104 protein-coding genes, 6 tRNA genes and 12 pseudogenes are annotated in these 114,935 nt (G+C 57.2%); 80 read left to right on the top strand and 42 right to left on the bottom strand.

The features are described from left to right. Positions 1-228 precede the first annotated feature (228 nt). The 13 genes from argC (at position 229) to GSD1FS_RS07680 (ending at position 14,967) form a co-directional block, all read left to right on the top strand. Positions 229-1,323 carry an N-acetyl-gamma-glutamyl-phosphate reductase gene (gene argC, locus GSD1FS_RS07740; protein WP_155589087.1) on the top strand — a complete coding sequence of 365 codons (1,095 nt, stop codon included), beginning with the start codon at positions 229-231 and terminating at the stop codon, positions 1,321-1,323. Then, a complete protein-coding gene (gene argJ / locus GSD1FS_RS07735) occupies positions 1,320-2,492 on the top strand; it encodes a bifunctional glutamate N-acetyltransferase/amino-acid acetyltransferase ArgJ (RefSeq protein WP_343030257.1) in 1,173 nt (390 codons plus the stop codon). The genes argC and argJ overlap by 4 nt, the downstream gene beginning before the upstream one ends. Positions 2,493-2,497: 5 nt before the next feature. Further along, the gene (argB, locus tag GSD1FS_RS07730; protein WP_155589086.1) at positions 2,498-3,460 is read left to right on the top strand and encodes an acetylglutamate kinase; all 963 of its coding nucleotides are present in this window, start codon (positions 2,498-2,500) and stop codon (positions 3,458-3,460) included. Then, positions 3,444-4,703 (top strand): acetylornithine transaminase, encoded by a 1,260-nt coding sequence (locus GSD1FS_RS07725; protein ID WP_155589085.1) that lies wholly within the window; start codon positions 3,444-3,446, stop codon positions 4,701-4,703. Before argB ends, GSD1FS_RS07725 begins: the two co-directional genes overlap by 17 nt. A 66-nt stretch (positions 4,704-4,769) precedes the next feature. Continuing rightward, on the top strand, positions 4,770-5,732 hold the full coding sequence (gene argF / locus GSD1FS_RS07720) for an ornithine carbamoyltransferase (protein ID WP_155589084.1): 963 nt from the start codon (positions 4,770-4,772) through the stop codon (positions 5,730-5,732). 8 nt (positions 5,733-5,740) lie between these two features. Then, complete coding sequence (gene argR / locus GSD1FS_RS07715; RefSeq protein ID WP_155589083.1) at positions 5,741-6,286, top strand: arginine repressor; 546 nt, start codon at positions 5,741-5,743, stop codon at positions 6,284-6,286. A 198-nt stretch (positions 6,287-6,484) separates the two neighbouring features. Continuing rightward, a complete protein-coding gene (locus tag GSD1FS_RS07710; protein ID WP_155589082.1) occupies positions 6,485-7,723 on the top strand; it encodes an argininosuccinate synthase in 1,239 nt (412 codons plus the stop codon). A gap of 127 nt (positions 7,724-7,850) precedes the next feature. Then, positions 7,851-9,347 carry an argininosuccinate lyase gene (argH, locus tag GSD1FS_RS07705; RefSeq protein ID WP_155589081.1) on the top strand — a complete coding sequence of 499 codons (1,497 nt, stop codon included), beginning with the start codon at positions 7,851-7,853 and terminating at the stop codon, positions 9,345-9,347. A gap of 14 nt (positions 9,348-9,361) precedes the next feature. Beyond that, a complete protein-coding gene (locus tag GSD1FS_RS07700) occupies positions 9,362-9,829 on the top strand; it encodes an HD domain-containing protein (protein WP_155589080.1) in 468 nt (155 codons plus the stop codon). Positions 9,830-9,916: 87 nt separating this feature from the next. Next, the gene (gene tyrS / locus GSD1FS_RS07695; protein WP_155589079.1) at positions 9,917-11,239 is read left to right on the top strand and encodes a tyrosine--tRNA ligase; all 1,323 of its coding nucleotides are present in this window, start codon (positions 9,917-9,919) and stop codon (positions 11,237-11,239) included. Between the two features lie 104 nt (positions 11,240-11,343). After that, complete coding sequence (locus GSD1FS_RS07690; RefSeq protein WP_155589078.1) at positions 11,344-13,098, top strand: helicase; 1,755 nt, start codon at positions 11,344-11,346, stop codon at positions 13,096-13,098. Between the two features lie 4 nt (positions 13,099-13,102). Next, positions 13,103-14,140: an HAD-IIA family hydrolase gene (locus tag GSD1FS_RS07685; protein WP_343030260.1), complete on the top strand. Its 1,038-nt coding sequence runs from the start codon at positions 13,103-13,105 to the stop codon at positions 14,138-14,140. Between the two features lie 35 nt (positions 14,141-14,175). Beyond that, positions 14,176-14,967: a TlyA family RNA methyltransferase gene (locus GSD1FS_RS07680; protein ID WP_155589102.1), complete on the top strand. Its 792-nt coding sequence runs from the start codon at positions 14,176-14,178 to the stop codon at positions 14,965-14,967. Between the two features lie 8 nt (positions 14,968-14,975). Here GSD1FS_RS07680 and GSD1FS_RS07675 read toward each other — a convergent pair whose 3' ends face one another. Then, positions 14,976-15,626, bottom strand: coding sequence for a potassium channel family protein (locus GSD1FS_RS07675; RefSeq protein ID WP_155589077.1), 651 nt, complete (start codon positions 15,624-15,626; stop codon positions 14,976-14,978). A gap of 107 nt (positions 15,627-15,733) precedes the next feature. Next, positions 15,734-17,196: pseudogene (locus tag GSD1FS_RS07670) on the bottom strand (TrkH family potassium uptake protein). Between the two features lie 214 nt (positions 17,197-17,410). On the opposite strand from GSD1FS_RS07670, the pseudogene GSD1FS_RS07665 reads away from it, so the two are divergent. The 3 genes and pseudogenes from GSD1FS_RS07665 to GSD1FS_RS07655 all read left to right on the top strand — a co-directional run bounded on the left by GSD1FS_RS07665 (position 17,411) and on the right by GSD1FS_RS07655 (position 20,876). Then, positions 17,411-18,381, top strand: a pseudogene (locus tag GSD1FS_RS07665) (NAD kinase). An 81-nt stretch (positions 18,382-18,462) separates the two neighbouring features. Next, on the top strand, positions 18,463-20,208 hold the full coding sequence (recN, locus tag GSD1FS_RS07660; protein ID WP_155589101.1) for a DNA repair protein RecN: 1,746 nt from the start codon (positions 18,463-18,465) through the stop codon (positions 20,206-20,208). A 5-nt stretch (positions 20,209-20,213) separates the two neighbouring features. Next, the gene (locus tag GSD1FS_RS07655; RefSeq protein WP_155589100.1) at positions 20,214-20,876 is read left to right on the top strand and encodes an HAD family hydrolase; all 663 of its coding nucleotides are present in this window, start codon (positions 20,214-20,216) and stop codon (positions 20,874-20,876) included. Between the two features lie 99 nt (positions 20,877-20,975). Here GSD1FS_RS07655 and thrC read toward each other — a convergent pair whose 3' ends face one another. After that, complete coding sequence (gene thrC, locus GSD1FS_RS07650; protein ID WP_155589076.1) at positions 20,976-22,460, bottom strand: threonine synthase; 1,485 nt, start codon at positions 22,458-22,460, stop codon at positions 20,976-20,978. 138 nt (positions 22,461-22,598) lie between these two features. Here thrC and GSD1FS_RS07645 point away from each other — a divergent pair, with 138 nt between their 5' ends. The 26 genes and pseudogenes from GSD1FS_RS07645 (at position 22,599) to GSD1FS_RS07520 (ending at position 45,614) form a co-directional block, all read left to right on the top strand. Then, on the top strand, positions 22,599-23,906 hold the full coding sequence (locus GSD1FS_RS07645; RefSeq protein WP_155589075.1) for a glutamate-5-semialdehyde dehydrogenase: 1,308 nt from the start codon (positions 22,599-22,601) through the stop codon (positions 23,904-23,906). After that, positions 23,903-24,538, top strand: a complete 636-nt coding sequence (locus GSD1FS_RS07640) for a phosphoribosylglycinamide synthetase (RefSeq protein WP_246166083.1) — start codon at positions 23,903-23,905, stop codon at positions 24,536-24,538. Before GSD1FS_RS07645 ends, GSD1FS_RS07640 begins: the two co-directional genes overlap by 4 nt. Continuing rightward, a complete protein-coding gene (gene nadD / locus GSD1FS_RS07635) occupies positions 24,535-25,230 on the top strand; it encodes a nicotinate-nucleotide adenylyltransferase (protein ID WP_155589074.1) in 696 nt (231 codons plus the stop codon). Before GSD1FS_RS07640 ends, nadD begins: the two co-directional genes overlap by 4 nt. A 118-nt stretch (positions 25,231-25,348) precedes the next feature. Beyond that, positions 25,349-26,368, top strand: a complete 1,020-nt coding sequence (locus tag GSD1FS_RS07630) for a ribose-phosphate diphosphokinase (protein ID WP_155589073.1) — start codon at positions 25,349-25,351, stop codon at positions 26,366-26,368. A 65-nt stretch (positions 26,369-26,433) separates the two neighbouring features. Next, positions 26,434-26,504: transfer RNA gene (locus GSD1FS_RS07625), tRNA-Gln, on the top strand. Positions 26,505-26,581: 77 nt separating this feature from the next. After that, positions 26,582-27,964, top strand: a complete 1,383-nt coding sequence (gene glmU, locus GSD1FS_RS07620; protein WP_155589072.1) for a bifunctional UDP-N-acetylglucosamine diphosphorylase/glucosamine-1-phosphate N-acetyltransferase GlmU — start codon at positions 26,582-26,584, stop codon at positions 27,962-27,964. A 2-nt stretch (positions 27,965-27,966) separates the two neighbouring features. After that, positions 27,967-28,371, top strand: coding sequence for a ribosome silencing factor (rsfS, locus tag GSD1FS_RS07615; RefSeq protein ID WP_155589071.1), 405 nt, complete (start codon positions 27,967-27,969; stop codon positions 28,369-28,371). Then, positions 28,372-29,085, top strand: coding sequence for a histidine phosphatase family protein (locus tag GSD1FS_RS07610; protein WP_155589070.1), 714 nt, complete (start codon positions 28,372-28,374; stop codon positions 29,083-29,085). An 83-nt stretch (positions 29,086-29,168) separates the two neighbouring features. After that, positions 29,169-30,149: a hypothetical protein gene (locus GSD1FS_RS07605; protein WP_155589069.1), complete on the top strand. Its 981-nt coding sequence runs from the start codon at positions 29,169-29,171 to the stop codon at positions 30,147-30,149. Between the two features lie 137 nt (positions 30,150-30,286). Continuing rightward, positions 30,287-30,359, top strand: a tRNA-Ala gene (locus GSD1FS_RS07600). Positions 30,360-30,517: 158 nt separating this feature from the next. Further along, positions 30,518-30,922 (top strand): pyridoxamine 5'-phosphate oxidase family protein, encoded by a 405-nt coding sequence (locus GSD1FS_RS07595; protein WP_155589068.1) that lies wholly within the window; start codon positions 30,518-30,520, stop codon positions 30,920-30,922. A 202-nt stretch (positions 30,923-31,124) separates the two neighbouring features. Next, positions 31,125-31,949 (top strand): histidine phosphatase family protein, encoded by an 825-nt coding sequence (locus GSD1FS_RS07590; protein ID WP_155589067.1) that lies wholly within the window; start codon positions 31,125-31,127, stop codon positions 31,947-31,949. Positions 31,950-32,104: 155 nt separating this feature from the next. Continuing rightward, positions 32,105-33,055: a magnesium transporter CorA family protein gene (locus GSD1FS_RS07585; RefSeq protein WP_155589066.1), complete on the top strand. Its 951-nt coding sequence runs from the start codon at positions 32,105-32,107 to the stop codon at positions 33,053-33,055. Positions 33,056-33,061: 6 nt separating this feature from the next. Then, a complete protein-coding gene (locus tag GSD1FS_RS07580) occupies positions 33,062-33,952 on the top strand; it encodes a transporter substrate-binding domain-containing protein (protein ID WP_246166081.1) in 891 nt (296 codons plus the stop codon). Between the two features lie 76 nt (positions 33,953-34,028). Next, positions 34,029-36,997 (top strand): annotated as a pseudogene (gene leuS, locus GSD1FS_RS07575) (leucine--tRNA ligase). Positions 36,998-37,130: 133 nt separating this feature from the next. Beyond that, positions 37,131-37,931: a ComEA family DNA-binding protein gene (locus GSD1FS_RS07570; RefSeq protein ID WP_196425066.1), complete on the top strand. Its 801-nt coding sequence runs from the start codon at positions 37,131-37,133 to the stop codon at positions 37,929-37,931. Next, the gene (locus tag GSD1FS_RS07565; protein ID WP_196425065.1) at positions 37,919-39,697 is read left to right on the top strand and encodes a ComEC/Rec2 family competence protein; all 1,779 of its coding nucleotides are present in this window, start codon (positions 37,919-37,921) and stop codon (positions 39,695-39,697) included. Before GSD1FS_RS07570 ends, GSD1FS_RS07565 begins: the two co-directional genes overlap by 13 nt. Then, positions 39,694-40,704 (top strand): DNA polymerase III subunit delta, encoded by a 1,011-nt coding sequence (gene holA, locus GSD1FS_RS07560; RefSeq protein WP_155589097.1) that lies wholly within the window; start codon positions 39,694-39,696, stop codon positions 40,702-40,704. Before GSD1FS_RS07565 ends, holA begins: the two co-directional genes overlap by 4 nt. Positions 40,705-40,740: 36 nt before the next feature. Beyond that, positions 40,741-41,307, top strand: coding sequence for a tRNA (adenosine(37)-N6)-threonylcarbamoyltransferase complex ATPase subunit type 1 TsaE (tsaE, locus tag GSD1FS_RS07555; RefSeq protein ID WP_155589063.1), 567 nt, complete (start codon positions 40,741-40,743; stop codon positions 41,305-41,307). Between the two features lie 86 nt (positions 41,308-41,393). Then, positions 41,394-42,236 (top strand): tRNA (adenosine(37)-N6)-threonylcarbamoyltransferase complex dimerization subunit type 1 TsaB, encoded by an 843-nt coding sequence (gene tsaB, locus GSD1FS_RS07550; protein ID WP_155589062.1) that lies wholly within the window; start codon positions 41,394-41,396, stop codon positions 42,234-42,236. Positions 42,237-42,318: 82 nt separating this feature from the next. After that, entirely contained in the window at positions 42,319-42,720 is a 402-nt protein-coding gene (gene rimI, locus GSD1FS_RS07545) for a ribosomal protein S18-alanine N-acetyltransferase (RefSeq protein ID WP_246166079.1), read from the top strand. Between the two features lie 84 nt (positions 42,721-42,804). After that, positions 42,805-43,848, top strand: coding sequence for a tRNA (adenosine(37)-N6)-threonylcarbamoyltransferase complex transferase subunit TsaD (gene tsaD / locus GSD1FS_RS07540; RefSeq protein WP_155589061.1), 1,044 nt, complete (start codon positions 42,805-42,807; stop codon positions 43,846-43,848). A gap of 111 nt (positions 43,849-43,959) precedes the next feature. Continuing rightward, positions 43,960-44,035: transfer RNA gene (locus GSD1FS_RS07535), tRNA-Asn, on the top strand. A 342-nt stretch (positions 44,036-44,377) separates the two neighbouring features. Beyond that, a tRNA-Asn gene (locus GSD1FS_RS07530) sits at positions 44,378-44,450 on the top strand. A 65-nt stretch (positions 44,451-44,515) separates the two neighbouring features. After that, positions 44,516-44,893 (top strand): transcriptional regulator, encoded by a 378-nt coding sequence (locus tag GSD1FS_RS07525; RefSeq protein ID WP_155589060.1) that lies wholly within the window; start codon positions 44,516-44,518, stop codon positions 44,891-44,893. 184 nt (positions 44,894-45,077) lie between these two features. After that, positions 45,078-45,614 carry a M23 family metallopeptidase gene (locus tag GSD1FS_RS07520; protein ID WP_246166076.1) on the top strand — a complete coding sequence of 179 codons (537 nt, stop codon included), beginning with the start codon at positions 45,078-45,080 and terminating at the stop codon, positions 45,612-45,614. A 26-nt stretch (positions 45,615-45,640) separates the two neighbouring features. Here the strand turns inward: GSD1FS_RS07520 and GSD1FS_RS09970 are convergent, their stop codons facing one another. The 5 genes from GSD1FS_RS09970 to GSD1FS_RS07510 all read right to left on the bottom strand — a co-directional run bounded on the left by GSD1FS_RS09970 (position 45,641) and on the right by GSD1FS_RS07510 (position 48,566). Then, complete coding sequence (locus GSD1FS_RS09970) at positions 45,641-46,189, bottom strand: substrate-binding domain-containing protein (protein ID WP_246166073.1); 549 nt, start codon at positions 46,187-46,189, stop codon at positions 45,641-45,643. Then, positions 46,162-46,587 (bottom strand): hypothetical protein, encoded by a 426-nt coding sequence (locus tag GSD1FS_RS09965; RefSeq protein WP_246166070.1) that lies wholly within the window; start codon positions 46,585-46,587, stop codon positions 46,162-46,164. The genes GSD1FS_RS09970 and GSD1FS_RS09965 overlap by 28 nt, the downstream gene beginning before the upstream one ends. Next, entirely contained in the window at positions 46,584-46,745 is a 162-nt protein-coding gene (locus tag GSD1FS_RS09960; protein ID WP_246166067.1) for a hypothetical protein, read from the bottom strand. Before GSD1FS_RS09960 ends, GSD1FS_RS09965 begins: the two co-directional genes overlap by 4 nt. A gap of 98 nt (positions 46,746-46,843) precedes the next feature. Further along, a complete protein-coding gene (locus tag GSD1FS_RS09955; protein ID WP_246166063.1) occupies positions 46,844-47,161 on the bottom strand; it encodes a hypothetical protein in 318 nt (105 codons plus the stop codon). Between the two features lie 178 nt (positions 47,162-47,339). Next, the gene (locus GSD1FS_RS07510; RefSeq protein ID WP_155589059.1) at positions 47,340-48,566 is read right to left on the bottom strand and encodes an NADP-dependent isocitrate dehydrogenase; all 1,227 of its coding nucleotides are present in this window, start codon (positions 48,564-48,566) and stop codon (positions 47,340-47,342) included. A gap of 141 nt (positions 48,567-48,707) precedes the next feature. Between GSD1FS_RS07510 and GSD1FS_RS07505 the strand changes: the two genes are divergently transcribed. From GSD1FS_RS07505 to trpE, 17 genes are all read left to right on the top strand, one after another. Next, entirely contained in the window at positions 48,708-49,820 is a 1,113-nt protein-coding gene (locus tag GSD1FS_RS07505; protein ID WP_155589058.1) for a GuaB3 family IMP dehydrogenase-related protein, read from the top strand. Positions 49,821-50,033: 213 nt separating this feature from the next. Then, a complete protein-coding gene (locus GSD1FS_RS07500) occupies positions 50,034-50,630 on the top strand; it encodes a hypothetical protein (protein ID WP_155589057.1) in 597 nt (198 codons plus the stop codon). 52 nt (positions 50,631-50,682) lie between these two features. After that, positions 50,683-52,737 carry an AMP-dependent synthetase/ligase gene (locus tag GSD1FS_RS07495; protein ID WP_155589056.1) on the top strand — a complete coding sequence of 685 codons (2,055 nt, stop codon included), beginning with the start codon at positions 50,683-50,685 and terminating at the stop codon, positions 52,735-52,737. Between the two features lie 6 nt (positions 52,738-52,743). After that, positions 52,744-53,226, top strand: a complete 483-nt coding sequence (gene def, locus GSD1FS_RS07490; protein WP_343030256.1) for a peptide deformylase — start codon at positions 52,744-52,746, stop codon at positions 53,224-53,226. Positions 53,227-53,483: 257 nt separating this feature from the next. Continuing rightward, entirely contained in the window at positions 53,484-54,398 is a 915-nt protein-coding gene (gene rpsB, locus GSD1FS_RS07485; protein WP_155589055.1) for a 30S ribosomal protein S2, read from the top strand. A 103-nt stretch (positions 54,399-54,501) separates the two neighbouring features. After that, a complete protein-coding gene (tsf, locus tag GSD1FS_RS07480) occupies positions 54,502-55,359 on the top strand; it encodes a translation elongation factor Ts (protein WP_155589054.1) in 858 nt (285 codons plus the stop codon). 245 nt (positions 55,360-55,604) lie between these two features. Then, a complete protein-coding gene (gene pyrH / locus GSD1FS_RS07475) occupies positions 55,605-56,351 on the top strand; it encodes a UMP kinase (protein WP_155589053.1) in 747 nt (248 codons plus the stop codon). A gap of 69 nt (positions 56,352-56,420) precedes the next feature. Beyond that, positions 56,421-56,975: a ribosome recycling factor gene (frr, locus tag GSD1FS_RS07470; RefSeq protein ID WP_155589052.1), complete on the top strand. Its 555-nt coding sequence runs from the start codon at positions 56,421-56,423 to the stop codon at positions 56,973-56,975. A gap of 106 nt (positions 56,976-57,081) precedes the next feature. Continuing rightward, positions 57,082-58,050, top strand: a complete 969-nt coding sequence (locus GSD1FS_RS07465) for a phosphatidate cytidylyltransferase (RefSeq protein ID WP_155589094.1) — start codon at positions 57,082-57,084, stop codon at positions 58,048-58,050. 37 nt (positions 58,051-58,087) lie between these two features. Beyond that, complete coding sequence (gene rlmN, locus GSD1FS_RS07460; RefSeq protein WP_155589051.1) at positions 58,088-59,266, top strand: dual-specificity RNA methyltransferase RlmN; 1,179 nt, start codon at positions 58,088-58,090, stop codon at positions 59,264-59,266. Positions 59,267-59,418: 152 nt separating this feature from the next. Beyond that, positions 59,419-59,991 carry a TetR/AcrR family transcriptional regulator gene (locus GSD1FS_RS07455; protein ID WP_155589050.1) on the top strand — a complete coding sequence of 191 codons (573 nt, stop codon included), beginning with the start codon at positions 59,419-59,421 and terminating at the stop codon, positions 59,989-59,991. Between the two features lie 54 nt (positions 59,992-60,045). After that, on the top strand, positions 60,046-60,717 hold the full coding sequence (locus tag GSD1FS_RS07450) for an ABC transporter ATP-binding protein (RefSeq protein WP_343030255.1): 672 nt from the start codon (positions 60,046-60,048) through the stop codon (positions 60,715-60,717). Next, entirely contained in the window at positions 60,714-61,466 is a 753-nt protein-coding gene (locus GSD1FS_RS07445) for an ABC transporter permease (protein WP_155589049.1), read from the top strand. The genes GSD1FS_RS07450 and GSD1FS_RS07445 overlap by 4 nt, the downstream gene beginning before the upstream one ends. A 102-nt stretch (positions 61,467-61,568) precedes the next feature. Continuing rightward, entirely contained in the window at positions 61,569-62,033 is a 465-nt protein-coding gene (locus GSD1FS_RS07440; RefSeq protein ID WP_155589093.1) for a GNAT family N-acetyltransferase, read from the top strand. Between the two features lie 185 nt (positions 62,034-62,218). Then, positions 62,219-62,989: an imidazole glycerol phosphate synthase subunit HisF gene (gene hisF, locus GSD1FS_RS07435; protein ID WP_155589048.1), complete on the top strand. Its 771-nt coding sequence runs from the start codon at positions 62,219-62,221 to the stop codon at positions 62,987-62,989. A 66-nt stretch (positions 62,990-63,055) separates the two neighbouring features. Continuing rightward, entirely contained in the window at positions 63,056-63,469 is a 414-nt protein-coding gene (hisI, locus tag GSD1FS_RS07430; RefSeq protein WP_155589047.1) for a phosphoribosyl-AMP cyclohydrolase, read from the top strand. Next, positions 63,466-65,019 (top strand): anthranilate synthase component I, encoded by a 1,554-nt coding sequence (gene trpE / locus GSD1FS_RS07425; RefSeq protein ID WP_155589046.1) that lies wholly within the window; start codon positions 63,466-63,468, stop codon positions 65,017-65,019. Before hisI ends, trpE begins: the two co-directional genes overlap by 4 nt. Positions 65,020-65,131: 112 nt before the next feature. Here trpE and GSD1FS_RS10180 read toward each other — a convergent pair whose 3' ends face one another. Then, complete coding sequence (locus tag GSD1FS_RS10180; protein ID WP_343030254.1) at positions 65,132-65,632, bottom strand: adenosine deaminase family protein; 501 nt, start codon at positions 65,630-65,632, stop codon at positions 65,132-65,134. Between the two features lie 107 nt (positions 65,633-65,739). Further along, positions 65,740-66,063: pseudogene (locus GSD1FS_RS10175) on the bottom strand (adenosine deaminase); the annotation flags it as partial. A 258-nt stretch (positions 66,064-66,321) separates the two neighbouring features. Here GSD1FS_RS10175 and GSD1FS_RS07415 point away from each other — a divergent pair. Both GSD1FS_RS07415 and GSD1FS_RS07410 read left to right on the top strand, forming a co-directional pair. Next, complete coding sequence (locus GSD1FS_RS07415; RefSeq protein WP_155589092.1) at positions 66,322-67,023, top strand: ThuA domain-containing protein; 702 nt, start codon at positions 66,322-66,324, stop codon at positions 67,021-67,023. After that, entirely contained in the window at positions 67,023-67,835 is an 813-nt protein-coding gene (locus GSD1FS_RS07410) for a sugar phosphate isomerase/epimerase family protein (protein WP_196425062.1), read from the top strand. The genes GSD1FS_RS07415 and GSD1FS_RS07410 overlap by 1 nt, the downstream gene beginning before the upstream one ends. A 118-nt stretch (positions 67,836-67,953) precedes the next feature. Here GSD1FS_RS07410 and GSD1FS_RS07405 read toward each other — a convergent pair whose 3' ends face one another. Beyond that, on the bottom strand, positions 67,954-68,238 hold the full coding sequence (locus GSD1FS_RS07405; RefSeq protein ID WP_155589044.1) for a hypothetical protein: 285 nt from the start codon (positions 68,236-68,238) through the stop codon (positions 67,954-67,956). 217 nt (positions 68,239-68,455) lie between these two features. Between GSD1FS_RS07405 and GSD1FS_RS07395 the strand changes: the two genes are divergently transcribed. From GSD1FS_RS07395 to GSD1FS_RS09945, 16 genes and pseudogenes are all read left to right on the top strand, one after another. After that, positions 68,456-70,540, top strand: coding sequence for a bifunctional indole-3-glycerol phosphate synthase/tryptophan synthase subunit beta (locus GSD1FS_RS07395; RefSeq protein WP_155589043.1), 2,085 nt, complete (start codon positions 68,456-68,458; stop codon positions 70,538-70,540). 23 nt (positions 70,541-70,563) lie between these two features. Further along, the gene (trpA, locus tag GSD1FS_RS07390) at positions 70,564-71,433 is read left to right on the top strand and encodes a tryptophan synthase subunit alpha (RefSeq protein ID WP_155589042.1); all 870 of its coding nucleotides are present in this window, start codon (positions 70,564-70,566) and stop codon (positions 71,431-71,433) included. Between the two features lie 137 nt (positions 71,434-71,570). Beyond that, a complete protein-coding gene (gene lgt / locus GSD1FS_RS07385; protein WP_196425068.1) occupies positions 71,571-72,476 on the top strand; it encodes a prolipoprotein diacylglyceryl transferase in 906 nt (301 codons plus the stop codon). Between the two features lie 87 nt (positions 72,477-72,563). Continuing rightward, positions 72,564-73,229: a ribulose-phosphate 3-epimerase gene (rpe, locus tag GSD1FS_RS07380; RefSeq protein ID WP_155589040.1), complete on the top strand. Its 666-nt coding sequence runs from the start codon at positions 72,564-72,566 to the stop codon at positions 73,227-73,229. A 79-nt stretch (positions 73,230-73,308) separates the two neighbouring features. Continuing rightward, positions 73,309-73,570 (top strand): annotated as a pseudogene (locus GSD1FS_RS07375) (phosphoribosyl-ATP diphosphatase). Positions 73,571-73,675: 105 nt separating this feature from the next. Next, positions 73,676-74,527, top strand: a complete 852-nt coding sequence (gene hisG / locus GSD1FS_RS07370) for an ATP phosphoribosyltransferase (RefSeq protein ID WP_155589039.1) — start codon at positions 73,676-73,678, stop codon at positions 74,525-74,527. 16 nt (positions 74,528-74,543) lie between these two features. After that, on the top strand, positions 74,544-75,167 hold the full coding sequence (locus tag GSD1FS_RS07365) for a CDP-alcohol phosphatidyltransferase family protein (RefSeq protein ID WP_155589038.1): 624 nt from the start codon (positions 74,544-74,546) through the stop codon (positions 75,165-75,167). 7 nt (positions 75,168-75,174) lie between these two features. Then, a pseudogene (locus GSD1FS_RS07360) lies at positions 75,175-76,148 on the top strand (DUF881 domain-containing protein). Between the two features lie 4 nt (positions 76,149-76,152). After that, positions 76,153-76,485 (top strand): small basic family protein, encoded by a 333-nt coding sequence (locus tag GSD1FS_RS07355; protein ID WP_155589037.1) that lies wholly within the window; start codon positions 76,153-76,155, stop codon positions 76,483-76,485. A 157-nt stretch (positions 76,486-76,642) separates the two neighbouring features. After that, complete coding sequence (locus GSD1FS_RS07350) at positions 76,643-77,374, top strand: DUF881 domain-containing protein (RefSeq protein ID WP_343030253.1); 732 nt, start codon at positions 76,643-76,645, stop codon at positions 77,372-77,374. Between the two features lie 5 nt (positions 77,375-77,379). Continuing rightward, the gene (locus tag GSD1FS_RS07345) at positions 77,380-77,820 is read left to right on the top strand and encodes an FHA domain-containing protein (protein ID WP_155589036.1); all 441 of its coding nucleotides are present in this window, start codon (positions 77,380-77,382) and stop codon (positions 77,818-77,820) included. A 145-nt stretch (positions 77,821-77,965) separates the two neighbouring features. Then, positions 77,966-78,595, top strand: coding sequence for a MerR family transcriptional regulator (locus tag GSD1FS_RS07340; RefSeq protein ID WP_196425067.1), 630 nt, complete (start codon positions 77,966-77,968; stop codon positions 78,593-78,595). 48 nt (positions 78,596-78,643) lie between these two features. Further along, positions 78,644-79,033 (top strand): C4-dicarboxylate ABC transporter, encoded by a 390-nt coding sequence (locus GSD1FS_RS07335; RefSeq protein WP_155589089.1) that lies wholly within the window; start codon positions 78,644-78,646, stop codon positions 79,031-79,033. After that, positions 79,030-79,407, top strand: coding sequence for a fluoride efflux transporter CrcB (crcB, locus tag GSD1FS_RS07330; protein ID WP_155589034.1), 378 nt, complete (start codon positions 79,030-79,032; stop codon positions 79,405-79,407). Before GSD1FS_RS07335 ends, crcB begins: the two co-directional genes overlap by 4 nt. A 13-nt stretch (positions 79,408-79,420) precedes the next feature. Then, on the top strand, positions 79,421-79,639 hold the full coding sequence (locus GSD1FS_RS09950) for a fluoride efflux transporter FluC (RefSeq protein WP_246166060.1): 219 nt from the start codon (positions 79,421-79,423) through the stop codon (positions 79,637-79,639). After that, the gene (locus GSD1FS_RS09945; RefSeq protein ID WP_343030258.1) at positions 79,534-79,794 is read left to right on the top strand and encodes a fluoride efflux transporter FluC; all 261 of its coding nucleotides are present in this window, start codon (positions 79,534-79,536) and stop codon (positions 79,792-79,794) included. The genes GSD1FS_RS09950 and GSD1FS_RS09945 overlap by 106 nt, the downstream gene beginning before the upstream one ends. Positions 79,795-80,000: 206 nt before the next feature. On the opposite strand, the gene GSD1FS_RS07320 is transcribed toward GSD1FS_RS09945, so the two are convergent. The 9 genes and pseudogenes from GSD1FS_RS07320 to GSD1FS_RS07280 all read right to left on the bottom strand — a co-directional run bounded on the left by GSD1FS_RS07320 (position 80,001) and on the right by GSD1FS_RS07280 (position 90,945). Next, positions 80,001-80,720, bottom strand: coding sequence for an HAD hydrolase-like protein (locus GSD1FS_RS07320; protein WP_155589033.1), 720 nt, complete (start codon positions 80,718-80,720; stop codon positions 80,001-80,003). Between the two features lie 76 nt (positions 80,721-80,796). Then, a complete protein-coding gene (locus tag GSD1FS_RS07315) occupies positions 80,797-81,144 on the bottom strand; it encodes an RNA polymerase-binding protein RbpA (protein WP_155589032.1) in 348 nt (115 codons plus the stop codon). A 95-nt stretch (positions 81,145-81,239) separates the two neighbouring features. Beyond that, a pseudogene (locus tag GSD1FS_RS07310) lies at positions 81,240-83,841 on the bottom strand (DEAD/DEAH box helicase). A gap of 21 nt (positions 83,842-83,862) precedes the next feature. Next, positions 83,863-84,180, bottom strand: a complete 318-nt coding sequence (locus tag GSD1FS_RS07305) for a hypothetical protein (RefSeq protein ID WP_155589031.1) — start codon at positions 84,178-84,180, stop codon at positions 83,863-83,865. 24 nt (positions 84,181-84,204) lie between these two features. Continuing rightward, entirely contained in the window at positions 84,205-86,142 is a 1,938-nt protein-coding gene (locus GSD1FS_RS07300) for a helix-turn-helix transcriptional regulator (RefSeq protein WP_155589030.1), read from the bottom strand. 133 nt (positions 86,143-86,275) lie between these two features. Further along, positions 86,276-87,702 (bottom strand): annotated as a pseudogene (locus GSD1FS_RS07295) (UTP--glucose-1-phosphate uridylyltransferase). A gap of 173 nt (positions 87,703-87,875) precedes the next feature. Further along, positions 87,876-87,949: transfer RNA gene (locus GSD1FS_RS07290), tRNA-Pro, on the bottom strand. A 93-nt stretch (positions 87,950-88,042) separates the two neighbouring features. After that, entirely contained in the window at positions 88,043-90,175 is a 2,133-nt protein-coding gene (der, locus tag GSD1FS_RS07285) for a bifunctional cytidylate kinase/GTPase Der (protein WP_343030252.1), read from the bottom strand. Beyond that, positions 90,172-90,945, bottom strand: coding sequence for a pseudouridine synthase (locus GSD1FS_RS07280; protein ID WP_155589029.1), 774 nt, complete (start codon positions 90,943-90,945; stop codon positions 90,172-90,174). Before GSD1FS_RS07280 ends, der begins: the two co-directional genes overlap by 4 nt. A 150-nt stretch (positions 90,946-91,095) precedes the next feature. On the opposite strand from GSD1FS_RS07280, the gene GSD1FS_RS07275 reads away from it, so the two are divergent. Beyond that, a complete protein-coding gene (locus GSD1FS_RS07275; protein ID WP_155589028.1) occupies positions 91,096-92,049 on the top strand; it encodes an MIP/aquaporin family protein in 954 nt (317 codons plus the stop codon). On the opposite strand, the gene GSD1FS_RS07270 is transcribed toward GSD1FS_RS07275, so the two are convergent. The 16 genes and pseudogenes from GSD1FS_RS07270 to GSD1FS_RS07195 form a co-directional block, all read right to left on the bottom strand. Continuing rightward, positions 92,008-92,298 (bottom strand): DUF3017 domain-containing protein, encoded by a 291-nt coding sequence (locus GSD1FS_RS07270; protein WP_155589027.1) that lies wholly within the window; start codon positions 92,296-92,298, stop codon positions 92,008-92,010. The genes GSD1FS_RS07275 and GSD1FS_RS07270 overlap by 42 nt on opposite strands. Positions 92,299-92,521: 223 nt before the next feature. After that, positions 92,522-94,158: pseudogene (gene purH, locus GSD1FS_RS07265) on the bottom strand (bifunctional phosphoribosylaminoimidazolecarboxamide formyltransferase/IMP cyclohydrolase). Continuing rightward, complete coding sequence (locus GSD1FS_RS07260) at positions 94,148-95,509, bottom strand: cell division protein PerM (protein ID WP_155589026.1); 1,362 nt, start codon at positions 95,507-95,509, stop codon at positions 94,148-94,150. Before GSD1FS_RS07260 ends, purH begins: the two are co-directional and overlap by 11 nt. Next, complete coding sequence (gene sucD / locus GSD1FS_RS07255; RefSeq protein ID WP_343030251.1) at positions 95,506-96,423, bottom strand: succinate--CoA ligase subunit alpha; 918 nt, start codon at positions 96,421-96,423, stop codon at positions 95,506-95,508. The genes GSD1FS_RS07260 and sucD overlap by 4 nt, the downstream gene beginning before the upstream one ends. Further along, positions 96,420-97,616, bottom strand: coding sequence for an ADP-forming succinate--CoA ligase subunit beta (gene sucC / locus GSD1FS_RS07250; protein ID WP_155589025.1), 1,197 nt, complete (start codon positions 97,614-97,616; stop codon positions 96,420-96,422). The genes sucD and sucC overlap by 4 nt, the downstream gene beginning before the upstream one ends. 35 nt (positions 97,617-97,651) lie before the next feature. Then, positions 97,652-98,232, bottom strand: a pseudogene (locus GSD1FS_RS07245) (adenine phosphoribosyltransferase). A gap of 47 nt (positions 98,233-98,279) precedes the next feature. Beyond that, positions 98,280-98,723, bottom strand: a complete 444-nt coding sequence (yajC, locus tag GSD1FS_RS07240; RefSeq protein WP_155589024.1) for a preprotein translocase subunit YajC — start codon at positions 98,721-98,723, stop codon at positions 98,280-98,282. Positions 98,724-98,780: 57 nt separating this feature from the next. Then, positions 98,781-99,848, bottom strand: coding sequence for a Holliday junction branch migration DNA helicase RuvB (gene ruvB, locus GSD1FS_RS07235; protein WP_155589088.1), 1,068 nt, complete (start codon positions 99,846-99,848; stop codon positions 98,781-98,783). Between the two features lie 27 nt (positions 99,849-99,875). Next, positions 99,876-100,498, bottom strand: a pseudogene (ruvA, locus tag GSD1FS_RS07230) (Holliday junction branch migration protein RuvA). 41 nt (positions 100,499-100,539) lie between these two features. Beyond that, a complete protein-coding gene (gene ruvC / locus GSD1FS_RS07225; RefSeq protein WP_155589023.1) occupies positions 100,540-101,121 on the bottom strand; it encodes a crossover junction endodeoxyribonuclease RuvC in 582 nt (193 codons plus the stop codon). A 6-nt stretch (positions 101,122-101,127) separates the two neighbouring features. Beyond that, complete coding sequence (locus tag GSD1FS_RS07220) at positions 101,128-101,883, bottom strand: YebC/PmpR family DNA-binding transcriptional regulator (RefSeq protein WP_155589022.1); 756 nt, start codon at positions 101,881-101,883, stop codon at positions 101,128-101,130. A 53-nt stretch (positions 101,884-101,936) separates the two neighbouring features. After that, positions 101,937-103,135, bottom strand: a pseudogene (locus GSD1FS_RS10170) (glycosyltransferase family 4 protein). A 57-nt stretch (positions 103,136-103,192) separates the two neighbouring features. Then, positions 103,193-104,212 (bottom strand): phosphatidylinositol mannoside acyltransferase, encoded by a 1,020-nt coding sequence (locus GSD1FS_RS07210; protein ID WP_155589021.1) that lies wholly within the window; start codon positions 104,210-104,212, stop codon positions 103,193-103,195. 50 nt (positions 104,213-104,262) lie between these two features. Then, positions 104,263-104,931: a phosphatidylinositol phosphate synthase gene (pgsA, locus tag GSD1FS_RS07205; RefSeq protein ID WP_155589020.1), complete on the bottom strand. Its 669-nt coding sequence runs from the start codon at positions 104,929-104,931 to the stop codon at positions 104,263-104,265. Between the two features lie 171 nt (positions 104,932-105,102). Next, the gene (gene thrS, locus GSD1FS_RS07200) at positions 105,103-107,181 is read right to left on the bottom strand and encodes a threonine--tRNA ligase (RefSeq protein WP_155589019.1); all 2,079 of its coding nucleotides are present in this window, start codon (positions 107,179-107,181) and stop codon (positions 105,103-105,105) included. Between the two features lie 215 nt (positions 107,182-107,396). Beyond that, a tRNA-Gly gene (locus tag GSD1FS_RS07195) sits at positions 107,397-107,469 on the bottom strand. A gap of 187 nt (positions 107,470-107,656) precedes the next feature. Here GSD1FS_RS07195 and GSD1FS_RS07190 point away from each other — a divergent pair. After that, complete coding sequence (locus tag GSD1FS_RS07190) at positions 107,657-108,280, top strand: GNAT family N-acetyltransferase (RefSeq protein WP_155589018.1); 624 nt, start codon at positions 107,657-107,659, stop codon at positions 108,278-108,280. Here GSD1FS_RS07190 and GSD1FS_RS07185 read toward each other — a convergent pair. The 5 genes from GSD1FS_RS07185 to GSD1FS_RS07165 form a co-directional block, all read right to left on the bottom strand. Further along, a complete protein-coding gene (locus GSD1FS_RS07185) occupies positions 108,220-108,852 on the bottom strand; it encodes a hypothetical protein (RefSeq protein ID WP_155589017.1) in 633 nt (210 codons plus the stop codon). The genes GSD1FS_RS07190 and GSD1FS_RS07185 overlap by 61 nt on opposite strands. 286 nt (positions 108,853-109,138) lie before the next feature. Continuing rightward, positions 109,139-110,137 carry a sensor histidine kinase gene (locus GSD1FS_RS07180; protein WP_155589016.1) on the bottom strand — a complete coding sequence of 333 codons (999 nt, stop codon included), beginning with the start codon at positions 110,135-110,137 and terminating at the stop codon, positions 109,139-109,141. Positions 110,138-110,615: 478 nt separating this feature from the next. Next, positions 110,616-111,287, bottom strand: a complete 672-nt coding sequence (locus GSD1FS_RS07175; RefSeq protein ID WP_196425061.1) for a response regulator transcription factor — start codon at positions 111,285-111,287, stop codon at positions 110,616-110,618. A gap of 410 nt (positions 111,288-111,697) precedes the next feature. Continuing rightward, positions 111,698-112,858 carry a sensor histidine kinase gene (locus tag GSD1FS_RS07170; protein WP_155589014.1) on the bottom strand — a complete coding sequence of 387 codons (1,161 nt, stop codon included), beginning with the start codon at positions 112,856-112,858 and terminating at the stop codon, positions 111,698-111,700. Positions 112,859-112,864: 6 nt separating this feature from the next. Then, positions 112,865-113,515: a response regulator gene (locus GSD1FS_RS07165; protein WP_196425060.1), complete on the bottom strand. Its 651-nt coding sequence runs from the start codon at positions 113,513-113,515 to the stop codon at positions 112,865-112,867. A gap of 523 nt (positions 113,516-114,038) precedes the next feature. Here GSD1FS_RS07165 and GSD1FS_RS10165 point away from each other — a divergent pair. Next, entirely contained in the window at positions 114,039-114,164 is a 126-nt protein-coding gene (locus GSD1FS_RS10165) for a hypothetical protein (RefSeq protein ID WP_281349846.1), read from the top strand. A 255-nt stretch (positions 114,165-114,419) separates the two neighbouring features. Here the strand turns inward: GSD1FS_RS10165 and GSD1FS_RS07160 are convergent, their stop codons facing one another. Continuing rightward, positions 114,420-114,791: a hypothetical protein gene (locus tag GSD1FS_RS07160; protein WP_155589012.1), complete on the bottom strand. Its 372-nt coding sequence runs from the start codon at positions 114,789-114,791 to the stop codon at positions 114,420-114,422. Positions 114,792-114,935: the final 144 nt, after the last annotated feature.

The following is a 114,935-nucleotide window of genomic DNA, read 5'->3' as shown; positions in this document are numbered from 1 at the left end:
TTGCTGATCTCAGGTGATGTCGCCTAATGAATATTGATCAAATCTGGACTCCATGAATCTAGGCAACAGTGGAGGAGATTCAGTCAGCGCCTGAAATCCCAGCGTATTGTAGCATGTGCCCATCACCGTATCGGTATATAGACATGCATGTTTATGCAATGTACTGTATATTTGGTACAGTGATGGGCACATGCATATGATGCATACCAATATGCGGTAGGAGATGACATGCCGAAATACTCTGTAGCCGTTGCAGGAGCGACGGGATATGCGGGCGGAGAGATGTTGAGAATACTCGCCACGCATCCGAATTTCGAAGTCACGACAGTGGCCGGGCATTCTTCCGTGGGGCATCGGCTCGGTGAATATCAGCCGCATATTCCACAGTTTGCCGACATGATTGTCGAAGATGCGACGCCAGACGTGCTCAACGGCCACGATGTGATCGTGCTCGCATTGCCGCATGGAGCCTCAGGCGCATTGGCGCAACAACTCGATGTAAACGCAACCGTGGTCGACCTTGGAGCCGACCACCGACTGGAAGACGCGAACGCTTGGAACGAGTATTACGGCGGAGACTTCTACGAGCACTGGACGTACGGCATGCCCGAATTGATTCGCGGAATCGACAGCGATAATCAATATGTGTGGCAACGTGCGGAACTCCCCGGTACGAAGCGCATTGCGGCACCGGGATGCAACGTGACGGCCACGACGCTGGCAATGCAGCCAGCCATCGCCCAGCAGCTCATCGACCCACGCACCATTGTGGCAGATCTCGCCGTCGGCTATTCCGGGGCGGGGAAAAGTCTCAAACGCATGAATCTGCTCGCATCAGAAGCGTTCGGATCGGCAACCCCATACTCGGTGGGTGGCACGCATCGTCATATTCCCGAGATTCTGCAGAACTTCGCACATGCGGCAGGATTGGACGTTTCGCAAACCTCCCGCTTCGCACTCGCCTTCACGCCGATTCTCGTGCCGATGGCACGCGGAATCCTCGCCAGTGTGAGCGCAAAACTCACACCGGCCGCACTCGAATTGAGTGACGAGCAGATTCACGACATCTGGGTCGAAGCCTATGCACAGCAGGAGTTCATCATGGTGCTGCCTGGCGGTGTCATGCCTGCGACGCAGAACGTGCTCGGCTCGAATGCGGCGCATGTGCAGGTGGCCGTCGACCGTCATTCCGGCACACTGCACGCGTTCGCGGCCATAGACAATCTCAACCGAGGAACGGCGGGGCAGGCGACGGAATCGTTGAACCTCGCGTTCGGATTGAATGACGCAACTGGATTGAGCAAGATTGGAGTGGCACCGTGAGTGTGACGTTCGCAAAAGGATTCGAAGCTGCCGGCGTTGCCGCCGGAATCTCCTCGGTGGAAGGCAAACAAGACGTCGCACTCGTCGTCAACAACGGTCCGCTGAATGCTGCGGCAGGCGTATTCACCATGAACCGTTTCTGCGCGGCACCGGTGCAATGGTCGCGTAAAGCGGTGGCGGATGGCGAGCTCAAAGCGGTTATTCTCAATTCAGGCGGCGCCAATGCCTGCACAGGGGATGCCGGCTACCAGCAAAGCGAGAAAACGGCACAAACCGTTGCATTCATGATGCATGTCGAACCGGAGGAAGTGGCCGTCTGCTCAACCGGCTTGATCGGTGAACTACTGCCGTTGAACAAAGTAGTCGAAGGTGCACAACGCGCATTCGACGCGTTGAACTCCAATGCACAGGCCGGAGACGACGCGGCACATGCGATCATGACCACCGACACGAAGCCGAAAATGGTGAGCCGTTTGGGATCCAATGGCTTCCGCATCGGCGGCATGGTCAAAGGTTCGGGCATGATCGCACCACAGCTCGCCACGATGCTGTGCGTGATCACCACCGACGCGGTGGTGAGCGCCGGGCAGCTTCAAGCCGCGCTGAATGCCGGAGTCGAGATGAGCTTCAACCGCATCGACGTCGATGGATGCATGTCGACCAACGACACCGTGTTGTTGCTGGCATCCGGTGCATCGGGCATCACACCGGATCCTGACGAATTCAACGGCTTGGTCGCCGATTGCTGCGCCAGCCTCGCAAGGCAGATCATCGGTGATGGCGAAGGCTCCAGCCACGATATTCGCATCACGGTCAGCGGCGCTACAAGCGAAGACGCGGCCTTGGCCTGCGCACGCGCGGTTGCTGCCTCGAACCTGCTTAAATGCGCCATCAGCGGCAACGACCCGAATTGGGGGCGTGTCGTCAGTTCACTGGGCACGGTTCCAGCCGATGTCGCTCCCTACGATCCCAATGACGTGTCGGTGACGATCAACGGCGTGTGCATCTGCAAGAACGGCGCTCCGGATCATGATCGCAGCGAGGTAGACATGACGTTGCGTGAAATCGACATCGACATCGATCTCGGCGCAGGAGCAAGTGAAGCCCGCGTATGGACCGACGATCTGACACATGAATACGTTCACATCAATGCTGACTATGAAAGCTGAGTGAAATGACAACTCCATTACGTGGCCCCGGATACCATTTCGATGTGCATACGGATCTGCGCCCCGACCAGAAGGCCGAAGTGCTGATCGAAGCACTCCCATGGTTGGAAGAGTTCTCGGGGAAGACCGTCGTCATCAAATACGGTGGCAATGCCATGGTCAACGACCACCTCAAGGAATGCTTCGCTGAAGACATGGTGTTCCTACGGCAGGTTGGCATTCATCCGGTCGTGGTGCATGGCGGAGGTCCTCAGATCTCGCAGATGCTCAAGGCTCTCGGCATTCACTCGGAGTTCAAGGGCGGTTTGCGTGTCACCACTCCTGAAGCCATGGATGTTGTGCGCATGGTGCTTACCGGCAAGGTCTCGCGTGAATTGGTCGGTCTCATCAATGCGTATGGCCCATTGGCCGTTGGCTTGTCGGGCGAGGATGCCGCGTTGTTCTCCGCAGCTCAGCGCAAACCGATTATCGACGGCAAACCGACCGACATCGGTCTGGTCGGTGACGTCGTTGGCGTCGACGCATCAGCCGTGGTCGACTTGATCAACGCAGGTCGCATTCCCGTCGTGTCATCCGTAGCACCTAACGAAGATGATGCCACGGAAGTGCTCAACGTGAATGCCGACTCCGCAGCCGCGGCGTTGGCGGCAGCCCTGAACGCGCACAAGCTTCTCATTCTCACGGATGTCGATGGCCTGTACGCTGATTGGCCTGATAAGGATTCATTGATCGGACGAATCGGCGTTGAAGATCTCCGGGATCTTCTTCCAGAACTCGAATCGGGTATGCGCCCGAAGATGGAGGCCTGCGTACGTGCGATCGACGGTGGCGTCAGGCAGGCGCACATCATTGACGGGCGCAAGCCACATTCCATTTTGAACGAGGTGTTCACCACGGCTGGCGTGGGAACGATGGTAATGCCGGGTGAAGGTATGGAACTAAGGAGCTCATATGACGGCAGAGACTGATAACGAACCATTGGAAGTCGACGACGAGTTGATCGACGAATATGAAGACGTGCACATGCACGTCTTCGGCACGCCGTTGCGTGTGCTCGACCACGGTCAGGGCACGCATGTGTGGGACGTCGACGGCAACGAATACCTCGATTTTCTCGCAGGCATCGCCGTCAATTCGATCGGCTACGCCCACCCGAAATGGGTTGAGGCCGTCGCTCGACAGGCAGGTCAGGCGGCCCATGTGAGCAACTACTTCGCCACACGCCCGCAGATCGAACTCGCCCGCAAACTCATCGAACTGGCCGGCGCCCCGGAAGGATCACACGTTTATTTCGGCAACTCCGGTGCCGAAGCCAATGAAGCGGCTCTGAAACTTGCGAAGCTGTATGGCAGGACGCTCAACTCGAGCAAACCGTACCGCATCATCGCATTGGAACACGGTTTCCATGGCCGCACAATGGGAGCGTTGTCGGCCACCTGGAAGCCGGTCATCCGTGAGCCGTTCGAACCATTGGTGCCGAATTTCGAATTCGTGCCGGCTAACAACATCGAGGCGATGCGCGCCACATTCGAAGATGAGGGCAAGGGTCCCGTGGCGGCGGTCATCATGGAACTCATCCAAGGCGAGGCCGGTGTGCTGCCATTGAACGTGGATTTCGTGCAAGGTGTGCGTGAGCTGTGCACCGAGCACCATGCCAAGCTCATCATCGACGAGGTCCAAACGGGCATCGGCCGCACCGGCACGTGGTTCGCGTTCCAGCGTGAGGATCTTGGTGGAGTCACCCCTGACATGGTGACCTTCGCCAAGGGCGTCGCCGGCGGTTTCCCGATGGGTGGCATGATCGCTTTCGGAGAAGAGCTTTCGGCGTTGTTCTCACCGGGAACACACGGATCGACATTCGCGGGCAACCCACTTGGTGCAGCCGCAGGACTTGCCACCATCGGCGTCATCGAAGATGAGGGACTGTTGAAGAACACCCAAGAAAGAGGCGAGCAGTTGCGCAACGGAATCCGAGAATGCGGCAACCCGCTGTTCGAGCAGGTTCGCGGTCGCGGACTCCTCAACGCCATCGTGCTTACGCATCCATGCGCACATGCGGCGATGGAATGGGCACTCGCCCACGGTCTCATCGTCAACGCAGTAGCCCCCAATGCACTGCGCCTGGCGCCACCGCTGGTCGTCACCGAGCAAGATATCGATCAGGCCGTGCGCATTCTCGCTCAGATTCCATCGAATCTGAGCGATGACTGAACAGTTCAAAACAGCAAACAGCACAATCTCAACGAGAGCATAACGACACAAGTAAGGAAGTGTGAAATGGGTGAGCTACGCCATATGCTGCGTGACGATGACGTCAATCACGAGGAGCAGAAGCAGATTCTCGAACTGGGCATGAAGTTCCGTGAAAACCGCTTCTACCACCAGCCATTCGCAGGACCGCAGGGCGTTGCGGTGATCTTCGACAAGCCAAGCACCCGCACACGCTCCAGCTTCTCCATCGGCGTTGCGGAGCTGGGCGGCTACCCACTTGTCATCGACAAGTCCGGCTCTCAACTCGGTCGCGGCGAACCGGTGAGCGACACCGCCGAAGTACTCACGCGCATGGCATATGCGATCGTGTGGCGCACATTCGAACAGGAAAGGGTCGAAGAAATGGCGCGAGTGGCCACCGTTCCGGTCGTCAACGCGTTGACCGACGAATTCCACCCATGCCAGGTACTCGCGGATTTCCTCACCCTCGCACAGTTCAAAGGCGGTGTCGATAATCTCGAGAACCTGAAAATCGCCTATGTAGGCGATGCTGCGAACAACATGTCGAATTCATATCTGCTCGCCGGCGCGGTCGCAGGCATGGATGTGCGTGTGGCTGGCCCCAACGGTTTCCTGCCCGATACCAACATCGTGGAAGATGCCGAAGCCGTTGCTGAGACGACCGGTGGAAAGATCACCGTCACCGTTGATCCGGAAGAAGCGGTCGATGGCGTGGACTGCATCTTCACCGACACCTGGGTGTCGATGGGTGAGGAAGCTGAATACGCGATCCGTTCCAAACCGTTCTGGCCATATCAGGTCAATGCGAATCTGATGGGATTGGCGAAGCCGGACGCGCTGTTCCAGCATTGCCTTCCTGCATACCGTGGCAAAGAGGTCACCGCCGACATCATCGACGGCCCGCAGTCCGTGGTTTGGGATGAGGCCGAGAACCGCCTGCATGCGCAGAAGGCGTTGCTCACCTGGCTCATCGGCCAGCAGCGTGGCGATGAAAGCCTGATGCACTGATGAGTGACATGAGCGAAGACCGTGTGACGCCATCCTCGCAGACATCCAGCGGTGTGGCGCGACCGAGTACACGTGCGGCACGATTGCAGATGGTGCGCCAACTGCTCGCCGAGAATGTGGTGACATCGCAGGCGCAGCTTTCCGAATTGCTCGCACGCGAGGGGTTCCCCGTGACGCAGGCGACGATGAGCCGCGATCTCGACGAGGTGAACGCCGCAAAGACGCGCATGCCAGACGGCACGATCGCCTACGCGGTCGCCGATCAGGTGCCGTTGTCGAACACCACCGATGGAGGTTCCGAAGCCAGGGGGGAGCAGCAGCTGTCGAAAGTGCTCACCGGACTGGTCGTATCTGTGGCGCACGCATCCAATTTCGTCGTGGTGCACACGCCATCCGGTGCCGCCCAATATGTTGCGAGTGTCATCGATACTCGGACCATAGACGGTGTGCTCGGCACGATCGCCGGCGACGATACGATTCTGATCATCTGCTCCGATGACGACACCGCGGTGTTCCGCTCGCAATGGTTGCTGAAGATCTCTTCGCGCGCCTGACTTTTTCGTTTGACCCTTATATACGGTGGCCGCAAAACGCAAACCTTGCGGCCACCGTATATATAGGGTCAATTGCATACGTGGCGGGATGAAACATCACGTGAAAGCTTCCCGCGTGTCGAAATGTGAATATATATACATACTTGTGTATATAGTGTGTATATTATAACTTGAACATACACGATTGAAAGGCTTGCGATGAGCGATAAGAACCGTATTGTGCTGGCATATTCCGGCGGCCTCGACACCTCTGTGGCCATTCCATACCTCAAAGATCGCACCGGCAAAGACGTGGTTGCTGTTTCGCTCGATGTCGGTCAGGGCGGCGAGAGTCTGGAGACGATCAAGGCACGTGCTCTGGCTTGCGGTGCGGTCGAAGCATACATCGTCGACGCGCGAGACGAATTCGCCAACGAATACTGCATGCAGGCACTCAAAGCCAATGCGATGTATGAGGGCGTCTACCCGCTGGTCTCCGCCATCTCACGTCCGCTGATCACGAAGCATCTCGTGCGTGCCGCCCACCAGTTCGGCGCCGACACGATCGCGCACGGTTGCACCGGCAAGGGCAACGATCAGGTTCGTTTCGAGGTTTCCATCCAGTCGATCGACCCGGAACTCAAGGCGATCAGCCCGATCCGCGACCTTTCGTTGACCCGCGACGTTGAAATCGCCTACGCGAACGAGCATGACCTGCCGATCGTGCAAACCGAGAAGAGCCCGTTCTCCATCGATCAGAACGTGTGGGGACGTGCCATCGAAACCGGCTTCCTCGAGGATCCGTGGAACGGCCCGACCAAGGATTGCTATTCGTACACCGACGATCCCGACTTCCCGCCCGTCGAAGATGAGGTCGTCATTGAATTCAAGCAGGGCGTACCCGTCAAGATCGACGGACGAGACGTCACGCCGCTGCAGGCCATCGAAGAGATGAACCGTCGTGCAGGCGCGCAGGGCATCGGCCGTGTCGACCTGATCGAAGATCGTCTCGTCGGCATCAAGTCTCGTGAACTCTACGAGGCGCCGGGCGCCATCGCACTGATCACCGCGCATCAGGAACTGGAGAACATGTGCCTGGAGCGTGAACAGCACCGCATCAAGCGCGACATCGACAAGCGTTGGGCCGAACTCGTCTACGATGCGCAATGGTTCTCCCCGGCGGTCAAGTCGCTCAACGCATTCATCAACGACACCCAGCAATACGTCTCCGGTGAGATTCGCATGATCATGCACGGCGGGCGTGCCGTCGTCGTCGGCCGTCGCTCCGACAGCTCGCTCTATGACTACAATCTGGCGACCTATGAATCGGGTGACTCGTTCGATCAGGGTGCATCCAACGGCTTCATCGAGATCTACGGCCTGCCCACCAAGGTCGCTGCTGCTCGCGACGTGAAGTTCGGCAACGGCATCGAAGTTCCGAACAACACCGTAGAATAGGCAGCAGATAGGAACAGATAGTCTGTGGCATGGAATGAAGGAGGCGTCAACACGCCTCCTTCATTCGCTTAACGGGGCCACACCTCAGCCGCGAACGCGAGCCGATGGCCGCGAAAGAGAGGACAGCATGACTGACGAACAGCAGCATCAAGGCGAAGAGCATCTGGCATTGTGGGGAGGTCGATTCTCATCCGGCCCATCGCCGGAACTCGCCCGACTCAGCAAATCGACGCAGTTCGATTGGCGACTTGCCGATGACGACATCGCAGGATCACGAGCCCATGCGCGTGCCCTTGGTCGAGCAGGGCTGCTGACCGCTGACGAACTGCAGCGCATGGAAGCTGCTCTCGACGAACTGCAGCGTCGCGTGGACTCCGGAGAGTTCACACCCATCGAAGACGATGAAGACGAAGCCACCGCATTGGAACGTGGCCTATTGGAGATCGCCGGCGACGAGCTGGGCGGTAAGCTGCGCGCAGGCCGTTCGCGCAACGACCAGATCGCCACGCTGATCCGCATGTGGATGCGCCGCCATGCACGCGTGGTGGCCAATCAGTTGCTGAACCTAGCCGACGCACTGCTCGTGCAGGCGAAGGAAGCCGGACACACCGTGATGCCCGGTCGCACGCATATGCAGCACGCCCAACCGGTGTTGCTCGCGCACCAGCTCATGGCTCACGTCTGGCCGCTGCTGCGCGATGTCGAACGATTGAGGGACTGGGACAAGCGCGTGGATGCCAGCCCATATGGCTCCGGTGCGCTTGCAGGCAATACACTTGGTCTGGAGCCGGTCGCCGTGGCACGCGAGCTCGGGTTCACGAACGTCACCGAGAATTCGATCGACGGCACAGCCAGTCGCGATCTCGTCGCTGAATTCTCGTTCATCATGGCCATGGCAGGAGTTGACATCTCCCGTCTTTCCGAAGAGATCATCATCTGGAACACGCAGGAATTCGGTTTCGTTCGCCTCGATGACGCATATTCGACCGGTTCCTCGATCATGCCGCAGAAGAAGAACCCCGACATCGCGGAGCTGGCTCGCGGTAAAGCAGGTCGTCTCATCGGCGATCTGACCGGACTGCTCGCCACGCTCAAAGGACTTCCGACGGCATATGCGCGTGACCTGCAAGAAGACAAGGAGGCGGTGTTCGACCAGGTTGACACGCTCGAGGTTCTTCTGCCCGCGTTCACCGGCATGATTCGCACGATGACGTTCAACACGGAGCGACTTGAACAGCAGGCTCCCACCGGTTTCGCCCTTGCCACCGACATCGCTGAATGGTTGGTGAAGAACGGCGTTCCATTCCGCCATGCACATGAACTCTCGGGAGCATGCGTGAAGGCTGCGGAAAGCCGTGGCGTTGAGCTCTGGGATCTGACCGACGACGATTTCATCGAGATTTTCCGTGGCTTCGTCGAACCGGATGTCGCCGTCAATGTGCGCGAAGTGCTATCGACTGAAGGTTCGGTCGCCGCACGCGCAGGCAAGGGAGGCACGGCGCCGAACCGCGTACGCGAACAGATCATGAGCGCGAAAACGCTGATCGAACAGTTGCGTTCCGTATTCCAGGCCAAGAGCGATGGCATCGCCTACAAAGCACCGGGTTCGCTCAGCAAGGACTGAGCAGGGGCTTTACGATGCTCAACGATGATCGGATCAGATCGATAGTCGAACATTTCGGCGCGGACATTCTCTCGCATGAACATATGCAGATAGAGAAACGCGCGTTGCAACACGGCAGTGTGACCACTTTCGAACACTCGGTTCTTGTGGCATGCATGAGTGTGCGCATCGCGGATCGCTTACGCCTATGGGAGCATGTGAATCTGCGCGCACTCGTGCGTGCCGCATTGCTGCATGATTATTTTCTGTATGACTGGCACGAATACGACGGTGGCACGCACCGACTGCATGGTTTCCGACATCCATACACGGCGGAGCGCAATGCGCGCGCCGACTTTGAGCTCGACGACATCGTTTCGAACAGCATTCGTACGCATATGTTCCCATTGACGCCTATTCCGCCGAAATATTTGGAAGGCGCCATAGTCAACATCGCCGATACTGTGTGCGCGATCAAAGAGACGCTCGGCTCGAGAAACTAGAAAAACGCGGTTTTGTGTCGCCAATGTATGACACACTGAGACTGCCGCCGCGGCGGGCATATTCGATACACACGAGGAGATATTGGCATGGCTCACGTCATCGATTTCAAGGACGCCGGATTCGATTCCGTGCTCGATGAACTGGAATGGCGCGGCTTGATCTCTCAGTCCACAGATAGGGATCGGCTCGCGCAGACTTTGAGCGGAGATCCGATCTATTATTACTGCGGATTCGACCCCACGGCCCCATCGCTGCACATCGGCAATCTGGTGCAGCTCATCATCATGCGACACCTTCAGGAGGCCGGTCACCATCCGATCGCACTGGTCGGCGGAGCCACCGGTCTGATCGGCGACCCGCGCCAATCCGGAGAACGCATCCTCAACCCCAAAGACGTGGTGGAACAGTGGTGCGAACGCCTGCGCATCCAAATCGGTGACATTCTCGTGCAAGAGGGCGAAAATCCGGTCACATTCGTTTCGAACTACGACTGGACCGCAACGATGAACGTACTCGACTTCCTGCGCGACGTCGGCAAGAATTTCCGAGTCGGTACGATGATCTCCAAAGACATCGTGGCTCGCCGCCTCAACTCCGAGGAAGGCATTTCGTTCACCGAATTCAGCTATCAGGTGCTGCAAGGCAACGACTACCTGCATCTGTATGACCACTTCAACTGCGTGCTCGAATTGGGTGGCTCGGATCAGTGGGGCAACCTGACTTCCGGACTCGACCTGATTCACAAGGTGCGCGGCGTCAACGTGAACGTGATGGCAAGCCCCATCATCACCGATGCCAATGGCAAGAAGTTCGGCAAATCCGAAGGCAACGCCGTGTGGCTCGACCCCAACATGCTGTCCGTCTACAAGTTCTACCAGTTCTGGCTCAATCGCCCTGATGTGGAGATGGCAAGCCTGCTCAAGGCGTTCACGTTCCTGCCGAAGGCCGAGATCGAACGACTGATCGATGCCACCGACACAAATCCAGGTGCTCGCGAGGCGCAGAGAGTGCTCGCATGGGAGGTCACGAGCCTCGTGCACGGTGACGACGCCACACGCAAGGCGATCGATGCCTCGGCATCGTTGTTCGGTCGTGGCGGCGAATTGGCTGATATCGACATCGATACGCTTGAAGCCGCTCTTGACGGGCTCAAAATAGAAGACGAGAACGGCAACAAGGTGTTCGCAGTCGCCGTTCCGGGCGACCGCATCAGCGAGGCGGGCGTTCGTGCGGGACTCTTCAAATCCATTTCCGAAGCTCGTAAGACCATCAAATCCGGTGGCGTGTATATCAACAACATCCGAGTTGAAGACGACGAACAGTTGTTGGCGGATCCGGACTTCCTCAAAGGGCGTTTCGTGGTGCTGCGCCGTGGCAAGAAGGCCCTTGGCGCTCTCGTTCGCGGCTGATTCAAGCAGTAGCGAAGCAACACCCTTGACGGGAACATATCCAGTAGACTAGAAACAGTACAGATAAGGCGGGCTTCGGCCCGCCTCTTAATTGCGAGGTTAACATGGCAGACGAACGGGCATCCCATCGTAACAATGGTTCATCACGTGGTCGCTCCTACGGTTCAAGCCGCGGCGGCAACGGTAACGGCAGAAACGGACGATCGGGTTCCGGATTCCGCGGACATGGCAACGGCGGCGGATTCCACCGTTCAGGCAACTCCTCCTCACGTCGCTACAATTCCCATAACCGCGATGATCGCGGATACCGTCATGAAGGCGATGGCGAGTATCGCAGGAGCGGTGACGGCGAACGTCGTTTCCGCGACAACGATCATCGCCGCGACTTCCACCGTGACAACGATCGTCGCGGTAACGGTGGCTTCCATCACAACGGCGATCGCCGTAACAACGGTGAGCGCCGTGGATTCCGCCACGATGACGATCGCCGTGACTACCGTCGCAGGGACGACCGTCAGGATCGCGGATATCGTCGTAACGATGATCGCCGAGACCGCGACTACCGCGATGACCGTCGCAACAATCGAGATGATCGTCGTGACTTCAATCGCGGCAACCATCGTGACGATGATCGTCGTGATTTCAAGCGTGATAACAGGCGTAATGATGATCGCCGTGATTTCAAGCGCAATGATCGCCACGGCAATGGAGGCAATCCCAGGTATCGCCGTGATGACCGTAATGACGATCGTCGCGATTTCAACCGTGAGGAGCGTCAGGCATACCGTGATCGCAAGCGCGACGAATACATGTCGAAGTCTCGCAAGAACTCCGATGGCACGGTCAGCTTCCCCTCGCAGAACCCGTATGAGCGTTTGCGCCCCGGCGAGCCGAAGCTGCCGAAGGGCCTCGAATGGAGCATGCTGAGCAAAGACGAGCGTGAACGTCTGCGTGGCCTGTCGAAGGAGCATGCCGAGAACATCGGCCTGCATATTCTGGCCGCCTACACTTTGGAGGCCAATGATCCGCAGGCGGCGCTGGCTCACGCGCAATGGGCCGCGAAGCAGGCATCCCGCGTCGATATCGCTCGCGAAACACTGGCTATGGTCGCGTATCGTCAAGGCGACTACAAGCTTGCTCTGCGCGAATTCCAGACCGCATTCCGTATGAACGGGTATCTGGACTATCTGCCGTTCATGGCGGATTGCGAACGTGGCCTCGGCAAGCCGAAGAAAGCCATTGAATTGTGCTTGTCTGACAACGCCAAGCAGCTGACCGGTGAAGCGAAGGCGGAGATGTTCCTCGTCTATGCCGGCGCATTGGCCGACCTTAAACTGTGGGATCAGGCCATCGAGGTCGTGTCGAAACTCGTGCATGCCAAAGGATTGGCCGGCGAATATCGTATGCGTGCGGCCCAAGCGGAGCAATACTTCCTTGAGGAGGCCGGACGCAGCGATGACGCAGTCGCCATGGATGAGCTCATCGACGATCTGGAAGACAGGTATGCGGATGCCGACGAAGACGAGACGAGCGACGATTTCGTCGTCGACTACGACGTCGAAGATCTTCCGGAAGACCTGCAGGCCAAACTCGGTGTGACGCCCGATGACGCCCAGTATGCGCCGTTTGACGGCGAAGATGGCGTCAACATGGACGACGAGACGCGCATTCCAGAGGAAGAGCAGCGTTCCGGTGCCGAGATGGATATCGAGCCAGCGCAGATGGAGGAACGCAACACCCGTCGTGATGAAGAAGGCGAGATGGGTGATCCCGATCTGACCGATGCAGCGAATGACGTCGACGAAGAAGATGCGCAGATCGGAGACAGCGAAGAGGAAATCGAAGACGAAACGGAGTGACCAAGTGACGTTGCGCAAAGCCGCCGAACAAACTTTGAGCGAGCAATACGCTCTGGCTCTTCTCGACCTCGATGGCGTCGTCTATCGAGGCAAGGATCCGGTGGCTTTCGCCTCTTCAAGCATCATGCAGGCGCAACGGCTCGGCATGACGATCGAATACACCACGAACAATTCATCTCGCATGCAGAGCGTAGTCGCCGACCAGCTGCGTGGTTTTGGCCTTGACGTGGAACCATGGCAGATCATCACCTCGTCCGTAGTGGCGGCACGCATGGTGGCACGCCATGTGCCTGAAGGCGCTGCGGTACTCGTCGTGGGTGCCGAGCATCTGCGTGACGAGGTGTCGAAGCAATCCTTGGTGCCGGTCGACTATGCGAGCGATCATCCGGTTGCCGTCATCCAAGGATGGTTCCCGCAAATGACGTGGGAGCAAATGGCACAGGCTGCCTATGCCGTGGAAGACGGCGCACAGTATTTCGTGACGAACAGGGATCTGACCATTCCACGTGAGGCCGGCATCGCTCCCGGATGCGGTTCGATGATCCAGGCGGTCATCAATGCGACTGGCGTGCAGCCAATCGCTTCTGCTGGCAAACCCGAATCGGCGATGTATGACGAAGCCAGACTGCTGGCCGCGCATGGTGAACGCGAACCCATTGCCAAAGAGCAATGCCTGGCGATCGGCGACCGTCTCGACACCGACATCGAGGCGGGCAACCGTGGCGGCTATGACTCCTTGGCCGTTCTCACCGGCGTGACCAATCCGACCGAGCTCATGTGTGCGCCGGCGCATCTGCGTCCGACTTACATCACGCCGGATCTGCGCGGATTGAACGAACCATATCCGCAGGTTCTCGTCACCGGCGAGTCTGCAACATGTGGTGATGCTTGGGCTCGTTTCAACGAATCCGCGGTCATCGTCAACGATTCCACCGACATCAACGCATTGCGCGCGGCCTGCGCATTGTGCTGGCATCTGATCGACGCCGGCACCGATATCGGCTCCATTGGCCTGCCGGACTTCACCATCACCAGCAGATAAAAGATCGCTTGCATATGGCTGACACAACTCTTGCGATGAATGACCGCGATGATGCCCAGCCGTTCGGCACATACGTCTATAAGGATGCGCGTGCCGAACGGCTCGACGTTGTAGTCGGAACGTTGGCGGAGATGACACGTTCCAAAGCGCAACGGCTCATTCGGGAAGGCAACGTGCAGGTCAACGGCACGCCAGCGACGAAACCATCCATGAAAGTGGTGCCCGGTTCACGAATCCAAGTGCTGCACTTAGGCGACGAATATGTGTCACGAGGCGCATACAAGCTCATCGGCGCATTCGATGCGTTCGCAGATCACGGTCTTGGGGAACCACATGGATTGGACTGCCTTGATATAGGGGCTTCGACCGGAGGCTTCTGCGAAGTGCTGCTGCGCAGGGGAGCGGCACATGTGATCGCTCTCGACGTTGGGCACGGCCAATTGGATCCGCGGATCGCGCAAGATCCTCGCATCATCGAAATGAGCGGCGTCAATATTCGCGACGTACATTCCGAAGATCTGCCATACGCACCCCAGATGATCGTCTCGGATGTCTCATTCATCTCGCTGACCTATGTGCTGCCGGTTATCGCACGCATCGCAGCGCACGACGCGCAGATAGTGCTATTGGTCAAACCACAGTTCGAAGTGGGGCGCACCAATCTGGGTAAGCATGGCATCGTCACAGACCCACAATTGAGGGAACAGGCGTTGCGCACGGTCATCGATTCCGCTACGGAACAGGGATTGCACGTTGTCGCACATGCGCCTTCACCGATCGAAGGCATGCACGGCAACCACGAGTATCTGCTCTATTTGCGTAGCTGAACCATACGTCAGCCGCGAATGAAGTGGTCTATCTGATCCTGCTTGCCCAGAATAATAAATTCATCGTTGCGACGAAGAGGAAGATCGTTCGACGCGTATTGGAATTCATGACCGGGAGATTTGACGCCGACGATGGTCACGCCATAACGGTCGTGGATTTTGGCTTCGCCGATCGTATAGCCGACGAATTGCGGGGGAGTGTGGATCTTGACGACGCTGTATGCGCCTTCCAGTTCGATGTAGTCCAGGTAGTTGCCCGACACAAGATGCCCGACGCGTTTACCTGCGTCGGTTTCCGCGTTGATGATGTGTCGTGCGCCGATGCGCTGAAGAATGCGGGCATGCTCCTTCGACACCGATTTCGCCCAGATGTCGGAGATGCCGGCATCCAATAGGTTGCCGGCGGTGATGACGGACGCTTCGACGCTGTCGCCGATCGCCACGACCGCGATATCGAAGTCGGAGGCGTTCAACTGTTCGATCGCGAGCACATCGGTCATGTCGGCCTGCACGGTGGGGATCTGGGACGACCAGCGGTTCACCAGTTCGGGATCCTTGTCGACGGCGAGCACATCCTGCCCCAATGCATCCAATGTGGTGGCGACGGCGCTACCGAATCGTCCCAGACCGACGACCAGCACGCTACGACTCTCAGGCATGACGTTTCCTTTCTTCCAACCATTCACTATAGCTGGGCATACGAAGATATTCCTCTTGTGAGGGGCAATGCATGGCACTTATCGTGCGTGACGGGAATGCGGTGACACTAGCCGACGACGATCTGGCCTTCCGGATAGCGAACGACCTCCACCTCCTTCGGACGGCTGACCGCATACGCCAACGTCATCGGGCCGAGCCTGCCGACCACCATCGCGGCGGCGAGAATATACAGTGACGCGGGATTGTCGGCATTGGCCACGCCCACCGTGTAGCCGCCCAAGCCGAATGCCGAGCATGTGTCGAACATCGCATGGCTGAATGACGAGTCGGTGACGAGCATCAATGCGATCGATGCTCCGAACACCAAGGCGATGCAGGAGGTGGTGATGCTGATGGCCGTCATGATCGCATGCGACGGGATGCGCTTGTGGAATGCGTTCACATCGGTGTGGCCGGTGAACGCCGCCTTGCACACCAGCAGGATGACCGCCAACGTGGTGACTCGGATGCCGCCGGCCGTTGAGGTGGAACCACCGCCGATGAACATGACGATGCTCATGAACACCTTGGTGCATTCCTTGACGTCAGGCACCCAGGAGAGATCGAAGCCGCTGCTTCGCGGCATGACCGCGGCGACCATGGCACGACGCATGCGCGTGTCGATGTCGCCGTCTTTGAACAGTCGGGGATTGTCCCACTCCACCGCCAGGAACCAGATCAGTGAGATGAGCACGATCGTGAACGTCATGATCAACGTGATCTTCGTATGCAACGACCAGTGTTTCGGGGACTTGTGGGCACGTGCCGTGCGGAAGATGTTGAGAATGACGGGAAAGCCGAGCGTGCCGCAGAACGCGCTGACCAGAATAGGCATTCCAACGGCCCAATTGTTCACATACAATCCGGCGCCGTCAGGCGTGAACCCGCAGTTGTTGTATGACATGACGGCGAAGAACAGCGATTCCCACAGCGTTTTGCCGATATTGCCCTTGTTCACCGACCACAATCCGGGGAACAGCGAGATGAGCGTGATCGTCTCGATCGTGAACGTCGTCATCAACACCACATGCAGAACGCCGCGAATCTCACTGAGCTTATTGGTGCCCAATTCGCTTGCGGCAAGCAGTCGTTGCATGGCTTTGAGATGGTGATTGACTGCCAACGCGATCAACGACGCGCAAGTCATGACGCCCAAGCCGCCGAGCTGCACGCAGAAGATGAGCACCACCTGCCCGAACATCGTCCAATGCTCGGTGGTGTTGACCACTGATATGCCGCAGGTAGACAATGCTGAGACCGCCGTGAAGAATGCCGTGGAAAACGATGACTTCTGGCCCTGTTGCGTGGAGATCGGCAAGCTCAGCAGCGTCGTCGATATCGTGATCAACGCCAGAAAATAGATGATTGTGAGTCGACCCGGATGCGAATTGAGACGATAGGTCAATGATCGACGTTGCGGAGTGCGTTCCTCGAAAGCGCTTTTTCGAACGTGTCTCCGGAAAACCACCAACCGTATCCGCGCGAAGACTCCGCGTTGGAAGTCGATTCGTCGAAGAGGAGATTGGCCATGCGTCCTCCTGCCCGAATAGATCTCCCTGCACTTCGCACAGCCATGCGAAGCATTGCACTATGCCATTGTAGAAATAAGACCGACTTTTAGCCAGATACTGCGGCATACCGCATCGTAGTGTGGGACGGCGTTGCCCACGGCGTGTGGTCTCGGGGAGCGTCGAGGCTTGTGCATCGGCTAAGATGGAGCCGAAAACCTACGGAAGAGGTGATGATGGCCAAATCCCGGCATGTTGTGGTGGTCACCCATAAGAGACTGCGAGAAAGCGGCAACATCGTGCAGAACACGTTGCTGCAGTTGGAGCGAGCCGGCTTCGACGTGACCCTGATCGACACGAACAACATTCCGGATTTCGGCACACTGCCGCCAAGCGTCGACGAGAACACCGAAATAGTGGTTGTGCTCGGAGGCGATGGCACCATTTTGCGCGCCGCGGAACTCGTGCACTGCACCGACGTGCCGATCATCGGCATCAATATGGGGCATGTGGGTTTTCTGGCGGAGTTCGAAAGCTTCCAACTCGAAGAGGCCATCAGAAGAATCTGTGAACGCGACTACCTGATCGATGAGCGCATGGTGGCGCATGTAGACGTATGGCTGCCGGGGCAGGAGGAACCTCTGCGCGATTGGGCGCTGAACGACATCACGATCGAACGTGCCGACCGTGGAAAATGGTCGAATTGAGCATCGGTGTCGACGGGGCCGCAATGAGTTCATTCGGCTGTGATGGCGTGATCGTTTCGACGCCCACAGGCTCCACCGCATACGCATTCTCGGCGGGCGGCCCGATCGTCTGGCCGAATGTGCAGGCGCTGCTCATGGTGCCGTTGGCTGCACACGCGTTGTTCGCCAGGCCGATCGTCATCGGGTCGACGTCAACATTGCAATTCACGATCCATGAGGACTCCACGTCAGGTGGCTGGATCTGCTGCGACGGCCGACGCCAGCGCGGGCTGCCGAAGGGAACCCGCGTCGAAATCCGCCAATCCGCCAGCAGCCTCAAACTGGCACGCCTCTCCGACGTACCGTTTACGAACCGCCTGGTGACGAAATTCAACCTCCCGGTGGAAGGATGGCGTGACCATTCGGCGAATGCGTCGGGCATTCGCGAACCTCGATGGGACGCGGATCCGAGAGGGACTTCGCTGAAAGGTCAAGGCGACGAAGAAGACGACGACCAGTAGTCGAACAAATGTTCTACTGGGTGGTATGATGGTGCCTTGGCAGCGGCCATAAGTCCGACCACGTCGTAATGGATGGTGAACATGCTTGAAGAGCTCGAACTGCGAGATCTGGGTCCCATTGAAACCGCGACCATCGATCCAGCGCCGTCGATGACCGCCATAACGGGTGAGACAGGTGCGGGCAAGTCGATGCTGCTCAATGCACTCCGTATGATCTCCGGTGCGCCCGCCGATACGCGCCGTGTCGCCCCGGGGGCCAGTCAAGCATGGGCGCAAGGCATTTTTCTGATCGACGCGCAAGGCACATTGAAAACCATGCTCGACGATGCGGGGATTGACGTCGACGACGACGAATTGTTCCTGTCTCGCACGATTCCAGCGCGTGGACGCTCCCGCGCCGTGCTGAGCGGGAAGACGGTGCCTCGCGCCGTGCAAGCAGATATCGCCGCACAGCTGGTGACCATTCACGGGCAGGCGGACCAGTTGCGTCTCGCCTCGACAGCCCGTCAGCGCGCGTTCCTCGACAGGTATGCGCGTAACGGCGACCTACGAGCAACATTCGCGAAAGCATACAACGAATACGAAAACGTCTGCGAGCGGCTGCACAAGCTCAATTCGCAGGAAGCCTCGATGAGGCAGCAAGCCGACTACCTGAAAGACTCGATCGAACGCATCAATCGCGTCAACCCGAAAGAGGGGGAGCTGGATGAGCTTCTGGAACGTCGCGATCGCATCGAACACGCCACGCAGATCGCGTCCGGCGTGGAACGCGCGCTCGCCGATCTGGATCCTTCTCAATTCGAGGAGGCATCGGAAAGCGTGGGTGTGACGCAGCTCATCGCCAATGCGGCGCAGGCCTTGCGCTCGATTCAGACGTCCGGCACCTTCGCACAGTTGGCCGATCGTCTGGATGCCGCCAGCGCAGACATCGACGACATCGTGTTCTCATTGTCTCGCCAACTGGACGAAGACGTGCAGTCAGGCGACCTCGATGTGATCAATGAGCGCATCCATGAGCTCAACGAGTTGACGGGGCGCTGGGGGCCAAAGCTGTCGGATGTGATCGCCTGGCGGGATCAGGCGATGATTGACGTCGAAGATCTCGACGCGTCACCGGAACAGGTGCGCAAACTCGAAGAGGAACGCGATGCGCGTCATCGTGAGACGTTGACCGCCGCACGAGACCTGTCGAAAAGCCGTGCACGTGCGGCGAGATCCCTGTGCAAGCGTGTGAAAAGCGAGCTTGCGCAATTGGCGATGGCCGGCGCGCAGCTTGACATCGTGGTGAACGAACGTCAGGGTGATGACGCGTTGGACTCCACCGGAGTGGATACCATTGAATTCCTGTTCACACCGTTCCCCGGCTCGCAGCCGTTGCCGATGGGCACGAGCGCATCCGGTGGCGAATTGAGTCGTTTGATGCTCGCATTGGAATTGTGTGCTTCAGACGTGCCGGTGCAATCTGCTGCGTCCGATCACGGCCAGTCAGATGAACGACGTCAGAGGATGACGTTCATCTTCGATGAGGTGGATGCCGGTGTGGGAGGCAAAGCGGCAGTGGAGCTTGGTCGCCGTCTTGCGCAGCTTGCGCAGCATGAGCAGGTCATCGTCGTCACACATCTGCCGCAAGTCGCGTCTTGGGCATCCCGACAGTACGTGGTTGGCAAGGAGACGCAGGGGAATTCCACGCACACCAGTGTGCATGAGGTCAGTGGTGACGATCGCGTGCGTGAGATAGCGCGCATGCTCGCAGGCAGCGAATCCGAAACCTCCCTCGACCATGCGCGGGAGCTCCTTGAACAATCAGTGCTAGAACAGGAGCCATGAGCACTATGGGCATCAACAGCGGTAAAGCGGCGATCTTCGACCTTGACGGTACGCTACTGGACTCCATGGGCGTATGGGATCAAGTCGATCTCGAGTTTCTGGGCAGACGTGGATTCGACGTGCCGGACGACTACATGCAGAAGGTGTCTGCCATGCAGTTCCGTGACATCGCGCGCTACACGATTCGCCGATTCGACCTTGATGAAAGCGTGGACGATCTTCTGCGCGAGTGGAATGATCTCGCATTCGAAGCATACATCACGACGGTGGAGGCCAAGCCCGGTGCGAAGCAATATCTGCGTGAACTGCGCGACAGCGGCGCGAAGCTGGCAGTGGTGACCTCGATGCTGCCGACACTCAGAGAGCCGGCGTTACGGCACGTGGGCATGTTCGATGACTTCGATCTCATCATCGGCACCGGCGAGCATGGGCAGGGAGGCAAAGACACTCCGGGCATCTTCCTGTATGCGGCGAACAAGCTCGGCGTGGAACCGAAGCATTGCACGGTGTTCGAAGACCTGCTTGTCGCCATACGCTCAGCGAAACAGGCGGGAATGCAGGCGTGGGGAGTGCAAGACGACTCTTCGGCCATGCAATGGGAGCAGATTTGCGAAACCGCCGATGGAGTGCTGCTTGACTTCGCGCAGGCTCCGCGCGAACTCGCATAATGCATTGTTCTCATCGGCGCCAAGAAACGTGTTTTCGAAATAAAAGTGGCGGGGTGATCTCAATATTGAGATCACCCCGCCACTTTGCATATATGCAACTCAGAGTTTGTCTGCGCACTCCTCGACATACTGATTCATGCCGGGCACCTCCACGCAGTCACGGAAACGCACTTCGGCGTTCTCCAGATCGCGCAGCATCGGAGGAATCGGCGTGCCGCTCTTACGAGACAGCTCATCCATGCATTCGAAATCAGTGCCATCGGAGTCGAGCCCCAACGCCTCATTGACCACGCGCGGGAACTTGTATGGGCTGGCGGTAGACAGCAGCACGCGAGGAACCTGCGGGTCGGCGGGCATCTGCTGCATCACGAAGTAACCGCACGCGGTGTGCGGATCAATCACATAGTGATTGTTGTTCCAGCAGTCGGCGATCATCTCGCGCACCTGATCCTCGTCGGCCCAGCCGGTGGCGAATACCTTGCGAATCTCACGCAGCAGTTCCGGCGGCACCTCGTACGCGCCCCACTCATTGAGATCGTTCATCAAATACGTGATCATGCGAGGATCACGCTCGCTCATGTAATACAGCATGCGTTCCAAATTCGACGAGATGAGAATATCCATCGACGGGGAGATCGTCTCATAGAACGGGCGCTGACGGTTGTATGTGCCGGTGGTGAGGAAGTCGAACAGCACGTTGTTCTTATCGGAGGCGACGACCAGCTGGCGAACCGGCAGACCGAGCATCTTCGCATAATATCCGGCGAGCACGTCGCCGAAATTACCGGTGGGCACCACGAAATCAACAGGATCACCGACGTTGATGACCTGCTGCTCGAGCAGCTGCGCGTATGCGGAGAAATAATAGACGACCTGCGGAACCAAGCGCCCCACGTTGATCGAGTTCGCGGAAGACAGGCGAACCTTATGCTCGCGTTGCAGACGTTCGGCGAGATCCTTATCGGCGAAGATCTCCTTGACCGCGGACTGCGCATCGTCGAAATTGCCCTCCACCGCGCACACGTGCACGTTGGAACCCTTCTGCGTGGTCATCTGCAGCTCCTGCACGCGGGAGACACGACCCTGCGGGTAGAACACGGTGATGCCGGTGCCGGGAGCGTCGGCGAATCCGGCGAGCGCGGCCTTGCCGGTGTCTCCGGACGTGGCGGTCACGATCATGATCTTCTCGCCGTCGCCGTCCTCCTCGTTCGTCCGTGCCATCAGGCGGGGCAGGATCTGCAACGCCACGTCTTTGAACGCGCACGTCGGACCGTTGAACAATTCCATGACGAAATCGCTGCCCAGCGGCTTGACCGGGGTGATGCGCTCGTCGCTCCACTGCGAGCCGTACGCTTCATCGATGCACTGCTTGAGCTCTTCCTCGGAATAATCGTCGAGCAGAACGGAGAGCACACGAAGCGCGATCTGCTGGTAGGTCTTGCCCGCAAGGTCGGCGATATCTATTTTCGTCTCACCGAGCGAATCGGTGACGAACAGGCCGCCGTCGTCGGCGATGCCCTTGCGGATTGCCTGCTTCGAGGTCAACTCCTCATTGCTGCTGCGTGTGCTATGGAAAGTGCTCATGGCGATTTTGCGTCCCTTCGACCGATAGACGAGATACAACGGCCAGTATAGAAGTACGTGTGGGCGCGGTGCCCGGTGATGTCCGCTCAATGGGATATCGGCATGCGCGCTGTATAGAACATCAATTATTCTGCAAGTATGACGAATTCAGATCTGCAGCAGAGCGATATCGACGTTCGCGAACAAGTCAACGAGCTGGCGGACGCCGCGTCACGCGCGCAACGAGATTTGGCGCACGCGACCACCGATGTGAAGAACAGCCTGTTGGTGGCGATCGCCGACGCATTGGACACCCGTGCCGACGAAATAGCAGGAGCGAACGCGCTCGACATGGAGCAGGCGTTCGACGAGGGGCTGTCGGAGGGCAAACTCGATCGTTTGAAATTCGATGTGCCGCGCATCGCAGCCTCCGCGCAAGACATGCGCAAGGTCGCTTCGTTGCCGGATCCGGTCGGACAGGTGGTTCGTGGATTCGAAACCACGAACGGGTTGCGCATCCAGCAGGTTCGCGTGCCGATGGGAGTGATCGGCATGATCTACGAGGCGAGGCCGAACGTCACCGTCGACGTGATCTCGTTGTGCATCAAATCCGGCAATGCGGCGATTCTGCGAGGAGGCCATGAGGCTGCGCGCACCAATGCCGCCACTCTCGCCATCGTCAAAGACACATTGAAGGAACTTGGATTCGACGGCGCGCTGATCGGTTCGGTGGATCAGTTCGGGCGTGCCGGAGCCACCGCCATGATGGAGGCTCGTGGCCACATCGATCTGCTGGTGCCGCGTGGCAGCGCCCGACTCATCAAATCGGTCGTCGAGAACTCCAAGGTGCCGGTCATCGAAACCGGTGCGGGCAACGTGCACATCTACGTCGATGAGAGTGCCGACCTCGACAAGGCGATCCCGATCATCATCAATTCGAAGACGCAACGCGTCGGCACATGCAATTCTGCTGAGAAGCTGATCGTGCATCGTTCCATCGCGGAACAGTTCCTGCCGAAGGTCGCTCAGGCTCTCGCACAGGCGCAGGTCGTGCTGCATGCCGACGAGATCTCCTACCGCATCATCAAAGACGCCGACATCGAAGACATCCAGCTGCTGCAGGCGGATGACGCCGATTGGGGAATCGAATACCTGGCGCTCGAAATGGGCGTGCTCGTCGTCGATTCCGTCGATGAGGCGATCGAACACATCAACGAGTATTCGACCCACCACACCGAATCGATTCTTTCGCAGGACTATTCGAACATCGAATGGTTCACGCAGGGCATCGACTCCGCGGTCGTCATGGTCAACGCCTCCACACGCTTCACCGACGGCGGTGTGTTCGGTTTCGGTGCTGAGCTGGGCATTTCGACCCAGAAGCTGCATGCAAGGGGGCCGATGGGACTCATTGAAATGACGACCACGAAGTGGGTGGCCTACGGCAACGGGCAGGTGAGGGCATGAGCGACGAAATGAAAGCCGGCGACGCCGCCGAACAGCAGGCGCACACGCATGTCGTCGACGAGACTCGCAACCTCAACCCATGGGGACTGAATCTCGATGATCCGTTTCTGGCGCTGAAAGTGACCGCCGAACGGCTGAGTCTTGTCCGTTACGTGTTCGTCGTGCAGATCGAAGATGGCATAGCCACCGCCGAGCAACGAGCATCGTTGGAATACGCGGATGCTGTGCTGATCGGATGGCCTGACGAGCACGCCAAGGAATTGGTCACGCCCACGAAGGAAGAGCTTGAAACTATCGACGCGCAGATCAGACTCATGGAAGACTACATCGGCAAATTCCGCGTGATGGAGCAGGACGGCGACATCGATGCGATGACCGACACACTGATTCGCATCACCGAACGCGTCGCCCACGTGCGTAGCATCTACCAGCCGCAGTTCCTGCTGCCGACCTTCGCGGAGATCCGCAGGGTCGTTCAAGACGAATGGGACGAAGACATGGGCAAGATCGACTCCGACACCGTGATGAACGATGACGGTGAGAGCGGCTTGGCCAAAGACGTTCAGCAGGCCGCGAAAGCAGCCGATGAAGCGGAACGCAGCGAGGAAAAACGCAGCGAGGAACATCAATGAGTCAAGCGACTCCAGACCGCCGCATGGCGGAACTGTCGGCATACAGGGAGCGACAGGTGGAACTCGTGTCGCAGCATGGAAGAAGGTCCGCGAGGGGCAACTGGCATGCCCATGCGCGCATCGGCATCATGGGCGGCACGTTCGACCCGATCCACAACGGGCATCTCGTCGCGGCGTCGGAAGTCGCCTGGGTGTATGACCTCGACGAGGTCATCTTCGTACCCACCGGACGACCGGTGTTCAAACTCGACAAGCGCGTGACCAATGAGGAAGACCGGTATCTGATGACGGTCATCGCCACGGCGTCGAATCCGAAGTTCACCGTGTCGCGAGTCGACATCGACAGGCCCGGAGTCACCTACACCATCGACACACTGAGGGACATCCGCGCGCAATACCCGGAGGCGGAGCTGTTCTTCATCACCGGCGCCGACGCCGTGGCGGAGATCATGAAATGGAAGGACGCGAACAGCATGTTCGACATCGCCCATTTCGTGGCCGTCACCCGCCCTGGCTACTCGTCGAAAGTGCCGTTGCCGGAAGGAAAGGTCGACATGCTCGAGATTCCCGCATTGGCCATCTCGTCGACCGACGTGCGTGAACGCGCGCGCAACGGCGAGCCGGTATGGTACTTGGTGCCCGACGGCGTCGTGCAATATATCGGCAAACACGGCATCTACGACGAACAGTGAATGAGGGCGATTTCCCTCGTCTGGATCCCCACCGAATCGGGTTCGGGCACACGGCACGCACAGTCGAAACACAGACATATGATGGTCGCGTAACCGACGAACGACGTTTGGAGATACGTTGAGTGCAATCCTCGAGGGAAAACCCGATAAGAACCTCATTCTCGTCACAGGAAGAGCACATCCGAAGCTGGCCAGCGACGTTGCTGATCAACTCGGCATTGATGTTCTCGAAACCACGGCATACGATTTCGCCAACGGCGAGATGTATGTGCGCTACACCGAATCCGTTCGCGGCGCCGACGTATTCGTGCTGCAAAGCCACTGCAATCCGGTGAACAAATCGATCATGGAACAGCTCATCATGATCGACGCGTTGAAGCGCGCATCGGCGCGTTCCATCACCGCCGTCTGCCCATTGTTGGGCTATTCGCGCCAAGACAAGAAGCATCGCGGCCGCGAACCCATCTCCTGCCGCCTGGTGTTCGACCTGCTCAAAACAGCCGGTGCGGACCGCGTGATGAGCGTCGACCTGCATGCGGCACAATCACAAGGCTTCTTCGACGGGCCGGTCGATCATCTGATCGCCATGCCGGTGCTCGTTGACTATATTCGTGACCGTTTCCAAGGCCATCTCGACAACGTGACCGTGGTCTCGCCGGATGCGGGACGCATCCGCGTGGCCGAACAGTGGGCGCAACGACTGGGAGGCGGCCCACTGGCATTCGTGCACAAGACCCGCGACATCACACGGCCGAATCAGGCGAAGGCGAACCGCGTGGTCGGCGACGTCAACGGCAAGGATTGCGTGCTCGTAGACGATCTGATCGACACCGCCGGCACGATCGCCGGTGCGTGCCAGGTGCTGCGCGAAGCGGGAGCGAACTCGGTGACCGTCGTAGCCACGCACGGTGTGCTTTCCGGCCCGGCCATCGATCGCCTCAAGTCGTGCGGCGCCCGCGAAGTGGTGCTCACCGACACCGTGCCGATTCCCGAAGAAAAGCGTTGGGACGGGTTGACCGTGCTGTCGATCGCCCCATTGCTGGCATCCGCGATGAAAGCCGTGTTCGAAGACGGTTCGGTGGCGGAATTGTTCGACACATACCCCGAGCACCACGGTCAGGGCTTCCTGTTCGCGTGACACACCGAGCACGGAAAGTCCGGCCATATGGCATAATGAACACTTGGCGGATTCAGTTCCGCCGTTCCCCCATGGTGTAATGGCAGCACACGGGTCTTTGGAACCCTTTGTCTTGGTTCGAGTCCAGGTGGGGGAGCAATTGGACGCCTGATCCGTTTTCCGAACGGATTAGGCGTTTGTCATTTAACAGGCACTATCAGGTTGGAGGCAGCCATGGCGTTGAACGCGGCGATTGTTCTGGCAGCAGGTGAGGGGACGCGCATGCGTTCCACCAAACCCAAGGTGCTGCACGAGTTTGCAGGCAAAACATTCCTGAACAGGGTCATGGACTCCGTAGGCGCACTGCAGCCGAACACGCTGGCCGTCGTCGTGCACTACCAAGCCGAACGCGTCGCCCAGGCGGCGTTGTCGTATGACGGCCATGCGTTGATCGTGCATCAGGACGACATCCCGGGCACGGGGCGCGCCGTTCAATGCGCGATGAAGGAACTCGAAGAACACGGCGAACGTGACGGCGATGTGCTGATCGTCGCATCCGATATGCCATTGCTCGACGCCGAGACGCTCAACGCGCTGCTCGACTACCATCATCGCAGCGAAGACGGGGTGACCGTACTGACCACGATCCTGGACGACCCGACCGGCTATGGCCGCATCATCAGGGACGCCGACGGCAACGTGCTCAAAATCGTCGAGCAGAAAGACGGCAACCGCAGCGAACTCGACGTGCACGAGGTGAACACATCGGTGTATGTGTTCGACGCATCCGTGCTGGCGCAAGCCATCGCCAACCTCGACGCGAACAACGCGCAAGGCGAGTTCTACCTGACCGACGCGTTGACCGCGGCCCGTGCAATGACGAAGGTCGGAGCTTTCGCCGCGCCGGATCCGCTGAGCGTCGAAGGCGTGAACGACCGCGTGCAGCTCGCGCAACTCTCCAAAGCGCACAACGAACGCGTATGCCGCCAATGGATGCTGGACGGCGTCACCATTCTCGACCCCGAAACCACGTGGATCGAAGACGACGTGCGCATCGGCAAAGACGCGCTCATCCTCCCCGGCAGCTTCCTGCAAGGCAAAACGGTAGTGGAACACGATGCGGTCATCGGGCCATACACGACGTTGATCGACGCGCAGATCGACGCGGGTGCCCATGTGGAACGTTCCCGCGTCCAGGAATCCCACATTCACGAGGACGCCAACATCGGCCCGTGGACGTATCTGCGCCCGGGCAACGAGATCGGAGAAGGATCGAAGGCCGGCGCGTTCGTCGAAATGAAGAAAGCGCATATCGGCAACGGCACGAAGGTGCCGCACCTGAGCTACGTCGGTGACGCCGATCTGGGGGAGAACACGAACGTCGGCGGCGGCACGATCACGGCGAACTACGACGGCGTGCATAAGAACCACACGTCGATCGGCTCGGACGTGCACATCGGAGCCGGCAATCTTCTCGTCGCACCCGTCGAAGTGGGCGACGGCGTCACCAGCGGCGCCGGATCCGTCATCCGTCATGACGTCCCCGATGACTCCATGGTCTATTCGGAGAACACGCAACACGTAGTCGAACATTGGAAACCAGCTTGGGAGCGCTGAACATGAACACTTTCGAACAATCCGTCAACGCAGTCCGCATCGCGGCGCAGGCCGCCGACCGCATGAAAGGCGAGAACATCATCGCCTACAACGTCGGCGACAAGCTCGGCATCTGCGACATCATGATGATCGTCTCCGCTTCGAACGAACGTCAGGTGCTCGCCATCGCCGAAGAGATCGAAAAAGATCTGCACGTCAAAGACCACGGTCTCAAACCACGTTCCCGCGAGGGTGTCGAGGAGGCCCAGTGGATTCTGCTCGACTACGGCGACTTCATCGTGCACATCATGCATGATGAAGCGCGCGACTTCTACAATCTGGAACGCCTGTGGCGCGACTGCGACCAGATCGACCTGCAGCTCGATCAAGCGCCGCATGCCGATGACGAGCAGGACGGCGCGGAATAAATGCCCGTTGAAGCTGACGTCCGCGCACGCACGGTCACGCTGGTGAGGCACGGCCGCACATCCTACAACCGTCTGGGAATGGTGCAAGGCTCCATCGACATCCCCCTCGACGAAGTGGGACTCTGGCAGGTGAAGCAGAGCGCCAAGGCGTTGATAGACCTGTATGTGCGCAGGCAGCCCGAACGACGCCAACTTGTGGTCTCCTCGGATCTGGAGAGGGCCATGCAGACCGCGCACGCGTTCGCCGACGGGATCGGCGTTCCCGTGCATGCCGACCCGCGACTGCGTGAACGTGACTTCGGCGAGTTCGAAGGCAAGACCGCCGAATACTTGGCGCGGAACTACCCTGAGGATTTCGAATCCTGGTGCGCCGGACTGGGCGGAGAACTCAATCATGGAGCGGAATCCCACGAGCACACGGGAACCCGTGGCATGAATGCGGTGAACGATTGGGCCCATGAATGCGATGAGAACACGGACCTGTTCGTGTTCTCCCACGGAGCGCTGATCGAGAACACGTTGCAGGTGATGTTCGGCATCGGCGAACACTTCCCGGATTTCATATCGGTCACCACAATGCGCAACGCGCATTGGGCGCGGCTGTACAATGCGGGCATACACGTCGACAACCGTTGGATCCTCTCGGACTACAACCATGGTCCGGCATTGGCGGATACCGAATATTGGGAAAATCCTAGCCAACCGTTGGAATAATCCAAGCCACAGCGTGTATGGTGTACTAACGGAATCTGAATTCGACGCGGGTCGAATCCGACAGGGTATGGGTAACACGTAAATTGAAGAACTTTTTCAAAGGACTCTCGTTCTCACAGCTATTGGCAGGTGCGCTGGCCGCGGTGACATCGTTCCTGCTATCGGCGAAAATCGGTATCGCAGGCTCCGTGATCGGCGTGGCGGTGGCATCCATCGTCTCCACGGCCGCATCACAGATCTACAAGAACGTGCTTGACGAATCAGGCAAACGCCTGCAAGACGCCGCACAGCAAAACGGCGTGGGGCCAGCAGACGCCGATTCCTCCGACTCCACCGATGCGGAAACCCAATCTCATGCCGAAGGACCGAACGAATCCGCGGAAACGGTTGACGGCACGCGGGTGATGCCATCCGTGGACGTAGGGGCGGAAAGCACGGAAGAGACGCGCGCGCCACGCACCGTCGTTTCCGGTTCGGGCGGCGCGTCAAGCGCTGAACGGCATACCATCGCCAACCATCCGTCAAACGGGAAAGCCAAGAGACCGGCCAGTAAACACGACAAGCGTGTGGCGATCATCGTCGCCCTGGTCTCCGGCCTGGTCGCAGTGCTCATCACCGCTGGCGTCATTCTGGCGCTTACAGGCGGCAAGGGCACGGATTCGGTGGTTCGAGACGTGGTGAGCCCCACCTCCACGTCGTCGCAAACGCCAGATGTGAGCAGTACGCAGCAGTCGACGCCAACCGACGGCAGCACAAGCGAGCAGGAGAACCAATCGACTGGCAACAGCGATACCTCGACCACGAACTCGGGTAACGAATCCGACAAATCATCCAATACGAGTACCGACAATTCGGGAACCGGCTCCGATTTGACGAATTCAAACAGCGGATCCAACACCGATAGCGGTACTTCGAGCAGTTCGAATTCGGATTCGAGCTCACAGCAGAATTCGACGCAGGATTCGCAGAACAGCGGTTCGAATAATTCGAACTCGCAGAACACGGATTCGACCACGAACCAGAAGAACACGGATTCCTCCGGAACCAGCCAGCAGAGTCAATGACAGACGTTGACGCCGCATAGGGCACCGAAACCCCTATGCGGCGGTGGCACAGCTGGCAGGAATCATAAAATCGACACGCCGAGTTGAATATCAGACGGCAATGTTGTAACCTATCTCAGGTTCGTCAAGTTGAACACGGGGCTATGGCGCAGCTGGTAGCGCATCTCCATGGCATGGAGAGGGTCAGGAGTTCGAATCTCCTTAGCTCCACGTTCAACACCCAGCAAATATGCTGGGTGTTTTTCTTTTTCCGTCGCCCTTTCCAAGGTGAGTTTTCTCACATCTTTCCACAGCGCAATACCACCCGCCATGCGGTCAAGCGGCGTAGTCTTGGTAATCAAGAACAGTAGCAACGAAAGGAATTCGAAATGGCACAGCTCACCGAAGACATGAAGGAATTCATCAACAACAATCTGGCATGGGTCGCCACCGTCAATCAGGACGGCGTTCCGGACCTCGGCCCGAAGATGTCGATGTTCGTGCTCGACGACAACCATCTGGCCTACCATGAGCGCACCGCGGGTCAAACCTACCGCAATCTCGAGAACGGCAGCCCACTCGTAGTCGCATTCGTCAACTTCGAGCAGAAGAAGGGCTATCGTTTCCGCGGCGAAGTCGTGTTGCACACCGACGACGCCATCTACGACGAGCAGGTCAAGCTCGCCAACGAGCGCGGCACCAAGGTGCCGGCATGCGTGCCGGTTCTGCAGATCACGCAGATCGAAGACCTGTCGGCCGGAGCCAAGGCCGGCACCACCATTTCACGTGACTGAACGCGGTGAATGCGTCCACGTGACGGTTTGGTGAAACAATCGCCTTCCCGAATATCGAAGTGGCCGGAACCGTAAGGCGAACATCCTTGCGGTTCCGGCTTTTCCATGCCCGCGGCATGCGCGCCGATCGACATGCCTGCGTCTACGATGTCAATGAAACACGCCATACCGGCTGCGCAACGCAAATCCATGAGGAGTGAAAATGATCGATGAAGTAATGTTCATGCGTCACGGGCGCACGTCCTTCAACCTCGAACGTCGCCTGCAAGGGCAGATCGACATTCCGCTCGACATCGTTGGCCAATGGCAGGTCGATATGAGCGGCTACACGCTCGCCCAACGCTTCTACTGGGCGAAGGCGTCGAATATCGCCCGTCACCCCGACCGCCTGCCGCAGCCGACTGACCCTGATGTGCGTCGCAGCGACATCGAGGAATACCGCAAGTCCCCGGCGGCGCGCCGACGCATCGTCGTCGTCAGCTCCGACCTGTTCCGTGCCCAACAGACGGCGCACGCGTTCGCGGATCCGCTGGGCTTGGACGTCACGCTCGACGAACGCCTGCGTGAACGTGATTTCGGCAAATGGGAGGGAATGACCCGCGAGGAGATCCAAAGCAAATACCCCGAGGGCTACCGTTCATGGAAGGCGCATGATGGCGGCGAACGCGAATACGGTGTGGAGACCAGGTCGGATCTTGGCGCGCGCGGCGCGCAGACCATCCTCTCGTATTGCAACGACCCGCAATACATGGACGAGCCCACAACACTGTTCGTGGTCTCCCATGGCTCGTGGATCGCGGCGACGATCGGCAATCTGATGGGCCTGCCCGACAACAAGCTCGACAATCTCACCGGTATGCGCAACGCATTCTGGTCAAGGCTCGAACCACGCTACAACGCGAACGGCACCCAATTCACGTTGACCGAATACGACAAGGGGCCGGACATCGCCGACACGGTCGACTGGGAGAACGGGCCGGACTATCTGCGCAACCCCGACATGCCGATGTGGAAGCCGCTGAACTGACCTCCAGTCTGCGAGGAATCCTCGCGAACGGTGTCGAAACCCTGAGACTATGCTTGTCTCTGGCTTGGAAAGCGGTGAGTCCCGACCTGCATGGCAGGGGCTCACCGCGAGCCTGTCGAAACTGCCGGATCCAACAATAAGGCGGGTGATAACCCATGTTGCGCATGTTCAGCACTGTAGAAGGTCAAGTCCAACAGATCTCCAAACCGGAAAACGGTTCATGGCTCGCACTGGCGGATCCCACCGACGTGGAACTGGCCACCGTCTCGCAGGAAACGGGGATCGATCTCGCCGACCTGCGCGCGCCATTGGATGACGAGGAACGCTCCCGCGTCGATGTGGAAGACGACTACACGATGATCATCGTCGACATCCCGACCGTCGAGGAACGCAGCGGCCGTGACTGGTATGAGACGATCCCGTTGTCGATCATCGTCACCAAGACGATGATCATCACCGTATGCATGCAAGACACGCCGGTGCTTCACCCGTTCATGGAGGGCACGATACGCGGGTTCAACACGTTCATGCGATCCCGTTTCATCCTGCAGATCCTGTACCGCAACGCCACGATGTACCTGCGCTACCTGCGCATCATCGACCGCGAAACCGACAAGCTCGAACTGCGTCTGCGCCATTCGATGCAGAACAAAGAGATCCTGATGCTCCTCGAACTGAGCAAAACATTGGTCTACTTCAACACGTCGCTCAAATCGAATGAAATCGTCATGGAGAAACTGATGACGCTCACGCGCATCAAGCAATACCCGGAAGACGAGGACCTGCTCGAAGACGTCATCACCGAGAACAAGCAGGCAATCGAGATGGCGAACATCTACAGCGGCGTTCTTGCGAACATGACCGACGCGTTCGCCTCGATCGTGTCGAACAACCTGAACAACGTGATGCGCATCTTCACGATCATCTCGATCACATTGTCGATCCCCACGCTCATCTTCTCCATGTATGGCATGAACTTCCAGCAGGGCATGCTCGGCATGCCGTTGAGCAATTCGAAGTGGGGATTCCTCATCATCGTGCTGATCGCCTGCGTGCTCGCCGGCGCAGTGGTATGGTTCCTGACCCGTTCGCGACTGTTCAAATGAGGTAGCATGCGCCGTCACACAACAACCCTACTGGCATCATTCTGCGCGGTGGCGCTCTCATGCTCGCTCGCAGGCTGCGGCACCTCCGTCAACGTAAGCGCACCGGGGCAGGCGGAGGGACCGATCATGTCGATCGGAGTGCCGATCGACGAGCCGGGCATCGCGTGGTATCACGACGGGGAATACAGCGGATTGGCCGTGGACGTGGCCACGTACGTGGCGAAAGTGCTCGGATATGGCAGCAAACAGCTGTATTTCCACGCCCAAACCGCCGACACACGTGTTCAGCAAGTGGAGCAGGGAACCGTCGATTTCACGATGATCAACTACTCCTACGATGGTGGAAAAGACGCCACGGCAATGAAACACACCCGTTCGGTGGATGGCACGACATTGGAAGTGTCGGGGCCATACCTGGTAGCACGCAACCAGCTGCTCGTACGAGCCGATGACGCAGGAAAGCTCACCGACCTGAATGATCTGGACGGGAAAACCGTGTGCACGGTGCAAGGAGACTATGCCGGCGAACAGTTGCATGCCGACCATCCGAACATCGCGATGGAGCGGCGCGCCGATTTTGGGCAATGCACGTCGTCGCTGATGGTGGGGCAGTCGGATGCGATCGCGGCATCACGCCCGGTGCTCGCGGGGCTGCGCAAAACGGGCGGCGAACAATACCTGCATCTGCAGGGCAAGACCTATGGTATCCAAGCGTTTGGCATAGCAGTCAAAGCCGGTCAGAGCGAACTCGTCAACCTCATCGACACCGCATTGCAGCAGATGGTCGACGATGGAAGCTGGGACAAGATGGTGGACGACATGGAGCGGGACCTAGGCGTCGATGTGAGCCTGCAACTGAATCCGGTGAGGGTCGCCAAGTCGCATGACGTGGCGTAAGGCCGCGGAAAACCCACGGTTCGCCTGATGGACATATTCGCGCCAGTGTCCAGTTACGCCACGATAATCGTTGCCTATGAGTGAGAACGACACGAACACGCAAGCGCAATCGAATTGGCAGGGTACGCCGCAATTCCGATACACCACGGAAATGGCGCAACGAATCGAAGAGAAATGGCAGGATGCCTGGGAGGAGAACGGCACCTTCTGGGCTGCGAACGTCAACGGCGAACTGACCGACGGCAAAGGACGCCATGCGGATGGGCGCCCATCGTTCTTCGCGATGGACATGTTCCCATACCCCTCCGGCAAAGGCCTGCACGTCGGCACCCGCTTGGCTACATCGCCACCGATGTGGTGAGCCGCTATCACCGCATGAAAGGCGAGAACGTGCTGCATGCCCTGGGCTACGACGCCTTCGGCCTGCCTGCGGAGCAGTATGCCGTGCAAACCGGCCAGCATCCGCGTGTCACCACCGAGCAGAACATCGCCAACATGCGCCGTCAGCTGCGTCGCATGGGTCTTAGCTTCGACGATCGCCGCTCATTTGCCACGATCGACCCGGAATACGTGCGTTGGACGCAATGGATCTTCTCACGCATCTTCGACGCATGGTATGACCCGGACACCCGGAATCCAAGCGGTTCGATGGGTTGCGCCCGACCGATCAGCACGCTGATCGACCAGTTCCGTTCCGGCTCCCGTCCGATCGACGGCCACGAGGGGGCATCCTGGGATTCGTTGAGCGAGGCGGAGCAATCCGAGGTGCTCAACAACTACCGTCTCGCCTACATCTCGAAGTCCCCGGTCAATTGGTGCCCGGGACTGGGTACGGTGCTCGCCAATGAGGAGGTGACCGCGGAAGGCCGCTCCGAACGCGGCAACTTCCCGGTGTTCCAACGCGAGCTGCGCCAATGGTCGATGCGCATCACCGCATACGGTGACCGTCTCATCAAGGATCTCGACACGATCGACTGGCCTGAAAAGGTCAAGCTGATGCAACGCAATTGGATCGGCGAATCACATGGCGCGTCCGTGCACTTCAAAGTGGAGACCGGCACTGGCATCGAAGACATGGAGATCTACACGACCCGACCCGACACGTTGTTCGGCGCAACGTTCACCGTGGTCTCGCCGGAGCATCCACTGCTCGAACATGTGCCGGACGAGTGGCCGGATGGCATAAGCGACCAGTGGAAGGGCGGCTACGCTTCGCCGCGTGAGGCGGTCGACGCCTACCGCAAGATCGCCGAATCCAAGACCGCGGCGGACCGCGTCAACGACAACGGTGAGAAAACCGGCCTGTTCACCGGCATGTATGCGTACAATCCGATCACCGGTGCGAAACTGCCGGTGTTCACCGCAGATTACGTGCTGATGGACTATGGCACGGGTGCGATCATGGCAGTGCCGGGCGGAGACCAGCGTGACTATGATTTCGCCGTCAAATACGGTCTTCCGGTGATCTACACCGTCGCGCCGCTTCCCGATTCCGGTGACGACCTCGCCAACTATGAGGGCAAGGCGCCGTTCGTCTCGCATGACGGCATCGTCATCAACTCCTCCGTCGACGCGACATGGGCTCGCGGCGACGCGTTGTCGCTGGACGGCTTGCGCGTCGATGATGCGATCAAGGCCGCGTGCGCATGGCTTGAAGAGGCACAGGTGGGCAAGGGGACGGTCAGCTACCGTCTGCGCGACTGGCTGTTCAGCCGTCAACGCTATTGGGGTGAGCCATTCCCGATCGTCTACGACGAGCAGGACGTGCCGCATCTGGTCCCCGACAGCATGCTGCCGATCAACCTGCCCGACGTTCCGGACTATTCGCCGAAGACCTTCGACCCGAATGATTCGCAATCCGAACCCGAGGCTCCGTTGAGCCGCAACGAGGAGTGGGTGAACGTGACGCTCGACCTGGGCGACGGTCCGAAGACCTATCGTCATGACACGAACACGATGCCGAACTGGGCGGGATCCTGCTGGTACTACATGCGTTACCTCGACCCGCACGACAGCGAGCACATGGTCGAATCCGACGAATACGACTATTGGATGGGCCCCGACCATTCGCCGGTCGCAGGAAAAGCCGGTGGCGTGGACCTGTATGTGGGCGGTGTCGAGCACGCGGTGCTTCACCTGCTGTATTCACGCTTCTGGCACAAGATCCTGTTCGATCTGGGGTACGTGGACTCGTTCGAACCGTTCCACAAGCTGTTCAATCAGGGCATGATCCAGGCGTACGCCTACACCGATGAACGCGGCCAGTACGTGCCCGCGGAAGATGTGGTGGAAGGCCCCTCCGAAGGCGGCGAACCGACGTTCACCTATCAGGGCGAACCCGTCAACCGCGAATTCGGCAAGATGGGCAAGAGCCTCAAGAACATCATCACGCCGGACTACATGTACGACAACTATGGTGCGGACACGTTCCGCCTGTACGAGATGAGCATGGGGCCGCTCGACGAGTCCAGGCCATGGAACACGCGCAACGTGGTCGGCGGCCTGCGCTTCCTGCAGCGCCTGTGGCGCAACGTCATCGACGAGAACACCGGTGAAGTCACCGTGACCGACGCGCCGATGGACGCCAAGACGGTCAAGCTGCTCAACAACACGATCGCCGAAGTGACCACGGAGATGGAGAACATGCGCCCCAACACGGCGATCGCGAAGCTGATCGTGCTCAACAACCATCTCACCGGTTTGAAGCAGGTTCCGCGCGAGGCAGTCGAACCGCTCGTGCTGATGACCTCGCCGATCGCCCCGCATATCTGCGAGGAATTGTGGAACCGTCTGGGCCACGACGAATCCTTGGCCCACTACCCATGGCCGGTGGCCGACGAACGCTACGTGGGCCAGGACACGGTGACCGCGGTCGTGCAGATCAAAGGTAAGGTGCGCGCCAAGCTCGAAGTGAGCCCCGACATCGATCCGAAGGAACTGGAATCGATGGCGTTGGAGGCCGTCGCCGACCGTCTTGGCGGTAAGGAGCCGCGTAAGGTGATCGTCAAGGCCCCGAAGATCGTGTCGATCGTGCCAGCGGAATAACAAGCACTAGAAAAGCACAAGAACACAATAGCCAAACCGAGTAGCAGCAGTCGAGACGCCTGTCAACAATGCGCGGGCAATGTGGATGTGATGCGTCCTCCGACCACATGTGCTCCCCGGGATTGTGATGCCCATGACGTCATGGTTACCTGACGTCATGGGCATCACACTATTTCACGGCTCGACTCCAGACGCCGACCTCATGCAACAGCGCACCGACGAACGGTTGCGCCGCATCGACATGCCACAGATACCACAGATACATGGTGTCGGGCAGTCACGGCAAGAGCAATACCCGCCGTCCATCCATGTTGACCTGCCTCCCGAGCCTGCGGCACAAGGCACGATGGGTGCAGAATCTGACGGGACAACCGAGGTCGAAAACCGTGAACGTCGCAACGACACCACAAGTGTGCTGACCGCATTGCGCAGCATCGACCCCGGCAGCATCGAACCATGCGCTGCCGAACGGCAATCACAGACGCCACGCATAGCATTCGAACCCAAACACGCGCTGCTGTGCATCACGATCCTCGTATGCGCGTTGGCGGCAAGCCTCACCCTGCTCATCCAGCAGGCGTCGAACCATGCCAGTCTGACCACAGCAAGCACAACCATCACACCAACGACCACCGCAAACCAGTCAACGACCACACCCAGCGCCGAACCATCCGCAGCGCCAACCGTCGGGGAATCTTCATCAACTGCCACCACGCAACCGGATGAGGCGGAGCAGGCGAGTTGCATCAACATCAACACGGCGGGATCCGAGGAACTCCAACAGATCAAAGGGATCGGCCCGGCCACGGCCGAGAAGATAATCGACCATCGCACACACAACGGCGCCTTCCACAACGTCGATGATCTCGTCAACGTGTCGGGAATCGGCATCAAAACGGTAGAGAAGATACGACCATGGGTATGCGCGCCATAGCAACGAACACGCCCGGTGCCACGCATGCCGACAACCAGCGAACGAAGCGCCGGAACGGTAACAACGACCTGAGGCTTCTGCCGGTCGCCATAACGATATGGGCAGCCACGCTGGCAACACAACTGGCTGGCGCACAGTCTTCAGCCAACGGCAGCAACACACACAGCAACATGCTTCTTGCCTGCTGCGGCGGTTGCACGGTCATGGCACTGCTCGCCATCATGTATCTCACACACGCCCACCCGCATCCACAAGGCGCGGCAATGCGCATGCCGGCGATCGCATGCACGCTGACGGTCATCTGCTTCGCGGCGCTCGCCGGAACATTCACCACACTCGCCTGGCAATACCGCACCGCATCCGACATCGCCAGCCGGCTGACGGCCAACGCATCCTCCACACAGTCGCACGTCAACTTCCAAGCACGATCCATGCCAGTCGCCTCCACAACACGCGAATACGATTGCCAGGTCGACGCGCTCACCATAAGCGTCGAATCCTCCGGCCTTCTCGAACCATCACACATCGGCATGCGAGTCTTCATGCGCAACGAAGCATGTTCGACGATCATGCAAAACGGAACCTACCGGGCACAGGGGAGGATCCGCACGGCACGCTACGGCCGAGAACCGGTCTGGCTGGAAACAAGCATGGCCGTGGAAACGGTATCGGAGCCGTCAATGTTCTGGCGGGCACTCCATTCGATGCGCACGGCATTCTTCACACAGACCTCACGTCTCGACGATCAAGGCAGCATACTGGTTCCAGGCGTCACATTGGGAGTGCTCGGTCAGAACATCGTCACGCCAGCAGGGCAAACGCAGGTGGAGGAGCAGTACGCGCAACAACTTCAGGATCGTTGCAAACGTGCCGGAATCATGCACCTCATGGCGGTCTCAGGCGGCCACTACACGCTGGTGCACAAACTGGTCATGCTGCTGTGCGCCGCACTGGGATGTTCACGACCTGTGAAAACCGTGGCGCTCGCCGGCGCCTACCTGTGCTTGACCGCGATGCTGCCACCGAACGAATCGGTGACACGCGCCAACCTCATGGCGATGATCGCATTGGGATACCTCATGTTGGGGCGGCGACGGCAGAGCATACACCTGTTGAGTCTGACGGCGATCGTCGCACTGTTGTTCGACCCGAGTCTGGCAGCAAGCATCGGCTTCGCGCTCTCATGCTCCGCCGTGCTGGGATTGTCGCTCATGTGCCGGCCGTTGAGCCAGCGACTGGAACAGCATCTGCCCGCAACGCTGGCACGCGCGATAAGCGCTTCGATATGCGCACAAGCATTCGCCATGCCCATCCAACTACTGATGAGCAACGAAATCCCCATATACAGTCTTCCCGCAAACCTGCTCGTCGCCCCGTTCGTCGACATCGCAACGATGCTCGGACTTGGCGCCCTCCTCCTCGCATGGTGCGCGCCCAGCATCGCATACGCGCTCGCATGGGCGTCATCGGCATGCACGCGCGCCATCGCCGTTGCCGCGGACACGTTCGGAGCCGGTGACTCATCAACGCTGCCCTGGATGGAAGGGGCCACCGGGATCATCATGCTCGTGATAGCCCAACTCACGTTCTACGCCATCTGCATGGGAATCCGAGCATGGGTGAACGCCTATGACGCATGGAGAACAGGCGCCGACGGCAAACAGATACGTGCCAGCATCACCCAGCGCGTCATCGGATGGTTCTCGCAAACCCTCGCAATGATAGGAGACATAACATGGGCTTCACAGCATCGCTCGAAACGATGAACACGACACTTGTCCAAACATGCGCCGACATTGAACATATGACAGCAGCCGCCACACCATGCCTCCTGATCTACGGGGGAGACGAATACCTCAACGACCAGATCACCCGCGACACCGTGTACGAACAATTAGCGGGATACCCCGAACGCGAACTCGTGCGCCTCGACGCGCAGACCACAGACCAATACGCGTTCGAAGAGGCGGTCAGCCCATCACTGCTGTCAACAACATCCGTGGTGTGGATCAGCCACATGGAACACGCCGACACCAAACTACTCGACGCCATCGTCGCCTATGCAGACGGCATGAACCACGACCCACAGGCTTCCCCGGTCATCATGAACTGCGCAGGCAACCCCAAAGGGCACAGCGTGGAAACCCTCATGCGCAGGCACAACATACCCGTCAACACGGTCCCCAAACTCGACAAAGCCAAAGACAAACTCAACTACGTGTACGGCGAATTCGACAAACGCCATCGCCGCATCGAACCACAGGCCGCACAGCAACTCGTCTCCGTTCTAGGCGACAGCGTCGGAGAACTCACCGGCATGATCAAGCAGCTCTGCTTCGACTTCGACGACGATCCACTCACCATCAACCGCGTCAACCAATATCTGATCGGCAACCCCAAAGTCAGCGGCTTCAACGTGGCGGACCTCGCCATGAGCGGCAAAACCGCGCAAGCCGTCATCGCACTACGGTCAGCCGTCGAACAAGGAGTCGAACCGATCGCCATGATCGGCGCGCTCGCACTCCAATTGCGCAACCTCGCAAAAGCCGCGGCCATACGCCAAGGCGACATCAGCAAACACGATGCCAACATCAACGAATGGGCATTACGCACCGCCAACAACAGGCTCGCCGGCTGGACGTCACAAGGCATCAGCAACTGCATCCAACGCCTCGCCTGGGCGGACGAGCAAAGCAAAACAAGCGGGAGCGACCCGCTCTTCGCACTCGAAGACGCCATCGAACTCATCAGCATCAAAGGCATCACACAATAAGCACAACAGCACACCAACGTGCACCTAAGGAAACCCATGAGCATAACAATCCAAGTACCCACCAGCGACGCCATGCACGCCCTCGGCAGGAAAGTCGCCGCAACAATGCGTGGCGGCGAAGTCATACTCCTCTCAGGGCCGCTAGGGGCCGGGAAAACCACCTTCGCACAAGGCTTCGGCCAAGGACTCAACATCCACGAACCCATCGTCTCACCAACATTCACCATCGCCCGCGAACTCAACGGACAATTCGCCGACGGCACCCCAGCGCATCTCATCCACGTCGACGCATACCGTCTCGGCTCCAACAACTACGCGCCTGGGCAAGCAAGCATCGACAGACTCCTCGACGAACTCGAATCCATCGGACTCGACGAAGAACTCGAAGACCCCGACCAGCACACCATCATCCTCATGGAATGGGGCGAACAAATGGCGGCGGCACTCGCCGACGAACGTCTGGAAATCCACATCGACCGACCAAACAACACCAGCACCACCGACAGCGACGAACCCAGCGCAGACGGGGAACGCATCGTCACCATCACACCAGTCGGCGCACGATATGAACACTACAATCTCAACGAACCACACAACGCATAGCCAACAGCAAATCTAAAGGCAAGGGCAAGCGTATATATGAATACGGCAACACACGAACCACACGTCACCAACCACAACGAGGCACCATGCGCACGCTAGTCATCGACACATCATACGGATCCACGGTAGGCATCACCGGGTACCAACCCATAACCGAGCAAGATTCACGCACCCACGTCGAAAAACTACAAAACGACATCGCACAAGCATGCGCCGAAGCAAACATGCGCCCGCACGACATCGAACGAATCATCGTCGGCATCGGACCCGCACCATTCACCGGACTGCGCGCAGGAATCGTCGCGGCAAAAGCCATCGCATACGCCACCGGAGCACAACTACTCGGCCAAGACTCACTCACCGGCCAAGCAGCCATGATGCAAGCCATACACCAACGCAACCCGCAAGCACTCCAAACACCGGCGCTGCGCAACATCACCGTGCCGCAAGAACCAGCCGACACCATCCACATCACCCTCAGCGTCAACGACGCCAGACGCAAACAGCTCTACTACATGCTCCTCACCGACCACAACACGGGCAGCCAACAGTTCCGCACACTCATCGACATGGACATCGACACCCCAGCGAACATCGTGCTCTCCGTCACCGCAGCAGTCGAAACACTGCAACACGACAACCCCAACACACCCATCACAGTCGATATAGCAGGCCACGGCGCAGCCAAATACCAAGAAACCTGGCAACAACTACCCAACACCGGCATCATCACCGACCACTCACTCCTCGACCTCGACACATGGGGACTCAACACCTTCGCCGAGCTCGCAGCCCACCACGCCGACATCGCCAGCGCCCCACAGCCAGTAGAACCCCTCTACCTACGCCGACCAGACGTCAGCATCCCCAACCCACTCAAACACGTCCTCAACCACGGCACAGCCGAACGCAAAGACACACTCCAATGATCACCAACACCAGCGCACTCGACCATGCGCGCGTAGTCACCAGCATCGCCACCCTCGAGCACAGTCTCTTCGGAGCCGGAGCATGGAGCCAGAAACTCATCGAAGACGAACTCGGCGCTCGCGGGCGCAGCTACTATGTGAATGTAGAAATGATGGCGAGATCAACGCCTACGCGGGAATCTGGTTCGACGGTTACGACGCGCAGATCATGACGATTGGCGTCGCGGAGCACGCGCAGCGCAGAGGAATCGCCACGCAACTACTCAACCAGCTCATTGCGCGGGCCAACGAACTGCGCGCCGAACGCATGCTGCTTGAAGTGCGCGTAGACAACGAACCAGCATTGGCGTTGTACAAACACTTCGGATTCACTATCATGGGCGTGCGTAAACGCTATTACCAGCCGGAGAACAAAGACGCGTACACAATGAGTCTCGCACTGCGCGAACATACACTAGCGGGATTTGCTATGCACAAGAGCTGACACGCGGAGCACGCGCCTGACAATGCTTCAGCACAATCAACATACTTCGAACGAAACCATCTCGAACACAGATAGGTGAACAACATGAATGCACCGATCATTCTCGGTATCGAATCCACATGTGACGAAACCGCGGCGGCGGTCGTGGAAGGCAAGGAGCTACGCTCCAACGTCGTCGCCTCATCGATGGAGGAACACGCACGCTATGGGGGCGTGATCCCGGAAATCGCTTCCCGAGCGCACGCTCAGGCTTTCGTCCCCGTAGTGTCAAAGGCACTAGCGGATGCAAATATGACGATCGACGATGTGGACGCCATCGCGGTTTCCGCTGGGCCGGGGCTCGCCGGTTGCCTGGCTGTGGGTGTTTCCGGCGCAAAAGCATTGGCATGGTCCGCAAACAAACCGATCTACGGCATCAACCACGTCATCGGCCACGTGGCTGTCACCCAATTGCAGTTCGGTGATCTTCCGGCGAACACAATGGCACTGATCGTGTCAGGAGGGCATACGTCGCTGCTGCACGTCAACGACATCGCGCGCGATGTGCAGGTCGTCGGCACGACGTTGGATGACGCCGCCGGTGAGTGCTTCGACAAAGTGGCGCGTTTGCTCGGCTTCCCATACCCAGGTGGACCGCACATCGACCGCCATGCTCAGCTTGGCGACCCGCATGCGCTCAAAGTGCCGCAGGGACTCACGCAAGGTAAAGCCGGTAAAGCGCATCCATATGATTTCAGCTTCTCCGGCGTGAAAACCGCCATCGCGCGCTGGGTGGAGAATCGTCAGGCTCAAGGACTGGACGTGCCTGTCGACGATGTTTGCGCTTCGCTCGCTGATTCCGTGGCACAAGTGCTCGCCAAGAAAAGCATGATGGGCTGCCATGAATACGATTCAACGACGATGATCGTCGGCGGCGGATTCTCCGCGAACTCCCAGCTACGCGCTGCATTGCGCGAAGCGGGGGAGAAGCACGGCGTTGACGTGCGGATTCCAGACATCAAACTATGCACCGACAACGGTGCGATGGTGGCCATGCTCGGATCGAACCTAGTGGAAGCTGGGGTGCAGCCGTCAGCCATGGATTTCCCGATCGATTCTGCGATGCCGTTGACGAAGATCAGTTGCTGATGGAGTTGCCAACATCGAAACGACACGCAGAAAAGAACGCCGATTTGCTTTTCTGCGATGTTTCGCTAAACTAAACATCTGTTGCTTGCAAGTGTTTGCAACACAGCGCATTCCTGCGTAGCTCAGTTGGCAGAGCATCCGACTGTTAATCGGACGGTCACTGGTTCAAGCCCAGTCGCAGGAGCCACTTGAATCCTCTCGATACATCGAGAGGATTTTCTTTTTCCGCCAAGGCGCGCGTCGCCGCTGGATTCAGGTCGTTGCCACTCTCACAACACTGCCTATTTGCTGGCGGGGATATGAAACTCATGTATCGAGAAGTATACGGATTGTGTTTTCGTTGGAAAATAGCCGTTCTTGAGTTTTGTGCACCTACGTATTTCCGACTTTCATATCCCCGCCAGCAAATTGAGTGAGATGAGAGCGGAGATTCGGTGTGACGAGCGCTGCGACACGCCGAATTTGGCAAAGCGCAATGACGCGTGTATATTTTCTTCTGTTGCTTGCAAGTGTTTGCAACACAGCGCATTCCTGCGTAGCTCAGTTGGCAGAGCATCCGACTGTTAATCGGACGGTCACTGGTTCAAGCCCAGTCGCAGGAGCTTCTTAGCCACCTACGGGTGGCTTTTATTGTATATACATATGCCCCTCGAAAAGTTGACGTTGCATGAGCAGAAACACGGAAGACCGCAAAGCGCTGGATCAGCTCGACGCAGAGCCTGCCGAAGATCAAATCGCATACTTCCAAAAACCGTTCATGGTGCTCTGGGCGGCCGTACAGGAAGCTTCAGCTGAACTGGAGGAGGATTACGGCATGTCTTCCGACGTCGCACAGATCTGGGTCGCGGAACGCCTGCGTCAAGTTTCCGATTCCCTCGTCGACAGGCTCGCTGAGAAAGCCGTTTCCCACGGCGTAAGCAAATCCAATGTGGCACGTGCCGCACAAGCAAGCCCGGCGAATGCGTTGCGACGCTTCCCACGATTGAGGAACGGTGAGAATCGGGGGAGACTGCTGATAGATGACGTGCTCGATTCCCTCGACTAGAACATGTGGATTATTGCATCCTCCGACCACATAAGCTCGTCATGCTGGACTCAAATGCCGCGTTGACTCATAGTGATGCTTGGAAGGAGTTCTCATGCATCACTACAGCGACGAGCGGAAAAGACGCATACGGCGGCTTGTGCAACAACGTAGAAAGCAGGTTCGGCTACGGCAACGTTGTCTTATGCTGTTGAGCGGCCTCATACTCGCATCATTGACGTGCGTGGTGCCCGCATGCGGAGATCTTCCAGCCACGATGCTGCCAGCGGCATCGTGGCAATGCTCTGCCGAGGCCAGCGAACATTGCGCGCAATGGATGATCCTGCCAATAGAATCAGGGTCCATTATTCGTGAGTTCGACGGGCCCGCACAACCATGGATGGCGGGGCATCGGGGAATAGACATCTCGGTGAGCAAGTCACACGAGATTATCGCTCCGACAGACGCGGTGATCAGTTTCAGCGGGTTGGTCGGCGGCAAATCGGTGGTGAGCTTGGAAGTTGACGGATACACGTTGACATTCGAACCAGCACGCACACAGTTGCAAGTCGGGGCGCAAGTGCAACGCCGGCAGAAATTTGCCGTCGTGTCAGGTGATAGCGACCATTGCGCCGACACATGCGTGCATTGGGGTGTGAAAAGAACATCGACGCGCGATTATGTTGATCCGCAGCGTTTTCTCACACCGCAGCATATTCGTCTGGTCCCGAATGATGCGTGAATATGAACTCAGTTTCAGCTCAAGACTCACATATTGGCGTCGGCCAGCGAAATATAGCCCGGGTCGATGAGCGCGGCCTTGAGATTCGCGGCACTGACGGCAAGAAGAGTCAAATGCAATGTTGGCACTTTAGAACCGTATTCCTCAGTTGTTTTGACTTCTTTGACCGAGCTCAGCTTGCCTTTATTGTTGAGCACCTGGCACAACTGCGCTATGGATTGCGCGTTAGTGCGAATGTCTACAAGACCGGTCATCCATTGCAGGCCATCGACAATATTCGGCACGTCGGTCACATAGGCTCCGAAACCTGTGATGATCGGCCATTGCGTTGATTTCGCTTGCGTCTCCTGAGACTCACCCTGCTCGTCGGCGTCATCGGAATCACTCGTTTTCGCCGGATCGGGCACGCGTTGCTTTGTCAAGGCTTTTCTTCCGGCGATGTTGCCAACGACGTCGAAAATGGTGATGGATGGGTTGACGTCCATTGAAGATCCGGTATATCCCATGGATTTCAGCGCCTTGATCGCGCCGGAGGCGACGAAATCATTCATCGAGATGATGCCATCGATGCGCACGGCGGAAGAGCTGTCCTCGGTTTTTTGAGACGATTTTTCACCTCGGTCTCCGCCTGTGATTCCTTGGTGGCTTCGAAAGTCACAGCCGCATAATCGGCGTCGGTAGTGAAAGACGACAGCTTTTGTGAGGGACTATAGGCTTTGCGCTGGCGGAAATATGGGCCGAGAACGTCCCATATGCCTTTGAATGCTTCCTCTTGGAAAGTAGTGTCGTCGCTTTTCGAGTCGGCTACGGGCATCAACACTTCAATGGCTTTGGGATTCGTCGAAGTCGCTGAATCGAGATCGAGCTTGGATGCCACCTGCTGGGCTTGCATGCGACCAATGTCTTCCGCGGTGACCAGCGGTACGAACACATCGGGAACGAATCCATCGATCGGGTTGGCGATGATGATCACGTGGATGCCGGCTTTTTGGCGTCATTCAACGCCGAGGCGATGGTCTGTATCGCGGTCGACTCAACGTCCTTTGTGCTCGAAGAATCCTGCTTGCTGGATTCTTGCGATGAGACGGTGATGAAGTGGCTGTATTCACCGTAGGTTTTGTCAAGAGACACGGCTGGCGCGACTATCAATGTCGTTGCGCTGTTTTCGGCTTTCTGAGTGGCGCTCAGCTCAGCGCTTGTATCGGCGGTTCGCTTACTGACGTAACTGCTTATCGCATCACTTTGCTTGTCGAGATCGCTGCTGGTTGTACGTTGAATGTCATCGTCGTCGATTCCATTGTTTTCAAGGAGTCAGTCAACGCGTCCGAGAGATCGTCCCACGTGTTCAGCGGAACGTTTGATGAGAGGTTGACGCTGTTGGAGGGAAGGAACATCGCGACCTTGCCGTTGGTCGTAGCCGTGGCTGATGCTGATGCCGACGGCTCCGATGAGCTCTTTGATGTGCATGCGGCGGCGAAGCACAGTAGCGACACCGCTGTCACTACTGTGATGAATGCGCGAACAATGCGTGTGACGCCCTGTGACATGTGTACCTTATTCCGTGATGTGCTGGTGTGTAAGGATCCGCTTCCTGATTGTACTCGAACGTCTGCGCGTTGCCGTTGCCCTGCAACGCTGCATGAATGACTGCATATGTTTTGCGGGTGACCGCGTTCATTCGGTCACCCGCAAAACAGTTCAATCAGTTCTTATCGGCGATTCAATCTAGTCGTTCTGTGCCGCAAGGTTTCGGCGCAGATTCTCATCGAGCGCGTTCATGAACTGCTCGGTGTCGAGCCATTCATGGCTGGGGTCGATGAGCATGGCGAGATCCTTGGTCATCTGGCCGCCCTCCACGGTAGAGATGATCGTCTGTTCCAAAGTCTCGGCAAACGCGGCGACCTCTGGCGTTCCGTCCAGTTTGGCACGATGCTTGAGTCCGCCGGTCCACGCATAGATGGAAGCGATCGGGTTGGTGGAGGTCTTCTCGCCCTTGAGCCAACGGCGATAGTGGCGGGTGACGGTGCCGTGTGCGGCTTCCGCTTCGACGGTCTGACCATCAGGCGTCATCAGCACGGAAGTCATGAGCCCAAGGGAACCGAAGCCTTGCGCCACGGTGTCGGACTGCACGTCGCCATCGTAGTTCTTGCAGGCCCACACGTAGCCGCCATGCCACTTCAATGAGCTTGCCACCATATCGTCGATCAGGCGATGCTCGTAGGTGAGACCCTCCTGTTCGAAGCGCTGCTTGTATTCGGTTTCGAACACTTCGGCGAAAATGTCTTTGAACTCGCCGTCGTATGCCTTGAGAATCGTGTTCTTCGTCGAAAGATACACGGGGTAGTGGCGCATCAGACCGTAGTTGAAGCAGGCGCGGGCGAAACCGCGGATCGACTCGTCCAGATTGTATTGCACCTGTGCCACACCGCTACCGGGATAGTTGAACACAACATGCTCGATCGGTTCGGATCCATCTTCAGGCGTGAACGTAACGGTGAGCTTGCCGGCACCGGGGACTTTGAAATCCGTGGCCTTGTATTGGTCTCCAAACGCATGACGGGCGACGACGATCGGCTGGGTCCATCTGGGAACAAGGCGCGGGATGTTGTCGATGACGATCGGCTCGCGGAAGATCGTACCACCGAGAATGTTGCGAATCGTGCCATTGGGGGACTTCCACATCTTCTTGAGCCCGAACTCCTCGACGCGTGCTTCGTCAGGCGTGATCGTCGCGCATTTGACGCCGACATGTTCGCGTTTGATGGCTTCAGCGGCGTCGATGGTCACCTGATCATCAGTGGCGTCACGGTTTTCAATGCCCAGATCGTAGTAGTCGAGATCGATGTCGAGGTACGGCAGAATGAGGCGATCCTTGATGTCTTTCCAGATGACGCGGGTCATCTCGTCTCCGTCAAGCTCCACCACTTTGCCTTCGACCTTGATTTTGGCCATAAGAGTCCTCCAGTCATTACGGTGTTCAATTCATGTGTAGTGCATAAGTGTTTCGAAGAAGAGCAGATGTCCATTTTCCGTGGTCGGCACATCGCGAACATGCATGATGCTGTGTCATTGCAACGCATTAGCCTTGAAACCATGGCTCAGGAAACAGAAATCGGCCTCGGTAAAAAAGGCCGCATCGCATACGGTTTGGATGACATTTCGATCGTCCCCTCTCGACGTACACGTGACCCGCAAGACGTTTCAACCTCATGGCAGGTGGATGCCTATGAGTTCGACATCCCGGTGATCGGAGCGCCTATGGATTCGGTGACGAGTCCTCAGACGGCGATCGCCATGGGCAAGCTCGGCACCCTCGGTGTGCTCGATCTTGAAGGTCTGTGGACGCGTTATGACGATCCGGAACCGATTCTCACAAAGATCTCGCAACTCGATCAAAGTGAAGTCACCGCCTACCTGCAGGAGGCGTATGCCGAACCGATCAAGCCGGAGCTCATCGTGCAGAGGCTGCATGAAATACGCGACGCAGGTGTGACCGTCGCCGGCGCATTGTCTCCGCAACGCACCCAGCAATATTATTCGACGGTGCTCAACGCAGGTGTCGACCTGTTCGTGATTCGAGGCACATCCGTTTCCGCCGAGCATGTGTCGGAAGATCATGAGCCGTTGAACCTCAAGCAATTCATCTATGATCTGGATGTTCCGGTCATCGTCGGCGGAGCCGCGAACTATCGTGCGGCACTGCACCTGATGCGCGCCGGAGCCGCTGGCGTGCTCGTTGGCTTCGGCGGCGTCGCCACATCTGCCAACCGCAGGACGATCGGTGTTTCGATCCCGATGGCCACCGCGATCTCCGATGTGGCCGAGGCCCGTCGCGACTACATGGACGAATCTGGTGGACGCTACGTGCAGGTGATCGCAGACGGCAGCATGGGAAGCTCCGGCAGTTTCGTCACAGCATTGGCAATGGGAGCTGATGCCGCCATGCTTGGCGCGCCGCTTGCTCGCGCCGTCGAAGCACCAGGACACGGAACCCATTGGGGTTCGGAGGCGCGGCATGCGACGCTGCCACGAGGCTTCCGCACAACGGTTGGCACGGTTGGCACCCTTGAAGAGATTCTGTATGGGCCGAGCCACAACGCTGACGGCACGACGAACTTTACCGGTGCGTTGCGCAGGGCGATGGCATCCTGCGGTTACGTGGATATCAAGAGTTTCCAGCGTTGCCCGGTTGTCGTGAATCGATGATTTGAAGCTACGATGAAAAGACCCCGGCATTGACCGGGGTCTTTTCATTAAGGAAACACATATTCGAAGACGGGTGCATCGAACGTCGGCTTATGCGAAAACAATGCGGGTTTGTGATGAAAATGCGCATATTCTTCGCAAGCTATGGTAAAAACCGCTTTTGCGAGCAACACTATGTGATCAAGCATTCCGATTAGGGGAGGGATCTTGCGCATGAGTGATATGCATCAGGGGACGCAAATCAACGAAGCAAACAACGGTGGCATCACCAAAACGCGGGAAGAGGTCGCATCTATTCCACCGCTGGAAGATGAAGATGATGCGTGGACGCAGACCATGCCTGCGCCGAAAGGACCTCGTGCCGTCCGCAAATACAACGGCAAGATTCCCATCGGTAAATCCGGCATGAGCATTCCGTATCAGGTACGAAGCTGCATCAGTGAAAGCGTATTGCCCAAAACGGCGTTTGATCTCAGTGTAAAGGCATGCAAAGTGAGCTGCCTGTGTGTGGAGGTGGTTCGTGGACGACTGCCGATGCGCCTGTTGCACGGTCTGGTTACAACAAGCTGCTGTGAGCGGCTGGAATTCATGATCGAGCTGATGCAAGGCGCGACCGCTGAATGCGTTGACCTGCATCGCAAACGTTTTTACGCGCAGCCGGTTCCAACACTTGTGGATGGTATGGTGGTGGCTCCCACCAAATTCGAATTCACGCTCAAATTGGTTATAGGACCCGTGACATATTGGGTCAATTTGATTTTCGAGTTGCAGGGAAGCGCTTGGCGCTGCACGTATCTCGATTTGGGGTGATGGCGTGAAGAACCCTATTCAAATGGCATAGCTGACGGCTATAGTAAGAACCATGCTCAGGGAATATGGACTTGACAACAAATACGTAACCACGGAAAAAGACACCGTCTACGCATTGCTTTCCGACCGTGCGCTCGACAAGCCGGAAGATCTGATCGCCCAGTTTAAAGACCCCGATACAAACCAGTGGGTCGACGTCATGGCAGGTGAAATGCTCGCGCAGGTGCGCAGTGTGGCCAAAGGGCTGATGGCACTCGGCGTGCGTCAGGGTGCGATGGTGGCAATCTATTCGGCGACCTGCTATGAGTGGGGCGTCATGGATTTCGCATGCGCTGCCATCGGCGCAGTGAGCGTGCCGATCTACGAAACGGATTCGCGGAAGCAGGCTGCATCCATCATCGACGAAGTGCAGCCGATGATCGCATTCGGCGGTGATGAAGACCACGCGCACACGCTCGAACGTATTTCCGAAACCGTGCCAAGTCTGCGTCATGTGTTCAACTTCCAGAACGGTGCGCTTGACGCATTGATCAACTATGGGGAATCGGTGAGTGACGATGAGCTCGACGAGGCGATCGGTCGCGTGCGCGCGGATGATCTGCTGACCATCGTGTTCACATCAGGATCCACCGGCAAGCCGAAGGGAGCGATGCTCTCGCACCGCAATTTCACGCATATCGTGAAGAACGGTTACGAGATCCTGCCCGAGATGCTATTCGATCCGCCGAACCGCTTGCTGCTGTTCCTGCCGTTGGCGCACTGCTTCGCACGTTACATTCAGTATGTGGCGGTCGGAGGCCATGGTGTGGTGGGCTACGTGCCAAGCGCCAAGCATCTGCTCGTGGATCTGCGCAGCTTCAAACCGACGTATTTGCTCGGTGTGCCACGCGTGTTCGAGAAGGTGTATAACGCGGCCTCGCAGAAAGCCGGCGCCGGCATTCGCGGGCATATCTTTGCCAATGCAGTAACCCATTTCATCGAATGGTCGAAGATGCAGACCGATCATCGTAAGCCCGGCCCGTGGATGAGACTGAAGCACTCGTTCTACATGAGTTCCGTAGCATCCTCGTTCCGTTCCGCACTCGGTCCGAACCTGCGCTATCTCGCCTGCGGCGGCGCGCCGATCAACCCCGATCTGGTGCACTTCTTCAACGGCATCGACGACATCACGTTCATCCAGGGCTACGGCATGACCGAAACCGCTGCCCCCATGATCGTCAACTGGCAGAAGGCGAATCGTGCCGGTTCAGTAGGACGCCCAGGACCGGGAATGGCCGTTCGAACCGCCGAAGACGGCGAAATCGAGGTCAAGGGTCCGAACGTGTTCCTCGGCTACTACAAGAACCAAGAGATGACTGATGAAGTGCTGGAGCCGAGTGGCTGGCTGCACACGGGTGACCTTGGCTACATCGACGATGACGGCTTCCTCTACATCACCGGACGCAAGAAGGATCTGATCATCACTGCAGGTGGCAAGAACGTCAGTCCTGCTCCGTTGGAAAGCGCCATCAGCGAGTGCCCGATCGTTTCTCACGTCGTTGTGGTCGGCGACAACAAGCCGTTCATCGGCGCGTTGGTCACGTTGGATGAGGAAATGGTGCATAGCTGGCTTGACAACCAAGGCATGCCATCGAATGTGTCGATGGATGATCTGGCTCACAGCGACGGCGTCCATGCCTTCATCCAGCAATATGTAGACAAAGCAAACGCGAACGTCTCACGTGCCGAATCCGTTCGTAAGTTCATCGTTCTGCCGGAAGACTTCTCCGTTGAAGACCGCACGATGACCCCAAGCCAGAAAGTGGTTCGTCCGAAGGTTCTGGAACGCTATGCGGACATCATCGAAGGTGAACTCTACGCACCGAAATCGGTGACGCGCTCGGTGCCGGTGAGCATGCAGATCCTCGAAAGCACTTCGGAGACGGTGAAGAAGGCTTCACAGGCCGTTCAGCACACCGCTGAGAACGTCACGCCACGTGTGCGTCAGGCTCTTGACAGCATGCAGCACAGTGGACGAGCCGAAAATCTGGAAGATCAGGGCTCCGACGATCAAACACCTGCCGAGAACATTCAGCAGGAGCCAACGGATCAGACTGAGAAGGAGTGACACATCGTGGCTATTCGCGAAATTCGAGTGGTGCCGGATCCGGTGCTGCGCACCCCCTGCGAGCCGATCACCAAGATCACGCCAGCCGTGCGTAACCTGGTGCAGGATCTCATCGATACCGTTGACGATCCCGGTCGTGCGGGGCTTTCCGCCAACCAGATCGGAGTAAGCCTGCGAGCATTCTCCTATAACATCGACGGGAAAGTGGGCTACGTGCTCAACCCCGTGCTTGAAGAGACCCGCGGTGAACAGTATGGCGACGAAGGTTGCCTGAGTCTGCCGAACCTGTGGTACAAGACCAAGCGAGCGGATTACGCGCGCGTCCGCGGCATCGATCTAGACGGAAACGAGGTCGTGCTCGAAGGGGATGGCATCATGGGACGCATGCTTCAGCATGAAACCGACCATCTTGATGGACATCTCTACATCGACCGACTGGAGAAAGACGAGCGACGTGCGGCGATGCGCCGTATGCGCAGTCTCGAGTAATCAATAGTTGTTTCTAACCAGCATGAGGGGTTGCTTTGCATTGTGCAAAAGCAACCCTCATGCTATCATTAAATTTTGTGTGCCAACCGGTAAGAAAGGCAGTCGCAGTCTTTCAAACCACCCAATATTGTCAACCGGCACGCAACGAATTCGCGTCATGTTCGCGACGACCTGTGTCGGTCGGCTGTTTTCCAAGAAAACGGCTGCACGCAGGATCGCATGGCCAGGCAATAACCGACTAGGAAGGTAGTAATACCATGGCTCAGATCACTATGAGCGAAATGCTGAAGGCTGGTCTTCAGTTCGGTCACCAGACCCGCCGTTGGAACCCGAAGATGAAGCAGTACATCCTTACCGAGCGTAACGGAATCTACATCATCAACCTGTTCAAGACGCTCGATCTCATCGACGTCGCATACGACTTCATCAAGACCACTGTCGCCCACAACGGCACCGTGCTGTTCGTCGGCACGAAGAAGCAGGCTCAGGAAGCGATCAAGAACGCAGCCACCCGCGTGAACATGCCATACGTCTCCGAACGCTGGCTCGGCGGCATGCTCACCAACTTCCAGACCGTTTCCAAGCGCGTCACCCGTCTCAAGGAACTTGAGACGATGGACTTCAACGATGTGCACGGTTCCGGCCTGACCAAGAAGGAACTGCTTCTGCTCAAGCGCGAGAAAGACAAGCTCGAGCGTCAGCTCGGCGGTATCCGCAACATGAACCGCACCCCTTCCGCCATGTTCGTCGTGGACATCAACAAGGAGGCGCTGGCCGTTGAGGAAGCCCACAAGCTCGGTATTCCGGTCGTCGCCATCGTCGACACCAACACCGATCCTGAAGCAGTCGAATACCCGATCCCGGCCAACGACGACGCCATCCGTGGCATCGAACTGCTGACGAACCTGTTCGCCGACGCCGTGGCAGAGGGTCTTCTGGAGCGTTCCGGCAACGCCGCCAAGGCAGAGGGCAACGACTCCGAGCAGCCTATGGCAGCTTGGGAGAAGGAGCTGCTCGCGAAGGATGAGAAGAACACCCTTCGCGAGAACGCCGTTGTCACCGAAAACGCGGTGAAGAAGGCCGACGAAGAAGCAGGCGCTTCCTCCGAAGCAGCCCGCGCCGACGCCCAGAACCAGGAATCCGTCGCAAAGGCAGAAGAAGAGGCCAAGTGAGCCCTTCGGAGCCCACAGGTTCCATGAACGTGCGTGGAGTCGAACGCCCAAAGCATCGGCTCCACGCCACGCATACTTTTCAAAAACAACAAGGAGAACATCAATGGCAGCAATCACTGCAGCTTTGATCAAGCAGGTCCGTGAAGAGACCGGCGCCGGCATGATGGACGTCAAGAAGGCGCTCACCGAGGCCGACGGCGACGTCGCACGTGCCAAGGAAATCATTCGCACCAAGGGCATCGCGGCCGCTGGCAAGCGTGAAGGCCGTAAGGCTCAGGAAGGCACCATCGCCTCCACCGTCATCGATTCCGCCAACGGTCAGACCGGTTACGCGATCGAGCTCAATTCCGAAACCGACTTCGTGGCGAAGACCCCGAAGTTCGTCGACTTCGCAGACACCGTGCTCGCCAATGCGGTCAAGGCGAATGCCGATGACATCGACAGCGTTCTCGCAGCACCGTCCGCTGAAGGCACTGTGAAGGAAGACGTTGAAGAAGCCGCCGCACTGTTCGGCGAGCACGTCAAGGTCGGTCAGTTCGCCAAGATCGAAGGCCCGAAGGTCGAGATCTACGCGCACAAGAAGTCCGCAGAACTTCCTCCGAGCATCGTCGCCATGATCGCGACCGATGAAGCAGGCTCCCAGGTCGCTCACGAAGCCGCCCTGCAGATCTCCGCAATGGATCCGAAGTGGCTCACCCGCGATGACGTTCCAGCAGACATCGTCGAAACCGAACGTCGCGTTGCCACCGAGAAGTCCCTGGCTGAAGGCAAGCCGGAGAAGATCGTTCCTAAGATCGTCGAAGGCCGTCTGAACGCCTTCTTCAAGGAGAACGTGCTGCTCGAGCAGGCCTACGTCAAGGATCCGTCGAAGACGATCGGCGACCTGTTCAAGGAAGTCGGCGGCCAGGCTCTGGCCTTCGCCCGCCTCGAGGTCGGCAAGGCTCCTGAAGCGGACGCCTGATTCTCACACATCGCATATTCACGTAGTCGCATAGCTTGATTGCGAGCTGACTGGTGAACACTGACGCGTGAATCGCAACCGAACATTCGGTTTGTGATTCACGCGTTTTCGTTATTGTGGAGTGACACAAGATGCATCGCCGGAAATTCGAAGAATACGAACACATGCGTCGGTTCGTGTCGTTGTGCACAGATAACCTATACACGGTGGAACTGCAAGCATTGATGAACAATGGAAAGGCAGATATGGCACTTGAAGAGAACGCGGCGCAACCGCGCAGAGTACTGCTGAAACTCTCCGGAGAGGCGTTCGGCAACGGCAAGGTCGGCGTAGATACGGCGACGATCCGTCGCATTGCAGGCGAAATCGTTCCAGCTGTTCAACAGGGTGTGCAGGTTGCCATCGTGACGGGTGGCGGCAATTTCTTCCGTGGAGCTGAATTGCAGGAAGCCGGCATCGACCGTTCCCGCGGCGACTACATGGGTATGCTCGGCACAGTGATGAACTGCCTCGCATTGCAGGACTTCTTGGAACAGGCCGGTCAGGCGACGCGCGTACAGACCGCCATCACTATGGGTCAGGTCGCTGAACCATACATTCCACTGAAAGCAATCCGTCATCTTGAAAAAGGGCGTGTCGTCATCTTCGGCGCAGGCGCGGGCATGCCATACTTCTCGACGGATACGGTTTCCATTCAACGCTCACTGGAGATCCATTGCGACGAAGTGTTGATGGGCAAGAACGGCGTTGACGGCGTATACACCGCTGATCCACGTAAAGATCCGACCGCCGAACGTTTCGAAACTCTGAGCTACAAGCGTGCTCTCATCGACAACCTCGCAGTCATGGACGCCTCCGCGATGGCGATGGCCCGTGACAACAACCAGACCATTCGTGTGTTCGGTTTGGAAGGTGAAGGCAATGTGACCAAAGCATTGTTGGGCGATTCCATCGGTACACTGGTATCCAACGGTGATTCGACGCTCGCGTAGACGCCTGCCCTCGAATCCGATTCATACACAAGTAGGTATTCCAAGGTGAATATCTGAGGAGAAAACAATATGGCCAATCTTGTAGAACAGTCCAAAGCACAGATGCTCAAGTCCGTCGAATCGACGAAGGAGAACTTCGCAGGCATTCGCACTGGTCGTGCGAATCCAGCACTGCTCAATGGCATCGTCGTCGAATACTACGGCGCACCAACGCCGCTCAAGCATGTCGCCACCATCGGCGTTCCTGAGCCACGTACACTCTCCGTGTCTCCGTTCGACCCATCGCAGGCCAACGCCGTTGAAAAGGCGCTGCGCGATTCCGATCTGGGAGCCAGCCCACGCCGCAATGGTTCCACCATTTTGCTGACCATGCCGGAACTGACCGAAGACCGTCGTAAGGAATACGTCAAGCTGGCCAAAGCCAAGGCCGAAGACGGCAAGGTCGCAGTGCGCAACATTCGTCGTAAGACGAAGGAAACCATCGACAAGGCCATCAAAGATGGCGAAATGGGTGAAGACGAAGGCGATCGTCTGCTCAAGGAACTCGACAAGGTGACCAAGAACGTCACCGATGAACTGGATTCGTTGCTTGAAACCAAGCAGAAGGAGATCATGGAGGTCTGACGCCTCGCATGATCAATTGGGCAATGGCAAACGCATCTGCACGCATGCCATTGCCCATTCATTTTGCAATACGACGCGCATTGTCACACACGATGTAAGGACCATGATGAATTCACAATCGCAGCACGACATGGAAGTCAAGGCCGACGAAGCGATCGATGCTATCAACAAGAAAGCCGGACGCAACATGCCGCAGGCGGTCGGAACCGCCGTTGCTTTGATCGCCGTCATACTGCTGTGCCTATGGATCAGCCCTGTGCTGTTTGTAGCCCTCGTTGTCGTATTCATGATTCTCGCACTCTGGGAACTGCGCGTTGATCTGGCCGTTATCAACCTGCATATTCCACTGGTGACGCTCTGGATCTGTTCGACGATCACATTATGCGCCGTATATTTCTTCCCACGGCATGTTGTCGCTATGGCCGTTTGCATCTGCTTTTCGCTTGTAGCCGTTGCCATCAGCGCGACACTGCAACTCTGGCATGGCAAACGAATCGAAAAGCAGCTCGATAGGAAAATGCAGACCGCACCGGGAACAGTCGATAGACGAGGGGAGAGCCACAGTCGCCTGACACAAGTGGCTGTCGCCATGTTCACCGTACTGTATATTCCACTGCTGGCGTCGTGCATCATCATGCCGCTCACATTCAATGACCATTATTTCGCTCACGCCATTCTCGTCGTGTTCATGCCGGCACTGAGCGACACAGGCGGCTTGTTCGCAGGCATGATGTTCGGCAAACACAAGCTGAGCCCGAGAATCTCTCCGAAAAAGTCCGTGGAGGGATTACTTGGCTCCATTCTGTTTGCTGTCGCAGGCGCATATGTGGTGTTCGCTTGCACGTATGACGCCGCTTTGTGGGCAACTCGGTGGTGGGTGCCACTCCTGCTCGGCATTATCATCGGTATCGTCGGCACATATGGTGACCTGTGCGCGTCGATGCTGAAGCGAGACATGGGCATCAAAGACATGGGCCATCTGCTCAAAGGCCATGGTGGTATTCTCGATCGAGTCGACTCGATTCTGATGTGTGCCCCGTTCGTGTGCGTGCTACTGTGGGCGACCGGCTTGTAAAATCTGAGTATTTGTAAACACGTATCCCATCACAACAATGACAGATAAGAATATTTCCACGCAAGAATCCGTTGAATCAGGCATCACCGAAGGTGGGCGTACCGGAGCATTCCGCGATGTGCTTGCCAAGGATCATGCGCGCCGCGGCAAACCGCCAATCCATTTCACCGACATGAGCGTAGATGAACGCATCGCAAAGGCACAGGAACTTGGACTGCCGAAGTTCCGCGTCAAGCAGCTCGCCAACCATTACTACGGCCACTTCGATGTGAACGCGAACGATTTCACCGATTTCCCTGCATCTGCACGTCAGCAGGTGGCTGAGGAATTCTTCCCGACGCTGATCACCGAGGTGACGCATCAGGTCGCCGACGACGGCATGACCATCAAAACGCTGTGGAACCTGTTCGACAACGCGAAGATCGAATCGGTGCTGATGCGCTACCCGAACCGCGCCACCCTGTGCATCTCCAGTCAGGTGGGCTGCGGCATGGGCTGCCCGTTCTGTGCGACGGGCAAACTTGGTTTGACTCGCAACATGTCTACCGGCGAGATTCTCGAACAGGTGCGCGTGGCTGCGAAGATGATGCAGGACGGCAAAGTAGCCGGTGGGCCGGGACGCTTGAGTAACGTCGTGTTCATGGGCATGGGGGAGCCGATGGGCAACTATCGTGCGCTCATCAGCGCCGTCAAACAGATCAGCGCAATGCCTCCCGAGGGGTTCGGCATCTCCGCGCGCAACATCACCGTTTCCACCGTCGGTGTTGTGCCAGGCATCCGCAAGCTCACGCAAGAGGGCATTCCGGTGCGCTTGGCGGTGTCGCTGCACGCGCCGAACAATGAGCTGCGCGACGAACTCGTTCCCATGAACAAGCGGTTCAACGTCGACGAGGTGCTCGACGCCGCGCATGACTACTACTTGGCTTCCAAACGCCGCGTGAGCATCGAATATGCGTTGATGCGCGGCATCAACGATCAGGAGATCCACGCCCGCCAGCTGGCCAACAAGCTCAACCATTACGGAGACAATTGGGCGCACGTCAACCCCATTCCACTCAACCCGATCGAGGGCTCGAAATGGACGGCGTCAAAACCTGAAGATGAGGAGCGTTTCCTCGACATCCTCCACGAGGCTGGCATAACCGCCACGTTGCGTGACACGCGAGGCCAAGACATCGACGGTGCCTGCGGGCAGCTCGCGGCAAAGAACGTCTGATTAATTTCAATATCAACTGTGTATGGGACGTCAACTGGTTGACGTCCCATTTTGATTAGTTATTTGACTTTCATTGACAGTAGTTATATGGTAACAAGTGTTGCGCAACATATGTTATTTTATACTATGGTGTTGCATTATTGGAGGTGACTATGCCCAGAACACCCCGATTTACTCGAGAGCAAGTCATTAACGCTGCAATGGGGATTGTACGCAAGCATGGTATGGATGCCCTTACTGCCCGTTCTCTTGCATCGGCGTTGAACTCCTCGGTCAAACCGATCTTTGGCTTATTTACAAATATGGAGGATGTGCAACAGTCTGTGTGGGAAGCTGCGGCTGCTGAATATACGGAGCGCATCAGACGTGCCATGACGTCATCAGAGTATCCGCCGTACATGGCTAGTGGAATGGCGTACATTTACTTTGCCAAAGATGAGCCTGAGCTATTCAAAATGTTATTCATGCATGATCAAAGCGATGAGCAGAGAGCGCATATGAGCGATCAAGTGCAGCCAATCATCAAGATGATCGCGGCGCAACTCGGATTGGATCTTGAATCTGCCACTCGTTTCCACTTGCAGATGTGGGTATATGTGCATGGTATCGCGTCCATGATCGCCACCAAATACATCGAATGGGATCAACGGTTCATTGAAGAATCCGTGTCGTCGATGTTCCTTGCGTTGAAGGACCGTGCAACAGAAAAATCAAAGGGAGAATGAGATGAAAGCAATACGGGCAACGGGGCTCACCAAAAATATGGGTCAATAACTGCTGTGGATCATATCGATTTCGATGTTGATCAAGGGGAGATCTTCGCTCTTCTCGGAGTCAACGGAGCAGGTAAAACCACTACGATTTCCATGCTCACGGGTCTTGAACGACCAAGTTCCGGAGATGCGTATCTGCTTGGCAGATCGGTCAGCGCCGACATGCAGCATATCAAACCGCGCATCAATCTGTCGCCACAGGAAACAGCGGTGGCAGCAAACCTGACCGTGCGCGAGAACCTCGAATTCATTGCAAGCATATACGGGCAATCGAATAACGAAGCGAAATCGAACGCAAAACACATGATGCAGGAGTTCGAGCTGCAACAAGTTGCCAGCCAGCGAGCGCAAACCCTGTCGGGAGGAATGCAACGGCGGTTGAGCATTGCAATGGGTCTTATCACAAATCCACAAATCTTGTTCCTCGATGAGCCGACTGTTGGACTGGATGTATTCGCACGTTGTGACCTTTGGAAAGTGATCGAAGGGCTCAAAGGCAAGGTGACCATGTTGCTCACCACACATTACCTTGAGGAGGTAGAAACATTGGCCGATAGGATCGCCATCATGGTGTCTGGGCATATCGTTGCTTCGGGCACTCTTGACGAATTGAAGAAGAAAAGTGGCAAAAACACGCTCGAAGACGCGTTCATCACATTGACGGAAGGAACACGATGAGTCTGCGCAGAATCAACATTTTCTCCGTACGCACCATGAAAGAGGTATTGCGTGACCCTGTGAACCTGTTCTTCGGATTCATATTCCCGGTGATGATGCTTTGGGTGTTATCTCTCATCTACAAGCAGGTAGGGAAGATCCCCGGTGCCACGCAAATTGATATGACTCAGATGGCAGCGGCCATCGCTTCCTATGCGCCTGTGTTTCTTTCTCTGTTCGCGGGCATGCTGATAGCTAAAGACCGTACATCCACATTCTTGAATCGATTGTTCGCTTCTCCGATGACTGCCGTTGACTTCATCATGGGTTACACGCTGCCCATGCTCGTCGTTTCGGTAATTCAATCGGCTGCTACATACCTATGTGCGGGCTTCTTCGGATTCCGCATCACTATACGTGTACTGCTCGCTGTGGTCATTGTTCTGCTGACTGCTTTGATGTACATAGGCGTCGGACTACTGTGCGGTACAGTGATGAGCGACAAATCCGTCGGCGGCGTCTGCGGTGCCATGCTCACCACAGTCTCGTTCATTCTATCTGGACTCACCATTCCGCTTGAGATCATGGGATCCGTGTTTCAGACGGTTGCCAAAGCATTGCCGTTCTACAATGCCGCCCAAGCCACGGAGATGGCCATCTCCGGCAACTTCGCGAATATCTGGCCATATTTGTCGATTGTGCTTATATACATGGTTGCATGTCTTGTCGCCGCAATCGTCGTCTTCGCGGTGCGTAAGAAGAGGTGCTGACTAGTTCGCATCAAACATTATTGAAAAGATTGTGCGGCAATTATCGGCAACCGACAGTTATTCTGGATACAGACGAACAAGGAGGCTGTAACCGTGCAGATCATGCCGTATCAGGAGCAATACAAGCAGCAGATAATCGATTTGATTCTGCATATTCAGAATGATGAGGCGAAGATCGATCTGTCTCTTGCCGAACAACCGGATTTGCTGGATATACCGAAGTACTATGAGCGCAACGGCGGTGAATTCCTGATCGCCGTCGACAACGGCGACGTGGTGGGGAGGCTGGCGTTCATGAATTACGGAAACGGCAACGCCGTGCTCAAAAAGTTCTTCGTGCGTTCCGACTGGCGCAGTAAAAAACTAGGGCTCGCACTATATGAGCAGATATTGCAAACTCTGCAGAACGGCGGATTCACGACCGTGCTGCTTGACACGCCGACGGTTGCCACCGCCTCGCATAGATTCTATGAACGCGCCGGTTTCGTCCGCATCGGCAAAGACGAACTCCCGTTCCACTACGAGTTCCCGCACGAGGATTCTTACATATATCTGCTACGCCTGTAGGTGATTGATAATAGATATGGGCGCATTGATGCGTGTCCACCGAGCCTGCATATTTGTGGCGATCATGCGTATTCGGCATATCACGATGCGAACGGTTGGGGCGATGTGAGGCGCGTTGTAACAGGGAATCGGTACGCTGGAAACCATCCGTAGAACCATGTGTGTGCAATCGAATGGAGATGTCAATGTCATTGGCGGTGCGTGTTATTCCTTGCCTGGATGTCGATGCGGGGCGTGTGGTCAAAGGCGTCCATTTCGAGAACCTCAAGGATGCCGGCGATCCCGTGGAATTGGCCGCCGAATACTATCGCCAAGGCGCCGATGAGCTCACCTTCCTCGACGTCACAGCATCCAGCTCACATCGTGGGACGATGATCGACGTCGTGAATCGCACTGCGGAACAGGTGTTCATTCCGCTCACCGTCGGAGGGGGAGTGCGCACGCCAGATGACGTGGATTCGTTGCTGCGTTGCGGCGCCGACAAGGTGAGCGTGAATACAGCGGCCATCAATGATCCGACATTGATCAGTCGCGTTTCCGAGCGATTCGGCAATCAAGTGCTCGTGCTGAGCGTGGATGCACGACGTGAGCAGGGGGAGCATCACACACAATCCGGCTTCGAAGTGACCACGATGGGTGGCCGCAAGTCCACAGGCATCGACGCATTGTGGTGGGCGAAACGAGCCGAGGAATTAGGCGCAGGCGAGATCCTACTCAATTCCATGGATGCCGATGGCACCCAGCAGGGCTTCGATCTGGAGATGATCAGCGCGATGCGCCGAGAAGTCTCCATTCCGATCATCGCCTCCGGTGGAGCCGGCAAAGCCGAGGACTTCCCGCCAGCCGTCGCCGCCGGCGCCGATGCAGTGCTCGCCGCATCGATTTTCCATTTCGGCAAGGTTTCGATCGCCGAAGTCAAGAACGCATTGCGTCAGGCGGGATATACGGTTCGCTGAAGCGAATCGGTCATAAGAGAGCGTTTGCTAACCTATGTGAGGAACAGCAACAGTTTTGGAGCATCAATGAGCAACGAAGCAGTGGAATACGATAATTCGACGACGTTGGACCCGCGCATCAAAGCGCGACTCAAATACGACGACAAGGGTTTGGTGGCCGCCGTCATCCAGCAGTTCGACACGAAGGAAGTGCTGATGGTCGGCTACATGAACGATGAGGCGTTGCGACGCACGCTGACCGAGGGGCGAGTCACTTTCTGGTCACGATCCCGTCAGGAATATTGGCGCAAAGGCGACACGTCCGGCCATGTGCAATATGTCAAGGCTCTGAATCTCGATTGCGACGGTGATGCTATTCTCGTGGAAGTCGACCAAGTGGGAGCCGCCTGCCACACCGGCAAGAGATCATGCTTCGATGAAGGTGGTTCGTTGCCTGTGACCGTTGGATACCGAGAGAAGAATGTGGAGGAGCAGCAATGAGCGCGAACGTCACGAAACTTTCTTGGGGTCAGACCTGGCCGAGTCGTGAGGAATTCCATGAGCTCGCCGCGCAAGGCTACCGCATCGTGCCGATCGTGCGCCGCATCCTCGCAGATTCGCTGACACCGGTCGGCCTGTATGAACGCCTTGCGGGTCACCGCTCGGGAACATTCATTCTTGAATCCGCAGAGACGAACGGCACATGGAGCCGATACAGCTTCATCGGCGTCAACTCGATGGCCCAGCTCCGCTCGAACAATGGGCAAGCTGATTGGCTTGGCCGCGTCCCTGCCGGAGTGCCGGAGCACGGTGACGTCATGGATGTCGCGCGTGCGACGCTTGACCTGCTCAAATCTCCGAAAGTGGATGGGTTGCCGAATCTGACCAGTGGTCTCGTCGGCACCGTCGGCTGGGATGCCATTCGCCATTGGGAGCCGAAACTCCCAGCTAATGCCCCAGATGAAACGGGTCAGCCGGAACTGGTGCTCGCTTTGGCCACTGACATTGCCGTTGTCGATCATGCTTCCGGCTCCGTATGGCTGATCGCGAATGCTGTGAATGTCGACGACAAGCCGACTCGTGCCGATGAGGCCTACAACGAAGCGGTGGCCCGCGTAAACGAGATGGAGCGCAAGTCGGCGACGCCTACGGCTGGGGAGTTCCGCGTCAACGTGCTCGACCCGTCGGTCAGCCAGCCGGAACTGCGTTTCCGCACGTCAAAGGAAGTGTTCGAGCAATCGGTGGAGCGTTCTCGCCAGCATGTCATCGACGGTGACGTGTTCCAAGTGGTCATTTCGCAACGCCTCGACATCGATTCGCCTGCGGATCCGTTCGATGTGTACCGTGTGCTGCGCACGCTTAACCCGAGCCCATACATGTATTTCATGACGCTCACCGATGCGCAGGGCCGTGATTTCAATGTGATCGGTTCAAGCCCGGAAACACTCATCAAAGTGGACGATGGCCATGCAATGAGCTTCCCGATCGCCGGATCTCGGCCACGCGGGGCAACGCCCGAGGAAGACGAGAAACTGTGTCGTGAACTGCTTGCAGACCCGAAGGAACGCAGCGAGCACATTATGCTCGTCGACTTGGCGCGCAACGATCTGAGCCGCGTGTGCCGACCGGAGACGGTGGAAGTGGTGTCGCTCATGGATGTGCTGCGCTATAGCCACATCATGCACCTGTGCTCGACGGTCACCGGCGAAGTCAATCCAGGGTTGTCGGTCATGGACGTGTTCACGTCGGCGTTCCCGGCGGGCACGCTGTCGGGTGCGCCGAAACCGAAGGCGATCGAGATCATCGACCAACTCGAGCCTGCCGACCGCGGCATCTACGGTGGCACCGTCGGTTACTTCGATTTCTCAGGCAACATGGATATGGCCATAGCCATCCGCACCGCATTCATCCGCGACCATGAAGCCAGCGTCCAAGCCGGTGCCGGTTTGGTACTCGATTCGATTCCGGAGAACGAGTATCAGGAGAGCCGTAACAAAGCACGTGCCAGCGTGGAAGCGATCAAGATAGCCGCGCAGCTCAAGCGTATTTAACGCTGCGGCAGAAGTAGAACATACGCATAATCGGGCGGGTCGTTCACAGTTACGCATCGTGCACGTGAGCGACCCACCCGATCAATATTGAATGCAGTACCTCTAGAAATCTCTAGAAGCCATGCGCGGTACGCCAGGAGTCAAGCTGCGCGCGCATCGTAGTTTTTCGCGCGTCATCGGCGAACGAAGCATCGATGGAATTGCCTGCGAGCGCGACCAGCTGCTCCATCGACAGGCGAGTCTCGGCGAGCGCCTCGTAGTTCGCGGCCACATATCCGCCGAAATAAGCGGGATCGTCTGAATTGACGGTGCAGGTCACGCCCTCCCGCATGAATCGGGCGATTGGGTGCTCATTCATCGAGTTGATCACCTGAAGTCTCAAGTTAGACAGCGGGCAGCAGGTGAGTGCGATGCCGTCACGTGCCACGCGCTCCATCAACTCGGTGTCGTCGAGCAGATGCGTGCCGTGATCGATGCGTTCGGCGCGCAGAAGATCGAGCGCTTGGCGAATATAGTCCGCCGGCCCCTCTTCGCCGGCATGTGCGACCGCATGCCAGCCGAACGAACGTGCACGTTCGAACTGGTCGGCAAATAGTTCGGGAGGGTAGCCCACTTCCGCGGAATCCAAGCCGATGCCGAGAATCTCATTTTACGCGGTTCGGCCATGTCGAGAATCGCGTTCGCCGACTCAAGGCTCATGTCTCGGACAATGCTCAGAATGAGACCTCCGCTGATGCCATAGCGTTCCCGCCCGATGCGCATCCCCTCACGCAAGCCGTCGAGCACGGTGTTGTAGTCGAGGTGGTTGGTGAACACGTGCACTTGGGGGTCGAAGAAGATCTCCGCGTGCATGACGCCGTTGTTATGCGCGCGTTCGAGATACGCAAGCATGAGATCGCGAAAATCATCTGCTGTTCGCAACGTTTGCATCAGCTGATAGTAGAGGTCGAGGAATGATTGCAGGTTCTCGAACTGGTATTCGCGTTCGAGCTCTTCCACCGTGTGCCATGGCAGGTCAATGTTGTTGCGCTGCGCCAGTTTCATGGCCAGTTCAGGTTCCAGCGTCCCCTCGATATGCAGGTGCAACTCCGCTTTCGGCAGAGTTCGCAGAGCCTGCCGCTGTGCCGTTCCGACCATATTTCGCTCCATTCCACGAGTGCTAACCGCAACTAACTAGTATGTGTCATTGTATACCGGCGCGTTTCTTCGTCGATCCGCATACTGCGTGCCGCTACAATATTGACCGATGAATATGCCGACAGGTGGTCGAACATGCAACGTCGCGTGAACGGAGGAACGCCGATGATACGAGTGACCGTGTGGAATGAGTTCAAACATGAACGTGAATACGAGGGCATACGGGCGATCTACCCGGACGGTATTCACATGTGCATCGCCAAGTTCCTTGGCACGCAACCGGATCTTGAGATTCGCACCGCCACATTCGACGAACCCGAGCATGGTTTGACGCAGACGGTGCTCGACAACACCGACGTGCTCGTGTTCTGGAGCCATGCGTTGCAAGACGAGTTCTCAGACGAGGTTGCCGAACGCGTGCAGCAGGCGGTGCTCTCCGGCATGGGGCTCGTCGCGCTGCACTCCGCACATTTCTCGAAGATCATGAAACGACTGATGGGCACGTCGATGACGTTGAAATGGAAGCATTCACAGACGGAGAAACTGTGGTGCATAGGCCCGACGCATCCGATCGCGCAAGGCGTTCCGAGCATGATTGAACTGCCGGAAGAAGAGATGTACGGTGAATATTTTGACATTCCCAAGCCGGATGACGTGGTGTTCGCCGGTTGGTTCTCCGGCGGCCAGGTGTTCAGAAGCGGCTGCACGTTCACACGCGGGTTGGGCAAGATCTTCTATTTCCAGCCCGGGCACGAGGAATACCCGATCTACCACAACCCTGATATTCAGCGCATCATTACCAATGCTGTGCGGTTCTGCGCGCCCGCGGTCAGTGCTCGCCAAACATTGGAATGCGAGGCGTTGTGATGAGAATCTCCGTGTTCTATGATCATATTCGCCAAGCGCACGAGCAGACGGGCATAGCAGTCGAACAATTGCTTGACGAGGTGAAGCAGACTGGAATCGACTGTGTGGAACTCAACTACACGCTGGCCGCCGAAAGCAACGTATTGGAAATGCTGCATAACGCTGGACTTGCGGTGAGCTGCCTGTACGAGTTCTATGACCTGCCGAACGCCGACGAACGCGCACATCTTGACGCACATATCGCACTCGCTCAAACTCTCGGCGCGAAAACCCTGGTCGTTCCCGGTTTTCTCGACGATACAGATGCCGCGACTATGGCGCCGCTCGTTCACGATCGCACGGCATTGAACGATTTTCTTGATTCGAATGCCGCCGCGCAACGCATGTGCGAAGGATTGCGTTACGCTGTGCAGCGCGGCAAAGAACACGGCGTATGCGTGACGATCGAAGATTTCGACGATAAGAAGTCAACGATCTCCAACATCAACGGGTTGCTCTGGCATTTCGATCGGATTCCCGGACTTCGCATGTGCTTCGACATGGGCAATTTCATCACATTCGATGAAGATGACTTGAATGCATACCGTTCCCTGAGTGCATACGTGTCGCATGTACACTGCAAAGATCGCAATGCGCACGGCGATAGCGTCGCCGCAGGCACTGGCGTTATGCCGGAGACTGCAATACTGAGACAACTGAAAACCAGTGGATACGATGACGTTCTGGCGATCGAACACTTCGACGTGCCCGATCAACGAGACGATATGATGCGTTCGGCGCGTTTCCTGCGCGATACATGGCGCAGCGTGTGATGCACAACCTGTGCTGTGCATCGCGAATCTGCGGTGAGGCATAGGAGAGACCGGTATAAAAAACGGGGTGCGATTTCGCACCCCGTCACTGGGAATCGAATATTCGTTTCAGAACATCTCAGCCGAGCTGACGACCGAACTTCTCGTTGAGCTCCACCTGATCTTCGGTGGCCTTGTCTTCGAGACGCTCCGCCTTGCCCTCAGCCTTATCCATCTTGTCGTCGGCCTCTTGCTCGACCTTGAACAGCTTGTCGGCTGAATCTCCGGCAGCCTTGGCGACCTTGGCCTCTTCTTCCGAAATGACCTTAGCGGCATGCTCTTCGGCGCGCTCGGCGCGCTTCTCGTCACGCTCTGCTTCGTGAACTTCGTGCTTTTCTTCTTCGTGCTTAATGAACTCTGCCATAACAGCTTCCTTTCTCAACGTTTTTCATTACGTTTCCATTAGACCACCGTTGCTCAAACGGCAATGAGTTTTTCCACGTAGGGGATAATTAACGGTTCTTCGTCGCGTCGGCAAATAGACAGTGGTATGTAGACATGCTCACAATAAGGACGTTGCGCCAGTTACTTCCGGCGTCTCACTTACAGTGTTTGTGAAGCCATCGTCACAAAGGAGGACCATGTCGGTTTTAGACGAACTGGTAGCGGGCGCGATGGAAGATCAACAGACCCGCGAACGCGAAGTGCCATTGGATGAGCTCAAAGCGATGGCCGCTGCGGCTCCCGCCCCGATTGACGCAAAACGATGGTTTCGTTCAACCAGTGCGGTTCCGGTGATCGCCGAAATCAAGCGCGCATCGCCGTCAAAAGGGCATTTGATCGACATTGATGATCCAGCAGCCCTTGCACGCGAATACGAGCGCGGAGGCGCCAGTGCGATTTCGGTGCTGACCGAAGGTCGCAGGTTCCTGGGATCGCTCGCAGATCTCGACGCCGTGCGTACCGCAGTGAGTATTCCGGTGCTGCGCAAGGATTTCATCACCAACGACTATCAGATCTGGGAGGCTCGCGCCCACGGCGCAGACATCATTCTGCTCATCGTGGCCGCTTTGGGAGATGAACAATTGGAACATCTGCTCTCATTGACACACGAGCTCGGCATGACCGCATTGGTGGAAACCCACACGCGTGAGGAAATCAACCGGGCAATAGCCGCCGGTGCGCGAGTGATCGGCATCAACGCGCGCAATCTGAAGAATCTGCGGGTAGACGTGAACAAATACAGCGAACTCGCAGACGATCTTCCCGAAGATGTGATCAAAGTCGCCGAATCCGGAGTATTCGGCGCCGTGGAAGTGGAGGACTATGCCCGAGCAGGAGCCGACGCGGTTCTGGTAGGCGAAGGCGTGGCCACAGCTTCCGACCCGCAATTGGCAGTAGAACGTTTGGTAAAGGCAGGTAAACGAGTGAAAGCGTCAGAAGAAACGCCACTGAGTGAACATCACGGCCCATACTACGGGCAGTTCGGCGGTCGCTACGTGCCGGAGGCACTCATCAGCGCGCTCGATGAATTGGAACGCGTCTACGATGATGCGAAGAAGGACCCACAGTTCCATAAGGAGCTTGCACGACTCAACAAGCAATATGTCGGACGCCCATCGCCGTTGACACAAGCCCCGCGATTCGCGCAGCGTCTCAAGGAACGCACCGGCGTGGACGCCCGCGTGTTCCTGAAGCGTGAGGATCTCAACCACACCGGTGCGCATAAGATCAACAATGCGATCGGTCAGGCGCTGCTCGTCAAGCGCATGGGCAAAACCCGCGTGATCGCGGAAACCGGTGCCGGGCAGCATGGCGTGGCCACCGCCACGGTCTGCGCGATGATGGGTCTGAAATGCCGCATCTACATGGGGCAGATCGACGCGCGTCGTCAGGCGTTGAACGTGGCGCGTATGCGCATGCTGGGTGCCGAGGTCGTTGAGGTCACACTCGGCGACCGCATTCTCAAAGACGCCATCAACGAGGCACTGCGCGATTGGGTCACCAACGTGGAGACCACGCACTATTTGCTTGGCACAGTGGCGGGCCCGCACCCGTTCCCTGAAATGGTGCGTGACTTCCAGAAAGTGATCGGCGAAGAAGCCAAGGAGCAGTTGCAGGATTGGTATGGCATCGACCATCCTGATGCGATCTGCGCATGCGTGGGTGGCGGTTCCAACGCCATCGGCATCATGAATGCGTTCCTCGACGATCCACGAGTGAACCTGTATGGCTACGAAGCCGGCGGCCACGGGCCACAATCCGGCGAACACGCCATTCGCTTCGCGCCGGGAACCGGCCAGCTGGGCATGTTCCAAGGAACCAAGAGCTACCTGTTGGAAAACGCCGAAGGCCAGACTCTCGACACCTATTCGATTTCCGCTGGTCTTGACTACGCGTCCGTCGGGCCGGAGCATGCATGGCTCAAAGACATCGGTCGTGTGAACTACTCGTGGGCCACCGATGACGAGGCGATGAGCGCATTCAAAGACATGTGCGAAACCGAAGGCATCATTCCGGCCATCGAGAGCTCTCACGCCATCGCCGGCGCATATAAAGCCGCGCTTGATCTCAAGGACAAGGGCTATGAGCATCCGGTCATGATCATCAACATCTCCGGTCGTGGAGACAAAGACATGAACACCGCTGGCAAATGGTTCGGATACCTGACCGACGAGCAGGCTGCGGCGTTGGAAGCCAACGGCGCCCAGGGAAACAATGCGTGAGAAGACTGAGGAGACAAGTTTCAATGAGTGAGAACACCACCACGCCAAGCGGACAGCCGCTCGGCATCAGCCACCGTCCAAGCCCGTGCGAGGAACTGTTCACACGGTTCAAGGCCGCGAACAAGCCGGCTTTCATCGGCTATCTGCCCTATGGATTCCCCACCCCGCAACTCTCCCTTGACGCATTCCGCACACTGGTCGAAAACGGTGCCGACATCGTCGAGATCGGCTTGCCGTATTCCGACCCGGTGATGGACGGTCCTGTGATCCAGGCGGCGAGCCAGATCGCCTTGAATGCCGGCGAAAGCATCTCGAACGTGTTCAAGGCCGTGGAAACGGTGGCCAACGCCGGGGGAGTGCCGCTCATCATGAGCTACTGGAACCTCATCTACCATTACGGCGTCGAACGTTTCGCCACGGACTTCGCGAACGCCGGTGGCGCCGGACTCATCACACCAGACCTGATCCCCGACGAAGCCGGCGAATGGATAGAAGCATCCGACCGGCACGGATTGGATCGCATCTTCTTGGTCTCTCCTGATTCAACCGATGAACGCCTGCGCGTCGTGGCGCAGAACGCCCGCGGGTTCGTGTATGCGGCTGCACGCATGGGCGTGACCGGCGAACGAGCCACCCTCAATGCATCACCGGAAAAGCTCGTGGCACGCACCCGTGCGGCTGGCGCCGAAAACGTGTGCGTCGGCATCGGCGTGTCAACCGCCGAGCAGGGTCACACCGTAGGCCAATACGCCGATGGCGTGATCGTCGGCTCCGCTTTGGTACACACATTGCTCGACGACAGCGGGCAGGCCAAGAATGCCGATGAAGGTCTGAAGGCTCTAGCGGCAAAGGCTGCGGAGCTCGCCGAAGGCATTCACAACGCTCGGCAATAACGGCTGTACAAGTATAGACAACACATGACGTCTGGGCGGCATAAGGATCCTTATGCCGCCCCAGACGTCATGTTCGAACGCCTATGTCAGCATGAATGCGCTCGTTATCGCTTGAGCACAGTACCATTCGACGTATGATGACACTCGCATACATTCCGTCTCCGACCATCTCGCAATTCCACATCGGATCACTGACTATTCACATCTACGCACTGACGATGCTGCTGGGCATCATCGTCGCGGTATGGATCACCAGCGAACGATGGAAGAAACTCGGTGGCACGTTCGACCAGATTCTCGACACGGCCATCGTCGCCGTGCCATGCGGCATCATCGGAGCACGCCTCTACCATGTCATCACCACGCCGGAGCGATTCTTCGGCCCGAACGGCGACTGGGTTGAGATCTTCCGCATCTGGAACGGCGGGCTCGGCATATGGGGCGCCATCTTCCTCGGCGCGTTGGGAGCATGGGCCTGGTGCCGCCACAAGCACTACCCGATGGCATTGCTCGCCGACTCGATCGCTCCGGCTCTGCTCGTCGCCCAGGCCATCGGCCGTCTTGGCAATTGGTTCAACCAAGAGCTCTATGGCAAGCCAACCACGCTGCCATGGGGATTGAAACTCAACACGCAGGGGAGCGCCATCGGCAATGCCGAGATGTGCTACGACGGTGCCACCTGCCCGACCGGCACTCTGTTCCACCCAACCTTCCTCTATGAGATGATCTGGAATCTGATCGGTGCCGCACTGATCATCTGGATTGGTCACAAGCTCATCACCAGGCTCAAGGCAGGATCGTTGTTCGCGCTGTACGTCATGTGGTACACGCTCGGACGCACATGGATCGAAATGCTGCGCATCGACTTCTCCCATCAGATCCTCGGGCTCCGCGTCAACGTTTGGGTCTCGATCATCGTGTTCATTCTCGGAGCCGTCGCGTTCATCCTCATCCAACGATTCGGCCAATCCACGCAGTTGCTCGCCGAAAAACTGCGTACCGAAACCGAGCTTGAGGAACGCAAGGAACAGAAAAGCGAATAGAGACCCACGCCCGAAACAGTGTGTCGAACGTCACTCGCGAGTTATCAGCAACGCTAATAGTCGATTACCTTATTTAGAATGGAAAACATGGAAATTCAAATCGCACCAAGCATTTTGTCCGCCGATTTCTGCAATCTCGAGCGTGATCTCGAACGCATCTCCAATGCAGACATGGTTCACGTCGACGTGATGGATCATCATTTCGTGCCAAACCTGACGATCGGCGAACCAGTGGTCAAGCGCATCTGCGAAGTCACGGACCTGCCGGTCGACGTTCATCTGATGATCGAAGATCCCGATCGTTGGGCTCCCGGATACGCGGAACTTGGTGCGCATTCCGTCACATTCCACATGGGTGCGACGCATGCCCCTGTGCGTCTGGCTCGCCAGCTGCACAGCATGGGCTGCGAAGCATGGTTCGCCGTTCGCCCAGCTGAACCGGTGGAACCGATTTTCGACATTCTCGAGGAATTCGACACGATTCTCATCATGACCGTCGAACCTGGCTTCGGTGGCCAGAAGTTCCTCTCGAACCAGATGGGCAAGGTTCGTCGTCTCCGCAACGAGATCACTCGTCGTGGCCTCAAGACCAACATTCAAGTCGATGGCGGTGTCAGCCCGAAGACGGCGGCCACGGTGGCCGAAGCGGGAGCGAACATTCTCGTCGCAGGCTCGGCCGTGTATGGTGCCGAAGATCCGGCCAAGGCCATCAACGACATTCGCGACACCGCAGCAGCGGCGTACAGGGACTGATCAGAAGTCTTGACAAGCACGCTCCGCAAGTCAGGAGACCAGTGCCAACCACAAGGCATACGTATACAAGGAAACACTTATGAAGACATTCGAGTCGTTGTTCGCAGAGCTCTCCGAAAAGCCGCAGACAAGACGCCGGGATCGCTCACCGTTCAGGAACTTGAGAAAGGCACCCACTTCATCGGCAAAAAATAGTCGAAGAAGCAGGCGAGACGTGGATCGCAGCCGAATATGAGGGAGCGGAACGTACCGCTGAAGAGATGAGCCAGCTCATCTACCATCTGCAGGTCATGATGATCGATCGAGGCATCACGCTCGACGACATCTACAAGAACCTCTGAACCTGACCGGAGGCCAATGCCATTCTCCAGACAGCATGTTCGGAGAATGGCATATTGCGAATGCCATCGCTGCAGGCGGATGGAAGAGAAGAAGTTGGAGGAAACATGCTCAGAATCGCCGTCCCGAACAAGGGAATGCTTTCGGAACCCGCATGGAACATGCTGTCGGAAGCCGGTTACACGTTGCGAAGCAATCCACGACAGCTCGTGGTGGAAGACCCTGATAACGATGTGGAACTGTTCTACCTGCGCCCGCTCGACATCGCGGTGTATGTGGGCATGGGCACGATCGACGTCGGCGTCACGGGGCACGATCTGCTGCTCAATTCAGGCACTGACGCCCAGGAAGTCATGAACCTCGGCTTCGGCGGCTCCACCTTCCGTTTCGCAGCGCCTGCCGACAGTCCCATCAGCACGCTTGAAGATATCGAAGGCAAGCGTGTCGGCACATCGTTCGACAAGTTGGTGAACGACTACCTGACCGAACACGGCATTCATGCGCAGCCCATCCATCTCGATGGCGCGGTCGAATCGTCAGTACAGCTCGGCGTCGCCGATCTCATTGCAGACGTCGTGTCTACAGGCACCACGTTGCGCAATGCCGGCCTGCGCATCTTCGGCGATCCGATCGTCCACTCCGAGGCGGTGCTCATCCGCTCGCCGCGTCTCGATGCCCAAGACGAACGTTTGCAGCGTTTGCAGCGCAGGTTGCAAGGCGTACTCACGGCGAAACGATATGTGCTGATGGACTTCGACATTCCGGTTGAGAAGATCTCTGCCGCGGTGCAGATCACCCCCGGTTTCGAAAGCCCGACGATTTCCCCATTGCACGACAAGCAGTGGGCCGCGGTGCGAGTCATGGTTCCCAAAGCCAAAGTGAACCAGCTGATGGATCAGCTGTATGAGGTGGGAGCGCGCGGCATCATCGTGACCGCCATTCAAGCAACACGAATGTGAGGCGCTCCAAACGCCCATGAAAATCACCGAGAAATTCAGCAGAAGATATAGTCCGGAACCTCGTGACGTCATTTTCACGATTCCGAATTTCATCAGTTTTCTTCGCATCGCGTCAATCCCGGTCATCGCATGGTTGATCACCAAGCACAACATGATCGCCGCGTTGATCGTGCTCGCCATCTCGTTCTCATCCGACGGCCTCGATGGTCTGATTGCGCGACGGTTCAACCAAGTGAGCAAAATAGGTCAGCTTCTTGATCCGATTGCCGACAGACTGCTGATTCTCTGCTCCATTCTCGCCTTGGGCATCTGCCATGTGGTGCCTTGGTGGATGCTCATCCTCGTGGCATTGCGTGATGCGACGATGGGCATACTGACCTTGGTTCTTGCGCAATACGACTATGGTCCGTTGCCTGTTCACTTCGTCGGCAAAACGGGCACCGCAGTGCTGATGATCTCGATAGTCGGTCTCATGGTTGCCGACGTCGAACGCAATATGCCAGTGTTCGAGACACTGCATTACCTGTCGATTGCCTGTGCGATCTGGGGTATCGCGCTGTATTGGCTTGCAGGCGTGCTCTACATGCAGCAGGGCGTCCGTCTGATTCGAGACGCGCGAAGCAATACGAACAAGGACTAGTGCACTCGTGACCTTCAACAACGGCATGCCTCCCGTGTATCCGGTGAGTTCGGAAGATCCACCGGCACGTCGTCGTGCCGTTTTCTCGTCGGCGTATGTGCAACTTGATTCGCAGCATGCGCAACCACCGGGCGGTGCTCCGATGTCGGCTCGACGCCGTAGCAAGCACTATGACGATTCACTGCGTCTCATCGACGATCTGGTGAACCGGCCCGTCGACGTGCTGTATTCCGATTCACGGTTGACGACGAAACCGGATTCGAAAGTAGCGTACTGGGGCACGCGAATCGTCGTGCTCATCATCTGCATTGCAGTCGGATTCGCCGGATGCCTGTTCGTGCGCCTGCTTAACACCGATCCGCGCAAACAGGTTCGTCAACAGCTCGCCTCGCAATTGGAAGCGGAAAACAAGCAGATCGATGATCTCGAGAAGCAGATTTCAGATTTACGCACACAGGTGGAGAAACAGTCGAAATCCGCACTGCCTTCGCAAGTGGAGCAGGAAGTTCAGCAAAACGACATGGTCGCCGGTTCCACGGCAGTGGAAGGCGAAGGCATCATTCTCACAATCGCCGATCCGATGGTCACCAACAGCGATGCCCAGGACGGCTCGCTCCCACGCGAAAAAGCACGAACCGTCTGCGCGTGGTCACCGACACCGATCTGCAGCTGCTCGTATCGCTGATGTGGCAGTCCGGAGCCGAAGCGGTGTCGATCAACGACAATCGCCTGGGTGTGCAGACCTCGATACGCACGGCGGGCAATTCGATTCTCGTCGGCACGACGCCGGTCTCCAGCCCGTATAAAATTCAGGCTATAGGCAATAAACGTGAGTTAGCCGATAAAATGGGGCAGAAGGCGTTACCGACGTTGTACAAGGAATTCAAGGATGCTGGCATGACATTGCAGATCAGCAAAGAGAATTCAATACAGCTCAAAGCCGCTTCGGTCGGTCAGGTTTCATATGCGAAGGAGATGTAAGTAAATGGCTGCGGTGCTTGGTTTGATCATCGGCGTTGTCGTCGGCCTGTTCGTGAAGCCTGATATTCCCGTGTGGCTCCAACCATATCTGCCGATCATGGTGGTCGCCGCCTTGGACGCGCTGCTGGGCGCAGCACGCGCATATTTCGAGCGTAGCTTCTCCGACAAGGTGTTCGTGATTTCGTTCTTCTCGAACGTGATTACAGCGGCGCTTCTCGTGCTGCTCGGTAACCAGCTCGGTGTCGGCTCGCAGCTTTCCACTGCGGTCATCGTCGTGCTCGGCATCCGAATCTTCTCGAACGTCTCGGCGATCCGTCGATTCATCTTCCAGGGGTGACGATGAGCGAAGAGCACAACAACGAAACAACGCCCGATGGGATGCCATCATCGCCTTCGGGATCGGGGCACACCGAGGGTGGCAGCCATGTGAAGCGCATTCTCTCTCAGCAAAAAAGGATGCGCGTAACGATCAACTCAAAACCGGTGCCTTCCCCGTGGTCAAGAAGACCAAGCCGAAGAAGGAGCTTTCCAGCCAAGCCCGCTCACTGCGCACACGGCTGCTCACCAGCTTATTGGTGGCGGCGCTATGCGCATTGCTGTCGTTCGGCTATGTTGTGCAGGTCAACAACACCGATATGACCTATGAGACGATGACCGAGGCCGAGCTGACGCGCATGCTCAGTGAGACCAGCACGCAGGTGCAGCGTTTGGAGGAACGCCGCACGGAGCTCAGCAGGCAGCTCACATCGCTTCAGCAAGCAGCCGACAAAGAGGCGGAGGCCAGCCGCATCGCCAAAGAGAACGAGGAATCCAGCGGCATCCTTTCCGGTCGACTCCCAGCCGAAGGGCAGGGGATCATCGTGCATATCTCTCGTGGCAGCAAAGCCCAGATCGATGCGGCGACGATGTTCAACCTCATCGAAGAGCTGCGCAACGGCGGTGCCGAAGTCATCGCGATCAACGATGTGCGCGTCGTCACCTCCACATACATCTCACAAGGTGACGATGGTTTGATCTGCGATGGGACGGCACTCAACCCACCGTATGTGGTCAAGGCGATCGGCGATAAGAACAATCTGCAGAACGCCGTGAACCTTGCCGGTGGCGTGGGGTCACGGCTCACTGTGAAATACGGTGCCACGGTAGACGTGGAGACCTCAGATGATGTAAAAATCACGCAAACTCAATCATTACCCGACTATAAGTACGCAAAGACTGTAGAATAAGCACTATGACTGATCCAATTCCAAGCGCAGGCGAAACCACCATCATCGGCATGCCTGCCATCCAGATTCCTGTAACCACCAGTGGCGAGCGCCCGTTGACGCAGGAAGATCTGCAAACCATCTCCCGTTTGGCAGACAACACGGCGCTGCTCATCGCAACACGAGGCGCGCTCTCCGGCTCACGGTATCTTCTCGATGAAGATGAGGTGACCGTTGGTCGTGATCCGCGAGCAGACATTCTGCTCGACGATTCCACCGTGTCTCGCCAGCATGCCGTGTTCCGTCGTGAGAACGGCTCATATACGGTGGTTGATGCCGGTAGCCTGAACGGTACTTATGTCAATCGTCAGCGCGTGGATCAACAGACGTTGAAGAACGGTGATGAGATCATGATCGGTAAATTCCGTTTGATCTATTTCACCAACAGCGCTGTGCGCAATATCTGAGGATTTAGCGTTCGCCCTGTTTTGCGAACCATAAGAAGTGCATATGTGCGACTCGTCGGCAACCAATGGTCAGGTATGGCGAAAGACGTCGGCAGACGATCTTTCGCCTTATGTTGACGTACCATTGCTCGATGTCGACGACACGATGGTGCAGGGAGAGTTGTTCCCCGATCTCAGTGAGCCCGGCCCGGATTGCGGGTACCGTGGGGCATCAGCGTCGAAGGCTGCCGGCATCACTTACAGGCAGCTTGATTACTGGGCACGCAAGCATATTGTGGAACCGTCGATCACACCATCGCATGGTTCTGGTTCGCGTCGTCTGTATTCGTTCTGCGACATCGTTTCGCTGGCCGTGGCGAAGAAACTGCTCGATCTCGGCGTCAGCTTGCACAATGTGACGAAGGCCGTGGAGTTCCTCGCCCCATATGGTGAGGAGGCGTTGAAGCATGTGACGATTCTGTGTGATGGCGACACTGTGCAGGAGTGCGGCGACAACACGGCTTTGGCGGATTTTCTGGCGGCTGGTTCAGCTGTATTCGTGGTATCGGTGGGCGCATTGTGGAATCAGGTGGATCACGTTTTGGCGGGGGAGCGAGCTATCAAACTCAAGCAGCATTCACGCACGCTGCTTTCGCAGACGATTCCCGTCGAAAACATCATGGCGGCACATGCCACCGGCAGCAACGCCAGATTGCACCCCGCGCTGTTGCATGGCACAGTGGAGGAGCACAGTTATGATGACGTTCCGTTAGACATCTTCGACATCGCCCAATAACGAACGTTTGTACATACCGTTCGCATACACAATTTTTGGAGAGTGGAAATGAATGCTTTGCCTGCGATTCTGTGGATCATCGGCGCTGCATGCGCATTGGCCGTGTGCGCCGTCACCGTGTATTGCAGCCACTACGGGCACGATGACGTTGTGGTTAAACCCGTGCGCTGGTCGGTGATCATCGGGCATTTCGCAACGTTCATATTGCTGGCGCTCCCGTATTTCCTGTATCTTGCGAATAAGAGCTCGATCAGTGCGCATTCACGAGGTTTGTATGAGAAGCTTGGCTGGCCATCCGCGATTATCGCGATCGTTCTGGTGTTTGCCGAGCTGACGCTCATGTATCTGCAGGCGCGTAGGGCAGTGAAATTCGAGCCTAAGAACATAGCGCCATTGACTGATGACGACAAAAACGAAGGTGAATCCAAACTCATATGACTTGGGTAAATATTCTGTGCGTGGCTGTCGGCGGTTTCGCGGGAGGCTGCACGCGTTCCGCGGTGTCAAGCTGGCTCAACCGCAGTGAGGCGCGTATTCCCTATGGCACATTGGCCGTCAACCTCGCCGGATCGTTCATACTGGGCATCATGCTTGCGCTGACAGGACTTGGCATGTTGGGCGCTCCGTGGAAGGCGCTGATTGTAACGGGATTCTGCGGGGGATTGACGACGTTCTCCACGTTCACATCGGAAGTGTATGCACTGTTCGACGGCAAGCATCCAACGCGTGCGTGGGTGTATTGGCTCGGCAGCGTTGCGCTTGGAGTCGCACTGGTCGCCGCCGGATTCGCCGTGACACGAGGACTTGCATAGAGGAGGGATCGCAATGGAACTACTCGCCGTGGGCATCGGCTGTGCGATCGGCGCGGTCTGCAGATATCTATTGGAAGCCGGTATCAATAATTTCGCAATCGATGCTGTATCAATACTGATAATTAACTGCCTTGGCTGTTTATTAATGGGATTATTTACCGGAATAATAGAAAAAGGCAGCCCTCGAAAAATATTTCAAAACTGCTTACCACAGGTTTTTGCGGCGGCTTGACAACTTTTTCAACATTCTCGGGAAATATTTATCAATTATTGATCTCGAGCCCGTGGGTCGCCGTGCTTATTGTCGTCGCCATGTTGGGTATCGGCATGGGCATGTATGCCGTCGGCTTGCGCGTAACGCGGGGAAAGCGATCGGCTGTTATCTAGATATCAACGACACGATATATCTGCGGTAATTCTTATTTGGGGAAGTACCGCAGATATGTAATCTGACATAACGTACATTATCGGATAAAAGAGATATGGATATAAGTGAGGCTGGATACCAATACTCATGTTTGGTATCCAGCCTCAAATGCAGTGTTTGTAATTTGTATCTGCGAATAGTATGCAGTTATTACTCTGCGTTGTTATTACTGCGCGTTGAAGTATTCGTCAACAGCTTCGGCGAGTTCGCTGACAAACGGAATCACGCGTACAGCACCGTGTTCGCGCAACTCGTTCGGCTCTGCGTAGCCCCAGCCGCAACCCAAGCAATCCAGTCCGTTGTCTTTGGCGCCATCGACGTCGGTCCAACGGTCGCCGACCATCAGCGCCTTGTCTCCAGCGGCTTCGTCAAAACCGATTTTATCGAGCGCATACGTGATCACAGCTGCTTTGGTGATGCGCGAATTGTCTTTGCTCGCACCGTAGATGCCGTCCACCAGATCGCTCAGACGGAAATGTTCGCAGATCGGAATCGCCTGATATTCGGGTTTCGCAGTGCAGACAGCCAAGTAGAATCCCATGTCGCGCATCTTGCGCAGTTGCTGAGGAATGCCCTCATACATTGAGTTCACGAAACGACCTGGAACTTTCTGTCCCGGGTAATTCGGATCGTCGAACACGGCAGCCTCACCATAGTAATGGCGATACACGCGCACCGCTTCGTCGAGCTTCTCCGGCGGAATGTGATTGAGCTTCATCGAATCCACGATCGCAGGTCCGATGAAACGCTGCAACGCGGCTTCATCTGGGACTGGCACGCCCACGGCTTGGAACGCCTTGACCACACAGGCGATGATGCCGGGGCCTGATTCGGTCAACGTGCCGTCAAGGTCGAGCAAAACGATCTTCTTCGCTGATTGTGTCATAGTATCCTCAACAGTTCAATGGGTCACAATAAAAGAACCTGACATAACGTGCTTCGTGATGTCAGGTTCAAGAATTTCACTCGTAATCGGGAATCCATCCGTCGTGATGCATCTTCAGGCGCTTCTCAAGCAGAGCCGCGAGCTCTTCTTCACTGCGGCGCTCCAACAGCATGTCCCAATGCGTACGAGTCGGTTTGGTGATCTCGTCGGCTTCCGCGTCTTCCTCGTTCTCCTTATGCGCGGTCGCTCCGCAACGGCACTCCCATTCATTAGGAATGTCGGCGGTTTCGGCGAACGGAAGAATCGTGCGATGCCCCTTCGGGCACACGTAGGCCACTTCAATGCGCGCGGCGAAATCCACATTGTCGTCGGACTCCAAAGATTTCGCGCCAATGCTCATGCCACGCAGACTGCGTTCAGCCATGTTTCCTCCTCATTCTCAAGTAGTTCCAAGCTACAAAACAGCTCGGACGTGGGCTTTATTCCGGTGCTGCCACTCTCCTGCTGCACACTTTTCGCTCAGTCGACGCCGGAATATGCGACGATGCCGCGGTTCACCCGCTCATACGCCTCGCGAGCCACATCCGCCAGCTGTTCACCGTTCTCCCCCAGATAGGGTTCGGCGACGGCGATCTGCTGCAGCACGTCGGCGATGCGTTTGGTGGTGCGCACAAAGTCTCCGCCGGTCATCTCGCTATTCGAGAGCACTTGCGAGAGGGAATCGCCATATGCCCAGTCATAGATGAGATCGACGATACCGAAATCAAGCGGCTGCAAGTAGTTTTCGAGTCCATTGGCTTCGCACAGCGTCAACACCTGCTCATCCATGTCGCGAAGCTCGTTTGCGGCCTGGATGACAGCTCCTTGCGGGCCTCCCGGGTATCGGCGTGGCTCGCCGCCTTCACCGCGACGCGGCTCATACAGCAACGACGATATGATCGCGGCGAACTGCGGTGCATCGAGATCGTCGAACACGCCGTGAGTGATGGCCTGTGCTAGCACGAGATCACGCTCGTTGTACAGGCGACGCAGCAATTGCCCGTGTTCGGTCAGCTGGTAGTCGCGGTGGCCGTCGCTATCAGTGCGATCCAAGTAGCCCAGCATTGCAAGAATATCGCAGATCCTGTCGAACTGGCGAGCCACCGAACCGGTGCGGGATTCGTAACGATGCTCAAGCCGCTCAAGCTCGCGACTCTCACGCATCCAACGATGCCCCCACTTCATCATATGGTTGAAATCTGGAGACTTCTTGCAGGGGTGATTCGCCTCCTGCTCCTTAAGAGCCGCTATTTGAGCGTCAAGCCTGCGGAATGCTCGCGAACGGTCGGCATTCGATGCGAACACCTCATGCTTGAGACGGCGGCGCTCGTTTTTCTGCAGGTCGCTGAGCTTCATGCGAATGCGCAGCAGATCGGTCATGTCGCCCTCATCCATGCGCATGGCATCCTCATAGCCGCGCAACGCCTTGCGTAACGTATCGATGTTGGCTTCGATCTGCCATGCCGATTCGTTCGCCTCCCATTGCGCGAAGGAATGGTCAAGCGTATCTCTTGCGGTTTCGTAATCACTCGAATTGAGCAGATTCACCGCCATGTTGAACGTGGCTTGGAAGCTCGAATGCAATGGGTATACGCGCTTGCTGGAAAGCGCCACCGCGGTTTCGGGTTTGAACCCACGATGATCGGCAACGATCGCATTGCCGATCGTATCGATGCCACGTCGCCCGGCACGGCCGGTGAGCTGCGTGTACTCCCCCGGTGTCAATGGCACGATGCCGGTGCCATTGTATTTCTCGAGCTTCTCCACCACGACGCTGCGAGCAGGCATGTTGATGCCCAACGCCAACGTTTCAGTGGCGAACACGACTTTGATGAGTCCCTCTTCGAACAGCCGCTCGACGATCTGCTTGAACAATGCGATCATGCCGGCATGATGCGCGGCGAACCCCTCTTCAAGCGCATACCGGAACTGCGAGAAATGCAAGGTGCGCAGATCCTCACGGGTCAACTGCCCTTCGATCATCTCATCGACGATCATGCGAATGCGTTTCGCCTCATCGTCGGTTGTGAGGCGCAGACCGGCGTTCAGGCACTGCTCCACAGCCTCGTCGCAACCGTTTCGCGAGAACACGAAATAGATCGCCGGCAGCATCTTCAAGAAGTTGAGCTCATCGACCACAGCCCAGCGGCGAGGCTGGTAACGGTCGACCTTGCGTACACGCTGCGGGCGTCCTCCCCTGCCATGCCTGTGCCGATCATCGTTGAAACGAGAATCCTTCTTGGCGCGTTTCAACTCCATGCGGTCGAGTTCTTCCAAGCGGTTGACCAAACGCAAGTTCGTCTTCGTGGTCTGCTCGCCCATATCGTTGCGCCGATACAAGTCGAACAGCTCAGGTTCGGTGCGTGGATCCTTCTGCACGAGCACATATTGGTCCAGCGGCACCGGACGGTGCTCCGACACGATAAGCTTCGTTTCGCCGCGCACCGAGGCAATCCAGTCGGCGAAATCCTCGACGTTCGACACCGTTGCCGAGAGTCCGACGATGCGAACGCTGCTCGGCAGATGAATGATGACTTCTTCCCACACCGGCCCTCGGAACCGGTCGGCCAGGTAATGCACTTCGTCGAGAACCACGTATCGCAGAGCGCTCAGCGTCGTCGAATGCTCATACAGCATGTTGCGCAGCACTTCCGTCGTCATCACTACGATGTCGGCTTCCGAATTGATCGACGTGTCTCCGGTGAGCAACCCGACCTTGTCTGCGCCATAGGTTTCGACGAGATCATGGTATTTCTGGTTGCTCAACGCTTTGATTGGCGTTGTGTAGAATGCTTTGACATTGCGCTGTTGAGCCAAATAGATGGCAAAATCAGCGACAACGGTTTTCCGGCGCCGTGGGTGCCGCGACCAGCACATTGGACCCCTCTTCCAATGCTTCATTGGCGTCTTGCTGGAACTGGTCGAGTTCGAACGGCATCAGATCAGCGAACTTCGCAGCCGCGGAACTGCGTTTGCGCCGAACCTCCTGAAATGCCTGATAGCGCTGCGCGGGACTCAACGTCTCCGGATCGTCGTTCTGTATGTCGGTTGTGCTCTTCTTATGCTTATTTCGTTTTGCCATTATGTTGTGATTGTATCTAGGCTACTTGTTGAACTGCGCCCAGCGACGCCAAATGCGCATGTGGCGTTCCTGCTTCTTGCGCTTGTGCACATCCACCTGGGCATGCGCTTCGGCATAGCGATCGGCTGCAACCTGCAACGGTTCGGTGAAAATCGGACGCTGAGGGGAACGAGATGAAGTTTCGCCGACGTTCATCTGCCCCATGCGGTCGGAAACCTCTTCGCCGACCTGCTGCACAAGTTGCAGGGCGCGTAAACCGTGCATGATCACATATACAACGCCTGCGATGAGCACGGCAAGCATCGCCAACGCAAGAATCAACCAAATCCACCATGGCATAGCAACGACCCTCTTCCAGTCGAATCAGCGTTCGTGATGTGCGTCGTGAGATTGCGCGGCGGCTTCGGAATCGAGCATGCTCAATTCACGCTTTGCGCGAGCGACGATCATCGTTCTCAGAGTTTCTGGCGCCACGGCAAGAATATGGCGGGCATGTGCGATGCAGAATGCCACGAACCAAGAGTCGGACTGAATGAACAGCCTGACCTTCTCGCCTTCGCCGTATGGTTCCACTTCGGCGTCAGCCAGCGTGCGGATGAACTCGAGATGCGGCTGATCGGTGATGAACGCCGCGGCCGTGGACGTGTCGATGCTCCACTTGCGCAGGTCGCTGACGGAGACGTCGGGAATCTCCAACGGTTTCGTCGGTTCGACGATCTGGGCTTCCTCAATGCGAGAGATGCGCAGAATCTGCCAGATCCTCGGTTCGCCGGTCTCCTTGTTGATCGTCATGTCTTTGTGCACGATGCCATGCAGCTTCTCAGGCGCAACATCTTCCACATCGGTCCACAATGCCACGTAGTAGACGCCTTCGTCAACGTAGATCTTCGACGGGGCGACGAGACGTTCGCGAACCTGGCCGGAACCATCGGTGTATTTCATGTCAAGCAGCGAATGCTCGGCGATGGCCTTCTTGACGATGGAGAACGAACGTGGCTCCACCTCGTAGCCGGTGAGACTGAGCCATGGCGTGGATCCCGGTTCAACATACTGGTGCAGACGCTCATACAGATCCAGAGCCTGCCTGCGCTCCTCCGACGGCAGCAACGGCGCATGTGCGAGATAGTTCACCGAAGCGGTGAGCATGCTCATGTATTGCGGCGAAATGCCTGCCAGACGTTCGAGCCCCAGCGAGTTGGTCGCGCAGACGATCCCCTCCGATTCCAGAAGGGACCAGTCGATGTCGAAGAACTGGCTGCCTGCCATCTCGCCGTCATCGGAAACCGTGGTCAACGTGTTGATGTCTTTGTGGATGGTCTGAATGTATTTCTTGCGCTCGTCGTCGTTCTTCGGCACGCCGATGAAACGCACGGCGAGCTCAGACAACGAGTATTCCTCACCCATGTGTGCCGACAGGAACAGCATCAGGCGCAGGCGGCGATCCACCTCACTGCCCGTCTGTAACGAGTTCTTCTTATGCCCTTTGCCGGACGAGTTCTCAGCCTCTTCGTCTTCCTCCTCGGAAGCGAGATCATGAGCCGCGACCTTGGCGCTCGACATGTTCGCGGAGTCATCGGCCAACTGGAAGTCGATAGCGGCGTTCAGGCGGCGGCGGAACGCGTCGACAGCCTCCTGCGGGTTGACGATCGACGTGTTCGGGTGCTCCAGTACGAACATCACCAGATCGTCGGTGTCGGAATACGCGACGTTGAGGTTCTCGCCGTTCACCGAAAGCGTGGCGGCGAAACGACGCGAATCGACCTCTTTGACGAGGTTCTCGGGAATGTGCTGCGTGCCGAGACCAGGGGCGATTGAATCAAGACCCAAGCCGGGGATCGGCGTTTGCGGCACACGCGGCGCGGTGCGCGACACATGCTGCGGTTGCGGAGCCGGCGCCGACGACATCGACATCGAACGCGCCAGATAGTTCGCGGCGGCGAGCACCGGCATGTCTTCCTGACGGAACTTCAAGCGGATGCGGGGTTCATCACCCAGTTGCAGTCGGTACGAGGCGAAGTCCTGACCTTCGGATTTCGAAGAATACTCCGGCTGTCTGGATTCGATGGCGATTCCCATGGCCGCCAATTTAGCGCGATCTCGCTGGAATTGCTTTGCGAATGCGGCCTTTGCGGCCTGATCAGCCAGTTCACCGTAGGAATCAGCGTATGCCTTTACACGCTGGGCGATCTGGCGGGAAGTGAGCCATTGCGGGAAAGCGGAAGACAACACCGCCAGCACATCAAGCTCGTGCTTGCCCCACTTATCCGAGAAGCGACGCCTGCCATTACTACCCTCAGCCATTAGTCCTCACGTATCGTTACCGTTTAAATCAAACTGAGCATATTTCTATGCCACTTGTTCAATCATAGTGGTCTTTTTCGGATTCTGTAACAGAAACACCGAAAAGACCGTTTTTCTTATTCTGCGAACAATCTTACAGCCATTCGTCCGGTTCGATGCCCTGTGGTCCGACAAACTCACCGTTGGGCACATAACTCGGGCGCCCTCATCGTGAAGCTCGGCCGCGCCATAAAGATTCACGTCCCTGCCGAACGTCCAATCCCCCTCGACGGTCACCGAAGCCGCGGCCGCCAATGACGGCACGCCGTACGGGAATCGTTCGTCGAAGTCATGGATGTTCTTGTAGAACCTGGTGTCGAGCTGCACGTTCGGGAAGATGTAGTTGCCGTCTTCCATCTCGTATTGGTCGGTCAGATGGAAGCGATCCGAACGCATGATGAACAGGTCGTCGGTCGTTTTCACCGGCAGGAAACGCATGCGATCCACCTCAACGCAGATCGCGCCGTTGAACAAGTTCACCGCGGCGCCCATCGCCGTTTCCAGCTGAAGCACCTTCGTCGAGTCTGGATCCGTCGGATCCACCGTCTTGTAGTTGCGAATGACAGGCAACGGCAGCACGCCGTTGTATTGCGCCAGCTTTTCGCGCAAAGCGTCGATGCGCACCCAGATGTTGTTCGTATTGAAATACGGGTGCTTCTTGATGTTCTTTGCTTCTTCGGCGTCTTCTGGCGCCACCTGGGTCATCTCGCGGAGCATCAGCCTGCCCGTCACCTTGTCGCGAACGATATGGCCGCCCTTGCGATCCGCTTCGGTGCGCTTCGACACCTCGATCATGAACGGGGCGCCGGTGTTCTCGAAATGCTGTGCCAAAGTGCGCGACGGGCGTGCGCCGAGATTGTCGGAATTCGAGATGAACAGATATTTGAAACCATGCTCCTCAAGCGTGTCGAGCAGACCGGACTCCCACAGCGTCGAATACAGGTCGCCATGCCCCGGCGGGCACCATTCCAGATCAGGGTTGTTCGGGCAAGACACGGCCTCACCCGTCTCCAAGTCGATCTTCGGCTCCACATGCTGAATGATCTCCATCGGGATCTCATCCTGCTGGAAATGCTTGTCGTTCGAAAGCACCTTCATCGTGTCCGCGGACGTGCGGAAGGAGTTCATGAACGTCAACGGCAGCTCCACGCCCAATCGTGTGCGCGCCGTCTCCACCTGCCCGAGGATGATGTCGATGAAGCGCATCGGCCTCGCCTTGTGACGACGCACCGGCAGCAAAGATTTGGCGCAATCCAACCCCATTGAGGTTCCCAAACCTCCGTTGAGCTTCAGGAACGCCGTTTTCGCAAACGCATCAACGGCTTTATCGTGATTGATCGTCTCGTAGATCTGCGCGAAATTAGGGATTCCCTGAACTGGTTCGATGTCTTCCTCACGGATCCAGGTATTGCCGTCTTCGTTCTGCCAGACCTCATACAGGTGTTCGAACTGAGCGATCGCTGTGTCGCTAAGACCATGCTCACGCATTTTGCGCGCAGTACGTTCGAAGGCGTCGGTCATGGTGCCAAACCCTTTCTCATCTATGGAATCGAGTCCAATGCAACTCTCTCGAGTGTAATCGTTTTTCGCGAATATGCATCTTCACAGCAGCCAGAACGTTAAAAAGATTCATATTTTCATTTTTATTGAAAAATAAAAAGGCTGAAACCTTTATGATTTCAGCCTTTAGATCGTCGGGCCAGCGGGATTTGAACCCGCGACCCCTTGACCCCCAGTCAAGTGCGCTACCAAGCTGCGCTATGGCCCGATCGCTGCGAACAGCAAGTCACTAATGTAGCATGAGGTCGGGAAAGTAGCAAATGCGCACTGCATGCACAACTTCCCGACCTCCGCTGTCAGATTATTTGCGGCGCTTCTTCTCGCGAATGTTCACCGAAATCTGAATAGGCGAACCTTCGAAACCGAATTCCTCACGCAACGAGCGTTCGATGAACCTGCGATAACCGTGCTCAAGGAAGCCGGTTGCGAAGATCACGAAACGAGGAGGTCTCGTCGACGCCTGCGTCGCGAACAGGATGTGCGGCTGTTTGCCTCCACGCACCGGATGCGGGTGGGCAGCCTGGATCTTGCCGAGGAACGCGTTCAACTTGCCGGTCGGAATACGCTTGTCCCACGACTCCAGAGCCTGCGTCATCGCACGCGACAGGCGGTTCGTATGCCAGCCGGTCTTGGCAGACAGGTTCACGCGCTGCGCCCACGTCACACGGTCGAATTCGGTTTTCCACAGACGCTCCATGCGCTGACGGTCGAACTCATCCATCAGATCCCACTTGTTGAACACAAGCACCACGGCACGTCCGGCATCGACAGCCGTGCTCATCACCTTGAGATCCTGATCGGAGATCGGAACGGACGCGTCGAACAGCACGAGCGCCAATTCGGAGCGTTCGATGGCCGCCTGCGTGCGCAGCGACGAATAGTATTCCGCACCAGACAGCTTGTGCTGACGGCGCTTGATGCCGGCCGTGTCGATGAACAGATAGTCTTCCCCATCGATGTTCACGATCTCGTCGACCGGATCACGCGTGGTACCGGCCAAATCGTTGACGACGGCGCGTTCGGAATGCGCAAGCTGGTTGAGCAATGAAGACTTGCCGACGTTTGGACGGCCGACGAGAGCGACCCTGCGCAGATGCGTTGGCGTGAGGAATCCCGAGGTCTTTTCCGCGTGACGCATCTCGTTTACAGCCTGATCGAGAAGATCACCCACTCCCCTGCCATGCATGGCGGAAATGGGGTATGGCTCTCCCAAGCCGAGTTTCCAGAACTCGGCGGCCATGTATTCGCTGATCTGATCATCGATCTTGTTGACCGCCACCGTCACCGGCTTGCCAGCCGAGCGCAACATGCGCACGATACGCTCATCGGTTTGCGTGAGACCGGTCTGGCCGTCAACCACGAAGATGACGGCGTCGGCAAGTTCAACGGCGATCTGGGCTTGCGACGCGATGGCGGAGTCGATGCCTTCGACATCGGCTTCCCACCCGCCGGTGTCGACCAACTTGAAATCGGTGCCGGCCCATTCCGCGTCATAGCTCACGCGATCGCGGGTCACACCCGGGGTGTCTTCGACCACTGCCGCACGACGGCCGAGAATACGGTTGACCAAGGTGGATTTGCCGACATTCGGGCGTCCGACAACCGCGAGCACGCCAACGGCCTTGCGGCGATTCTCATCCTCCGCGTCCACGAAGGCGGATCCGTCGATCAGGTTCTCATCGCCCTCATCGAGGTCGTAGCCTTCGAGATTCGCGACGTAGCGCTTGTATTCCTGCTCCTCGATCGCATCATCAACAAGACCGATCATCAGGTCAAGCGTCTCGGTGAACGTCAAATCGGAATTGTCGATCGTCGTCACGCCGTCGGCAGCCTGCTCGAAATGCGTGACCTTGGAGTCCGCGGCATCGCGTTTCGCAACGTCATCGGCTCCAGCAGCCCCAGACTGCTCCTGCTTGTTACGGCGTGCCTGACGCACTTCCTCGCGGGCGGTGAGCAGAATGCGCACCTCGGCGTCGGGTGCGACGACATCGGTGATGTCACGACCTTCGGCGACAACGCCTCGCCCCTCGCTGAACGAGTCATCGGCATTCTGCTCGTTGATGTAGGCGCGCTGTGCGGCAATGAGCACGTTGCGCACCGGCAGAATCGCCGCGAGACGCGACACGTGCGACGAAACCTCTTCAGAGCGGATCTGCTCGCTGATATCCGCATCATCGGCGAACACTCCCGGATTCTTCGGGTCGACGCTAATGTTGAAATGACCGTCGGTGAAGAACTCGCCCACCGCCTCGGTCACCTGCTGCTCATCAACATGCTCGGCATCGAGATCAATGCCATGCTGCATGCACCACCAGGTGCACGCGCGATACATGGCACCCGTGTCGAGGTAGGCGAACGAGAAATAATCGGCCAGCGCTTTCGCCGACGAGGACTTGCCCACACCAGCGGGACCATCGATGGCAACGCGAATCACAGACCCACCTCTTTCGACAATGCGCGGACTTCGGTCTGCGACAGGATGCGGTAGGAACCTGATTTGAGGTCACCGAGCTTGATCGGGCCGATCTGCGTGCGAACAAGACGCTTCACGGGGAAGCCGATGGCGCCGAAGATGCGGCGGACGATGCGGTTGCGACCGGAATGCAGCACGACCTTCACAATGGTCTGCTCACGGTTGGAATCGATGATCGAGCAATGGTCGAGCTTGATCCAACCATCGTCAAGCTGCACGCCGGTACGAATCAGTCGACGGCAGACAGTGCCGCTCATATGCCCCTCGAGCGTGGCGATATACGTTTTCTCAACCTCGTATTTCGGGTGCATCACATGCTGGCTCAATTCGCCGTCGTTGGTCATCAGAATAAGACCCTCGGAATCGTAGTCGAGACGTCCCATGTGGAAAATGCGGTCGTATTTGTCGCCGACGATGTCGCGAAGCGTGTAACGTCCCTTCGGATCATCCATCGTGCTGAGCACCTTGCGCGGCTTGTTCAACGCCAAGGTGATGTGACGCGGGTTCAGTCGAATTCGAGAACCGTCGACGCGCACCTGCTGGTGCTTCGGATCGACTCGCGTGCCCAACTCGGTGACCAGCTCGCCGTCTACCTCGACGCGTCCGTCGGTGATCATTTCCTCACATTTGCGGCGCGACCCAAATCCTGCTTGTGCCAGAAGTTTCTGCAGGCGAATTCCCTCGCCGTCGTTCTCATATTGTTTTCTGGCTTGACTGTAAATATGTGGCATCGTTCTCCCAACGTGGCCGTTTCTATAACTGTCTTAATATACGGGACACCACATACTTCGTCAAGACTTCCGCTGAGCTTGCACCGGCATATGAGTATTATTGCAAACGGTCGCAAAACGCTTTGCGCCTGATAGAAATAAAGGAAAGATATGACCGATACGATTACTACTACAAGTACCGAGCCGCAGCAAGAGAAGCATGGCCTGTGGGCTCGCGTGCTCTCTGAGTTCGCCGGCAGCCTGCTCATTTGCTTCGCCATCTACATGATGTGCACGTTCGGATCCGCGTTCTACAATGTGAATCTCGCTTTCATCACCATCGGCACCGGCGTCGTCTATGCCGCCGTCACCGCCATTTTCGCCAAGATCTCCGGAGCACAGTTCAATCCAGCCATCACCGTCGCCGCTATGCTCACTTCGAACACCAAGGTGCTTGACGGCATTCTTTACATCATCGCCCAGGTGGTTGGCGCAATCGCCGCCGGCGGCCTGCTCAAGCTCGTGCTGCCAACTTCGGAAAGCGTTGCCGCAAGCCAGTGGTACGCCATGGTCGTCAACGGCTACGACAAGGGTTCGTCGCTGTATCAGTCGCTGAACCAGTTGGGATTGACGTTCAGCGTCACCGTCGCGATCATCGTTGAGTTGATCGCTTCCATCATCGTCATCTCCGCCGCGATGGTCTCCATGAAGAAGCATGGCACCGTTACTTCCCGTTACGCCGCCATCATGGGCGTCTCCTATGCCGCGGGCGCAGCGATCGCCTTCCCGGTGACCGGTGCCTCCATCAACCCCGCGCGTGCCACCGGCATCGCCATCTTCGCACAGAATCAGGGTCTCACCCAGCAGCCGCTGCAGCAGCTGTGGGTGTTCTGGGTCACGTCGATTCTCGCCGCGGCCATCGTCGCACTGGTGGTCATCGTCGCTCAGCTGCTTGGCGCACCGAAGGCTCCGGCTGATGCGGATGTTGCCGAAGCCGCCATGGTTGAGGAAACCGAAGCCGTTGTTCCTGACGATGCGAGCGAAGATGTTCCGCTGACCGGCGAACAGGCTGATGCGAACTATTCAGTGGTTGAGGAAGAGGACGCTCAGGAAGAGACCAAGTAAGCTGATTCCCAACCCGATGCCACATATGGCATCGAAGGCAACAGACCGGACCTTCCACGGACTGCGATCACGCAGAATCAAGCGAATGGCACCGGATACGATGGCCGCCGCAGCAAGTATGGCTGTGGCGGCCATCGTATATCCGAACGCCGCCAGAACGGTCGACACAACCACACAGCCCGCTATGCTCCATTCGAACCAGGGCTTGCCTTCATGGCTTTCAGACACATATGGGTGATGGCTGTTCATAGCTGCGAGAACTCCTCTTACTGTTCCGTACCGCTCACAGTCTACCTTACTCGCGGTTCAACGATCCGGTACGCATACTGACACGCGAATGCGACGCCCAAGCCGATACGTAAGAGGCGTGGCCGGCGAACATCTCAAGTTGGATGTTCATCGACCACGCCTCTTATATATCTGAAGATATTTGCTTCGTCAACCATTGTCGCCGATTGACGAAACGCGCATGTCAGTGGAAGAAGTGACGCGTCCCCGTCACATACATCGTCACATTGGCCTTGCGAGCCGCTTCGAACACTTCTTCGTCGCGAATGGAGCCGCCCGGCTGAACGATGGCTCGAACACCGGCGTTGATCAGAATCTCAGCGCCATCGGCGAACGGGAAGAAGGCGTCGGATGCGGCGACGGCACCCTGCGTGCGATTGCGGCCATCGGCAAGCGTGTTCGCGCGGTCGACCGCGAGATGCGCCGAATCGACACGATTGACCTGCCCCATGCCGATGCCGACTGTGGCAAGATCGTCGGCGATCAGAATGGCGTTCGACTTGACGCAACGAATGGCACGCCAAGCGAATTCAAGATCCTTGAGCGTCTTCTCGTCAGCGGCCTCACCCGCCACGAGCTTCCAGGCATTCGGATTGTCACCCGGCGCATCGATCAGATCGGTGGACTGAACGAGCAGACCGCCATCGATCTGGCGGAACTGATATTTCGCCTTCGGCGGCTCAGCCACCTTGAGAATGCGCAGATTCTTCTTCTTGGCCTGCAGAAGCGCCAACGCTTCAGGCTCATAGTCTGGTGCGACGATGACCTCGGTGAAGATCGGACGAACGTTTTCGGCCATCTCCAACGTCACCGTGGTGTTCGCTGCGATGACGCCGCCATATGCACTCATCGGGTCGCAGGCATGGGCTTTCTTGTGTGCTTCGGCAACGGTGGTGCCAACGGCAAGCCCGCAAGGGTTGTTGTGCTTGACGACGGCCACGGCGATCTGCGGAGCGAAGTCCCACACCGCACGCCATGCGGCATCGGCATCAACGTAGTTGTTGTAGCTCATCGGCTTGCCGCCGAGCTGCTCTGCGTCGGCGAAACCACGTGGATTGAGTGGATCCACAAACAGCGCAGCGTCCTGATGCGGATTCTCGCCGTAACGCAGAATGTGCGCACGATCCCATGAACGGGTGTATTGCGCCGGGAACTTGTTCAGCTGAGCCTGCTCCACCGGATCCTGCTCACCCTGTTCCGCTGCAGTCTCCACGGTTGCCGGCTTCGGCCAGTGCGCGCTCGTCCACTCGTTGATCGTGGCATCATATGCCGCAGTATGGGCGAATGCCTTGGCTGCGAGCCAGCGACGCTCCTCCAGAGAGAATCCCTGCCCGTTTTCCACGCGCTGTGCAACGAGAGCATAATCGTTCGGATCCGTCACCACGGCGACGGTGGCGCTGTTCTTCGCGGCGCCACGAACCATGGATGGGCCGCCGATATCGATTTTTCGATGATGTCGGCCTCCGAAGCACCCGAACGCACGGTGTCTGCGAACGGATACAGGTTGACGACGACGAGATCGAACGGCTTGATGCCGAATTCCTGAAGCTGACGAGCGTGGTCTGCGTTCGTCATGTCGGCGAGAATGCCGGCGTGAATATGCGGGTCAAGCGTCTTGACTCGACCATCGAGGCATTCGGGGAATCCGGTCACGTCAGATACCTCGGTGACGTGCACGCCGAGTTCCGCGAGTTTCTTGCAAGTGGAACCCGTAGATACCACCTCCGTGCCGGCGTCGATGAACGCCTTTGCGAGCACTTCGATGCCTTCTTTGTGGAATACGGAGACCAGTGCCCTCCGTATTGGTCGATTAGTCGTCACCTTGCATCTCCTTCTCTCGTGGAGTGGAATTCACCACTCGCGGAGTGTGTGGGGTTTCCTTGTGTTCATGTTCATCGTCTTCGGAATCGGCTGGTTCCTCGGTCGACGAAGTCTCTAGCGGCTTGCGGTTTGCCAATATCATGCGTATCAGCGAACGAACGGCTGCGATCACGATCGCGCAGATCCATGCAAGACCCAACCCAATGGCACATGGACGTGCCGTCACGTTCGACGACTGCATAACATCAACGCCGACATGTGCCAAACGTCCGGTGCCCAATGCGCCGTCGCTGATCCAATACAGCAGGCTGCTCAGCAAAGAGATCAGCGCTGCGGTGATGCAGAACGAGCCTACGGGGTACGCGAAGCTCAGCAGCATGTTTCGCCAATCTACCGGCTGCTGCGGGTCGATTCCACGCAGATGGAATCCACGGTGCAGCAGCAGCGTCAGCAAACCGAGCACGAAACCGATGATAATCGGAATCGCCATCAGGCAGAGGCGAATGTTCGCATTGTCGACAGGATTCGGGAACAAACCGAAGATAGGAAGTTGCGGCAGCTCATGAATCTGCTTCGACCACAATGAATACGTCGCCGCTTCACCGATGTGGAATCCCCCGCTGAACAGCCACGACATGGCCCACAAACACAGGTTGGGCAGCCAAGCCAAGGCGATGACGCACATGAGAATCTGCGAACCGAGATTCATCTGCAAGGCTTCGAACATCGCACGCATATTGGCATGATCGAGGCATATCCAGCTGATAAGCGTCAACAAACCGCATGTGAGCATAACGGCGAGAGTGCGAATGGCGAGTCTGATGCCGACTCGAATGCTCGACCGAACTGGTGCGGAGATGTGGTCGCGGCAATATTCGATCGCCCTGTGCGCAATCTCGGAATCGGGAAGTGCTCGCCACGCGAACCCCAATGTGAATACGATCGCGGATTTGCACGCGATCATCATGTTGGAATCGAGTATTTTGATCTGCTGTTCCTGCCCGCACCAGATGCACAGCAACATCCAGACGATCACGCCAACGATGTAAGCGGGAAGATCAGTGGAGAACCTGCTGTAGACGGCACGGATCAGCAGGATCATCAGGCATGTCAACAACAGCGGTGTTATCGACAGCACTATGGCGCCGGCGTGCATGCCAACGCCCTGGCTGAGCAGCACAATAACTCGTGTGAGCGGGAGGGCGAGCGAAGACATCGTTTCGCCGCCCTCCTCCATGGCGAAGACCAGCAAGGCCAACGCCATGAATACTCCGATGGGAACCGCGAAGATCAGCATGGCGATCAGCGGTGCGACGATTCCTTTTAGCCAGGGCGTGATTCGTTTCATCATGCTTGAGAGGCAAGCACCTCACGCATGAGCTCCGCAGCGGCGGAAGGTGTTCTGCCCACCTTGATGCCAACCGCTTCGAGAGCATCCTTCTTGTCTTGCGCAGTGCCCTTGCCGCCAGACACAATGGCGCCAGCATGACCCATCTGCTTGCCTTCAGGAGCGGTGAAACCGGCGATATATGCCACAATCGGCTTCGTCATATGTTCCGCAGCCCATCGTGCGGCATCCTGCTCGGCATTGCCGCCGATTTCGCCGATGAGCATCACGGCCTTGGTCTTCGGGTCCGCTTCGAACGCCTGAAGCGCTTCAAGCAAAGTGGTGCCCACAATCGGATCTCCACCAGCACCCAAGCAAGCGGTGAAACCGATGTCGGAGAGCTCTTCCATCATCTGGTATGTGAGCGTGCCGGACTTCGACACGAGTCCCAGCGGTCCACGAGACACGATGCCGTCGGGAATGATGCCCAGATTGACCCCATTGGAATCCGCAGTTTCAGGTAACGTCAGTAGTCCAGGGCAGTTCGGGCCGACAATGCGAACACCCTTGCGCAATGCGAGCTCCACGAAATATGCAGAATCCGCGACGGGAATGCCTTCCGTGATGACCACGACGACTTCGAACAGCGCTTCGACGGCTTCAACAACCGCGTCCTTGGCGAATTTCGGAGGCACGAACACGACGGAAGCCTGTGCCCCAGTCGCATCCTTGGCTTCCTGGCAGGTGGCGAATACCGGGACGTTGACGGTATTGCCTTCCGCATCTTCGAACTGAAGAGTCTCCCCCGCCTTACGCGGATTGACGCCGCCGACGATATTGGTGCCGGCCTTGAGCATACGAGCCGTATGGGTCATGCCCTGATGGCCGGTGATGCCTTGCACGATGACCGGCGCGTTGTCTTCGATGAACACGTTCACTGCTGTTCCTCCTTGCCGTGAGCGCCGAGTCGTGCCGCCAATGCAGCGGCCTCGCCCATGGTCTTGCACACATGAATGTTCGGGGTGTTCGCATCGGCCAGAATCTGCAGGCCTTCGGCCGCCTTGTTGCCGTCAAAGCGAACCACGATGGGCTTGGAGGCGCCCAGCTGGTCGATGGCTTCGAGGATGCCGAGAGCCACCTGCTCGCATGAGGTGATGCCGCCATACACGTTGATGAGCACCGATTCGACCTGTGGGTCGGAAAGAATGATTTCAAGGCTTTCGCTCATCACCTGGGCGGATGCTCCACCACCGATGTCGAGGAAGTTTGCGGCTTTCACGCCTGTGCCCTGATCTTCGCCTGCGAACGCAACCGCATCAAGCGAACTCATCACCAGACCGGCACCATTGCCGATCACGCCTACCTCGCCACGCAGATGCACGTAGTGCAGATTGTGCTCACGCGCTCGTTGCTCGAACGGGTCGGGAACGATCGGATCCGCGAATCGCTTCCAGCCATCGTGGCGGAACGCAGCGTTGTTGTCGAGCGAGATCTTCGCGTCGAGAGCACACAACGTTTTGGAATCCTCATCATCGGGATCACCGATTTTGGCGAGAGGATTGATTTCAACGAGCGTTGCATCGTTCTCTTTGAAGCAACGCCACATGTTCAACAGGATTTGCGCGGCCTGATTCGAGTCGGCGTGGTAGAAGCCGATGCTTTCAGCCATCTTCGTGGCAGCGTCGAGATCGAAATCCTCCAATGCGCTGATGTGCAGACGCTTGACGGATTCCGGATGCTGCTTGGCAACCTCCTCGACTTCGGTGCCACCGTTCGCGGTGGCGAGCACATCGAAATCACGGGAGGAACGGTCGACGGAGATCGACACGTAGTATTCGTGCAGGATGTTCTTGGCTTCGGTGACCAGAACGCCACTGACCTTGTGACCGTGAATGGTCATGGGCAGAATATCTTCGGCCACGAGAATGGCTTCGTCGCGGTTATGCGCGATGCGCACACCACCAGCCTGCCCACGGTGCCCGATCTTGACCTGTGCCTTGATGACGACAGGGTAGCCGATGACCTCCGCAGCTTCGGCCACCTCATGGGAATTCTGGGCGAAAACGGCTTTCGGAACGTCGATGCCCTGCTCCTCAAGCAGCTGACGTGCCTGATATTCGTAAAGATCCATGTTTCCTCTTCACACCAATCCTGTTGTTATGCCTGTCATGCCGGCATTTGCAGCAAAGAACTTGTTGGATAGTCGCCAAGGGCCTTGCGACCGTTGAGACCGTCAAGCTCCATGACGAAGCTGTAGCCCGCGATCTCACCGCCAACTGACTTGATGAGATCGCAGGCCGCTGCCGCGGAACCGCCTGTGGCAATGAGATCGTCGACAATGAGCACACGCTCACCGGGCTTCACTGCACAATCCTCGATCTCGAGTGTCGCAGTGCCATATTCGAGCGCATAGCTGCACGAATGCACCGGCGGCGGAAGCTTGCCGGCCTTGCGGATGGCGATGAACCCCTTGTTGAGGCGCGCCGCCATGGCAGGGCCGAACAGGAATCCGCGTGCTTCCAATCCCGCGATCGAATCGAACTGATCTGCATCGACCGGCAGCGCCTTGATCAATGCGTCAATCAGGATCTGCATGCCGCGTGCGTCGGCGAAAACCGGCATAAAGTCACGGAACAGAATTCCTTTTTCGGAAAATCGGGAATCGTGCGAATCAGTGAAATCAAATATTGAGCATCGTCTTGAGAGATGCATCGAATATCAGCCTGTGTGATGTCGGTTTGTGACATGGTCACCTTCGTTGTCGGGCGGTTATAGATGTAGTGACGCGAACAGTTTACTTGTTGTTTGTTTCGTCGGATGGTTCTTCGGACTCCACGACCGTGGTCTCTTCAACGACGGTTTCGGAATCGTCGTTGCCGGATTCCGTTTCGGTGGAATCGTCGGATTGAATCTGAGCCGGCGAATCCGTGTCGAGCGGATTGCCGTTCTCATCAACCTCGTCGTCGCTCACATATGCAGGGCGCACATAGGCCTTGCTGATGGACTGCAGGCTGAAGCGAAGAAGGGAGCCTTCGGAATCGAGAACGATCTCCTCGTACTGCTCATCGACTTCGACAACCTTGCCGATCAGTCCGCCGATGGTGATGACTTCGGTTCCCGGGGTGAGGCTTGTGCGGAACGCCTGACGTTCCTGCTGCTGCTTCTTCGCCTTACGGGACGAGTAGAACATCATCACAGCCATCATGACGATCAGGATGATGAGCATCATATATTCCATAAGGGAAACTCCTTAAACGGTTTGAGGGGCCCACAAACGGCCCACGGAAAGTCCAGCTTAGAATAACTTACTGACATCATTTGGGCTGTCTTGAGCCGGTTTGAGGCCCAAATGCTCCCACGCTTTCGCAGTGGCCACGCGGCCCTTCGGCGTACGCACCATGAAGCCCTCGCGCACCAGATAAGGCTCGCATACCGTCTCCACCGTTTCCGCTTCCTCGCCAACCATGGCGGCAAGGTTGTTCAAGCCGACGGGTCCGCCGTTGAACTGCCTGACGATGGCGTTGAGCACGGCGATGTCGAGACGGTCGAGCCCCTCGGAATCGATTTGATACAGGGCAAGCGCCTGCTTGACGTCTTCGGCGCTGACGCGTTCGAGATCGTGCACAACAGCCCAGTCGCGTACACGCCTCAACAAACGGTTCGCGATACGCGGCGTGCCTCGCGAACGCAACGACAGTTGCTGCGCCGCCCCCTCGTCAAGAGGAAGCCCAAGCACCGAGGCGGAACGTTCGATGAGCTTTTCGAGTTCCTCATGCGGGTAGAAATCGAGATGTGCGGTGAAGCCGAAGCGTGCGCGCAACGGAGACGGCAACATGCCTTCACGCGTCGTGGCGCCGATGACGGTGAAACGCGGCAATGTCAATGGGATGGAAGACGCTCCAGGCCCCTTGCCCACCATCACGTCGACGCGGAAATCCTCCATTGCGATGTAGAGGAGCTCTTCGGCGGCTCGTGGCAGTCGATGGATCTCGTCGATGAACAGCACTTCGCCCACGTCGAGCGAGCTGAGAATCGAAGCCAGGTCACCGGCATGCTGGATGGCTGGGCCCGATGTGACGCGGATCGGCACGCCGAGCTCGTTCGCCACGATCATCGCCAGCGTCGTCTTGCCCAATCCAGGAGGGCCAGCCATCAGAATGTGATCGGGTGCCACATCGCGTTTGCGAGCGGCGTCGAGGAACAGTTGCAGCTGCGCCTTGAGCCTGGGTTGGCCTATGAAGCCTTCGAGCACATGGGGACGCAGCTCCTCGTCGCTGATCGGTTCGTTGCCGACCGGCGTGGCAGACACCATGCGCAACGATTCGTCTGTGGCATCGAGATTGTTCGTACCCGAATACTCCATTGGTTCCATGTTCGCTATGGCCATGCTTTACCTGCCTCGATCCAATGACGTCAATGCCAGTTTGAGCACCTGCGGCACTTGCTCGGTGCTCAACGGTGTTTCGATTTCGTTGGCTGCGATCACGTTCTCAACAGCCTCCTGCGCATCCGATTGGTGCCAGCCGAGCGACATGAGACCTTCCACCACCTGCTCGACACCCTTATCAGCGGGACTATGCCGTGTGGCCTGAGCCTTGGATCCCTCGATGTCCTCCACATTGATGGATCCTTTGAGCTCGAGAATGATTTTCTGTGCGCCTTTTTGCCGAGCCCCGGGGCACGTGACAGCGCTTTGTCGTCGCCATCGTGAATGGCCTGCGCCAGATCGTCGGGAGTGAGTGTGGACAGCAGCGACAACGCCACCTTGGGGCCGATGCCGCTGACCTTCTGCAGTTGAAGGAACATGCGCTTGGAATGGGCGTCGAGGAACCCGAAGAGGGTGATCGCGTCTTGCGAGACGCTCATCGACGTGTAGATCGTCGTCTCTTGACCTGCGTGCATGGTGGCCAGATCGTTCGCGGGCATGCGCAATTCAAAACCGACGTCGTGCACATTGACCAGCGCGGTGGTGGTGTCAACCGATTCGATGTGGCCCCTGAGCATTCCGATCATGACGTTCTCCTCAAACAGGAATCGAACATTTGTTCGTCAGTTTACATTCCTCTGCGGACGCCTCGCCCGTGTGCGGCATGCTGGGAGGCTTGCGCCCATTGGCGTTGCGCGGCCGTCAGATGCTGCTCGCGCTCCCCGCCCTCCAACGCTCCTTGCGGTCGGAGCGCATGGCAGATGGCGATGGCCAGCGCATCCGCCGCGTCAGCCGGTTTCGGCAGGGTGTTGAGGCTCAGAATGCGTGCCACCATGCGTTCCACCTGAATCTTCTCGGCCTTGCCGTTGCCGGTGATCGCCATTTTCGACTCGGTTGGTGTGTGCAATGCCACTGGAATGTTGCGTTGCGCGGCGGCCAGCATCGCCATTCCCGCCGCCTGCGCGGTGCCGAGAACGGTGTTGCGGTTCTCTTGCGCGAACACGCGTTCGATGGAAACGGTGTCGGGAGCGAACTCGTCTATTTTCGCGCACAAACCGTTGTAGATCTTCAACAGGCGAAGATCTTGTGATTCATGGGGGTCGGAACGCACGACGTCGACGTGAATAAACGAAAGCCGGCGATATGCGCCGGCTTCTATCACGCCGACCCCGCAGCGTGTGAGCCCGGGGTCAACGCCAAGTATGATCAATGGATCTTACTCCTCGTCCAACTGGGCAAGCACGTCATCCGACGCGGTCCAGTTGCTGTAGATGTTCTGCACGTCATCGAGGTCATCGAGGTTGTCGATGAGCTTGGAGACCTTGCGGGCATCGTCGAGATCAAGTTCGATCTCGTTCTTCGGGCGCATCACCAGATCAGCGGAATCGTAGTCGATTCCGTCATCCTGCAGCACCTTGCGAACGGCGGTGAGATCGGACGGATCGGTGACGATCGTGTATGCTTCACCATCGTCGATCACATCTTCGGCACCTGCCTCGGCTGCCTTTTCGAACAGATCGTCGAAATCGATGCCTTCAGACGGCACGACGATCTCGCCCTTGCGCTCGAAGTTGAAGCTCACGGCACCGTTGGTGGCCAGAGAGCCACCGCCCTTGCCGAGGGTGGAACGAACGTCGGCGGCAGCACGGTTGCGGTTGTCGGTCAAGCATTCGATGATGAGACCGACGCCTGCAGGCGCATAGCCTTCGTACACGATGTCTTCGTAGTTTGCGCCACCGGCTTCCTCACCAGAGCCGCGCTTGACGGCACGCTTGATGTTGTCGGCTGGCATGGAGGCCTTCTTGGCCTTGTAGATGGCGTCGTACAGCGACGGATTGCCATCAGGATCGCCACCACCCTGACGGGCAGCGATTTCGATGTTCTTGATGAGCTTGGCGAACAACTTGCCGCGCTTGGCGTCGATGGCGGCCTTCTTGTGCTTGGTGGTCGCCCATTTGGAATGGCCTGACATATTGCTCCTACACAGATTGCGGATTCTTAGAACGTGTTGATTTTACAGCGTTTCTATGACAACGCTTTTGCATAAACCTGCAGAACCTCGTCGACGACGGTGTTCCAGTCGAAATCTCGTGAACGGCGCAACCCCGCTTCCGACAAGGTTTTGCGCCGTGACGGGTTCTCGATGAGTTCGCATATTCGACGTGCGCAATCCTGCGCATCGCGGTTGACGAACAACGCCGCGCTTTCTCCCTGCTCGGTGACCGAGCGGAACGCGTCGAGGTTCGACGCCACCGTTGGGCAGCCGGCCGCCATGGCTTCCGCCAGCACGATGCCGAAGCTCTCCCCTCCGGTCTGCGGCGCGACATACATGCTCAACGCGGCATAGAACCGCGCCTTGTCATCGTCGCTGATGCGCCCGAGGAATTCGAATCGTTCCTTCAACTGTTCGCTTGCGCCGAGCGAGTCGAGAATCTTCTCGCCTTCCTCCTGCCCGTCGCCTGCGACGAGGAACCGCGCGTTCGGGTAACGCTGGTGAACTATCTGCGCGGCTTGGGCGAACACGGAGAATCCCTTACGCTCCTCCCCCATGCGCCCGAGGAAGCCGATCGTCGGCGCATCCTGCGTGCCTTGCCACGCCGGATTTGGTTCCGCATTCGCATAGAACGCCCTGTTGATGCCGTTGGGAATGGTGTGCACGGCGACGCCGTCCGGCAGATAGTGCGCAGCCGTTCGCTGCGCGGCTTCCGAGACGAAGATAGCCTCCTTGAGCGGCACGAGATATTTGCGCAGGTATTTGGTGAACAGGCGCAACGCGCGTGGATACGGGTCGATCGAAGCATGGAATGTGGCCACCATTGGCGGCGCATCGCGCATGACCAGCGGCTTGTGGCTCAGCGACGGCGTTTCGGGCTCGTGCAAGTGCAGAATGTCGAAATGCCCGCGTCGAACCCATTTGCGCGTGACGTACCCTGCGGTGAAAAATAACTCAGGTGCGCCCATGAACCGTTGTATGGAATCGCGAACGATGAGTTGTTCGTCTGCACATAGTTCGGCATGTCCGCCGTGCGGCGCCCCGGCGCGAACACCTGCACGTCGTACCCGCGTGCACGCAGCTGCTGCGCGAAGTCTCGAATATGGTTCTGCACGCCCCCCGGCGTTTCGAACGAATATGGGCAGATGATGCCCACGCGCAGTTTGCTACTCCGCTTCTGCGAATGGTGCCGCTGCGATGAATCGGCTGTATTCATGTCAAACGATGGCATATATGGCATCTTGCTTGACAAGCTGGACTTTGTGAAGACCAGCGTAAACGAATGCGCTCACATGAACTGCTGCAATTGAGCTTTGACTTCCGGTGGAACGTCTTTGAGTCGTGTCAGATCGAGATCCTCGGCGAAGATGGGTTGCAGCATATGCCAATCCTGCGGGTGCGCCGCGATGCCGCGCGCCCAGATATCAACCCAACGTTGGGAGATCTCATGGATGGCTTCCTCCCGCGGCAGTGAACGGTATTGCTCCACGTCGATCGGACCGCTGATCTCGCAGACGTACCCGTATGGGGTCTTCGCTTTTCTGTGCTGTTCGCGAGACAGTTTCTCGCGGTAGGTGTTCACGACGAACAACGGCAGCCCAGTGTCGAAGGCGATCGTCGCCGGTCCTCTCGCCACGCGAATCATCGAGCCGAACGCGTGCACGAATTCGCCATGACGACTCAGATCTCTGTCCGCAAGCAGCGGAACGATCGTGTGCGGCTCGCGTAACACATCTTCGAGCTGTTCGGTGAGATGCGGAGTGCCGGTCAGGAAAATCGTCATGCCGAGCTCTTCGCGAATGTTCACGAATGTGCGGAGCATCGCCTCATTTGCCAGACGCTCCGCAACGGTGGTGACGGGAGCCACCTCGAATTGCGCCCAGAAACCGTCGTAATCCCAATTGCCCTGATGCCCCATGGCGATCGGCGCGGAACCATTGGCTCCATGCTCGTCAGTCTGCTTCTGTATTGCGAGCAATCCTTCGCCAGCGCCGCGAATACGCGCGCGCAGTTCCTCTTCGGAACGCGCGCCAACGCTCATCGCCTCGGAAAAATAGGTGAAATAGGAACGCATCCCCTTGCGAGACAGCGCGCGGAGCTCTTTGTGAGATACGGTGTGCGCGGAAGATTCGTCTGAATTCTGTTTTTCCCACGCAAGCACGTGCGATAGGTTTCGCTCAAGCTGACGCACCGATTTCGCGCGGATAAGCCAAGCGCCATCCGCCGCTGCGAGAAACAGGCCACGCACCACGCGTTCGGGAAGAACGCGTGGGTGCTTCGCCAACCACACCATCAGTTTGTCGAACATCGCGCCTCGCGGGGTGAAGTGTATGAAATATAGAAGATTATTCAGATAGTTCAGGCTGCGCGCACTGCGCCGGCGTCGCCGTTCGCGCGCATGGCGACGTGCACTTCATGCATGCGCTGGAACACGGTGATCGTTCCCAGCACCGCGAGCACGGCCATGTCAATCATGAGCCAGAGTGGGTCGTTGACCAAGCCGCAGATCGCCATGCCGACCAGAATAATGGTGAGCCTGTCGGAACGTGTGGCGATGCCGTTCTTCGCTTCATAGCCGACCGATTCGGCGCGGGCGCGCGCGTAGGAGGTGACGAACGACGTCATGATCGAATACAACGCCAGCGCCATGCCGCTCACGCAGATCCAGTCATAACGCTGCTGCTCGAGCAGAGCCGAACTGTTGCGCATGAAGAAATAGATGATGCACCCCAACAGCACCGCCCAATCGGCGATGCGGTCGAGCGTGGAATCGAGGAATGCGCCGAACTTGGTGCCGCCCGTGGTGATCGCGGCCACTGAACCGTCGAGTGAATCGAACACCACGAGAACGGCGAGCACAAGCGCGCCCCAGAACATCCAGCCGGTGATGCCGGTCGCGATGCCGACGATGGTCGTGCCCACCGCGCCTATGATGGTGACGGCGTTCGCGGTCAAACCCATCTTCGCCAATCCGCGTGCGATCGGTTCGATGAGATGCTTAAACCATGGTCGAAGCTTTTCCAGCATGTTCTGCCCCAGTGTGTTGATGAATGTACATCATAAGAGAATAGGAAACGATCGAGATAAATCATGTGATCGTGTCACGACGTTTCCACATATGCAGCCGTTCAAGCTGCGTCTGCGCGGAAAAGAAGGACGGGAACACGAGTGGGTGTTCCCGTCCTTCTCATCGAGAGATCACTCGGCGTCGGTGTCGGAAGTGTTGACTTCCACGTCGTCGAGAATCTGACCGGTGGCCTTCTTGAAATCCTCGGCGCTGTTCACCTGAACGCGCTTCTTGATGGTCTCGAGAATCCAAGCCTTCGCCTGGTCGACCGGCACGCCGTTGAGTTGGCTGCCGTCACGGAAGCGGAAGCTCACGGCATTGTTGTTCATATCCTCTTCACCGGCGATGATGATGTATGGCACCTTCGACTTCGACGCGTTGCGAATCTTCTTGCCGAAACGATCATCGGAATTGTCGGTCTCCACGCGCACGAGATCCTCTTCGAGAGAATCCATGAACTTGTGCAGATGCGGTTCGAACTCCTCGGCGACCGGAACGCCCAGAGCCTGCACCGGGGCAAGCCACACCGGGAACGCACCGGCGTAGTGCTCGAGCAGAATCGCGAAGAAGCGTTCGATCGAGCCGAAGAGCGCACGGTGAATCATCACCGGACGCTGATGAGAGCCGTCCGGCGCAATGTATTCGAGCTGGAAGCGCTCCGGCAGGTTGAAGTCGAGCTGGATCGTCGACACCTGCCAGGTGCGGCCGATCGCGTCGCGTGCCTGCACCGAGATCTTCGGGCCGTAGAATGCGGCGCCACCCGGGTCGGCCACGAGCTCCAGACCGGACTCCTGTGCGACCTCGGCGAGTGTGTTGGTCGCCTCCTCCCAGATCTCGTCGGAGCCGACGAACTTGTGCTCATCCTTGGTAGACAGCTCCAGGTAGAAGTCGTTGAGACCGTAGTCCTTGAGCACCTTCAGCACGAAGTTGAGCAGGTTCTTGAGCTCGTCCTTCATCTGGTCACGCGTGCAGTAGATGTGCGAATCGTCTTGAGTCAGGCCACGCACACGGGTCAGGCCGTGCACGACGCCGGACTTCTCGTAACGGTACACGGTGCCGAACTCGAAGAGGCGCAGCGGCAGCTCACGGTAGGAGCGCTGGCGCGACTTGAAGATGAGGTTGTGCATCGGGCAGTTCATCGGCTTCAGGTAGTAGTCGAAGCCCTGCTTGACGATGTTGCCGTTCTCGTCTTTCTCCTCGTCGAGGTGCATCGGCGGATACATGCCGTCCTTGTACCACTGCAGATGGCCGGAGGTCTCGTAGAGGCCACCCTTGGTGATGTGCGGGGTCTGCACGAAGCTGTAGTGGTTCCTGCGGTGCATTTCACGCGAATAGTCTTCCATCGCGTTGATGATCGCCGCACCCTTCGGGTGGAACACGGCCAGACCTGGGCCGATCTCATCCGGGAAGGAGAACAGATCCATTTCCTGACCGAGCTTGCGGTGGTCGCGCTTGGCGGCCTCCTCCATGCGGGTCTGGTATGCCTTGAGCTCTTCCTTCGTCGGGAATGCCACGCCGTAGATGCGCTGCAGCATCGGGTTTGCTTCGGAGCCCTTCCAATATGCGGCGGCGGCGCGCTCCAGCTTGAACGCCTTGATGTAGCGGGTGTTCGGCAGGTGCGGTCCGCGGCACAAGTCCGACCACACGACATTGCCTTCACGGTCAATGTTGTCGTACATGCTCAGCTCTTTGTGGCTGATGTCGACGGCGGCCTCGGTCTCGAGCGCATCTTCCTTGTCTTTGATCAGCTCGATCTTGTATGGCTGATCGGCTTCCTCCTTGAGCGCCTCCTCCTCGGAGACCACGCGACGCTGGAAGCGCTGCGACGACTTGATGATGCGCTGCATGTGCTTTTCGATCGTCTTGAGATCTTCCGGCGTGAACGGTTCGTCGACGTCGAAGTCGTAGTAGAACCCGTTCTCGATCACCGGTCCGATGCCGAGTTTGGCGTCCGGGCGCACTTCCTGCACGGCCTGTGCCATGACGTGCGTTGCGGAATGACGCATGATGGCGATGCCGTCTTCCGAATCGAGCGCGATGGATTCCACTTTGTCGCCGTCATGAAGCGGCGTGTAGAGGTCACGGGGTTCGCCGTTGAGACGCACTGCGATGATGTTCTTGTCGTCCGCGAACAGGTCGACACCGGTCTGGCTTGCTTCCACCTCCCTCTGTTCGCCGTTGACTGTGATGGAGATGTTTGCTTCTGCCATGGTATTCGTCCTTTTCTATCTGGGTCCGCGTTACAAGGTGCAGACCTGGACTGTTTGAGTTACGTGTCAAACTTAAGGTTGAGCGCAGACAACCTCGCCGCGGTTCCACTGTAGGAAAGAGAAGGTGAGACAGTTGAGAGAGATACGTATGGCAAACGCTTGCATACCAACGAAATTGAAATAAATTGAAGTAAAAAGAAAACGAAGAACAAGAGAGCGGACAACGGGATTCGAACCCGCGGTCTCGACCTTGGCAAGGTCGCGCTTTACCAACTAAGCTATGTCCGCAGATGCTTGCAGCTTCTCGCTGAGCACGAATCACGAGTCTATCAGAAGGTGTGGGTTACGCAACTTCGGTGTGTCGCATGCGCACAACGTTCCGAACGTCACTTTGTTCGCTGCCCGCTCCCCTGTCGACTCGTTATATATTGTGTAGGCAGAAGCACTCTGTGATAACTGTAGTGAGGAGATTGTCATGCCCGTTCAAGTGCAGCGCACCACTGATGTCGACGTCATTCGTGACCTGAGCATTCGCACGTTCACCGAGACGTTCGCGGCAAGCAACACCGAGCAGGATATGCGCGATTTTCTGGAACGTGACTACAACCGCGATGTGCTTGCCGAGCAGATCAACGACCCTGATTCGACGTTCTTTCTGGTGACCGTCGATGGCACACCGGCCGGCTACATGAAAGTCAACGTCGGCCGAGCACAGACCGAAGAGATGGGCGATGACGCACTCGAGGTGCAGCGCATCTATATTCTGCGCGAGTTCAAACGGCACGGCATCGGCACCCTGCTTATGAACACGGCGATGGATCAGGCTCGCCAACTTGGAAAGACGCGCATCTGGCTCGGCGTGTGGGAGCACAACGATGCCGCGCAAGCGTTCTACAAGAGGTTCGGTTTCACTCGCACCGGCCAGCATGATTTCTACGTGGGCGATGACCGCCAGACCGATTATCTGATGGAAAGACGCTGGAATAAAGCAGCGGGTGCGGATCATTCTTCGATCCGCACCCGCTGCTTCGCTTTGTGTCACTTATATTCGAAAGTCAGCTTCACATCGGGGTCGATGCTCATGATGATCGACGTGTAGAACAGTTTCGCTTGATCTTTCAGCAGATCCTGATTTGATTTGATGTATTCGGCTTTCGTGTCGTTATTGATGATCTCATTGATCATTTCCGTGGAATCAATCTGTGCCGTGCCGAAGCTCAGCATCCCGTTGTTCTCGACCGCCACCCTGTATTCGGGATTGTCGTAGCCGATGAATTTGAATTCCGGAACGGTGATCGTGTACGTGCTATCGCCTGTTTTCTCTATCGTCACGTCCTTGCCTTCGAAGCCAAGCTTGGCGTCAAACGTGTATTGAATGAACTTCGTTCTGTTCGACCCCGGAATCTCGATATTGAACAGATGGCTATTGTTCTCTTGCGAGGCGATGCCGGTGACGCCGAGTCTGACCAGTGACACCTCTTCTGTTCGTTCCAGAGCGCGTATCACCTGCGTGTTCGTTGATTCTGCGTTCTTTTGCAAGAATGGCGGCATGGTGCTGGGGAACATTGACCAGATGCCTGTAACAACAAAGACGCCGAGCAATCCTCCGACGAGTAGGCTGATAACCGCAACCCACTTCTTCTTTATTCTTCTCACATGTACTTGCTGCATTGCAAACACCCTTCTACGAGATTTCTCTCATAGAATAACAAGTTGTCAGCAACGAAGAGATGGTTTTCTCATATTTCTCAGCACTTGCGTTCTTAGGTTTAAGAGAATAAAGAGTTTCTTATTTAGATATAGAAAGTCTGACTGTCGAAGATCGACTTATTGTTGAACTTCGACAACCAGACGTGATAGAGCACGACTCAACTCATGTATGCGAGGGCAAACAAGAGTAGAGTGCCGATGACATTAAGCACAATGCCGAGCTTGATGCCAATGCTGGTGTATGGCGTTATAGTTTTGGCGCACCGTTGCGAAAGTAGTGAACGGTGAGATACATCGCGATGAGGAAGCACGCAATCGTGACTACTGGCCATCCCTCTACTGCAATGATGGAGAACGTCCACCACATGATCGCTATCGTTGCAGGCGTCGCCTGCAACGTATCGTAGCTTTTCTTTGTGCTCATGATTCTCTCCTTCGGTAAAGTTCTATGCGGCAGTTGTGTGCCGTTACTTACATCTTGGTGAGAGAATGCTGCGCGATGTACGGAAAAGGCAGTTTTGTAGGCGAATGTGTACCGGCGCCGCCTTGCTGTTCGCTTTGACGGGCAGTGGATGTGAGTGAGAGAAAATGTGTAATGTCTTACTCTGCCGGTGCTAATCGTGTGGGAACGGATGAGGGAATCCAGGCGCTGACAGTCCATGAGTCCTCGACTCGTGCTGCGGTAAAACGTCCGCCAAGTCCTTCGATGGTTTTCGGTGGAGCTCCAATCTTTGCCACCGTGTGTTTGCAGTTGAAGCTCATCGTTGCAGGTATTCGTTTGCGTGATGCTCACACCTTCTTCTGATATTTTTATTGCGAAGGTGTATGTGCTGTTTCTGCAATGTCTGAGTATGTTGGCATACAACTCTTGTATCAGTTGCATGCATTCATCGTTGACGGGAATGTTCTGGTCTCCGATGACGTGTGCTTCCCCTGTGTGACCGATTTGTTGCATCTGAGCATCTTTTTCGCAGCAGAGATTCCGTATGTCTGAACCATGGCAGAGAGCGGGCGTCTCCGTTTGGTGGCGGTTTTCTTCAAGTAGCTCGATGACTGCATGGGTTTTACGCAAAGCCTCCTGCGACAGCGAGAGTATTAGATCCTTGTCTTTGTCGGTCTGCTCTGGCCCACTGGCTGCAAGCATAATCAGCGATAGGTCGCCGGTTATTGAGTCATGAAGCATTTGAGCTAATGCCTCATCTTTCTTCTTCTGTTGCAGCTGTCGTTCACTTTCCTGCAGTTGCATGCGCAACTTTTACGTTTCTCTCTCAATGTTTTTCTGTAGGAGTAGTCTTCCTAAGATCCATGGAGTAAAACAGCATAGAAAATAAACGATTACTCCAGTAAATCCATATCCGAGTGCAAAACTATTGAAAAATAATATCTGATTGTTAATATAAAAAAGAAGTAACAGGGAGAAGAGCGGTTATTCTATTTCGCCTCTCCAAATATCCCCAAAGAAAAAGCGAGCAGAATAATGTGCATACTATGCACACTCCAGGGAATAGGATCTGCTCTTCGAGCATGCACGGCAGTATCGCGCAGATAATAATAAACTCTTCTTTTCCGGTTAGAGTGCATAAGAGCAGGAGCGAAAGTGCAACTGTGAGTTCGGCGCTAGGGGAACCCATTCTCCAGAATGAAGAGAAAAATGCGGCGACCCAATACACGATAAAAGTGATGGAGACGCTCCATAGGATTACAGCATCAGGTTTTTGAGTTGGCTAATCTTCATTATGCTGAGTCACCCATAAAACCAGAGCGTGTGCCAGCGTATTTGCTCCAAGTTTCTTTACAGCGCGATGTGCTTGCGTGCGTACCGAGGACGGGGCGATGTTGAATTCTTTTGCCACAGCTGCATAATCGTACCCTTTGGAGAGTAGGTCGAAGATACGCTCCTCCTGCGGGCTCAGACGGGGCTTTGAGTCACTGTCGTCAAGAGATGCAATCTCTTGGTGTGCTTCTTCGGGTAGTTTGAAAGGAATGTCCTCGGTTAGCGGATTGAATAGGTGCTTGTGCCGTGCTGAATTGATGGCGAATGCGAGCATCTTCAAATCTCCTTTGGAGACGATGCCCTGTGCGCCAGCGGCGGCCAGATCTCTGGCATAGTGGCGAAGACTGTATGATGTCATGCCGAGAATCCACATGGAATCGTTCAGTCGGCGTATCGAACGGCACACCTGCACGCCGTTCTCATGCTCTTTCAATGACATGTCAAGCAACAGAATATCCGGGCAGGACTCCGGTTCAGCGCAATTATGCAGTGCTTTGCTACCGGAATCGGTGTGCCAGATGATGCGTATTCCCGGAACCCATTGCGGCAGTCGTTGCACCAACAGGCTCAGGGTGAGCGGATCATTGTCTACAAGGGCGACGGTCGCTGTTCTGTGTTCCATGCGGATCCTCTCCGTAGGTCTTCTACCCTTAAAAACACATTGTATGTGGGTGAGTTCGTTTGGCATGCTGTCAGCGATTATCTGTAGTCACATGTCTACGCGCGTGCATCCCATAGGGCAATTGCCGCCTGTTTGCATGGTTCATCAACCCTATGTTTTTCTGCATGTAGTCGTTTGTGTACAAAAGTCGTCAGATGCATAGTTGCCGTCGCCTATGCTGTCGTGCAGATCGTGTTGATCGCAATCATGGCGCTCGCAGTGGTGCTTGTGTTTGTGAATCGCAAGACAATTGCCTCTATTCTGCGAGTCCAGCCGGGTGAAATGACGTTGAAAACTGCGCTAAGTGGCGGCAGCATGTTGGCGCTTGTGGTCATATGCACTATTGTCACTTGCCTGTCGGTATTCTAGCTTCAGCTTCGTGTTGCTTTATGTGGGGCGGGAATCCATGCATTGGCAATCCAGAGTCCATCCACAATCGACGTTTTGACCGTGCCGCCGAGGGCATCGATGGCCTTAGCGTGCAGAAGCAGACCGCTGCCGCCAGGAGCGATTCCCTTGCGGTCGTGCCCGGAGCATTCGTTCGACTGCATGATGCGCACGCCTTTTGGTGTCGCCTTGATCGCGAAATCATAGGTGGCGTTCTCGGCAGTGGCGTGCCGCAGAATGTTCGCGTAGAGTTCCTGAACCAAGTCAAGGCACTCGTGACTCACCACCGTCGAATCGTCGCCGGAGATCACTGCGCTCCCCTGATATCCGATCGCGGCGAGTTGGGAGTCATTCTCTCGGCACAGATTGCGTATGTTCGCGCATGTGCACGTCGCCGGCGTCAGCGCATCGGAGTCATCGGAATCATCGGTGAGCGAGCGGATGGCGACGTGCACTTTTCGCAACGCCTCCCCCGACAGTCCATGTATACGCGTGACATCTTCCGAAGTGAGCGCCTCCTCCGGATCGTCGGTCATCAGCATGACGAGCGAAAGATCGTTCGTGATCGAATCATGCAGCATCTTCGCGAGCTCGGCGTCCCTGTTCTTCTGGGCAAGCGCCTGCTCGGTGGCGTGCAGCTCCATCTGTAGGCGGATGACTTCCTTCTCGGTGTTCTTGCGCAGAATCAGTTTGCCAACTATCCAGGGAATGAGGCACAGCAGTAAGTAGAGAATGACGCCATTGAGATTCGAATCCCTCCAACCGTGCCTGAAACAGTAGAAGAACTCGAGCAGGGCGAAGGCGACGAGAGGCAGCGCCAGTGATTGCGCGATCTTCTTCTCGATGTATCCCCAGATCAGAAGTGCGCTGAACAGTATGCAGATTATTTCCAACCCGGCGATGTTGGAGAGTTCGTCGGCGACGCATGAAGCCACGACGCTGAGCACTATGAACGTTTTCTTGCCGGTGAGAATGAGCAGTGTGAGTGTGAGGATGATGGCGCTGAGCGTGATGCTCCACGGGTCATTGGTCCAGAACGTGTCGATGACCGAGCAGACGCAATACAGCAGAACCGCGACACCTAGGCTCCAGAGAACAAGAGGGTCGCGATTCCACCGTTGCGTTTGCTCAGTCGTCGTGCTCATCTTGCATCACCCAAAGAACCAATGCGTGAGCCAACGTGTTGGCTCCCAGTTTTTGACCGCCCTATGCGTCTGCGTGCGCACCGAAGACTGCGTGACGCCGAGTTTCTGCGCGATGGCGGCATAGTCGAAACCACGAGACAGCAGGTCGAATATCTGCTGCTCCTGCGGGCTCAGACGAGGTGGCATGTGCGGCTGCTCGGCGAGCAGGCGTTCGTGTGCTTCCTCGGGCGTGTCGAACACGATGGCGTTGGTTCCGAGCGGATTGTAAGTTTTCTTGTTTCTGGCGGCGATGAGCGCCATCGCCAGCATCTTTTTCTCGGATTTCGGTATGATGCCCTGTGCGCCGGCCTCGGCAAGATCCTGTGCGTAGTGGTCGAGTCGATAGGAGGTCATGCCGAAGATCCATGTCGTTCCGTTCTCACGGCGGATGCTGCGGCATACGTTCACACCGTTTTCGTGTTCTTTCAAAGACATGTCGAGCAGAAGCACGTCAGGAGCGGATTTGAGTTCACGGAAATCATGTATGGCCGCGTTGCCGGAATCGGAGTACCAGCTGATCTCGGTTCCCGGCACCCAATGCGGCAGCCGTTGCACCAGTAAATTCAGGGTGAGCGGATCATTGTCTACAAGTGCGACCCGCTGTCTTGTGACATCCATCTTCAGCCTTCCCGTTGTCGCTGCGGTTTTCATCGTCGTTCATTGTATGCAAACGATGCTGTGTTGGCTAGGTGAACGTTTGCCTGTGTAAACAGCTGCGTACGCTTACTCTTCACACAATAGAGTGTGCCCGTTCGGCGTGTGGACGTATGCTCCAAAGGCGTATTCGGCTGCGGTGCTGGTGACCGAAATGGTGACTCAAACACAGCATCCGGTTTCCGAAACCGACTATTATCCGGTCTCCAACACGCCGGCGACACGCCGAACACACCAGATTGCGACACGCCTCGAACCCCAAGCAAACCACAACAAAAGAACGGCGTAACCCGAAGGTCACGCCGTTTTTTATGAGTGGGTGATGTAGGTATTGGATTACATCCCTCACAAACCCTGTAACCACAATGGTTCCGTATTCGCGCGCACATTCCGGTGCCTCACAGGTGTCTATCTTACCGGCAAGGTTTCCCGTCATCGCACAACCTGATCCACCATCAACGTGTGTTCTTGTCGCATCAGTAGGGGCATGACACACATCACGCATCGGTATCCCCGCACCCATCGCGTCAGCGAAGCGGCGCGCCTGCTCAACATGAGCGAACGCAACATCTACAACCTGCGGTTGAAAAACTCCACCCATCGAAACGGTTGACGTTGATCACCACGCACAGCCTCAACCGGTACCTGACCGAACCATTGGCCGACCACATCACGCTCGACCACAAACCGACGCTGCGGGAGGCATGCCAGTTGTTGCACTGCACCCGCAATTACATATGCAAACTGGAACAATCCGGGCGACTGTCCTTCGACCGGACCGACCCAACATTGATCCGTGTGGACCCCACACCCCTCATCACACTGCTAGGCGGACCGGTCCCCCATCCGACATTGCACAGCCATACCCTCAACTGATCCGCGCACGACGCCCCGTGATGGTGAACAACAGTTTGCGCAACGCCTCCTCCGCGGTGAACGACCAGTCAAACGCATCCACCCCATACCATGCGGCACGATGGTTGTGTTCCGAACGGCAACGCACCGCACCCAACTCACGCGCCTTGCCGTCGAACACAATCTGCTCCGCGGTCCACTCCCCGGCGAACACGCGATAGCGCACCGCGCCCCACATCGGTGCATACCGCACAATCGTCACCCCATGCCACCATTGCACACTCATCGCATCCAACCGGGCACGCACCCGACGTTCCACCACACCCAACCCAGCCGGGTCAGACGACATGATCCGTTCACGCACCTCACGGCCCACCGCCGCCATCCCACACGCCAAACCATCCATACCCACTGCACCTCGCATGCCGCAAACCAACAGAACATGCACACCAATGCGTCCCCCGCCCCACCGGGCGGCCCGCCACCTTGGCGCCAGCCCCACCACACGCCAAACCCGGAAAACACGAAA

Source organism: Bifidobacterium canis (assembly GCF_009727065.1).
Taxonomy (GTDB): Bacteria; Actinomycetota; Actinomycetes; order Actinomycetales; family Bifidobacteriaceae; genus Bifidobacterium; species Bifidobacterium canis.
Note: the sequence above shows the minus strand (reverse complement) of the source record. Positions and strands in the feature narration are given on the sequence as shown.

What these genes read in the sequence shown, in the direction of transcription:
- argC (WP_155589087.1), top strand. Translation starts at nt 229, where the DNA reads ATGCCGAAATACTCTGTAGCCGTTGCAGGAGCGACGGGATATGCGGGC.
- argB (WP_155589086.1), top strand. Translation starts at nt 2,498, where the DNA reads ATGACAACTCCATTACGTGGCCCCGGATACCATTTCGATGTGCATACG.
- GSD1FS_RS07725 (WP_155589085.1), top strand. Translation starts at nt 3,444, where the DNA reads ATGACGGCAGAGACTGATAACGAACCATTGGAAGTCGACGACGAGTTG.
- argF (WP_155589084.1), top strand. Translation starts at nt 4,770, where the DNA reads ATGGGTGAGCTACGCCATATGCTGCGTGACGATGACGTCAATCACGAG.
- argR (WP_155589083.1), top strand. Translation starts at nt 5,741, where the DNA reads ATGAGCGAAGACCGTGTGACGCCATCCTCGCAGACATCCAGCGGTGTG.
- GSD1FS_RS07710 (WP_155589082.1), top strand. Translation starts at nt 6,485, where the DNA reads ATGAGCGATAAGAACCGTATTGTGCTGGCATATTCCGGCGGCCTCGAC.
- argH (WP_155589081.1), top strand. Translation starts at nt 7,851, where the DNA reads ATGACTGACGAACAGCAGCATCAAGGCGAAGAGCATCTGGCATTGTGG.
- GSD1FS_RS07700 (WP_155589080.1), top strand. Translation starts at nt 9,362, where the DNA reads ATGCTCAACGATGATCGGATCAGATCGATAGTCGAACATTTCGGCGCG.
- tyrS (WP_155589079.1), top strand. Translation starts at nt 9,917, where the DNA reads ATGGCTCACGTCATCGATTTCAAGGACGCCGGATTCGATTCCGTGCTC.
- GSD1FS_RS07690 (WP_155589078.1), top strand. Translation starts at nt 11,344, where the DNA reads ATGGCAGACGAACGGGCATCCCATCGTAACAATGGTTCATCACGTGGT.
- GSD1FS_RS07680 (WP_155589102.1), top strand. Translation starts at nt 14,176, where the DNA reads ATGAATGACCGCGATGATGCCCAGCCGTTCGGCACATACGTCTATAAG.
- GSD1FS_RS07675 (WP_155589077.1), bottom strand. Translation starts at nt 15,626, where the DNA reads ATGCCTGAGAGTCGTAGCGTGCTGGTCGTCGGTCTGGGACGATTCGGT.
- recN (WP_155589101.1), top strand. Translation starts at nt 18,463, where the DNA reads ATGCTTGAAGAGCTCGAACTGCGAGATCTGGGTCCCATTGAAACCGCG.
- GSD1FS_RS07655 (WP_155589100.1), top strand. Translation starts at nt 20,214, where the DNA reads ATGGGCATCAACAGCGGTAAAGCGGCGATCTTCGACCTTGACGGTACG.
- thrC (WP_155589076.1), bottom strand. Translation starts at nt 22,460, where the DNA reads ATGAGCACTTTCCATAGCACACGCAGCAGCAATGAGGAGTTGACCTCG.
- GSD1FS_RS07645 (WP_155589075.1), top strand. Translation starts at nt 22,599, where the DNA reads ATGACGAATTCAGATCTGCAGCAGAGCGATATCGACGTTCGCGAACAA.
- GSD1FS_RS07640 (WP_246166083.1), top strand. Translation starts at nt 23,903, where the DNA reads ATGAGCGACGAAATGAAAGCCGGCGACGCCGCCGAACAGCAGGCGCAC.
- nadD (WP_155589074.1), top strand. Translation starts at nt 24,535, where the DNA reads ATGAGTCAAGCGACTCCAGACCGCCGCATGGCGGAACTGTCGGCATAC.
- glmU (WP_155589072.1), top strand. Translation starts at nt 26,582, where the DNA reads ATGGCGTTGAACGCGGCGATTGTTCTGGCAGCAGGTGAGGGGACGCGC.
- rsfS (WP_155589071.1), top strand. Translation starts at nt 27,967, where the DNA reads ATGAACACTTTCGAACAATCCGTCAACGCAGTCCGCATCGCGGCGCAG.
- GSD1FS_RS07610 (WP_155589070.1), top strand. Translation starts at nt 28,372, where the DNA reads ATGCCCGTTGAAGCTGACGTCCGCGCACGCACGGTCACGCTGGTGAGG.
- GSD1FS_RS07595 (WP_155589068.1), top strand. Translation starts at nt 30,518, where the DNA reads ATGGCACAGCTCACCGAAGACATGAAGGAATTCATCAACAACAATCTG.
- GSD1FS_RS07590 (WP_155589067.1), top strand. Translation starts at nt 31,125, where the DNA reads ATGATCGATGAAGTAATGTTCATGCGTCACGGGCGCACGTCCTTCAAC.
- GSD1FS_RS07585 (WP_155589066.1), top strand. Translation starts at nt 32,105, where the DNA reads ATGTTGCGCATGTTCAGCACTGTAGAAGGTCAAGTCCAACAGATCTCC.
- GSD1FS_RS07580 (WP_246166081.1), top strand. Translation starts at nt 33,062, where the DNA reads ATGCGCCGTCACACAACAACCCTACTGGCATCATTCTGCGCGGTGGCG.
- GSD1FS_RS07570 (WP_196425066.1), top strand. Translation starts at nt 37,131, where the DNA reads ATGACGTCATGGTTACCTGACGTCATGGGCATCACACTATTTCACGGC.
- GSD1FS_RS07565 (WP_196425065.1), top strand. Translation starts at nt 37,919, where the DNA reads ATGCGCGCCATAGCAACGAACACGCCCGGTGCCACGCATGCCGACAAC.
- holA (WP_155589097.1), top strand. Translation starts at nt 39,694, where the DNA reads ATGAACACGACACTTGTCCAAACATGCGCCGACATTGAACATATGACA.
- tsaE (WP_155589063.1), top strand. Translation starts at nt 40,741, where the DNA reads ATGAGCATAACAATCCAAGTACCCACCAGCGACGCCATGCACGCCCTC.
- tsaB (WP_155589062.1), top strand. Translation starts at nt 41,394, where the DNA reads ATGCGCACGCTAGTCATCGACACATCATACGGATCCACGGTAGGCATC.
- rimI (WP_246166079.1), top strand. Translation starts at nt 42,319, where the DNA reads ATGGAGCCAGAAACTCATCGAAGACGAACTCGGCGCTCGCGGGCGCAG.
- tsaD (WP_155589061.1), top strand. Translation starts at nt 42,805, where the DNA reads ATGAATGCACCGATCATTCTCGGTATCGAATCCACATGTGACGAAACC.
- GSD1FS_RS07525 (WP_155589060.1), top strand. Translation starts at nt 44,516, where the DNA reads ATGAGCAGAAACACGGAAGACCGCAAAGCGCTGGATCAGCTCGACGCA.
- GSD1FS_RS07520 (WP_246166076.1), top strand. Translation starts at nt 45,078, where the DNA reads ATGCTGTTGAGCGGCCTCATACTCGCATCATTGACGTGCGTGGTGCCC.
- GSD1FS_RS09955 (WP_246166063.1), bottom strand. Translation starts at nt 47,161, where the DNA reads ATGTCACAGGGCGTCACACGCATTGTTCGCGCATTCATCACAGTAGTG.
- GSD1FS_RS07510 (WP_155589059.1), bottom strand. Translation starts at nt 48,566, where the DNA reads ATGGCCAAAATCAAGGTCGAAGGCAAAGTGGTGGAGCTTGACGGAGAC.
- GSD1FS_RS07505 (WP_155589058.1), top strand. Translation starts at nt 48,708, where the DNA reads ATGGCTCAGGAAACAGAAATCGGCCTCGGTAAAAAAGGCCGCATCGCA.
- GSD1FS_RS07500 (WP_155589057.1), top strand. Translation starts at nt 50,034, where the DNA reads ATGAGTGATATGCATCAGGGGACGCAAATCAACGAAGCAAACAACGGT.
- GSD1FS_RS07495 (WP_155589056.1), top strand. Translation starts at nt 50,683, where the DNA reads ATGCTCAGGGAATATGGACTTGACAACAAATACGTAACCACGGAAAAA.
- rpsB (WP_155589055.1), top strand. Translation starts at nt 53,484, where the DNA reads ATGGCTCAGATCACTATGAGCGAAATGCTGAAGGCTGGTCTTCAGTTC.
- tsf (WP_155589054.1), top strand. Translation starts at nt 54,502, where the DNA reads ATGGCAGCAATCACTGCAGCTTTGATCAAGCAGGTCCGTGAAGAGACC.
- pyrH (WP_155589053.1), top strand. Translation starts at nt 55,605, where the DNA reads ATGGCACTTGAAGAGAACGCGGCGCAACCGCGCAGAGTACTGCTGAAA.
- frr (WP_155589052.1), top strand. Translation starts at nt 56,421, where the DNA reads ATGGCCAATCTTGTAGAACAGTCCAAAGCACAGATGCTCAAGTCCGTC.
- GSD1FS_RS07465 (WP_155589094.1), top strand. Translation starts at nt 57,082, where the DNA reads ATGAATTCACAATCGCAGCACGACATGGAAGTCAAGGCCGACGAAGCG.
- rlmN (WP_155589051.1), top strand. Translation starts at nt 58,088, where the DNA reads ATGACAGATAAGAATATTTCCACGCAAGAATCCGTTGAATCAGGCATC.
- GSD1FS_RS07455 (WP_155589050.1), top strand. Translation starts at nt 59,419, where the DNA reads ATGCCCAGAACACCCCGATTTACTCGAGAGCAAGTCATTAACGCTGCA.
- GSD1FS_RS07445 (WP_155589049.1), top strand. Translation starts at nt 60,714, where the DNA reads ATGAGTCTGCGCAGAATCAACATTTTCTCCGTACGCACCATGAAAGAG.
- GSD1FS_RS07440 (WP_155589093.1), top strand. Translation starts at nt 61,569, where the DNA reads ATGCCGTATCAGGAGCAATACAAGCAGCAGATAATCGATTTGATTCTG.
- hisF (WP_155589048.1), top strand. Translation starts at nt 62,219, where the DNA reads ATGTCATTGGCGGTGCGTGTTATTCCTTGCCTGGATGTCGATGCGGGG.
- hisI (WP_155589047.1), top strand. Translation starts at nt 63,056, where the DNA reads ATGAGCAACGAAGCAGTGGAATACGATAATTCGACGACGTTGGACCCG.
- trpE (WP_155589046.1), top strand. Translation starts at nt 63,466, where the DNA reads ATGAGCGCGAACGTCACGAAACTTTCTTGGGGTCAGACCTGGCCGAGT.
- GSD1FS_RS07415 (WP_155589092.1), top strand. Translation starts at nt 66,322, where the DNA reads ATGATACGAGTGACCGTGTGGAATGAGTTCAAACATGAACGTGAATAC.
- GSD1FS_RS07410 (WP_196425062.1), top strand. Translation starts at nt 67,023, where the DNA reads ATGAGAATCTCCGTGTTCTATGATCATATTCGCCAAGCGCACGAGCAG.
- GSD1FS_RS07405 (WP_155589044.1), bottom strand. Translation starts at nt 68,238, where the DNA reads ATGGCAGAGTTCATTAAGCACGAAGAAGAAAAGCACGAAGTTCACGAA.
- GSD1FS_RS07395 (WP_155589043.1), top strand. Translation starts at nt 68,456, where the DNA reads ATGTCGGTTTTAGACGAACTGGTAGCGGGCGCGATGGAAGATCAACAG.
- trpA (WP_155589042.1), top strand. Translation starts at nt 70,564, where the DNA reads ATGAGTGAGAACACCACCACGCCAAGCGGACAGCCGCTCGGCATCAGC.
- lgt (WP_196425068.1), top strand. Translation starts at nt 71,571, where the DNA reads ATGACACTCGCATACATTCCGTCTCCGACCATCTCGCAATTCCACATC.
- rpe (WP_155589040.1), top strand. Translation starts at nt 72,564, where the DNA reads ATGGAAATTCAAATCGCACCAAGCATTTTGTCCGCCGATTTCTGCAAT.
- hisG (WP_155589039.1), top strand. Translation starts at nt 73,676, where the DNA reads ATGCTCAGAATCGCCGTCCCGAACAAGGGAATGCTTTCGGAACCCGCA.
- GSD1FS_RS07365 (WP_155589038.1), top strand. Translation starts at nt 74,544, where the DNA reads ATGAAAATCACCGAGAAATTCAGCAGAAGATATAGTCCGGAACCTCGT.
- GSD1FS_RS07355 (WP_155589037.1), top strand. Translation starts at nt 76,153, where the DNA reads ATGGCTGCGGTGCTTGGTTTGATCATCGGCGTTGTCGTCGGCCTGTTC.
- GSD1FS_RS07345 (WP_155589036.1), top strand. Translation starts at nt 77,380, where the DNA reads ATGACTGATCCAATTCCAAGCGCAGGCGAAACCACCATCATCGGCATG.
- GSD1FS_RS07340 (WP_196425067.1), top strand. Translation starts at nt 77,966, where the DNA reads ATGGTGCAGGGAGAGTTGTTCCCCGATCTCAGTGAGCCCGGCCCGGAT.
- GSD1FS_RS07335 (WP_155589089.1), top strand. Translation starts at nt 78,644, where the DNA reads ATGAATGCTTTGCCTGCGATTCTGTGGATCATCGGCGCTGCATGCGCA.
- crcB (WP_155589034.1), top strand. Translation starts at nt 79,030, where the DNA reads ATGACTTGGGTAAATATTCTGTGCGTGGCTGTCGGCGGTTTCGCGGGA.
- GSD1FS_RS09950 (WP_246166060.1), top strand. Translation starts at nt 79,421, where the DNA reads ATGGAACTACTCGCCGTGGGCATCGGCTGTGCGATCGGCGCGGTCTGC.
- GSD1FS_RS07320 (WP_155589033.1), bottom strand. Translation starts at nt 80,720, where the DNA reads ATGACACAATCAGCGAAGAAGATCGTTTTGCTCGACCTTGACGGCACG.
- GSD1FS_RS07315 (WP_155589032.1), bottom strand. Translation starts at nt 81,144, where the DNA reads ATGGCTGAACGCAGTCTGCGTGGCATGAGCATTGGCGCGAAATCTTTG.
- GSD1FS_RS07305 (WP_155589031.1), bottom strand. Translation starts at nt 84,180, where the DNA reads ATGCCATGGTGGATTTGGTTGATTCTTGCGTTGGCGATGCTTGCCGTG.
- GSD1FS_RS07300 (WP_155589030.1), bottom strand. Translation starts at nt 86,142, where the DNA reads ATGGCTGAGGGTAGTAATGGCAGGCGTCGCTTCTCGGATAAGTGGGGC.
- GSD1FS_RS07280 (WP_155589029.1), bottom strand. Translation starts at nt 90,945, where the DNA reads ATGCCACATATTTACAGTCAAGCCAGAAAACAATATGAGAACGACGGC.
- GSD1FS_RS07275 (WP_155589028.1), top strand. Translation starts at nt 91,096, where the DNA reads ATGACCGATACGATTACTACTACAAGTACCGAGCCGCAGCAAGAGAAG.
- GSD1FS_RS07270 (WP_155589027.1), bottom strand. Translation starts at nt 92,298, where the DNA reads ATGAACAGCCATCACCCATATGTGTCTGAAAGCCATGAAGGCAAGCCC.
- GSD1FS_RS07260 (WP_155589026.1), bottom strand. Translation starts at nt 95,509, where the DNA reads ATGATGAAACGAATCACGCCCTGGCTAAAAGGAATCGTCGCACCGCTG.
- sucC (WP_155589025.1), bottom strand. Translation starts at nt 97,616, where the DNA reads ATGGATCTTTACGAATATCAGGCACGTCAGCTGCTTGAGGAGCAGGGC.
- yajC (WP_155589024.1), bottom strand. Translation starts at nt 98,723, where the DNA reads ATGGAATATATGATGCTCATCATCCTGATCGTCATGATGGCTGTGATG.
- ruvB (WP_155589088.1), bottom strand. Translation starts at nt 99,848, where the DNA reads ATGGAGTATTCGGGTACGAACAATCTCGATGCCACAGACGAATCGTTG.
- GSD1FS_RS07220 (WP_155589022.1), bottom strand. Translation starts at nt 101,883, where the DNA reads ATGTCAGGCCATTCCAAATGGGCGACCACCAAGCACAAGAAGGCCGCC.
- GSD1FS_RS07210 (WP_155589021.1), bottom strand. Translation starts at nt 104,212, where the DNA reads ATGTTCGACAAACTGATGGTGTGGTTGGCGAAGCACCCACGCGTTCTT.
- pgsA (WP_155589020.1), bottom strand. Translation starts at nt 104,931, where the DNA reads ATGCTGGAAAAGCTTCGACCATGGTTTAAGCATCTCATCGAACCGATC.
- thrS (WP_155589019.1), bottom strand. Translation starts at nt 107,181, where the DNA reads ATGGCAGAAGCAAACATCTCCATCACAGTCAACGGCGAACAGAGGGAG.
- GSD1FS_RS07190 (WP_155589018.1), top strand. Translation starts at nt 107,657, where the DNA reads ATGCCCGTTCAAGTGCAGCGCACCACTGATGTCGACGTCATTCGTGAC.
- GSD1FS_RS07185 (WP_155589017.1), bottom strand. Translation starts at nt 108,852, where the DNA reads ATGCAGCAAGTACATGTGAGAAGAATAAAGAAGAAGTGGGTTGCGGTT.
- GSD1FS_RS07180 (WP_155589016.1), bottom strand. Translation starts at nt 110,137, where the DNA reads ATGCAACTGCAGGAAAGTGAACGACAGCTGCAACAGAAGAAGAAAGAT.
- GSD1FS_RS07175 (WP_196425061.1), bottom strand. Translation starts at nt 111,287, where the DNA reads ATGGAACACAGAACAGCGACCGTCGCCCTTGTAGACAATGATCCGCTC.
- GSD1FS_RS07170 (WP_155589014.1), bottom strand. Translation starts at nt 112,858, where the DNA reads ATGAGCACGACGACTGAGCAAACGCAACGGTGGAATCGCGACCCTCTT.
- GSD1FS_RS07165 (WP_196425060.1), bottom strand. Translation starts at nt 113,515, where the DNA reads ATGGATGTCACAAGACAGCGGGTCGCACTTGTAGACAATGATCCGCTC.
- GSD1FS_RS10165 (WP_281349846.1), top strand. Translation starts at nt 114,039, where the DNA reads ATGACACACATCACGCATCGGTATCCCCGCACCCATCGCGTCAGCGAA.
- GSD1FS_RS07160 (WP_155589012.1), bottom strand. Translation starts at nt 114,791, where the DNA reads ATGGCGGCGGTGGGCCGTGAGGTGCGTGAACGGATCATGTCGTCTGAC.